This is a genomic window from Elizabethkingia sp. YR214, assembly GCF_003058195.1.
In the GTDB taxonomy this organism is placed as follows: Bacteria; Bacteroidota; Bacteroidia; order Flavobacteriales; family Weeksellaceae; genus Elizabethkingia.
This window is the reverse complement of sequence record NZ_QBUH01000002.1, coordinates 519,045-622,042: the sequence shown is the minus strand read 5'-3', so window position 1 is coordinate 622,042 and position 102,998 is coordinate 519,045. Positions and strand designations below refer to the sequence as shown.

Here is a 102,998-nt window from a genome sequence, read left to right as displayed (position 1 = left end):
TGTGTCTCTGTGAATCTTGTCTTTTTCATCTTTTACAGTTTAAAATTAATAAATTTCTCTATTTTTAAACTGTCTGGTTTTTAGGGACACTTACATTAAGGCTTTATATTATTATACAAGATTGTTTAGAATATCCTCCAATTCTAAAACTCTTTCTTTTACTTTCTCCATAAGATGTATAGCAAGAAGAATTTGTCCATCTCGTCCAACATTCACTTGCAGATCATCAAAACTTTGGAAAAGCTTCGAATAGCTTTCAGTATATAAAAGCCATTCTTGTTGATTTTTCTCTAATTTATCTTTTTGTGTATCGTTAAGTTTTTGAAGCAAAGAATTATAAATATTCTCTAATTCTTTATCCCAAAATTCTTTATGTTTACTGATGTGCTCAAAATATTCAAGATTGGTATTACCTCCGTAGTTTTCAAACGATTCATCAATCCAATGCTTAACCTTTTTATCTTCTGTTTGAAAAATATGACCTCTTTTAACTACTTTATTATTAAGTGATTCTATAAGTTCTGGACCGACTTCTATTATCCAATCTCCAGTTCTTCCGTCATATTCTACACCATGCGAAGCTTGGTTTAGTGTATAAAGAATATCTCTTAGTACGTTGCTTTCCTGAATAGTCAAAATATTTTTATCGGATAATAACTTGATTATTCTAGAAATTGACAAATTTTGTTCCTCCAGATTATATTTTTTAGCAATTCCTCTAAGCCTTTTCTCAATTTCAATTCTTAAACTTACAAGTGCAAGTGCTTGATTTGTATTTGCGATTTCTATAAAATCATAATCTTTGGTAGTTGCTACATTTGTTTGTTGTTCATCAATTAATCCAACTTCTTTTGCTTCTTTTTCAATTTTTTCTAGGTCTTGAAATTCTAGTTTTACGCCACCTGGCAATTCAACAGATTTAAAAAGAGGCTCTACCCAAGGAATAAGGATTAAACAAAATAATATAACTGTAATCAAATCAATATTTAGATTAGGAAATATTAAATGACAAGCTATAAATATTGTAGCTGTAATAGAAATGATTATTTTAATCGTCTTTTTCGATTTCATTTACAATTGCGGAGGATTTTTATAAATAAACTTTATTTTCCTGTCATAACTTTTTGTAAACTCTCTATCTTTTCTTGAAGTTCGTCAAAAGTTAAAATCTCAACATCTCTACTATTACTTCTAAATAACTCAAATGAATATTTTTGATTACTATCTAAATCTTTTGTAGAGCCAATCAATACAACACATTTCGAATTAAAAGTTTCTAGATTTCCATTTTGCATACTTTTGATTTTTGTAGCATAAAATTCCTTTTGGAAATTATCTCTCTGATTTAAAACTTGTACAATTGAACCAGTTAAATCCTTTGAAGCACTGTAAACATCATCTCCTCTGTATGCTGTTTTCTCAAGCATTTTTGTCTTATGAGTTTTTATTTCGAGAAATGAAACATTATCACTTAAACTATTCTTTATTAGAAAATCATTGAATTTTCCATTCGAATTATCTATTGTTTTACCACCAACATAAGCTTCTTTCTTATATAGAATAACTGGTTGAGCAAAGATTGAAGAAAATATCCAACTATTATCCTTTAAAAATTCTTGCCATTGTTTTTCTAAACTCTCACTTTCTGTTTTTAAAGCGATTAGCTCTTTATACTTTTTTAAGGTTTGCTGAATATATTTATTGTCAACAATTTCTTTAGTTTTAGCAAGAGCTTCATTTGATAAAAAATCTGTGTCTATTGATAATTTCTCAAACAAATCTTTTATAGCATTTTTATCGGCATCTGAAAATTCATCAATATTATTTCCCCAAGCAGATAATGAGGTAGCAAGTGCATTGGCAATATATGTCTTTTCAGGTTTTGTAATTTCAGAAGGAAATAATTTATAAAGATTTATTTTTAAAACGGAATCTACTTCCTCTTTGTTCTTTTTATAAATATCACTAAAAGAACTATTTAAATTGGACAATACAATTTCATTGAGGTAAAGTTTTTTATTTGGAATATCTAATTTAATTTTCCCTGATTTTTCTATAATTACTTCATCAATATCATAATTTTCATTGATATAAAAAGCAAATGGATTTAGAGATTTCGTAAACCCCCAACCGTAACTTACTGCCTTTACAACTCCTACTGGAAGATTATTTTTGAAACCTTTATAAATGAATTTTTTAATTGTTTTATATTTACTTCCTCCTTCGAATCCTCTTGGATAATGGACAATTTGGTCTATTTTTTTATAATTCTCTCTTGAGATTTGTTTAATTTTATTAGCATCATCATAATAAAAATAAACTTCTTTAGTAGCCAAATCCTTTTCTAATTTTTCTCCAATAAAATCTGCCATAGTCGTCGATTTTTATCTAAAATATTGATGAATTATAAAAATATTATTTCCCCTCAATTAACTTCTCAAACCTCGCCATCATATCATCCTTTTCCTTTAACATACGCTCATAAAGGGCGATTTTTTCATCATATAATTCGACTACTTTATCAATAGGATTGAATGTTGGATAATAGTTATATAGTGAATTTCCAGAAGCATTGTCATTATTATTGACTGTATTTGAAATGATATTTACCACTTGTTCTTCATCAAAATTCTCAATAGCCTCTGTAGGCACTTTCAGGATTTTAGCCACTTGTTCTAAAATATCCTTTTCTACGGTGTCTTTTTGTTCGAGGAGAGAGATTTTCTTTTGGTTCCAGTCATCGCCCAGTTCAAAAGCTAAGGCTTCCTGCTTAATGCCTAGCATTTCACGGAAACGCTTGATATTTCTTCCCTGGTGTATTTTCTTGTTTGGCATATCGGTATGTATCATAAATCTCAAATATACTGTTTTTAGTTAAAATAATTAATAACTATTAGTGTATAAAGTGTCTAAATTATGCTTTTTCCGGAATAAAATATCTCAATTGAGAATTGATTATGCTATAAGACTTGCGTTACTTCACAAAATAAAGCACAATGTAATGGAAAAACATAGACGGAAACAAATATAAACCATTTGTAATATGCCTAATTACGGTAAACCGTAATATGTAAATCTATGTAATATCTACCCAAAAACACTACTTATGAAGCCAGAAAAAAGAATCACAGAAAACAAGGACAAAAACAACGAAAAAAACAAAGAAGAACTATTGGAAATCCGCCGTCTTACCGTATCTGCCGTATACGCAGATAGTGAAGGTTACCGCAAAAATGAATACGCATCAAGAATTCTGCTTCTTGGCAAATGGGTTCGCAAATGCGGATTCGAAGAAAACGACAAACTTACGGTTTGGATATACAAGGGTAGGATAGTGGTGGAAAAGGAAAAGCCTGGCATGATAGACACCAAGCTATTAGCCCGTGTACAGGACGAAAGCAGCCGGCTTCTCCGAAAGAAAATCAAGGAAATGGTAGATCCCGAAGTATTCGAGCAATTAAGGTTCGTAAGCGGAGAAATTAAGGTGAAATAATTGATTTTCAAAAATGTAAATTGTTGATTTAATGTGAAATATAGCCATTATATAAAGTAGAATTTCTCTATATTATGTTAAGTATAAATTCCAATTGAGACACTCAAAAAACAAATAAAAACCAGTGAATAAATGGACGTGGCGAAGCGTAAAAAATTATAAACTGTTTGAACATAAACTGAAGGTTTATGAGTATAAAAAACAAACCGCGAGTAATGCTTCAAAGCCTTGAAAATTGAATCAAAATAAAATTTCAAATTCCTGAGCATTGGTCAAAAAATAAATAGACAGACCGAGCGTCAGGAATTTGTACAGTGAGAATTTAATGTAGGGATTTAATCCCAATCATATATGATTCTTTGCAAATTTCCAGAGATTCAGGCATAATGAACTGATATATGGCTACCTAGGCTGCGATAATTATTTATCCTATAATTAATATTATGTTAAATAGAATATTTTTTATGATGAAATAACCTTCCTTATTCTACTTCTTTTCAGCTCCAAACAAAACCTTATTTCTGAACAGCAGCATTACAATAACAGCTAGTATCAGCATTGAATATGGAAATGATCCTGCTCCTAATCTGTCCAATAATATCCCGCCCATAACGCCGCCTAAAGCAACTGCGAGATTGAATATTGTGACAAACATTGACTGTGCTATATCCGAATATTCTCCAGCTTTATCTGCAACAGCTTTCTGTAATAATGTTGGTATTCCGCCAAATGAGATTCCCCAGAAAATTATTCCTATGTAAAGTAATGATGGCCAATATGAAGCAACTATCATAAGCACAATACCAATCCCAAACATTACAGTACCTCCTTTTGTAAGAGCTGCGAGATTTTTATCTATGAGGAAACCTGTAATTATAATACCAGACAATGAAGCAAGGCCAAATACCAATAGTAATAAATCTACTTTGTGTGAAAGTCCAAAATTGGATAAAAATGGTGATATATAGGTATATAAGATATTGTGGGCCAGAATCCAGAGGAACATAATTAACAATAATTGTCTTATGCCATCGAGCATGAATACCCGGTACACACTCACCTTCTTTTCTGTTTTTATACCCTTTATATCAGGTAATGATGTGGCTATCCAGATAATTAATAAAAAAGAGATAACAGACATTATAGCAAAAGCACCATTCCATCCAAATATTTTTCCCAGCCATACAGCCAACGGAACTCCCGCTGCTAGAGCTATGGGCTGGCCTAAGCCAACCATCGCAATTGCTCTGCCTTGTATATCCTCCGCTACTATTCGTTTGGAGTACCCTATCAATAGTCCCCATGTTACTCCGGCAGCCATACCAGCTATAAAACGGGCTACAAGCGTTAGTATGTAGTTAGAAGACAATGCAGTAATAGCATTGAATATAAAAAATCCTGTTATCGCTAATAATAAGAGTCGTTTTCTGGACCAGTGTAATGTAAGGGCAATTATAGGAATAGCAGCAAGTACCGATCCTAAAGCATATAAGGTGATCAATTGCCCTGCCAGCGATTCTTTTATTCCCAGGCTTTGGCCAATTTCTAATAATAACCCTGCAGGCATGGTTTCAGTCATAATTGCTATAAATCCGGCCAACGTCAATGGAATCAGCTTCAGTATGGGTAATTTCTTCGACAGATTCTTGTTTTGTGAAATATTATTCTTCTCTTTCATAATTTTTAAAATTTTCCTGATAGCAAAAATAAACCGGTAAATAGTATTTTTATCGGTATAATTTTGTTGCAATATTGTACATTTATAGTATGAAAAGAGAAAGTTTGCACCAGCAGTTTGAGATTATATATTCAAAAACAGATGAATGCCCTATTACCGACACTAAATTTAATTTCTTTCAGTTCGTACATATTCTTTCAGGAGAAGGTACCCATGAAGTTAATGGGAATCGAATTGCATATCAGACAGGTACATTTTTATTACTCACCCCTCACGATTACCATACCTTTTTTATCGAAAAAACAACAGAGTTTCTTCTCATCCGCTTTAATCAGGGATATATCAAAGAATATACATGGAAAAGTATTGACCATATTGAATGTTTATTGCGTAATGCATCTCACGTCTCGGGCTGTATTATTGAAAACAAGAATGATAAATCACTCGTTAGTTCAATCGTAGCATCCATACTTCATAATCTAAGGAATAATGATCTGTATAATAATGATCTGAATCAGCACCTCGTTAATGCCCTTATTGTAATAGCAGCAAGAAATATAGCAAAATTCAAACCCGAAAACTTAAAGCCACATGCAGATAAAAGAATATTGGATATTATAGCCTATATACAGACCAATATATATAATCCGGATTTAATAAAGTCTTCTGTGCTTTGCGAAAAATTCGGAGTATCTGTTAACTATCTAAGTACTTATTTTAAAGAACAGTGTGGAGAGACTTTGTCTCATTTTATTGCGCAATACAGGTTACAGCTTATAGAATACCGTCTTAAATATAGTGATATACGTATTAATGAACTTGTAGAAGAATTCGGTTTTACAGATGAAAGCCACATCAATAAGTTTTTTAAAAAGCATAAAGGAGTAAATATGGGAATGTATAGAAAGCAGTATTTATAAAAAAGCAGACAGGTGCACTAAAACCCGTCTGCCCAAAACTGTCTCACAGCTTTTAACAACAAAATTAAACTAAACTATGAAAAAATATATTGATGATGGTTTGTTGTTTCATATCTATAAATTGTTTGTTTCCAATACTTTTGTATCCTTTTTATCCAAAGCGATCAATGTAGGAATCATAAAAGACAATCCGCCTACAAGGGCTGTTAAAGCACCTAATACTATAAAGGCCTGATTGATTCCTATTGCTTCAACAAGAAAGCCTGTAGAGAAAAGCCCGATCATGGAAGGCAAAAGAATCAGACTGAAGTATAATGAGAATACGCGTCCCAGAACTTCCGGCTTTACTTTTTCCTGAACAATTGTTGTAAACGTTGCGCTTTCTACCGAGTATGCAGCCCCGCATATTCCCATCAGAAAAATGAAAATGAGAAATGCAGTTGAAGGAAGAAATCCGGACCATGCCAATAATATTCCTGTTATAATATTCATTATATTGATAATAAATATCTTATTAACCGTTGGTTTCCAGATGCTGAGAATACCACTGCCAACAAGCATACCGATACTCCAGAGAATTTCTACCAATCCCATTTCGAACTTGCCACCATTAAAATGGTTTATTGTTATCAACGGAAGCAACGGAATGGTTGGGATTACAAATAAGGCCGACATTACAGAAACTCCGAATAGCATATACAAACCTTTGTTGCTTCGGATAGCATTGAATCCGGTCTTCATATCCTGTATAACATTTCTTATGCCTGCTTTGGCTTTTTTATAGTTATTTGTTTCAGGGATTTTTATAAAAGCCAGTGATACTACAGCGATTGCAGCTCCTGCAATATCGAATAACAGCACCTTCCCTATTGAAAAAAAGCTTATTGAAAGCGCTCCTAGCGCAGGCCCTGCAATACCAGACACAGACTGGATGATCTGGTTAACTCCTGCAATACGCAATAATTGGGATTTGGGAGCAATCATAGGAATTGCGGCCTGCATTGAAGGCATATGAAATGCCGAACCTATTGAACGAAGTGAAAGCACAATAAAAATCATTGTAAGGCTTTCGTAGCCCAGATAAAAACAAACAGACATAATAAGTGTACAGACAGCAACAAAGCTATCGGAAAGCATCATGGTTGTTTTCTTGTTCCAACGGTCTACATAAACACCTGCAATTGGTCCCAGAATAGCTTGTGGAAGCATTCCTGCAATTACAGCATATGCCAGAACTTCTGCAGATCTGGTCTCGAGACTGAGCCAGATAATAATTGCGAAATTAACAGCAGAACTGCTGATCAGTGATATAAACTGACCAATCCAGATAAGCATGAATCTTTTTAACCAGGTTTGTTGCATATTGTGTTTTCGTTATTTCGGGATGCTGTTCCCGATTCTGACTACAAAAGAAGAAATATTAAGAGCTGATGCATACATTATTCTTACCCAATCGGAAATAATGACTTCTGAAACGGAAATAATGCCAGATGGAATGAAACGAACTTTGTTTAAATAAAAATGGCAGATCCGAAGATCTGCCTGCACGAAATTGTTAATACAATTTCAAACAACAAATTAAATGAGAAAAATGATATATATAATAGTGTTGTTTTCTAAATAGAGTCAGTAGCACCTCCCAATGCTCTGTACAACTCTACCATACTGTTCAGCCTGTCCAGCTCTATGGTATTTTGTTCTAATTCATTCTGTAATTTTGCACTTTGTGCGGAGATTACCTCCAGATAAGTAGCCATACCATTCTTGTACAGCAACGTTGCATCTTTAGTTGCTTTCTCCAAAGACTCCCCTTTTCTGGATACCAGATTTAGTCTGTCTGTGCTGCCTTTATAATTGGCCATAGCATTGGACACCTCTCCTACAGCTGTCATAACGGCTTGTTTAAACTGAATAGCAGCTTTTTCCTGCTCTATAACAGCTGTTTTGTAAGCTGTCTGCAGTTCCTTCTTCTGAAAGATAGGCTGGGTGAGATTTGCTGCAAGGTTTTTGGTTATCGAGCCTGGTAAATCAAACCATTTATTGAACTTAAAGGAGTTAGCTCCTACTTGTGCAGATAGGCTAATAGACGGATACATAGCCGTTTTAGCCAGTCCTGTTTTTGCATTTAAAGAAATAACAGCATATTCTGCAGCTTTAAGATCCGGGCGACGGCTAAGCAATTCTGCAGGAACACCAGATCCGTAAATTTCTTCAGGTGTTACACTTTTAAGGCTATTTGCTCTGGAAATACTATCCGGATATTCCCCGCAAAGTATACTTAGCGCACTTTCCTGTACACTTATATTCTGCTTCGCCAGAGGAATAATAAGTTCGGCTGTTTTCTTTTGCGCTTCTGCCTGCTCTATAGCCAATGAATTAATCTGCCCTGAGTTGTATTGCAAACGCATCATGCGCAGAATATCTTCACTAAGCTTTACATTTTCATTTGCTATTTTAAGCTGCTGATTGAGGCTTATTAAATTGTAGTATGCCTGAGCTACCTGAGCAATAATACGGGTTTTCAGGGCTACGACATTTTCCTTTTGTCCAAAATAATCTGAAATAGTCTGGTCTTTACGCAGCTTTGTTTTTCCCCATATATCTGCTTCCCAGGATATTCCCAGATTCAATGTATAGTCATCGATATATTTGGTGCCAATAAACTGTTCTGCCATAGAGCCATTCATACTGTTTTTAGATGGATAACTTCTGTTGGCGCCTATTGTTGCCTGAGCTGTTGGCAGTATTGATAATTTTGCCTGCTTCATCGCCAGATCCAGCTGATCTATGGTTTTTAGGGCCACAGCAACATCATTGTTATTATGCAAGGCTTTCTCAATCAATGCAACCAGTTGAGGATCTTTAAAAAATGTCTTCCATGGTAACTGTACATGATCTCCTGTTAAATTAACCTCCGATTTATATTGTACCGGCATGTTTAGCTCCGGGCGTGTGTATTTCTGAGCTACGGAACAGGAGCTTACCAATGCGCCAATTGCAATTGCTCCCAGCCAGTTTGTTATTGTATTCTTGTTCATTACGATTCGCTTTTTACTGTTTGGTCTGTATATTTTTTCCGGATACTTTTTCCTGTAGATACTGGAATAGTATATATAGTACAGGTATTACAAATACTCCGAGTACTACTCCGCTTAGCATTCCCATAGCGGCACTTACACTGATGGATATGTTTCCTGCTGCCATTCCTCCTGATGAAATCATCAGCGGTATCATACCTACAATAAAGGCTAATGAGGTCATAACAATAGGACGCAATCTGGAACGTGCTCCTGCTATTGCAGAATCCATAATAGACATTCCTTCTTTTCTTCTCTGGACAGCAAATTCGACAATCAGGATGGCATTCTTGGCCAGAAGCCCGACGAGCATAATAAGGCCCACCTGTACAAAGATGTTATTGTCCAGACCAACAGCACGAATTCCGAGGAATGCTCCTATTACTCCGGTAGGAATAGACAGGATTACAGATAGTGGCAACAAATAACTTTCGTATTGTGCTGAAAGAATCAGATAAACGAAGAATATACATAAAGCCAATATAAATACAGTCTGATTTCCTGATGCTTTCTCTTCCAAACTTAGCCCTGTCCATTCATAGCTATAATCAGATGGTAGTTTGTCCAGAACAGGTTCTATACGATTCATAAGCTCACCATTACTAATCCCCGGAACCGGAGCCACATTAATGGTCAATGAATTGTAAAGGTTGTATCTGCTCACAGATTCCGGACCATATACCTTTTTCAGTGTAATCAGCGTATTTACTGGTACCATTTCTCCTGCAGCATTTTTGGTGAAAATATTATTGAAAGCTGCTTCATCCATACGGAAAACACCGTCTGCTTTGATGTTCACTCTATAGAATTTTCCAAATCTTGAGAAGTTTTGTGACTGATCTCCGGAGAAATATCCCTGAATTGTATTGAGCAAGCCAGCAACACTAACCCCCATCTGCTTTGCTTTGTCCTCGTCTACTTCCAGTTCCAGCTGTGGATAGTCGGCTCTGAATGTTGTATAGGCAAAAGCTACTCCCGGTGTCTGCATCAATTGTCCGATTAACTCATCGGCTTTTGCTTTCAATACCTGAGGATCGCGTCCTGTACGGTCCTGTAATACAATTTCTGCATCATTTGTTACACCGTATCCTTCTACTGGAGGCATTCTGAATACCATTACAGTTCCTTCTTTTATGCCTGCCATTTGCTGACTTATCATAGCATTGATGGATTCAATATCTTTTACAGCACCTCTCTCCTTTTTAGGTTTAAGCTTGATAAAGCCCATTCCATATGCAGGACCTGCACTACTACTTAGAAGGTTGTATCCCGTGATAGAAGTATTCTCTTTTATAGCCTCATTTTGCTTCAGCATTTTGTTGATTCTGTTAGCAACCTCAGTTGTCTTTGTAAGTCCTGTTCCTGGAGGCATTGTTAATGAATAAATCATTAGGCCATCATCTTCCATCGGAACGAAACTCTTTGGTGTCGTTGTCATAAGGAATCCTGCTAATGCAATAACTCCTATTACAAGTCCGCCGGCAACAAGTTTTCTTTTGAACAAAAATTTAATCCCTTTTACATATTTACCCGTCATATTTTCGAATCCGGCATTGAAGGCTGTGGTAAATTTCTTTACAAAACCTTTTTTCTCATGGGTATGTCCATCCTCTGTATTATGATTTTTAAGGAACAATGCACACAAAGCTGGAGTTAGTGTAAGTGCATTTACAGCAGAAATAATAATGGCAATAGCTAGTGTATAGGCAAACTGTTTATAGAAAATACCTGCAGATCCTGTCATAAAGCCAATAGGTATAAATACCGCTGCCATAACCAGAGTAATGGAAATTACAGCACTTGTAATTTCGCCCATTGCACTATGTGTCGCTTCTTTACCACTCATAGTAGAGCCTTCCATTTTGCTGTGTACAGCTTCCACGACGACAATAGCATCATCGACAACAATACCAATGGCCAGTACCAGTGCGAAGAGTGTTAGTACATTAATGGTAAAACCTAATACCAATAGGAAGAAGAATGTACCAATAATAGCAACCGGAACGGCAATAGCCGGAATAATGGTTGAGCGTAAATCTTGTAAAAACAGAAATACAATAATGAATACCAATACAAAGGCTTCAAGAAGTGTAGATTTTACCTGGCTGATAGCTTCGTCTAATCTTTCTTTTGAGCTAATAACCTTAGAATACTTAATACCCGGAGGGAATGATTTTGACAATTGCTCAAGAGACTTGTTTATACCAATTTCAATATCGTTTGCATTGGATCCCGATGTTTGCATGATAGCAACAGTTACGGCACTTTTTTCATTAGTAGTGTTGTCTCCACTATAGTCAATAGAGCCAAACTCCACACGGGATATATCTTTAAGACGGACAATATTTGTTCCCTGATTTTTTACAATAATGTTTTCATATTGTTCCGGCTGATTCTTTTTTCCTTTATAACGGATTACATATTCTAAAGAGGCATCAGATTCTTGTCCAAGTTTCCCGGGAGCAGCTTCCAGACTCTGATTGGCAATTGCAGTGGTAACATCTGCAGGATCTAGTCCCTGAGCTGCCATTTTTTGCGGATCCAACCAGATACGCATTGAATAATCTTTGATCCCGAAAATTAGTGCCTGCCCAACACCTTTAATTCTTTTTACCTGTGGTAAAAGATTGATGTTAGCATAGTTTTGCAAAAAAGTTTCGTCATATTTACTATTATCATCAGTATACAGGTTGAATACCATGATCATACTGTTCTGCTGCTTGGAAGTTGTAATTCCGTTTCTTAGTACCTCCTGAGGTAATATAGGTGTGGCCTGCTGAACTCTGTTTTGTACGTTAACAGCTGCCTGATCTGGGTCTACCCCTTGTTTGAATATAATAGAAATGGAAAATGAACCATCATTACTGGCAGTAGATTTCATATATTCCATATTTTCTACACCATTTATTTGTTCCTCCAAAGGAGTAACAACCGAACGTATAACGGTTTGTCCATTCCCTCCGGGATAGGATCCTCTTACCATAACAGTAGGCGGAGCAATATCCGGGAATCGGGTAATTGCAAGTCTGCTAAGGCCTATGATCCCTAGTACTACAATAACTACCGATATTACTGTTGCAAAGACAGGACGGTCTATAATTTTTTTTAACATAATTTCGTTTTTAATAAGTAATTATTCTCTGTGGGATTATTTTGCGGGTACTTTCTTTGGTTGTACCTTCATCCCGTCCTGCAGCATATCGATTCTGTTCAGTGCGATTTTGTCTCCTGCTTTTACTCCCGATTTTACATAATAAGTGTCTTTGTTTTTTCCATCAATCTGGATTGGTACCATTGCAACTTTGCTGCTGTCGGCAAGTTTGAATACAAAGAATTTATCCTGAATGTCTTTTACACTTGTAATAGGAAGCTCTACAATATTGTCTACTGTTCTTCCGATCACAATTTTTCCGGCACCACCGGAACGCAGAAGCTTATCGGGATTAGGAAAAACAGCTTTCATTGTAATACTTCCTGTTACCTTATCTATATTACCACTCCCCGCTTCTACTCTGCCTTTTTGGTTGTATATTGATCCGTCTGCAAGGATCAGCTGGATATTTCCGGAATCTCCTGAGAAAATTCCTTCTTTACTGTAAGTGATATAATTAGCCTCGCTTATTGAGAAATAAACCTGTACTGTACTGATGTCTGAAAGTGTAGTCAGCGCTACTGTGTCTGTAGGTGATACCAGCGTACCTGCACGGTTCGGAATACGACCGATATAGCCGCTTACAGGGGCTTTTATAAGTGTGAAATTGGCATTGATTCTTGAAGATCCCAGTGCTGCTTTTGCCTGTTCTACTTGTGCTGTAGCAGCATTATAATTAGCCTGAGCTGTTTTTAGCTGCATATCGGAAACTACCTTGCCATCTACAAGAGGACGTAGTTTTTCAACTTCCAGTTTGGCTGTTGCCTGAGCCGCAAGTGCGGATTTTAATCCGGCATCACTATTTTTCACCTGTTCATTATATACATCCGGCATTATTCTGAATAAAGGCTGTCCTTTTTGTACATACTGCCCTTCTTTTACTAATACAGCCTGTAAATAACCGGTTACCTGAGGTTTTACATCAACATTTACAATACCCTCGATATTACCAGGGTATTCTTTTTGTGTATTTCCTGTTCCCTGACTAAGGGTTACAAAGTCTGTTTCGGGTGCAGGTAATTCTCCGGCTGCAGAATTAGAGCTGCTTTGTCCACACGATGAAAGAAACATCGCTACTGCTGCAGCTAATAATAAAGAGCCCGGTTTTCTCATTTTTGTAATCATATATCTGACATTTAATTTGCATGCAAAGGAAACCATGATTTAAGAGTATAAATCCGATTATCTGACCGAAACGGAAATATTGGCCTCTGAAATGTAATGTGGCCCAACCGAAAAGATTGGGCTTTATTTCTATGTTATGAAACAGGATCTTATGTAATGTAAAAGGCTGTATTTCAGAATGCAATATTCTCTGATTTTTGTTTGTAGTAAAGGTTTTACGCTTCAGTTGTGCAGGAATACGTTTGGGAACTAAGTATTTCCGTTTCGGTAAAATAACGTTTATCATCCTTTACCGGTGATTGTAGATTTGCTTCAGTTTTAATCAAGAAAAAATTAGAAACAATGAAAAAAGTATTATTAGCGGTAGCATTCACATTTGGAATTGGGGCAATTAGTGTAAATGCACAAAGTATTGAACTAATTCCTAAAGCAGGTATTAATGTTGCAACACAATCTATAAAAAGTGTTGGTGGTGAAAAATCAAAAGTAGGTTTTCAGGCAGGTTTAGGAGTTAATATCCCTGTAGGAAAAGATGGTTTCTCAATTCAGCCGGAGCTTAACTATATACAGAAAGGAGTTGCATTTAAGCCGGCAGGCGCCAGCAGAACGACCTATAACATGAATTACTTGGAAATACCTGTATTACTAAAGTATAGTTTTGGTCCGGTATATGTGAACGCAGGGCCTTCTATTGGTTTCCGCCTGGGACAGAGTAATAAAGTAAAAGAAGCTTTGGGAAAAACAAAAAGTGTTGACTTTGGGCTACAAATGGGATTGGGAGCTGCAATACCTGCAGGACCTGGTAAGCTAATCGTAGACGGGCGATACAATCTTGGACTAAGCAATATCTCTGATGTAAAAGGAGAAAGCATTAAAAATCGTGGATTTATATTCTCTCTGGGATATGCTATTCCGATTGGTAAGTAATTGAAACTCCATAGATAGAGATTCCTGGCCGGCTAGTTCTGCCGGGGATTTCGTATATTAATACAAACTTTTTTGATATGAACAGAATAATTGTAGCAACAGATTATTCAGCAGCCGGGCAAAATGCTATGCTCTATGCTGCTGAAGTAGCAGCAACTCATAATATAGAGCTTGTTTTATTCCATTTACACAATATATCTATCCATGCTCTGAATGCAAGACTTTCCGTAGAATCCATGGATAGTATTTTTGAGAAAGCTAAAGATAATTTTGAAGACAGCGCTTATGCACTATCCCAAACCTATGGTATTAAGGTAATCCGACATTTTGCATCAGGTGATATATATACCGAACTCTCCTTGTGTGCCGAAACCTGGCAGGCAGATATGCTGGTAATGGGGATGAGCAATAAAAGCCTGGAACAACAGTTAATGGGAAATACAACAACTAAAGTCATACATCGTCTGAAAATTCCGGTGTTGGCAGTTCCTGAAAATCTACATTATAATCCGGTGAAGAACATACTTTATGCATGTGATTTTGATAAAAATATTTCCGAAACATTTCCGGAAAAACTCCGTGATTTTGCCTCTGTATTTGGGGCTCAGATAGAAATATTTACGGTAGAGTCTGTTTTGAAAAAATTACAGACGGATGCTGCTGTAGAAGAACGGAAACTCAGTATGGACAACGGACTGGCAGGCATTAGCCATTATTATAAAAATGTACTTTCCGATAATGTAATTGCTGCTATAAAGGATGAAATAGATAATATACAGGCAGATTTGCTTGTGATGGTTCCTCATAAATATGGTTTTTGGGAATCGGTTATACACAGAAGTAAAACAAGCATTATGGCATCGGGTAATAATATTCCATTATTATCAATACCTGTTTAACCAGTAGAAAATACAACAAAGCAATATATTATAAAGAAGAAAACAGTTTTTGTTCTTTAGGGACTTGTACTGTTGTATTGGATGAAAGCTTTACATAAAGCCTGAATAATTTCAGTACTTATTTTTGTAAGGGAAATAATATTTGCTATTGTAATTTCGGAAAAGAATACTGAGAAAATAAAAAAAATACAGAATCCCGGATACAGAATAAATATCCGGGATTATATTTTCTGTAGTAACAGGAGTGAAAAGGAATTATTTTATTATTTATTCCCCGTATCTGAAAATCTATTTATTAATTTTAAAGAAAAAAATAAATCATGGAAATAGGTTATGAAATCCTGCTAATATTAGCCTCTGTATTTGTGGGTGGCATTATCGGGATTGAAAGAGAATATCAGCTGAAAGCAGCGGGGCTTCGTACAATGATTCTTGTAACACTTGGATCGTGTATGTTTACCATGTTGTCCAGAAGTCTTGGTGGTCCGGGAAGCCCAGATCGTATTGCAGCTAATATTATTACCGGAATAGGTTTTGTGGGTGCTGGTGTAATTTTTAAAGAAGAAAACAGAGTATCCGGACTTACAACTGCTGTTACGATATGGATATGTGCTGCTCTGGGGATGACGATAGGTGCCGGATATTATGTTGAAGCTGGCTATGGAATGGCCGTAGTTATAGTATTACTAATTAGTCTAAAGTATGTTCAGAATATAATAGATAAGATCAGTTCTCTTCATGTTTATCGGATTACAATTCCTTATAATGATGAAGCAATAGAAAAATATGAAACTATTTTCAGAGAACACCACCTAAGACCGATGTTGGGTAAACAGATTAAGCAGGGAGATTTGTTCACGGTTACATGGCGTGTGCAGGGCGCCGCAAAAAATCATAAAGTTTGTTCAAAAGTTTTGTTGAATGATAAAAATATTACAGAGCTGGTTCTCTAGATATAGAATCTTCTGTGAAAATTAAAACCGTTGCCATAAGACAACGGTTTTATTATTGATGAGATGAAATGAAATATCATTAATATCCCATCCAGTTTTTAAGTAAAGGTGCTTTGTCGCGGCTTATAATAATTTCTACATCGTTATTCTTTTTCATAGCAACTTTAAGCTTATTATTGAAATAATTATAAACATGCTCAACAGCGTTAATACAAATAATGAACTGTCTGTTGGCTCTGAAGAATAATTTGGGATCAAGTTGCTGCTCCAGTTCATCCATTGTATGCGGAATAATTTCGTCGGTATTGTCGGCAAGTCTGGCTTTGGTTATTTTTTGTTCTGAATAGAAATACAGCACATCACTTACCATTACAGTTTTGAAACCATCTCTGTATGATAACAGAAAACGTGTCCGGTAACTTTTGGGACGGAACTCATCCAGCAATTTTTCAATTGAAGGATTAATCGCTTTATTCACCAATATATCAAGCTGATCATATTTTTCAAAAGCTATGCTCAGTTCCTCTTTATCTACGGGTTTCAGTAGATAATCTATGCTGTATTGCTTGAATGCTTTTATTGCATACTCATCATAAGCTGTTGTAAAAATAATAGGTACATCTACCAGCTGGGTTTTATCAAAGATTTCAAAGCTAAGCCCATCGGATAGTTTAATATCCATCATAATAAGATCGGGTTTATCATTGCTTTCCAACCATTCAACACTTTCACTTACGCTTTCCAGTACGCTTAGTATTTTGGCCTGAGGTTTTATATCCTGAATAAGTCGTGTTAACCTTTCCGCATTAGGTCTTTCGTCTTCTATGATTAAAATATTCATATGCTTATTATTTTAATTCAATTAATGGAACAGTAACTTTAAATATTTGGTCATCCTGAAAAATTTCAGGTTTTGCAGCGCCTAGCAAGCGGTATCTTCGGGCGATATTCTCCAGACCAATTCCCGAAGATGGTGTATTGGTTTCCAGTGGGTTGAAGTTGTTTTCAATAACAATACTATGTTCGCTATTACTATAGATTTTTAAATGCAAAGGATCATTTTTGGAAGTTTTGTTATGCTTCATTGCATTCTCCACCAGTAATTGTAACGTTAGTGGTGGAAGACTGTTTAAATACTGGTTTCGATCTATATCAATTTCGAATACCAGGCCCTCGCCTACCCGTTGCTTTAACAGAAAAATATAGGCATTCAGAAACTTTATTTCTTCCTCCAGGTGTATAACATTTTTTTTTGAGTTCACCAGCATATAACGGTATATCTTCGTGAAGTTTTCGGCATATTCATAGCCCAATTGCTGATCTCTCAGAATCAGTTCGGACAGAACACTCAGATTGTTGAATACAAAATGAGGGTCTAATTGTAACTTTAGGGATTGTAACTCTGCTTCCATTGCTATTCTATCGGATTCTGCTGCTCTTACAGCGGTGTTTTTCCATTTTAATAGAATACTGTTTCCGGTATTGATAACCATTACCAGGAATGTTACTATCAATGTAATGAGAAGTTGCTGCATAATCTCCCTGGTCTCCTGGATATATTTGGCATCAGTAAGAACTGAATGCATACCTGCTTCCGGTACGTAGTAAGAGTAAATTGAAAAAATTATGAAGACTATACCAAGTACAGCAACGAAGTTTAGGAGGGTTTCTATTACAAATCTTTTTCTTGAATGTTCTATCCAGGGTAATTTTCGATCCATCCAGTTACTAATCATAATACTGATTTCGCAGACAATTGTACAGAAGATAAGCGTAATCCCGAAATCTGTTAAAATGTCGGTTAGTGGTCTGGAAAAAAAAGTTCGGGCATATTCCGAAAAGGGATCCATAATGTAACTAATCAGATACAATATGACAAATGCAGGCAGGATAATTAATACCCGTTTCCAGTGGTTTTTAAAAAAGACTTCGTTTGTTCTTTTCATACTTCACATGTCTCAATTCTTCAGAGACTTTTAAACATAGTTTTCAGCTAACAAATTTCGTTATTTCCAAATAGTTTTTATGCGATTGGCAGCTCAATCGTCATTATGAGCATCTGAATCTTAAATATTGGCTTATGAAACGAAAATAAGAAGAAAAAGTGGTTAATCTTCTATTATCGATAGTCCAAATTTTAGGATATGCCTTCTGATATGTAGATTGCTGAATTCCCAGGTTTAAGAGTAAAAAATAAAACCTCCTGATTTCAGGAGGTTTTATTTTTATGAATGAATGAATATTAGTTGTTTAGAGCTAAGACTTGATTATTTCCTTCAGCCATTCAGGTATTAATTCTTTTTGTCTTGGAAATACATTTAGATCATCTAAAAATTTGTCTTTACTAGGTTCATATTTGAATTCAGGTTTATTATCATAATCGAAAGAAGAATCAAAATGACCATCATTCATCACTGTAAACATAGCCATATACCAAGCTCCCTTATTAGGTGATGTTTTATACATTTCTTCTCTCAAGGTCTTAATTTTCATTGTAATATCATTCCCATTTTCTTCCGGATCAAAAGATATAAATTTTCCTTCTGCTTCATAGAATGCTTTTATGGCAATCATTTTATTTAATGCACAAATATTGAGAGAAAAGTTATCCCATTGGTCTGTTGGTATATTATCTATTGTGGATGATAAGATTTGATTTAGATTATTTTCGATTGTCATAATATTTATTATTCATTAGCCAGTCGATCAATTTCATTTTGTAATTCCTGATCCCAAATAAACTCCATATCAAAATCTCCGTCTGGTGTTAATGTGAAAATAGCTTTATTCCATTTGTTATTGCCACCTTCTGTTGTGATCTCATGAAGTTCCATTATTGCAAAATTAACTTCTGCATCAAAATTATGTACATCCAATGATTGGACAACATTATTGGAATCTAAATACTCACCTGTTGTGTCAACATAGGTGTCATCTCCCTGAATATTAAGAGTAGCTTTTTTCCAGTCCTCACTTTGGATACTGTTTGCAATATTTTGAGCTATTAATAAATAAATCTCGTCAACTGTCATATTTTTAGTTTTTAAAAACTGGACAACAAGATGCTTTTAATAGTTTGTAAGTTACAAATCTATCCTAAATCAATAATCTTACCTACAGATTGCCCAATTACTTCTATATATGATTTTACATCTACAATCTGTAAGTTATTATTTGAAACTTTTCCACCTAAAGATAATGCTGGGACATAGCCATAACATTGACCATACTCTAATTTTAGCATTTTTCCTTTAATTTCTAAAAATGCTTTGGAATCAAAGTAGTCTTTATGGCCTATAAAATATTCATCAAAAAAAACATCTAGAGTTCCTTGCATTGAATTTAATGCACGACTTTGGCACTTTCTAATATTTATTATTTTTACTCTATTTCCTTCATCTTCAGAAATAGTCCAATTTTTATTTCCTTCCCATAATAATAAATCACCTAATGCAGTAATCCCCCAAATAATTGTTGGCTCTAGAATCTTGTCTACATAATCAAATGCAAAAGCATATTCTTCAGGGTTTACAATTTGCAAATAGCCATCTTCAAAGACACCGAAACCCATATTCCGCCATATCCATATTATTTCCTGTGGAAATTTTCCTTTAAATAATTTATCATATTTTGCTATTGTTTCTTCAGAAACATTACCATGCTGTTGATAGGTACTTATATTTCTGTTAATGAATTGTTGGATTGTCTCCATATTATTTTTATTTTATAAAATTAAAATAGGTCTACGTTCATAATTTTATGGAGCCCATTATCGCAAAATCGATATCTGCAACAAAAACAAAATTGTGTACATCCAATGATTGGACAATATTATTAGAATCTAAATACTCACGTGTTGTATTATTTTGAAAATAAAGCAATTTAATTATTCCAATGTACTAAATCATAAGGGTAATATTCTTGTTTTTCTATTATACTATCATCTAAATTTAATATTTTTATAAAAGCAGCACTTTCAAAGCTCCAGTAGCCGAAGAATGTTTCATGCTTGTTTTTATCACTATCATACCAATAAGTAAGTCTCATACTAGTATACCAGTTTTTATCCAGATAATCTTTTAATATAGTAACATCTCTATTATCGATTAAATTTGTTAGAAATGCGAAATGATCAGGATAAGTAATGTGGCTAGAAATATTTCTTTGAGGAATTTTGTAAGCTATAATCTTATCAAAAAAATAGTCTTCGCGATTGCTATGATCTAAAACTTCAACAATTTTTTCGAACTCAGCATTTTCAATATCTAATAATATACCTAAGGATAGCATCCATAACATTAAAATATAATTATCGAAATGTATATTGTCTTCTGGGGTGTTACCTTTATCTTTCCATCCATTTTTAAAATAATTTATAACTTGTGGGAATGTGCTTTTTAGTTCTTCTATAGGAGCACCTGAAGAATACTTTGCAATTAATACGTGTAGAGATTCAGTAAAGAGTTTTCTCTTCACAGAAGAGATCATCTCTTCTTTTACTTCTCCATTTTGTAAAGAACTTTCAAAGTAGTTAATATCATCTAATTCCAGTTCTAAGTAATTTTCAAAATAGGTTTTAGGTTTAATGTTTGTTCTCATATTTTAATAAATTGTATGTTACTTTAAGGCCAGTTACCAGCTTTACCTCTGATAATATAGCCATCGGTATTTACTTTTCGGTATGTGATGTTTCCTGCTTCATCTACTTTAGCAACAACCCTTTCATAACCATTGGTCATCATTTGACGCATTTCTTGTCGACTTACTGTATTAGCTAACCTATCTTGGATCCAATCATCTGACATTTGTCGTGTTCCATCAGCAAGAGTATTTAGGCCAGCTTGTCCATATTTAGCATCAACGACTACATATTTTGGTGGTGGACCAGGGTCTTTAAATACACCATCAATGCCTTGATGAGTAGGAGCATCGATATCTGTTAACCTTTCATGCAACGGATCATATCCTTTATTCATCATATCTCTATCTGCAGCCATTTCACCAAAGTTCCCTTTCCTTGCAGAGTTACTAAGCTCCAACTCTCCATTTTTAATTTGCCTTATAATATCATCCTGAATATCATCAGTTGTTCTTGTTACAACTCTTGCAATATCCGCTGCATCATCACCTATTGATTGGATTAGTTCTCTTCCTGTTTTCTTTGCAACAGCTTCTCCTCCTTCTTCTGCAATTTCTTTAGCAGCTTTTTCCGCTCCTTCCTCTACGGCTTCTTTTGCCCCTTTTTTAGCGGCAACTTCTGCTCCTTCCTTCAGTGCTGTTTTAGCACCTACCTCTAAAGCTTCTTTACCTGCTACTTTTGCAGCTGAAACCCCAAGAGAAGAACCTCCTGAATAAACAGCAGCAGCGGCATCCGGAATAAATTGACCTACAGCATTTCCTAATTCTCTTGGGTTCTTTTGAACCCATTGTGCTCCATCGGATATAGCTTTTCCCCAATTATCACCATTGCTGGCCCACTTCCAGGAATCATTTGCCATATTGGTCCAGTTTTCACCTTTACTAGCCCAACCTACTGCATCCGATCCCATTTTCCATAAAGCCTCGCCAGTTCCTATAGGATCCTGGCCAACCTGATAAATAGTTTCTCCTAAACCAACAACACCATTTACTGCTCCTTCAACCAAACCTGAGCCTAGATCATTAAACCAATCTACAGCACCTGTTACTGGCTTCATCCAGTCTGGTAGAAACTGGTCTCTTACTTTTCTACTTTGTTTTTCCTGCTCCGCAAGCCAATCAAAACCATCCTTTATATAATCGGTTGGCATTTTACCTTCACCTACACCAAACTGTACAGCTGCAGAGCGATCAAAAAATATATTAATCTTTCCTCCAAAAATACAATCACAAAAGGAATCTTCCAAGAGCATTCTGCTTCCATTTATTTTTACACCGTCTTTTGGTTGCTGCCAGCCGGTAACAATTGTTGGAAGACATGATACTCCTGTTGCCCATTTTAGAGGATTTGTACAAAGTCCCATTGGCTTGATATTGAAGAAAGGAATAAAATCCAGTTCCGAAGCCATGGGAACTCCATATATTGTTGTGTTTTTATTATTGCTTACCCTCAGAGTTGAAGGGCTGGTTCCTTTGTCGCATGCTAAAAAAGCACCTTCGGGTACATATTTTTTTGCCATAATGCGATTGTTTTAGGTGTTAATTTTATCTGAGGTTATTTTCACACTTTTCATTTTCCTGAAACGGTTTTCGAGCTTGTTCAGATTTATTTTGGTTTCCAAAATAATTTTGCCCGGAACCTTTAAAGCTTCAGAAATATTGCACTCAGTTAGGTTACATAGATATTCATCATCAGCAAAAACATACCATTCATTTGTATTTGTACTAATTTCCAATGCATTATTATCGTCAAAAAGAAGATAATAACGGTCGTTTTGGAATACAATATCAATTAGCTGAATTGTCATGAGTAATTGCTTTTAAAATATTCTTTTCCTCTCTGTATAATGTACCGGGAATCTGAGCCAAAGACATACACATGCTTTGTTCGGACCAGGGCCATTCTTCCAAAAGATAACGCTCTATATAATTAAGCTCTAAAAGTGTAGGCACGCGTGGCCTATTTTTTAGAATGCGTATCATTGCTGTTACTTTATCTTGCTCAAATGTTTTTTCATCAATGCTTCCCTTTACATCGATTTGATATTTCCCATCTTCTAATTCTGAAATTTTCTCTTCCGTGATTATGGGTACGTTTTTCGTTGCAATAAAATTGGGCAGCTCACGGTAACCATTTGTAATTTGATTTTTTTTAAATTCTTTAAAATGAATACCAGGAAAAAGAAGCTGGTAAGGCATTGTAAAGCGGAGTGCATGTGCCAGCCGATCACCGTCTTGCAGAAGCTCTTCTACTCCTTTTATAAAAAAATCTCTATATTTTTCGTCCCGGTGTTTTAGAATAACCTTAGGTTTTATTTCTTTCCATTTTTCCTGGATATCTTCCAGGTTTTGGATATTACCTAATTGCCCATCCTCATTTAGAGTACATATTATATCTCCTCTTAGCTCATAAAGATCTCCTACCCATTTATACATTCCATCTTTATTAGATTGTTTATAAAAAGGCATTTCAATTCTAAAAACAGGAATATTGTTATCATAAGAGACTAAGGTTACTTTTAACTGGGCTTCAATATAATTTTCATTATGAAGACCCTGAAACTGATAGCGCTCTTCTCTTATAAAAGCATATGTCCGATATTCTCCTCTGTTTTCGATATTAATTTGCATAATTACCCTTTATTAATTTCTACATCGGCACCTGTAATATTTGTTGGGCCGGAAGATGTAGATTTTATATTAGCAGCATTGCTTTTAATATCGGCATCTATTTTAATTCCCGGATTGGCTCCTGATTTTCCTAGCTCAGTTGTATCGCTTCCTATAACTTTTATGTTCAATCCTTCAATTGTAATATCACCCCCTGTTGTTAGTGTAATGGAGCTGCTTCCCGTTTTTATAGTAATAGTGGTATCACATTCTAATGTTATTTCTCCGGCGCTATTCATAGACAGCATGGAGTTTGCTCCTCCTCCTTCTTTACCGCCTACATTAATTGCACTTGCAGCACCAGCATTAATAACACTATTACTGCCTGCATTTACGGTGTGGTTAGTATTGGTATTAGTTGTTGCATTTCCGGCTCCATCGAATTTCATATTCGCACCACCTTTATCAGTTAGGAATACAGAACCTTCCCCATCATGTAGCTCAAGTTTATTACCACTTTTACTGCTCAAGCTTTTAACATTGTTTCCTTGACCGCCGCCACCGCCGACTTGGCCATGGAACATAGATCCCATTACAAAAGGTCTGTCGGGTAACTGGTGCTGGAAGCCTATCATTACCTGGTCTCCCACTTCAGGGATAGACATAAAGCCTCTGTTTTTGCTTACTTTGTCGCTCCCTCCGGCATCTGGTGTCATTACTCTGATCCAGTTTGTAGTATCACTACCCTCCTGCCAGTCGAACTGAACCTGTACACGTCCTTGATTCAGGGGATCTGTATTAGAAATTACTTTTGCAACCTGCGCTTCAGATTTTGGCATTTTAAATTCAGGTCTTGGAATAAAACCTGTATCAGCAGCAATAGCTTCGAAATAACCATTGTAATAGCCTCTGGCATCTACTTCATGTGAGACCTCAGTGATCATTAGCTTAGTAAAATAAGAAGTATCGGTTTTGCCGGATTTTCTCATTTCTATATTGGCAATACAACCAGGATAAAGAAACGGAACTGTTGTTGTTCCGGATGTTATAAATACATCCACGGCTTTGCTTCCTGCTGTCCCCTTCTGAGAGGCATTGATATCCATAGAGGTGGATGCTTTTATAGGAGCAAGCCTTAATGCCGGTGTTGTAAAGGTTTGTTCGGAAATATTATAAGCGCGTTTAGCAATGTCAGATTTATGATCTATTACCGATTTTCCGGTAGTCAGTTTCTCATTTTTACTGCTGTTGTATCCATAAAATGAAGGGTTTACATGCTGTGCCTTCATTTTTATTTTTATATCGTTTATATTGCTGCCGTATTTTAGGGTAATGGGTTTTTCTTGTGGTGGAAGCTCTCCAAAATGTAGTACTTCTCCGTCATAAAAAAACTGTTCTCCATGGGCTTCGGCCATACGGGACAAGTAGTTATAGTGCGTTTCTTCGTATTGTGCACTATAATCCAGATTTCCATATTTTGCAGCGATGCGAAAATCATAAAGCCCTGGATTAATTCCTTGTTTTATAACATAATCTGCAATACTATTCAGGCTTATAGGTTGTGGACCTCCAAAACTTTGGGTATGTGGAGCTGCATCCAATAAAGCTGTAGGGCTGGATCCTTCCACTACAATATCTCCAAGACTGCCTTTTTCCTGACTGAATCCTACTTCTGTGATAACTCCTACAAATGTTCTTTCTGGCCCATCTTCGACATCTTTGTACCTGAAAACTACTGTAAGGCGTTTTCCTAAAAATTTTTGGACAAATTCCAGTTGATAGCTTTCTGCCTCCTGCACCGCATCATGAGGAAGCATAAGACTGAAAGTATGGTGCTTGGAAGCACTTTGAGTGAGCTTAAAATGTTTGAAATTCTGGATAACTTCACCGTTGATTACAACGAGTAGTTTTATGACCCGGTTAATTCCCTGTATAGCACTTTGAGGAAAAGCTTCTACATTATGAATCTTTGATGTAGGTTGTTTTCCCCATAAGTTATTGGTTTGCTCCCCTAGTAAGGCTGTTTTGGAACCAAGCATTTTGGCATAATTACCTGCTTCAGAGATTCCGCTGGCGGCTTTGCCTAAGGTCTTTCCAACTTTGGAATTTATTTGTGATAATTGTTCGCCTGCTTTTTCAGCTATTTCTTTTCCAATACCTTCTTTTAGAAAATCCGGATTAATTCCTTTTCCCTTTGAGCTATTAGATGATATGATATTCTTTTTGTTATTTTCTTCCTTAAACATGATTGTATCATTTGGTGTTTGTGTTAAGTAGGTATAAATCAGGATAAAAATTATCTCCTTATATATATATAACGTCTAAAGCGTTATTTTTCTTACTCAAATAAAAAAAGGCAAAATAGCGCACTGCTAACAATGCGCTATTAGTTAAAAATTCATATCAGAATTTATATTTTAGTTACCTGGCCAGATACCATCGTAAGCACCACCACCATAAGTGATTTTCTCAGCACTGATCACGAAGCTCACCAACATGTTATTGCTGTCGATAGCATCAAAGTCAACCTCGTGCTGGATTACATATCCGTTTTCCCAGTTAAGTTTGATAAGAGTTCCTTCTTCATGAGATTTGTTGAATGTAACTTCACCAGAAGTTGGTTTGTATTTACCATTCAATAGAGATTCGATGATGTCAGATTTCTCAGTCGCTTCTACAGTGATTTTGATAATCGCGTTAGAAGGATCAGAAGCCACTCTACCTGAAACGTCAGTAGAACGTGCTACGCTGTAGTTAAGTTTTAATACTTTTTGGTCAGTACCGTTGTTGAATTTTAAGATAGCTCTTGAATTGTTTGCAGCCATGATTTCTAAGAATTTAATTGTTAAAAATATTTTAGTGTTTCCTTATTCTTGGTACACCAAATTTATATGACCTTTTTGAAACAACAACCAGAGTTTTTGTTTAATTTTAAAATTGTAGTAGAAATACTACAAGAGTAATTTTTTGATTTATAACACTTTATAGTATTAGTTGAATTCGAAGCTGATCTCTGCTTGATCCGTTATAATCCTTGCTTTTATTTTATGTTGCTCCGCTTTATTTTCCGTAGGATACCAATTCCTTTCAGAACTTACAATGATAAGTAATCCATTATCATTTCCCAAGACTACAAAATCTTCTGTCTTTGGACCTTTAGCGAAATAATCGACTCCTGTTTGTTGAGTTATCTGATTGGCAAGATCCAACGGATTGGTAGTAACGATTCCAATTTCACTAATGTTTAGTATACTTTTAGATGAAAATTCGGTATCTGAATTATTGGCAAGGTCTGCCCTGCCTATAAATTCAGCAAGATTTCCGTTGTTATCATAAAAATAAATTGCCTGAGCTTTCCAGTTATCAAAATTTGTGATAAGATGACTTTCCGGATTTCTGATCAGTTCAATCTTATTATATGCCCATATAATTGCTTCTTCCAGCTGATTGGCCGGAATATTAAATGCAAAATGATATTTAAAATTTTCTTTCCGCTCACTTTGTTCAAAAGTCAGCATAGAGTCTCCGGTACGAAATGAAACTGAAGATTCAGTTTTTGTGATCATCTCCAGTTGAAGGTTTTTGGAATAAAATTTTTCGGTTTCTGCCAAGTTATTGGTCTGCAAAATAAGTTCGGAGATTATCATTATGCCTGGTTTGTTATTGTTATATTTTCTCGATTTTATAAGTACAGCGTTTACCACTGTCTAGTATATATTCTGTCCTCTCTATGCTATATTCAGGACCCAATAATTGTCTGAAGTTATTCAGTTCCGAGCGGCAAAACCCCTGACATTCTGTTGCTGCTGCACAAATTGGGCAATGGTTTTCCGTAAGATAATAAGTATCATCATCTTTCTTCCACTCCGCCATATAGCCTTCTTCGGAACGCTTCTGGCTCAGTATTTTTAGTTTCTGATCCAACGTTTCAGCTCCTGTTAGGGCTTTATTGTATTTCTGATAAACAATTGCCTCTCTGTCACCAATAAGAAGATTCAATGCATTTTCTCCTAACAGACTTTTTACTGATTTTAGCAGTTGTACTGTAATATCGGCATGGCTGTCCGGAAATCTGGCTACTCCTTTTTCGGTGAGAGAATAACTGACAGAAGGTCGGCCTACTCCCCCGCTTTGCACAGTTGCTTCTATAAGTCCGTCTGCAGAAAGGTTCAGAAGATGCTTTCGGGCACCTTCCTTAGTAATGGCTAATTCTTCCGCAATAACAAGAGCAGTTGCTTCTCCTCTCATCTTTAGAAGCATTAATATTTTATCTGTCGGATTCTTTTTCATTTAGCAACATTTAGTTGTTTTATTTTTATTACCTACAAAGGTAGTAGTTTCTATTTATTAGCTTTTATGTTTGATACAGGATATTGATAGATATTGTAAATTGTTTTATTTTATTTAATAAAACAACTTTTTAGTTGTTTTATTGTTTTTCTTCTTTTACTTTGCCTCAGATTAATAACAACAAAAAAACAATGTTATGAGTACATTTCAGTTACCAGAACTTCCATATGCATATGATGCTTTAGAGCCTCATTTCGACAGTGAAACAATGAAAATTCATCATCAGCGTCACCATCAGGCTTATGTAGACAATCTGAATAAAGCTCTTGAAGGTAGTGATGCAGAAGGAAAAAGCCTGAAAGAAATCTTACCGGAAATTAGTAAATACAGCCCTGCTACAAGAAACAATGGCGGAGGACATTATAATCACCTTTTGTTCTGGAGTATTCTATCTCCAGCTCCTAAAACTGAACCTACAGGGAAATTGGCAGAAGCGATCAAATTGACTTTTGGCAGTATGGATGCTCTTAAAGAGGAAATAAAAAGAGTTGGCTTGGGACAATTTGGGTCCGGTTGGTCATGGTTATTTGTGAAGTATAACGGTTCTTTAGGAATTACAGGAACAGCCAACCAGGATAATCCGTTAATGGATACACAATTGGTAAGCAGAGGTTTTCCTATTTTGGGAGTAGATGTATGGGAACATGCTTATTACCTGAAATATCAGAATAAGAGAGCTGACTATCTGGATGCTTTCTGGTCTGTTCTGAATTGGGAAGCTGTAGAAGAAAATTACGAAGCTGCACTTGCAGAAACTAAATAGTAGAAAAGCAGTATTGGCCGGAATAATTGGCAAGATCAGTAAAATTTTAGAATGACAAGGGATATTTTTGTAAACAAGGTTGAAGCATCAGGAATCATAGCATTTGATTTAATTGATTATAAGCCGGATATCGAGATCATTGAATTCGATATTAAAGATTATCTTTACATGGAGATGATCGTGAAAGAAAAAGAATTCAGAAGCTCGATGTCTCAGATTGATTTTACTAACTTCAAAGGGAAGGCTGTAGCTATAGTTTGCTCGGCAGATGCTATTATCCCGCCTTGGGTTTACATGGTGCTTGCTGAAAAATTTCATAACAATGCTGCTTATTTTGATTTTAAGGATATAAATTCGGTTGAAGAGGATCTGTGGAAGGATAACCTACTAAAAGCTGATTTAATTCCTTTTACCGGACATAAGGTTGTAGTACGTGCAAGACCGGATATGCCTCCTGCGCTTTACATGCTGGCAACAAGTTGTCTGAAGCCTTTGGTAAAAGCCCTGATGTATGGTGAAATCGGAATGCCTAAAGTAATCTTTAAACATTAAAAGCTGATATTTTGCGGAATATCAAATTATATTATATATACTAATGAAAGCAATAATATTTAACGGAGCTCTGGAAAGAAAACCTTTGTCTACCTCCGGAGCACTTTCGGATTATATTTCGGAAAAACTGAAAGAATCTGGTGTGGAAACCAAAATATTCAATCTTGTAGACAGTGGAATCCCTTTATATGATACAACACTGAAAAATGTGCCTCATGGTGTAGAGATTATGAATAAACTATTTCTGGAAGCAGATGTTCATTTCTGGTTGGCACCACTCTATCATGGAAGCATTCCCGGAGTTATGAAGAACTGTTTGGATTGGTTGGAAGTAAGTGCGAAAAATGAGGAACCCTATCTTACAGACAGAAAAGTAGGATTGGTTTGCTGGGCAGATGGTGTGCAGGCAATGCAAGGGATTAATGCCATGGATGCTATTGCAAAGTCATTAAGAGCATGGACTCTTCCTTTTAGTGTTCCTATTGCCAGAAGCGGTCTTTATGAAGAAGGAAAGGCTGGTGTTATATCTCAGGAATATAAAAAGAAGCTGGATCTTTTGATTAAAATTGCTATAAAAAAATAATCACAGTGTGGTCCGCCGGCTTTAAAATTATTAGGTAATTTCTATAATATTTCTTCCGGATCGAGAACTAAACTTTTTTCTGGCTAATTATTGTATCTATATAATTATACTATAAGGTAATGTGTGTAATTTTCTTTGATTAAAAATTAATAAAAATGGATTAATTCCTTTATTCATATATTTCTGTTTATATGCAAATAGCAGCTTATTATAAAGCTGCTATTTGTTTTTTTAATTAAAATATTTGTAATTTAAAGTAGTTCCTTTAGTTTAAACTTTACAGTTTTGATCTTATTATCACTGTCCTTGTATTTGATTATTACTTTTTTATTTTTTTGCTTCAGTAATTGCCTATATGTTTCAATATCATTACTTACAATATTATTGATAGATATAATTTTCTGGTCTTCTTTCAACCCTTTTTTATAAGCATCTGTATTTTCCATAATACTGGATATTCTGATTTCATTTCTATCATCACTATACTTTAAAGATATAGGACTAATTGGCATTTCAAATTCGTTATGAAAAAGAGAGTTAGGCTTTAGATAAAGTTTTTTATTTTTATAATCCAATATAAAGTTGAATCTGTTAATAATTTCGCTACCCAATATACCTAGCAGACCATTCTCAGAACTCACACCTTGCTTATCCGAAGAGAACAAAATGCCTAAATTTTTATGTTCAATTCTAGTATTACCCAGTTGGATACTTTCAATAAGACCTTTACTGTAATTTGTTTTATTGCTCAGATTACTACTGCTGTATGTTATTTTTCTACTCATCTTGCTTAGTAGATTATTTTTCTCCTTGTAAGGAGCATTTACCAGAAGAGAAAGTGATGCGCCACTGTCAAATAGGATGTCGCCTGAAAATTTTTCTTTATTTTTTAATTCAAACGTGATGGGAAATCTAGGTATTCCCCCCGAATAAAATTCAAAGTCAATCTTTTCATATCCTGTATTGTCCAGAGGTTCACCGAATTTATATAAATACATTGTATGTGTTTCAAAATCAAATTTCGTAAGATATTTCTTCAGAATTGCAGCGCCAATAATTCCATCGAAATTCCTATCATATAATGTACTGAGTCTTGACAAATCATCAAATACAATGTTAGTTTCTACATGGTTATTCCTGTCCAGAAATATTTTTTGATTTGTCAATACATCATAGACTTTTTTCCCACCAGCTCCGGCTACTTCTGTTTTATGATTTGCCTTAAGGTTATATTTATCGGCCATTTTCTTATCTAACAATGTAGTAGCAGCCCCTGTATCGAAAAAGAAAACCAGGCTGTCTTTCTGGTTTTCCATGGGCAGTTTTATAAATATAGATTTGTTGTCCTTTGATAGTTCGAAAGGAAGCTTTACTTCTTGTGCCGATGTAATAAGGGCGAATAGAAGAGTAAACAAAAGCCCTGTGTTTTTTAATACTGATTTCATAATTCTTTTTTTATCACTGCAAATTTTTGATAAAAACAGGAATATCTTAGTTATCCAATAGTTATCTAGTGTTAAATAATGTTATCAGATTATTTTATTACAACTCATAATATGTAATTTCGGTGTATAGAAATACAAATTTCATGTATAACTTTTTTATTCATTTTGGGAAGCAGCTTTTAATATTGACTGTAGTTGTCGTCTTTACCTTTCAGGGTTATTGGCTATGGAATACTTTTCAGACCAAGAAGCAAGAGTTGCTGGATCAGACAAAGGTAGAAATGCAACAAATCCTACTTAATAAACTGATGGACGAACTTGCAAAAAATCCAGGGATTAAATCTGCTCTTGGGAAACAGGATGGTTCTGTAAAGGAGAGCTATAAAACAAATAAAAATGCAGAGGTTATTGTTTTAGAATCTAGTAATTTGAAAAATTCTGAGCAGATAAAAAAGTTTAATGTTCCGGACCTGAAAATCGATAGTCTGCTCTATTCTTCAATAAAGAAATCTATGCCGGTCCTATTTAGATACGGAGATATTATTGTTTATAATAAAGCTAAACAAGTTATAAGTACATATCCCACAGGGCAGACTGTTTATACAGAAAATACAACAGAAGAGGTTAATAAATTGTATGGCAAAGGAACCTTTAGTATTCATATTAAGAACTTATTTGCCACTACTATCTATTCTATATCATGGGCAATTTTGTTTTCCGTATTCTATATGATTCTTTTTATTGGGACACTTTTTATTATATACCGCAATTTGTTGCTTAATCAGAGACTCCTGAGAAATAAAGAAGTGTTTACCCGCAATATGACACATGAGCTTAAAATTCCTGTGTCTACGATATTGATTGCAGCCGAAGGTCTGGAAAAATATAATATTACAAACGAACCTGAAGGTGCAAAAAAATATGCCCATATTATTCAGCGAGCAGCCAATAAACTTTCTTCTCTGGTAGAAGCAATCCTGCAAAATGCCAGAGCGGATGAAGCTACAGGGAAAATTGATCTGAATTCTGTAAATTTATTGTCCTTATTACATGAAGTTCAGGATAGCCTTTCGGTTATTACAGAAGATAAACAGGCAGAGATAAGGTTGATGGATATTAATGAGAATATTAATATAAAAGGCAATTACGAACAGCTAAAACAGATATTTACCAATCTGTATGATAATTCTCTGAAATATTCTGATAAAAAGCCTGTCATAAGTGTTTTGGCAGTTAAAAAGAATAATCGGATTATCATAACCATACAAGATAACGGTATTGGTATTCCCCGGAAATATGAAAAAGAAATTTTTGAGCCATATTTCAGAATTATGAATAATGATTTGCATGATGTGAAAGGATTTGGTCTGGGATTAAGTTTTGTAAAGAGTTCGTTAAAAAAGCAGAACGGAAATATTCGTTTGTTGCATACTACACCGGAAGGCACAACTATAGAATTAAATATCCCATCGTATGAATAATAAAGTCAGAATATTATATTTAGAAGACGATACTGATCTGGGGGAACTAACCTACGAATTTCTGAAGAGAGAAGGGTTTATTGTAAAATGGGTCAATAATGGAGAGGAAGGACTTTTGGCGATACAAAATCAGGATTTTGATATTGTAATCGCAGATATTATGATGCCAAAGTTAGATGGTTATTCTTTTTTGAAAGTGATAAGAGAGCAAGGTAATACTATTCCGTTGATTCTTCTTTCTGCACGTGTATTAACAGAGGATGTATTAAAAGGCTTCTCTATAGGTGCAGATGATTATATGCGCAAGCCTTTTAGTATTGAAGAGCTTGTGGCCAGAATCAACAGACTGTTTAAAAATATAAAAGCTACAGCAGTACCAATCATAAAGCCCGTGAAAATTGGTGATTACGAATACAACCCCTACACGCTTAAACTAAAGTATAAGGATGAGTATTTTAATCTTTCTCCAAAATCCGGAGAAATTCTCCACAGACTGGCTACAGGTGAAAATGGAATGTTATTTCGGGATAAAACCCTTATAGACCTTTGGGGAGATGATAATTTCTTCAACGGACGTAGTCTGGATGTCTTCATTTCCAAGTTGCGTAAACTGTTGTCGAAAGATCCTCGGATTAATATTTTAAATGTCAGGTCAGTTGGTTACCGACTGATTATTACATAGTTGATATAGTATAATATATATTATAAAAGCCTCACAAACTTATGATTTGTGAGGCCATATTTTTACAGAACAGGTTTTCTGAAATTTTGCATCGTGAGTATGCCTAATAATAAACTAAAAATAAATAAAGGCCCGAGCATCGCCCACCAGTTGGGCTGAAAATCTTCATGATAGTGCTCCGGCTGAAAGGAATCCCAGTTTAGATTATTTACTGGTTCATTGGCAAAAATTTTAGGATAGAAATAAAGCCGCATTTTCTCATGAAACTTACCTGTGGCCTGCATAAACTTTAACTGATTGCTAAGCCCCGAATGGGTAAGATCATTGAACTGAAACTGGGTATGTAATCCCGGAATGAAAAAAGAGAGACTCCGGCTCATTTTTTCACGTTTCCATAATTTATGAACCAACTGATCAGACTGTGCTTTGGATTCATCATCACCCATTTGCTGCATAGCATAATACCATAGCCAATTAAAGCTCTCCTTTGGATATCCGAAAGAAGAAAACTGAGGATAATGTTTATAGAATTTCTCCATAGTAGCTTTTTTATCTGTGTCCCATTTTGCATGATAGCCTTCTCTTTGCTCTATTACTGTATCCAATGCTTCCGGCAGCGGATATCTGTTTATAATAAAATTATTCAGAAGTGCAGGCAATACAATAATTAGTATAATCCAGAATGAAAGCAGGCTTGCCGCATTGATACTGGAATTCTTTTTCATAGATACAATCCAGAAGCTTAGAGTGAACCAAAAACTCAGATAGAACAAAGACACTGAAATAAAACCAAAAAATGCTGTATTAAAATCCAGATCAAGAATTATGAATGCCAGAATCATTAAAACCATAAATACTCCAATAACTGAAATAAACCGTACGAGTAACTTCTGGAAAAGAATCTTCATTGGCTTTGCAGACTGTACAGATACCAATACCCAGGTACTCTCCTCTTTCTCTTCAGATAGCAGATTATAACAGAAAGAAATAATTACTAACGGGAACAGGAATATTATAACAAAACCCAAGTCCAGATTTCCAAAAAGCAGACTTACAGGATTGTTGAGATCGGTATCATATTTCTGACCTTCAAGATTTCTAATCGTTAGGCTTTGTACAGATGGATTAATATCACGTTGTCCTACAGAAAGAGCATTTAAATTATCTGTATTATTTACCAGCCCAAACTTCAGGTAATATAGCAGTAAACCTGCTTCTTTGTCAAAATATTTGACATAGCGCTGTATATGATCCTGCTGATATTTGGCCGTATGTTCAATATTGTTTTCTTGCTTGTCTATAAACTGTTTACCAATATAGATGCTTACCATACCTGATAATAGTAAAAAAGCCAATCCAAGGTAAGCTGACCGGGAGCGGAAGAAGTTTTTAAATAATAATAGGTACATAGCTTAGTATATTTTTATTTTTTTAGATATAACATGAATCAAAAATAAGAGGCCTACTCCCCAGATAATAAGAGATAGTATGGCACTTATTTCATTTTTGAACAGATCCCTTTGTCCGATAAACCGATACCTGAAATCAGGCATTTCTTTCCAATGATCCTTGCTTATAGTGTAAGGCTTATCTATTGCTCCCTGCTTTTTGTTACTGATATTTTCCATTTGCAGTTTATTCATTAGTTGGGCTAGCTTATAGCGATATTCTTCGACCTGCTCCTGATAGCTGACATACGAATTGAAATCTGAACCGGTAAGTGCCATCGAGAGATTTCGAATGGCCAAAAACGGGTTGATAAATGAGAGATAAGTACTTACATTATTTTGATTTTCGTAGATATGTAGCTGCTCATTCCAGTATTTATTATAGATCCCGGCACTTATTTTTTCACCCTCTGCCATAATATAGCCACTGTAATTAAAGGGTAACTCCTCTACTGTGGCTACTTTATAAGTTTTTAGCAAAGAATCTTTTATTCCTTTATAGTGTATATCATCGGGATTATGGCTGTCTCCGGCTTTTATCAGCTCACTTTCCACCCGTGTATCAAAGTCTATTTTGGAAGGCGCCGGATGTGTATAGCTTCCAAATGCTTGCGCTGCTCTTGGCATAATCACAATAAATAAAAGCCAGATACTGATTAACTTTATTAAAGATGATTTTGATGTTTTACTTGTAGCCGAAACCAGCACACAAACCAGACATATAATAAAGAAATAACCAAAATAACTAAGGATAATCCATGATAACCGTGTTACCTCATCTATACTAACTTTGAAGCCAGTTAGAGATAGCCAGAAAATTACTGAAACTATAATTACAGGAAAGTACAGGAGGCTGGCTATAGACAATAATCCCAACATTTTTCCAGTCAAAAGTTCTTTCCATTTTACCCCCTGACTCAGAAGTACTTTCAGGGTGTTGTTTTCCCTTTCTGCAGAGATACAGCTAAACCCAAGGAAAAAGATAAATAATGGAACCAGAATTTGAAGGATCATTGCAATACTGATTTCTCCAAACCGTAACATTCCCGATGAAAACCCGGCTTCCGAAAAGTTTGCTGTATTTTGTTTATGAGCTTCCAGAAATACAGAATTTCCGGTATAACGTTCTAGGCCTGAATCAAAAAAGCTTAACGGATATCTTGGACGGAAAATCAGATAGCCATAATGGGCCATCCTGTGTGGATGTTTATCTGGTTTGCTTTCCCATTGCTGACGTACTTCATGCTGATGTTCAGTTCTTATTTCCTCCTGTACCGAATAGTTTTTCCAGCCCGTATAAGCTGCAAATACAAATAAGCAAATAAGTAAAATGAGCAGAAAGAGGATTCCTTTATTTTGTAATGACTGTTTCCATACTTGTCCGGAAATCAGCCGAATGATATTTTTTCTCATATAAACAAGATTTAGAATTTATAGGTTGCGGTAAGCATTGCATTTCTGGGCGCTCCGGGGAAGAGTCTCAGATAATTCTGTGCTCCCAACCAATAGGTTTTGTTAAATAGATTATTGACATTCAGAGCCATCTCCAGATGTCCTTGTTTTGGAGTGTAATAGATTGCAGCATCTAGTAGTGTATAATCCGGAACTAAAAACGAACGGTTATACATCGGGACTTTATTTCCACTGTACTGAATACCGAATCCAATAGCAAAATCCTTCATGATACTATTCTGACTAAAACTGTATTTCTGCCATATATTGGCACTATGAACTGGCGTATTTTGCTTTCTGGCACCTACTAATGCAGGATTGGTATCTTCCACAATTTTGGCATCATTATAACCATATGTAGCATAAACCTGCCAGTTTGGTAGAATATAACCGATAATATCCATTTCGAATCCTCTGCTCCTCTCCTTTCCTCTTGTGACTAATAAATCAGGATTTGAAGGATCATTGGCATTTAGCAGAATGTTTTTCTGGATAATCTCATATATTGCCAGATCGACATGAATTTTCTTATTGAAAAAATCTGCTTTCATCCCGACTTCCTTAGAATTGCTTATCAATGGCTGGAAAGCACGTCCGGATGGAATTGTTATCGGAGCTAAAGAAGCTGTATTGGATTGCGGCTGAAAGCCTTCGATATAAGAAGCATATACATTTATTTTATCATTCACGGTATAGGTTAGTCCTATTCTTGGGATCAGTTTTGAATCTTTTACAACAATTTCATTGTTCTCTTTGTAATTTGTTACATCCTGAAACCATTCCTGTCGAAGGCTCAGAAATAAATTGAACCGGTTCCATTTGATCTGATCCTGCAGATAAAGACCTCCGGAACTAATTAATGCGGGTGGTAAAGCTGCCTTGGCAAATATATATTCGCTTGTATTTTTTATATTATATACAGGGTTCGCCAGATTGAAGTGTTCTACATTTGGCTTTGGCATTGTGATACCATCTACAGTAATCATTTGATAGGCATCAGCATTCTTTGGATCGTAAGACGATGCTGTTTTTCCATTGGTCAGCAGATATCCCCTTGCTGTATTTTGTGCTCCGCCTTTGTGTTTATGAGTGCTGAGGTAATCATAACCTGCCAGAATCTTATGTTGCAGGGGACCAGTTTTTACATCAAATGTCAGATAAGTATTCAGATTATCAGTATTCCAGAACTGATCGCGCTGTACCATCTGCATTGCAGCAAGTGTTGGAATAGGTTTATTATCCTTATCTACTGCAAAAGCATTGGTTGTTCTGTGTTCCTGTAAATCTTCTTTCCAGGTTTGCTTCATATAAGAAGCATTGATACTAATCTTATCGGTAAGCTTATGTGTGAAATTGGACATAATGATTAGTTCCCTCGATTTGAAATAATCGTCTACTGCACCCAGATTAAAACTTATAGGTGTACTGCGGAGATCTGTAGCTCCATCTTTTGCCCCAAAGATAGGCTGTCCCCTGTCTATTCTTCCATTAGAATCATTGTAGATCATCTCTACATTAATGGCTGTCTTATCATTTGGGATATAAGAAAAGGATGGAGATATCAATATTGCTTTTTGAGACTGTAGGTCTCTGAAGCTTTTTGCTTCCGTATAAGCAGCATTAAAACGATATAATAATGTTTTATCCTGATCCAAAGGTCCGGTAAAATCCATTGTTCCTCTTATGGTACTAAAACTGCCTGCACTTATACTTACCTCTCTCCTTGTTGTTTTTAATGGTTTCTTCGTAATCAGGACAATACTTCCTCCCGGATCTACACTTCCCATAGTAGCACTTGCCGGTCCTTTTATTACTTCTATCTTTTCCAGATTACTGGTAATAGGCTGTATAAAATAATACTGTCGGGTACGCATACCATTGATAATGGTTCCTTCTTCATTCTGTGCAATACCGCGGATACTAAACTGGTTATAGTAACTAATAGGTGTTACACTACTTGCCATCTTTACCGCATCTCCCAACTGATAAGCCTGTTTATCGGCCATTAACTCTTTACTTACAGTTGAAATGGAAAGCGGAATATCCTTATTGTCTGCAGCGATCTTAGTCGCAGTGAAAGAGTAATCACTATAATACTTTTTGGAAGAACGTCCCAAGATTTCAACATTTTGTATTTCGTTTGCCTGTCTGAAAAGTTGTATAAATATTTTAGGTGTTGTACTGTCTATTTTTATTTGATGGTTATAACTATCATATGCCTTTGCATTGGCTTTAATATGATATAAGCCTGGCAGGATTCCGGTCATAATAAAGTTCCCCTCCCGATTGGTAGTTGTTTTATATTCTCCTTCTTTATTTTTGATGATGATGTGTACGTTACCAATCTTCTTTCCATCCTGGCCCGTGACCTCTCCCGAAAAATTTTCTTGTGCGCAGATCTTCACACTGGATATTACCAGTGTGGCTGCTATATATAAATACTTCATGTATGCCGGCTTTAGATTGTTTCCAGATAGATTTTCTGTAATTCACTTGCCGTAACAGACTTAGCATCTATTGTATGAACTAATGATCCCTGCTTCATTATTCCTATTCTGGTACCTACGTTTACCGCATTGAAGATATCGTGGGTTGCCATTACAATGGTTTTACCCTGTGCAACAAATTCTTTACAAATTCGGGTAAACTCTGCTGTTGCTTTTGGATCCAGCCCGGAGGTGGGTTCGTCCATCAGGATAACATCGGCATCTTTAGCTATTGCAATGGCAATCGCTACTTTCTGGCGCATTCCTTTAGAATAGGCAGAGAGTCTTTTATGGTGTGCAGATTCCTGTAAGCTGGTTCTTTTCAGAAATTCTGTAAGCTGCTCTTTCGAATAATTAAAACCAGCCATTTTACTAAAGAAATCCAGATTCTCTATTCCTGTAAGGTTAGGATACAGCTGAACTACTTCGGGGATATAGGCAATGTATTTTTTAGTCCATTCATCGTTGAGGTGTACTTCAGCTCCATTGATCAAAGCTTTTCCGGAAGTTGCTTCCAGAAAACCTAAGAAAATATTAATTGTTGTGGTTTTGCCGGCACCGTTTTGTCCCAGCAGACAGAAAACTTCTCCTTTTTCTACGGATATATTAAGATTGCTTAGTGCAGTTACATTATTGTACTGCTTACTAAGCGCTATTGCTTGTAATACTGACATCGAAAATATTATTATGTCTCCTCTGTGTATATACTGATAACCTAATAAGCTGATACTTGAGGTAAAAGCTTTAAAAGTCAGTATAAACAGCGGATGTGTTATATAAATAAGAATTGTAGTCAGCAGGATATGCTGACGTTATTTATTTGAATATCATAATAATACCGGCGGGCCTCTTACAGCTAAAGAAAAGAATTTTGAGAAAGAAAATTCCGGAATGAAAGATGATATTTTGCCACTAATTTTTCCGGAATAGAAATCCGGAATAAGAACAGCTTTATTACCCTCTTCTCCAATAAGCTTATGATGACAAATAGGGCACTTACCATCACATGAAGATGCTGCTTTTTTTAGATTTGCATCACCATGTTTTGCTGGATGCTGAATTCCATTGGTGTCGAAGTTATGGAAGAGATGGTTGTGTAAGTATTCTGCCGGAGAAACAGCAAAGGCATATATAGCTATAAAAATAGCGGTCAGAAAATTCTTATAATGCCTGCTTACCTTCAACTCTTGGGGTTTGTTATCCGTTAATGGATGATTAGAGATTTCAATTTTACAAATTTAAGAGGGATATACCAAATTAAATTTCATTATTGCAAATATTAGCAAAATTGCATGATATTGCAAATGTAAAATTTGTGCAATGGAAATAACCAGAAAACTCTCGAATGCTAAGAAGGCAACTCAATTTATTTTTTTTACGTGTGGACTGGGTATTTCGAGCTGGGCTCCAATGGTTCCTTATGTAAAAGACCGTTTGGTACTTAATGAAGCCGATCTTGGTTTTCTGCTTCTTTTATTAGGATTAGGTGCTATTGCTATGATGCCTGTATCAGGTATTTTAATGAATAAGATAGGAAGCCGTAAAGTGATTGTTGCAAGTACATTTCTTGTCGCTCTTTCAATGCCGTTTTTAGTTATAATTCCTTCGTTTATAGGAATGGCTGTTGTGCTTTTTCTCTTTGGCTGTGGTATCGGAACTGTAGATGTTGCAATGAATGCTCATGGCGTTCAGGTTCAGAATTTATATGGGCGACCAATCATGTCATCTCTGCATGGATTATTCAGTGTAGGTGGACTTTTGGGACCGTTAATCATAGGATTCCTGATGAAGTCTGGTTTGGAGCCTCTATATGCAGCCATTGCCATTGCTTTATTACTAATTATTCTGGCGGTAAGTCAGTATAAATACTTATTTGATTCTGATTTTGAAAAAGAAACAATCAACCAATTTACTCAGGCTACAGAAGGGAAATCACTAAACAAAAACAAATTCCAATGGCTAAACGGAAGTATATTATTATTGGGCTTTATGTGCTTTTCTACTTTTTTATCGGAAGGAGCAATGCTGGACTGGAGTGCTGTTTTCCTTAGAGATTTAAAGGATATCACACCTGAATTTGCAGGAGCAGGATATGCTGCCTTTTCTATAGCAATGGCTGTAATGCGATTATTAGGTGACAGAATAGTAAGTAAACTGAATAGTAAAACTGTTGTTACGGGTGGCGGACTTGTAGCTGTAACAGGTGTAATTCTTATTATAGCAGGCTCTTTGCCCATAAGTATTTTAGGTTTTATATTACTGGGTACAGGTGCGGCAAATATAGTCCCGATATTCTTTAGTGAAGGTGGTAAAATTCCGGGAGTTTCTCCAACAACAAGTATTTCTGCTATTACAACCATGGGCTATGCAGGACAATTAGCTGGTCCCGCATTATTAGGCTATATTGCACATCTGTTTTCACTACAGATTGCTTTTGGACTTATTGCCTTCTTATTGCTTGCAGTAGCCGTGATATATGGACTTAAAAAAAATATATAATCTGAAATATTATTATGCTTAAAGAAGAACGTTTTGAAATAATATTAAACAAACTGAAGCAAGAGACAACTTCTACTTATGAGGCTTTAGCATCATTAATGTCGGTTTCGGAAGATACTATAAGGCGAGATATAGATTACCTATACAAAAATGGACTTCTATCCAAAGTGAGAGGCGGTGCAATGTTGAGAAGCAAAGATCCGATGTCATTTCAGGAAAGGTCATCTCATTCTGTAACTGAAAAGAATATTATTGCATTAAAAGCTCAGAAATTTATTAAAAACGGGATGACTGTTTTTATGGATGGTGGGACAACGATCTATGCGATTGCAAATAGTTTACCCGCTAATATTGCTTTACGTGTGATTACTAATAATGTAGAATTGCTCCCTATTCTAAGACAATTTAAAAATATAGAATTGATTTTTCTCGGAGGTATTTACGATCAGGATACAGCAACAACAACTGGTTCAGATACGTGCTTTCAGGCTTCACAATATATAGCCGACTTGTATTTGATGGGTACCTGTGCAATAGATTCTGAGTTCGGAATTTCTGCCACTTTTAAAACAGATGCTGAGGTGAAAAAAACAATGCTTGGTTTGGCAAAGCAAACAATAGCTTTGGTTAATCATAATAAACTTCGGAATACAGAACCATTTAAAGTGGCTAACAATGATAAGATAGATGTCCTTATTACCGATTTATCCAGTGATAATAAAGAACTGGATGAATTTAGAGACTTGAACATTCAGCTTGTATAAATAAAAGCACTGCAGGCTAAAGGTGCTTGCAATGCTTTCTTAGATATTTCAATTGTTTAGAGTAGTGTATTATACCAATTCTCTTTTATAAATATGAATTGGATTATCCAGCATCCCTACAAACTGTAAACTATTAATTGGATCTTCCAGGTTTACCATTTGTTTATTGTTTTTTATTTGTAAACGGTTCAAACAGCATCTTTTAAATTGTGGCTCGAATATATCGTATTTTTCAAACTTCTCTTTCAGATGGGGTCTCTCTTCCTGATACGTTATAATCTTATCGGCAACCAGTCTCCAGAAATCTTCATCTTTGAAGTCTGCCTGATCATGGAGAAGAGCAGATAAATACCTCAGGAAACAATCGAATACATCAGTGAAAATATAAGTAAGTTTAAAATCGTCCGGAACTTTTATACCAATACGGCTGGTTTCACCCGGAAGTTTGATATCTCCGTTTAGTACTGCAATCTCTTCTGCTATATCTTTCATAATAATCTTCACCGGAGTATAATTTTCCATAATCAGGATCAGATTCTCACCGTGTGGCATGTATACAAGGTCGTATTCATAGAAGCTGTGTATTAAAGGCATCAGATAGAGATCAAGGTACTTACTTACCCATTCTTCTGCTGTAAGGCCTGATTTTTCAATCAATTCAGCGGCCAGAGAATAACCATTATTATCGAGATGAAGCAGAGCAGCCATTGTCATAAGACGTTGATTTTCGTTGATAAAAGGCATTGGGCTTTCCCGCCATAATGCTGCCAGCATTTTGGTATAAGGTGTATTATTATTCTGAAGTGCCTTTTCATAATATTCACTTCGGTAACCTATTGCTGCTAATTCTTTCAGAATAATAAAGCCTTTTTCTTGAAGATATGCATCGCTTTTTACCAGATCATCTACCCACTGATTAATAGCCGGAGTAGCTTTCATATAATAAGGTGAAAGTCCTCTCATAAAGCCCATGTTAAGCACAGACATAGCTGTTTTTACATAAAATTTATCAGGGTTGCTCGTATTGAAAAAAGTACGGATAGACTGTTGTGCACGGTATAAGTCTTCTGCTTCACCAAGTAATACAATATTTTGCAAGGCTATTTCGGAAGAGAAAGTCGGATTCATTTTATTATACCATTGCCATGGATGGATAGGCATGTAATAAAATTCTTCGGCATCAAGATCCAGATCTTTTAGCTTTTGACTGAATTTCACTAATGTCTCGGGCGAAAGTTCCTGATTCATCAGTTTGTCATAACTAAGGCTTTCCACAGTTGAAAAATTGCAACGATCCTTTTTTACAGCAATCCATAACAAACGAAGTTCATTCTGTGATTCTGGAGCATATTTGTAATAGTCATCTGCATCGAAGCCTATTCTCCCATTGTTGGCAATAAAAGTAGGATGTCCGGTTGTCGAGCCTTCTATAGTCTGGTAGTCTGCATCTGCCAGAATACAAGAATTATTCTCACGATTCATTACCTGTGCTCTGGCATATAATGTACTGATTAGTTCCTCTATGTAAACCGGAAGAATCTCTTTAGAAAATTCCAATTCTTCTTTGAAATCTACGATGAGGTGTATAAGATCTAACGGAACTTCTTTTCCGTTATGCGTCTTTTTTATTGAATGTACATCTATAGACCAATGATCCAATATCCGCTTCTGTGCTTTGAAGGTATAAATTACTTCTCCTTCTGCATGTTGAGCAGGAAGCTGGTAGTAACCCCATCCATCCTTTTCATATATTAGTTGCGGGTTAATAATCATTTCATGGGCAAACTCAGCCAAGGCTTTCTGAATAAGATATAGATTTGCCTTTGCCCAACTTTCCGGGGTAAGGTGTTCTATTGTTTTTTCGGGACTTATTATTTGGTTCATATTATTTGATTTTGTAGGGCGTTTCTAAATTGTTCTCTGGTGCAAAACTCCAGATATGCTTCTTTTTCCAGTAGTTGTATTTTTTTGTAGCGTGTAAACCCGGCTTTTCGGTTTAGTTTGTGAACTTTCTCATTTCTGACATCAGGCTCTACTACAACACGTTGAATTCTATGATCAGAGAATAAAAACTCCATGATGGTCTGAAATACACTCCATGTAAAAGATTTTATTTTTTTGCCTGGTGGTGCTACCAATATGTGCATACCACAATCTGAATCTTCAACGTTGTAAAATTTGCTCAGGACATGTTTTGGATGATAGCATTCCAGTAAAAAGCATGGTTCACCTTCAAAATACCCCATACAGATGTAATAATCCTTTTGTGCTAAAAGATATTCATAGGCTTCATAGACTTGCTCTGTAGTTGTATCAAGCATTTGCCAGTATTCAGCATATTCCTGATTTACCCAGTTATGAATAACAGGAACATGCTCGTCCAGATCCAGAGGAAAAAGTTCAAAGTTGCCTAATCCTTCTATATTTTTGGAAAAACAGGTTTTACTTTGAAATACTGGTCTCATATTGTTGTGCTTTGGTTAGGTTTTCATATACTCCGAATTTCTGGAACGCAATCTGCTGTTCCACGTGATAAACATCCCTGCCGGTAATCTCTCTCAGGATATAGGAATTTCTGTAGCATCCCATGCCTAAATCTGGTGTTACAAAACCATGAGTTTCCAACTCGGCATTCTGAACAAAAATCTCATTAGCATTTTTATCAATACTGTAATTACGCTGTACATTGAATTTCTCGGTGGATTTCCAATCTATTCGATCATTAATCCCATCTAAGAAAGCTGGCAGCCGGTATTTGTAACCTGTACAAAGCACCAATCCGTCGGTTTCAAGATGGAAACTTTCCTCCTGCTCGGAATGATAGAATTCTAAATCAATAATCCCTTGCTTGGTGTATTTGGCACCAACACATTCTGAATTGGTTAAAAGATTGGTTTTGAAATCAGCAGTCAGCCTTTTGGTATAGAGCAAATCAAAAATATCATTGATCAGACTTTCGTTGATCCCTTTGTAAAGGGAATTTTGATTTTTTAATAAAGCTCTTCTCTTTTCAGCAGGAAGACTGTAGAAATAATCAACATATTCAGGAGAGGTTAGCTCCAGAGTAAGTTTGTTATATTCCATCTGGAAGAAATGGGTGGAACGTGTAATCCAGTTGAGTTCATATCCGTAAACATCTATTTCCTGTAACAGATCATAATATATTTCGGCAGCACTTTGACCACTTCCTATAATGGTAATTGCTTTTCGTGACTGGAGTTCTTTCTTTTTATAAAGATATTCAGATGAATGTGCTGCGAGATCTTTTACAGGGTGAAAAAATGAAGGCATATACGGAGTTGTTCCTGTACCCAGAACGATTTTTCTTGTTCTGTAACTCTCTACAGTATCTTCTGTTTTGTTGTATACTTTTACCAGATAATTTCCTTGTTCCTCATCGTACATAATATCTTCTACATTATGGCTGAATCGTAGGTTATCCAATTTTTCTATAGCCCACTGGCAGTACTGATTGTATTCATTCCTTAGCAGGTAGAAATTCTCACGGATATAGAAAGAATAGATTCTTCCTTTTTCCTTTATATAATTGAGGAAAGTAAATTCGCTGGTCGGATCAGCCATTGTTACCAGGTCGGCCATGAATGGTATCTGCAATGTTGTGTCCTGCATCATCATACCTGGATGCCAGTCGAAACGATCGCTGCGGTCGAAAAATAAAGTATTAAGATCTTTTACAGGGTTTGCAAGACAAGCCATACTGAGATTGAATGGGCCTATTCCTATTCCTATTATGTCATATATTTTTTCCTGGGTCATGATTTGGTGGTATTTTATATAAGGTTTTTAGATTGTTCCTCTCCTATTTCCTGGATCAGATTTATTATTTTTTGTATTTCATCAATTGTGGTCATGGGATTAAGAAGTGTAAACTTCAGGTAGAATTGTTTGTTGACCTTAGTTCCGGCTACCATCGCTTTGCCACTGTCGAAGACTGCCTGCTTTATTTTCTGATTTAGTTCTGTCAATCTGTCTTCAGGAAAACCCGGCGGAGCATATCGGAAAACCAGAGCACTGATTTCGGGGCTATTCAGAGTTTCGAAATTTTCATACTCATTTAGCAGATAATAAACTTCTTTTGTAAGGTCAATAATCTCATCTATATAGCTGCCTAGCTTTTCTTCTCCAACGGTTCTCAGGGTAAACCAGAATTTCAGCGCATCGAATCTTCTTGTCGTTTGCAACGATTTTTTTACCAGATTCGGGACACCCGAAGTTTCCTGATCTTTTGGATTGAGATAATCTGCGTAGTACTGAATGAAACTAACATTGTTATGATCACGCATCAAAAACATACTGGCACTTATTGGCTGAAAGAATGTTTTGTGCAAGTCAATAGTACAAGAGTCAGCGTTTTCCAAACCATTTAGTTTGCTACGGTGCTGATTGCTTAGTAATAAGCCACCACCGTATGCTGCATCTACATGGAACCACATTTCGTTTTCCTGAGCAATTCTGCCGATTTCCGGAAGCGGATCTATAGATCCAAAGTCTGTTGTTCCCGCTGTACCTACAATCGCAATAGGTAAGTTGCCTTTTCCTCTTTCTTCATACAGCAGTTCTTCCAGTTTTCGGATGTCCATTTTATAATCCTGATCTACCGGGACACTGATAATCGCATCTTTACCAAGTCCCAGTATGCTGGCTCCTTTATTTAAGCTAAAGTGACTTTTTTCTGAGCAGAATATTCTGAATTTTTTTGCTTCTGCAGGAAGACCATGCTGATCAGGTATGATATTATAATTTTTCTTGATATAGGCATCTCTTGCAATTAATAATGCCATTAGGTTGGACTGTGTTCCTCCGCTGGTAAAGACTCCGTCGAAGCCCCCAGGATACTTCATTTTTTTTCCCATCCATTCAATAAGGCGAAGTTCTATCGTCGTGGCACCAAGACTCTGATCCCAGGTATCCATTGAACTATTGATGGAACTGATAATCATCTCTGCTGCCAGTGTTGGAATTAATATTGGACAGTTAAGATGTGCGACATAAGAATTGTGGTGGAATGCAGTTGCATCATTGATGTAGATATCACATAATTCGGAAAGGCATTCTTTTACAGATATTGTTTCGCCGCTGTTAATATCTACAAGATTCATTTTGCTTTTATTACGCTGAACAGAAGTGTCTCCTAATGGCGTCTGTCGGGTTTGCAAAAAATTGGTGATAACCTCCAGTGTGTCTTGTACTGTTTTCTGGTAGTAGTTTATATTTTCGGGTGTCCCATGGAAGATATCCATGTATTCGGAGCTGCCCCCTTTCAATACCTTTCGATAAGGTACTGTTTCGAATTTTGTTTCCATAATGTCTGATTTGGTATAAAATTTATCAGACCAAATGTATGTTATTTTTATTTAATCTAAATTAATATAACATTATGATTTTTGTCATTCCGTTAATTTAAATATATCAATAAGTATAGAATTAAAGGCCTCTGAAAAGAGGCCTCTAACTAGGAATATGAATGAAAAGTAAGTAAATTATGTGATTCAGTTTTAGCTTCTAAAAGCTAAATTGTTTCGGATAATAGTATTGAGTGTTTCAACAGATGTTGCTGATCTGAAGCCGTCTTCCGGAGTATTAACTACGTAATCTACCAATTTCTCTATAGTGGAAGTAGCAACATGCAGACGGGTATCCGATGAGGCATAATAAATAAATACAGTACCATCATGGTTGGCAATCCAACCATTAGAAAATACTACATTGGAAACGTCACCTATACGTTCTTCAGCTTCCGGAGCCATAAAGTAACCTGCAGGCTTATGAATAACCTGTGTAATGTCGTCCAGGCTGGTCATAAACATATAGAGGACATAGCGCAGGCCTGCAGCCGTATTGCGCACACCATGAGCAAGATGCAGCCATCCTTTCTCTGTTTTTATTGGTGCCGGGCCTAATCCGTTTTTAGCTTCGTAAACGGTATGATATTTTTTCTGATCAATCAATACCTCTTCAGTGACTTCTGCACTCTCCATACTCTTGCTTAGTCCCAATCCTATTCCGCCACCAGTTCCGGCTTCTATAAAGCTATCCTGCGGGCGCGTATAGAATGCATACTGTCCATTTACAAATTCAGGATGCAGAACAACATTGCGTTGTTGAGCCGATTTTGTTTTTAAATCCGGTAAGCGTTCCCAGTCTTTTAAATCTTTAGTCCGTACAATACCACACTGTGCTATAGCAGCAGACTGATCACCCGGAATGGCTTCCGGATCTCTTCGCTCTGTACAGAATAATCCGTAAATCCAGCCATCTTCATGCTGTACAATGCGCATGTCATATATATTTGTATCTGGTATATCTGTTTCAGGGACTGTAATCGGATAATCCCAGAACCTGAAACCGTCCGTACCATTTCTACTTTCTGCCACTGCGAAAAAAGATTTTCTGTCATTTCCTTCCACTCTTGCAATCACAATATATTTGTCGTCCATCTTCAAAGCTCCGGCATTAAATACAGCATTTATACCGAAACGTTCCATCAGATAAGGGTTTGTAGATTCATTAAAATCATACTTCCAGAAAACGGGCGCATGATCTGCTGTCAGTATGGGATTTTCGTATCTGTCGTAGATACCGTTGCCCAAGGTTTGTTGTTTTATGTTTTCTTTTAAGATAAGGTTTTCATAGGCCTCGTTGAGGGCCTTTTTTCTTGTCTCGAAATATAAACTCATAGAATTAAGTGTAGGTTATTATTTTTTAGTTTCGTTTTTGTTCAAGATCCTGTTCTATAATCTTCATTTGTCTTTCGTGCAACGGATAAAAAAGAATGAATACCATCGAGATAATTGCAGCTGTGGCGGGTAATAGACTTAGCATAAGTTTAATCCCTGTTTGTGCAAAGGCTGTTTGCAGAACATTTGCCTGAAATCCGAAGAATGCTAATAAGGCACCGCTCGCCCATCCGCCAATAGCCCATCCTAATTTCTGAGACATTGAAGATGCTGAAAAAATAAGCCCTGTGGCTCTCCTGCCCTGTTTCCATTCGGAATAATCAGCAGTATCTGCATACATTGACCACAATAAAGGAAATATACTACCGGCACATATACTGATGATAAACTGGAGAGCCAATACTCCGCTGATACTATTCTTTCCTAAAAAGTAAAAAAGTATACTGAAAATGGCGGCAAAAAGCATAGAAAAGAAAAATGTTTTCTTCTTGCCTATTTTATTGGCTACAGGAGTTGCTGCAATAACACCTATAATGTTTGCCGCCTGTCCCAGTACAAGGTATACTGTTGTTAGGGAGATTTGCATTCCGACAAAAGAAAGCATATCTGTATCGGATTTATCCAGGTAATATTTGAAATAATAGATGGCAACTCCATCCCTGATCGTATTGAATAATAATGTAGCAACACCAGCTCCCAATAATATCCACCAAGGCTTGTTTGCAAAAAGATCTTTCAGGTCATTTTTCAGTGTGGAATTATTTTCTTTTACAGGGATTATTCGTTCCTTGGTCCCTGCAAAGCACAATAAAAATAAGATTGAAGCTATAATACCAAAAACAACCATAGCATACACCCAGCCCATTGCAAATGTAAGAGTTCCGTCTCCGAAGATCTTTACTAAAGGTTCTATCAGCCACAATGCAACAAGACTACCGATAAATGCAAAAACCATTCTGTAAGAAGCAAGTGCTGTACGTTCTTTAGGATCTGAAGACATAACTCCGAGTAATGATGCGTATGGTACATTGATAAGGGAATAGACCATCATCATTACCGAATAAGTAATATACGCATAAACGAGTCTACCGTTTTCACTAAAATCCGGTCTGAAAAATGTAAAAATGCCCATTACTGCAAATGGTATAACTATCCATACCAGAAATGGGCGAAACTTTCCCCACCTTGTAGATACACGGTCTGAGATAAGGCCGACTACAGGATCGAAAAAGGCATCCCATACTTTGGTAACCAGAAACATGGTGCCGGCGGTAGCTGCTGTGATGCCAAATACATCGGTATAAAAAAAGAGTAAATACATGCTGAAAATTTTCCAGAACATGGACGATGCTGCATCGCCTAATCCATAGGCAATCTTTTCTTTTACTTTTATTTTTTCATTCATGAATTAGGCTGTTATCGGGATGATAAAAATAGTACCAGAAGGAATACGAACATAATACTTTTTTGACATTAAATAATACAAAATAATCAATGTATAAATAATGTTCATTGTGAATGTGCATGAAAATTAAATTATTTATAATTTTAAGTTAACAAACTGTTTTATAATTATTGATACTTTTATGACCTGCAAATTAATTACTACAGAATTTGGCCATGCTTAATAATCTGCTCCGGGAAATAATACCTTTAACATCAGGTGACTGCTTCACTATTTTTACCCGTGTAAAGTCGGACTTCGACTTTCCACTCCATAGTCATGAAGAAATAGAACTGAACTTTATTCATAATGGTAAAGGAGCAAGAAGGATTATTGGAGATCACATTTCGGTAATCGATGATTACGAGCTTGTAATGATCGGCCCCAATCTGCCGCATATGTGGGAAACTTATGAATTTGAGGGCAAAGAAATGACAGAAGTAACGATTCAGTTTCATAAGGATTTTCTTGACGAAAGATTCCTGAACCGGAACCAGATGAGCTGTATGAGAAAAATGATAGAATTATCGTCCAGAGGAATATTATTTTCTAAAGAAACAACTCAGAAAATAATGCCACGTTTGCTAAACCTGGATCAGAAACAGGGATTTGATTCCGTTTTAGAATTGTTATCGGTGTTGCACGATCTTTCTACATCCAAAAATATGCAGACACTGTCTGATAATATTTTCTTCAATCAGGAATCTTATAACAGCAGACGAATTCAGAGGGTAATGGAGTACGTTAACCATCACTTTCATCAGAATATTTCTTTAGGTGAAGTTGCTAAACTTGTGAATATGACGGAGATGTCTTTTAGCCGCTTTTTCAAAAGACGTACAGGAGTTACATTTATGGATTCATTATTAGAATGCAGACTGGGAAATGCGTGTAGAATGCTGATAGATACTACTCAGTCTGTTTCAGAAATTGCTTACCACTGCGGTTTTAATAATATTTCGAACTTTAACAGGCTGTTCAAAAAAAGAAAAGGCTGTACCCCAAAAGAGTTCAGACATGATTACAATTTTTATGGAAACCGTAAATTTATCTGACTCTTTTTATGGTATTTAAGTAAATTAAATCTTTCTATTTCTCCCTATTGATTGGGTATTTCGGATTTTTTGGTATTTTTAGGACTTTAATTAATATTCGCAATATATAATCATTTAATGAAAACATTATCAGAAATTGAACAGCTGCTTGCTGACGGAGATATTGAACAGGCTAAAATTGCAATTCACGAATTATACAAAGAAAACCCTAACGATACAGAGATTCTGCATATGTTTATTCAAACCGAATGGGCATGGGTAATGGAGAATCAGCCTGAAGCAAATTATATTCAGGATAGTATAATACCCTATATTCAAAAATTAATACAGCTGGAGAATGACAATGCTATGAAGTCTCAGCTTTTGTCCTATCTTGATTTCCAGAATCCTGTTATTCCGGAAGAAGATGTATTGCGCTATCTTAATGATCTGAAAAATGATCCTGTATATGAGGCTCAGGCAACAGACCTTTTCATTTACTATAATGATGTGAACGAAAAGCATGATGAGCTTATTCAATGGATCGATTACGGATTGGAGAATTACAAAAAATGGACACAGGATTCCAGAGAGCTTCAGGATGCTGAAATGTCCAAGTATCTGTTTCATAAATTCAGATATCTAAAATATCATAATACTCCTGTTGCTGATATTTTGCAGCTGATCAGCAAAAACATGCATAATATTTTGCTTTTTAATGAATTCCAGTATTTTGAATTAGCGGATTTTATATACGAGAATTCAGATTATCATTTGTTAGGGAAACTATTGTGTAAGGTTACAGAATTAGAAAATACAGACGAAGAAGTGCATAATGAGCTTGCACTCTGGGAAAGGCGTATAGACAAAATCCTTAGAAATGGATTTGAGGATGAAAAGCTTATGTATTTTGTTCTGCTTATCCAGAAGAATTATGGGGAACTTAATGATATTACAGAAGCAGACCATCTGGAAAATTGTCAGTTTTATATTGCTGAGTATCCTAACTCTAAATGGCCATTCCACTTTGCAGGGACTATGAAGTTCAATGAGCAAAGATATGAAGAGGCCCTTACCTACTTTAATGAAGCATTACAATTGGGAGGCAATTCCACGGCATTGTACAGATGGATAATCTCCTATTATCTTGTGAATGGTATACTTCCGGAACAAACTTATGCTGTAAATGATATTCCGAATGAATGGTATAACAATGGCGTATGTATATCGGAATTTTTGGACGAACATAAACTTTCGGGGCGTCACGAAGCTTCAGAGATACTGGAGTTATTCTACCTGAATGCTTACAACGGATTAGAAGATTATTTCTATGAAAACCGCTATGAAAGTCATCCTTATACAACTCCACATCTTTGGGCGATGTGTTGTAATAACCTTGCTATAGCTTATATCGGAACCGAAGATTTGGAGAAAGCAGAAGCTGCAGCAGCGAAAGGACTTGAACTTTCTGAGTTTTATGAACTGCACGATACTTTAGCAACGATATATGAAAAGTTAGATAATTTTGAGGGTGCCAGAAATCAGTATGGAATATTAACTTATGAATACGGACCTGAATGTTTTGATGAATTCAGGTATCTGCATTATGAAGCTAAAAGAATAAAGTATGCTACAATATTAGGCGAACTGGAAAATCCGATGGAAGTTCTGAAAGAACGTCTGAAAAATTATGAAGATTATGTTAGCAGAAATGGCGTAAATGAAGAAAACTCTGTTGAACTTTATAACCTGTCCAATGCCTTGGATTTAGGAGTTTCGCACTTGGTACAAGATTATTCTAACTCCGAAAAAATTGAATTCTGGAATCAATTTACATCGGAATTTCCGCAGAATTCTAACCCTTATTACATGCTGATGCAGGCCTATAATGAAGAAGGAAGATATAAAGAAGCTGTTGAAAGTGGAGAGCGTTTTCTGGAGCTAAAAAATCCTGAATGGTTATATGAAACAGATAAAATAAAAGCCTATTATCAGATTGGTAAAAATGCATCCTTTATCAATGATCATCAAAAAGCTTGTAACTATCTATCAGAAATATTACCAGTTTTGAGGGAGAATGAATTTATGCAGGATTCGGAGAGTACTCTTTTATTTTATCTGGTACAGAGCAGCCAGCATGCGAGAAGTGCCGATGAAACGATTAAATGGGCAGAAGAGCATGAGGCTTCTTATGATAAATTCGGATATGACCGAGATGAAGACTGGGCAATGATAGAAGTACTGAAATCTCAGCAGTTGCTGAACCAGAAGAAAAGAGAAGAAGCTTTAGAAAATGTACAGAAAATACTTTCTCTTTTCCCGAATGATGAACGTGCTTTAGTCCTTCAGAAAGAACTGAATAAAAAAGGTGGATTCTTTTCAAAATGGTTCTGATCCGGCATTCCGTGTATCAGATATAATTGTTATCTTAGGCTAAAAATATTAATATGTCATATTACCCAATTCACACCATCCCCGATTATTACCTTATAGACGATTTATTAACAGACGAACACAAACTCATCCGACAGTCTGTGCGCGAATGGGTAGATAGTTTTGTAATGCCAAAAATTGATGATGCAGCACAGCATCACAAGGATATTCCGGATCTTATGAAGGAGCTCGGAAAAATCGGAGCTTTAGGGCCATATATTCCGGAAGAATACGGAGGTGCAGGATTGGATCAGATTTCTTACGGACTGATTATGCAGGAGCTGGAACGTGGTGATTCTGCGGTTCGTTCGGCAGCATCAGTACAATCATCATTGGTGATGTTTCCTATAAATGAGTTTGGCTCGGAGGAACAAAAAAAGAAATATCTTCCTCAATTGGCTATTGGTGAGATGATTGGTGCTTTTGGACTGACAGAACCCAACCATGGATCCGATCCGGGCAGTATGGAAACTCATTTTAAAGATATGGGAGACCACTACCTGCTAAACGGTGCAAAAATGTGGATTACCAATGCTCCATTATGCAATATTGCTGTAGTGTGGGCTAAGGGTGAAGATGGTAAAGTAAGAGGTCTTATTGTAGAGCGTGGAATGGAAGGCTTTACAACACCTGAAACTATTAATAAATGGTCTTTACGTGCATCTAAAACCGGAGAATTGGTATTCAGAGATGTAAAGGTTCCTAAAGAAAATATATTGCCAAACGTAATTGGGCTTAAAGGTCCGTTATCTTGCCTCAACTCTGCCCGTTATGGTATATCCTGGGGTGTTATTGGCGCAGCAATAGATTGTTATTGTACAGCTGTACAATATTCAAAAGAACGTATCCAGTTTGGTAAACCTATTGCTTCTTATCAGCTTCAGCAAAAGAAACTGGCAGAATTCCTTACGGAAATTACCAAAGCACAGTTGCTATGCTGGCGTCTTGGAACTCTGAAAAATGAACACAGAGCTACACCTGCACAAATATCTTTGGCGAAAAGAAATAATGTGAAAATGGCGATCGATATTGCCAGAGAATCCAGACAGATTCTTGGTGGAATGGGAATTATGGGTGAATTCCCTATGATGCGTCATGCTGCTAACCTGGAGTCAGTGATTACCTATGAGGGAACTCACGATGTACACTTACTCATTACCGGAAATGATATTACCGGAATAAATGCTTTTTAAAAATTGAAAGATTCGGATAAAGATTTTATAACTTTCTGGGAACAGAAAAGACAAAAAGGAAGAACTAAATATGCATTGTATGACGGACTGAGATGGTCTTTGTTTACAGTAGTTTTTGTTATTCTTTTTCAATATTTTGTATTAGAGACTACAGATCCTCAAAACCTTTGGCTGTCAATAGCAATTAATGTAGTTGTTTTGCTGGCAGCAGGCTTTGTTCTGTATTATTACTTAATGTGGATGCTTTATGAACGAAAGTATCTGAAATTAAAATCCTCGACAAATGAGGACTAGTTTTATGAATTTAAAAACATTTCCGCTTGTAGCGGTTTTACTTATAGTTTCATGTAAGAAAAATGAAGGTACTGTATCTTCAGAAGCTAAGCCAGATTCTTCTGCTATTATCGCTTCCGATTCAATAAAGGTTAATCATCCAAAGAATACGGGACAGATGATTACAGCAGACTTCTATGCCTATGAGGAAATTGGAGATTATCTTTACCTTCTGATTAAGGATAACGGAAAAATTGAAAGTTTTGTAACTCAGGCTGTCGATAAAGATCTTAACCGTGGAGACCTGGTAGAAGTTAAATGGAAAAAAGGTCAGATTGAGATTGCCGGGGACAATGACCGGAAAGAAGACAGCAAAATGTTGGTTTCTGTAAAGAAGGTTAAGGATGGTGCATTGTCTCTTTTTAAGCAGCGTTATACAAAACCTGTAAAATATACATTTGGTCAGGACCTTGATTTGTCAAACGAAGAAAGAGATGATATTTACAATAATGTACAGTATTATCTGGCAAATACCAAAAATAAATTATTATTGCTTCATCTGAAAAAAAATGAAGAACTCACCTATTCTATTGAAGAGCGAAATGAACAAGGCAAAGATTATATTGTTTTAGGTTTGGGTGTGGAATTTGAGAATCGTTTCAGCGTAGCACAATGGCTTTATATTGACCAGCGTAATGGAGATTTGTATGAATATGATCTTCCAAATGATAACCTGGTTCCTTTTAATTAGATTTTAATTCTTTATCACATAAAAAAGCTCTGCAATTGCAGAGCTTTTATTTTGTCCGAAAACGGACAATTAGTGTTCATTTTCAGACACTTTCCAATGGTGTTTAAAATTTAATTTATTGATTTTGAATTAGTTATAAACTTATTTCTAATTGGTATTATTTCGGTTATATAGCCGATATACAAAAATTAATATACTTAATGTAACAGGGCTTTGCCTTCTGTTGTGTTATGATTAAAAGTAAAAATTATGAAGAAGAATTATATTTTAATAGGATTAGTAACTTCAGTTTTTTCGTTTGCACAAAGCATACAGGGAAAGCTGAGTTATGAAAACAAAAAACAAATTCCGGATTCTGAAATTATATTATCTAAGGGAACTGAAAAAATAACCGGTATCAGCGATGCTGAAGGAATCTTTAATATAAAATTGAAAGAAAACGGAACCTACCAGATTGAAATCTTCAGAGATGGTGAGAAACTATTATCTGAAAATATAGCAATAGAGGGAAATATAAACAGAAATTTTCTGATTCCGTTACCCAAGACTACTGAAACCAAAGTTGAAGGTGTTACAGTAACAGGAAAGAAAAAGCTAATTGAAAGAAAAGTAGATCGCCTGGTTTTCAATGTTGAGAATTCAGTGGCATCACAAGGATTAGATTTGATAGAAGCGCTGGCCAAAACACCGATGGTTCGTACTACAGATGAAGCAATATCAATTGCTGGTAAAAGTAATGTTGCAGTAATGGTAAATGATAAGTTGCTTAATCTTTCTGGTCAGGAATTAATCAATTACCTGAAGACACTAAGATCGGATGATATTGCCAGAATTGAAGTAATCACTACTCCACCTGCACGTTTCGAGGCAGAAGGTAAAAGTGGACTGATCAATATTATTTTGAAGAAAAATACCAATCTGGGTTGGAATGCGTCTTTGCAATCTTCCGGAAATTACTATTTCGGCAGACCAACCGTTTCTAGCAGAAGTGGTTTAAGTTTCAATTATCAGGGTAAGAAGCTTTCAGTATCTACGAATCTGTCTACTGGAGACAATTACTGGCAGGGAAAAGCTTATACCTATAATTCGGGTAATGGAAATAATAACTACTGGAATACTGATGAGAAAACCTCTTCTAACTATCGCTATAAAAGTGGGAATGTAAAAACGGAATACAAGATAAATGATAAAAATCTGATAGGTGTTAGTTACAACTATTCATTTAGCAATCCATTGGAACAGGCGCAAAATGCTACGAGTATAAGAGATGAAAGGGGTGATCGTACATTTGCATCAGATTCGAATAATAGAAATAAGAGAAATGTACATAATGCTACAGCTTTCTACGATCTAAAACTGGATTCATTGGGTAGTAAGCTGAGCATCTCTGCCAATATGATGATTAATAATTCTAATGCGAATAACTATTATAATACGATAACCAGTACAAAAACTTCTACTTTCGTTAATCCTGTCAGTCAATATAAAATCTATTCGGGCCAGGCAGATTTGGAAAAGAATTTTTCCAAAATAAAAACGGAATCCGGAATCAAGTTTACGAAGATTAAAAACGATTCAGAATTTAATTTTTATGATATTCTGAACGGACAGAATGTATTCAATACAAAAAGAAGTAACAATTTCTTCTATAATGAAGAGAACTATGCCGCTTATATTTCAACGAGTTTTAAAATCAATGATAAATGGGATGCCAAAGCAGGATTGCGTTATGAATATACCCACCTGAAAGGTTATTCACCGAACGAGAATCTTACATCCACCAATAAATACGGAAAGTTCTTCCCTACAGCTTATGTAAGTTATAAGCCCAATGATAATCATTCATTCTCAATTAATTACTCCCGGAGAATCAGCCGTCCCTATTTTGGAAACCTGAATCCATTCAAATATTATACTTCGGATTTTGAATACAGTACAGGAAATCCTTATTTGCAGCCAACGTTTACGGATAATTTAGAGTTTGGTTATGTACTGAAAAATAACCTGAATATAACGGCTTATTACAATTATACCAAAGCGAACTGGGACAGAGTCCAGATGATAGAAGATGGGTTAAAGTACAGTACAACGCTTAATTTTTATAATCAGAATAGTGCCGGAATTAATATCAGCTACAACTATAATAAGCTGAAATGGCTGGAATCTAATATTTTCGTAAACGGATATTATGCTAAATCGAAATCTTATATACCACAGGTAATTTCAGGAATGTCGGGTTATGGTGCCAATTTTAATCTAGATAATAATTTCTTTCTGAAAAAGGATAAAAGCCTTACGTTTGTATTCGGATTGTGGAGCAATATTCCGGAACGTAGTGGTAATACCTACTTCAACGGAAACTTTTCTGCATATACAGGGCTAAAAGCAAGTTTTTTGGAAAAGAATTTACTATTTAATTTAACGGTAAATGATGTTTTCAATACCAATCGCTCAAAAGGTACTGAATATTATCAGGACTTTAATTCGGAGTATTATTACAAAGGCATTACACGAAATGTGAACCTTTCTGTTACTTATAAATTCGGGAATAATAATGTGAAAGGCGCTACCAAGCAAGTTAAATTTGAAGAACAAAACAGAGCTGGCGGAAATAACTAGTATATATTCTAACTAATAATCAGGATTGGATAAAGTATAGGATAATGTTGGGACCAATTCCGCATGAATTCTGTTATCTTTGCAAAAAAGAAGTCAAATGAATTGTCCTTGCTGTTCGGGAAAAACCTATGAAGAATGTTGTGCACCTTTTCACAGAAAAGAAAAACATGCACCTACTGCTGAAGCGCTTATGCGTTCCCGTTATTCGGCATATGCTATTCCCAACGGAGAATATCTGATGGAAACCACTCATCCAGGAAAACGTAAATTCCATGACAAAGCGGATATGCAGGAATGGGGAGAAATGAACCAATGGACAAAGCTGGAAATTGTAAGAACTCCGGCATTAAATCATGTTGAGTTCAAAGCTTATTTTATCAATTCAGAAGGCCAGGAACAAATTCATCATGAGTTTTCCTATTTTCAGAAAATGCATGACCGCTGGTATTATGTATCAGGGGATTTTATGGAGTAATCAGGATCAAACAAAAGTTTAAAAATAAACCATGGTAGGATGTCTTACCATGGTTTTTAATTTATCTAAAATTGATTGCAATTTTTTTCAATATTGGTTTTATTTCGCTTTTGAAAGTGCCATTTTTATTGCAAGAAAGGCTAATACACTTGCCATAAACCATTTCTGAGCCTTTATCCATGTTGGGTTCTTTGCAAAGAATCGTGCGGCTTGAGCAGCAGTTAGTACAATGATAAAGTTGATACTGAAACTTACAAATACCTGTATAATCCCCAGTTCCAGACTCTGAGTAAAAATGGAACCATATTGAGGTTTGATAAACTGTGGAAAGAAGGACAGATAAAAAACAGCTACTTTAGGATTGAGAACATTTGTAAGAAAGCCTACGGTAAATAATTTACCGGGACGATCTATTGAAATATTCTGGTCAACTTCAAAGATATTTTTACTGTTTGGTTTAATTGCCTGATAGGCTAAATACAAAAGATAGATTGTTCCTAAAGTCTTTAGTACAACATAAGCATATGGTACAGCGAATAATACTGCTGTCAGCCCAAAAGATACCATTACGATATGAAACAGGAATCCACAAACAACACCTGCAAGTGATGTAAGACCTGCTTTTCTTCCCTGTGTTATGGTTCTGGAAATCAGATAAATCATATTAGGACCCGGACTGATCACTAAGATAAAAGCTGCTATAATAAAAAAGATAAGATCGTGAATTGGTATCATTTTATCAATATATTTTTAAAAATTGCTTAGCCCCACCCTGCGCTGTCCTCTTCAACAAAGTCCTTCTCCGGATTCAGAATATCCAGTATAATAGACTTTACCGATTTCATTGGTAGTTCGAGATCTGATTTACTAATATAGCTGTCTCCGGATATATTTAGCATTTTGGGACCCTCATCAGGTGCCACAAAGCTCCATATACCACATTGTACTTCCTGATCCGGAAAAGCTCCGGAAGTCAGTGCACAATGTGCATAGATAGATAGCTGAACTTCCTGCTTGTATTTTTTATCAAATAACTGCGTGTCCTCATCCTTTTTAGGGTTAGACTTTACATTCAGGTCACCCGCTTTAGCACTTTTGTAGTCGATAATGCGAAGTGTTCCGTTGAAGCGATCTATTCTGTCGGCGAAACCATTAAAGCTTATTTTATCCTGCTGCTGATCATCCAGATAAAAATTAGCATGAATATTATGCTCCAGAGCCAGAATTTCCAATGAGTTTCCTTGCTCTACATCGTCCAGATCTTTCTGAATGATATTCTGAAGTGTTCTTTTAGCAACCGATTTATGTATGTAATTCATTCCGCGTTTATAATAATCCGGGGAATGTTTTAGTTTTTCTACAATAATATAATCCAGTGACTCCTCTACTTTATTCTGAGCCTGTTTAAGATCTGCCGTTGTCAGCTTTTTATTTAGTAAGCTCTGGTAAAGATAATCCAGTGTATAGTGCACAAGATTACCAAAGTTACGAACAGAGATCTCTTCTTCCAATTCATCTGGAAGTCTTGTGTTCAGAATCTGATTCAGATAGAAATCCAATGGATTATAGAGATATGCATTGAGATGTGAAGGTGAAACTTTCTGTTTCCAAAGTTCCAGCTTTTCCAATACCAATGGTGTTTTTCTAATGCGTATCGGTTCCTGATTCACTGGTTCGGAAGAGCTGTCTACAACATAATTTTGTATCTGGTGTTGACTTTCCATTTCGATCTGGGTAATGAAACGGCTTTTCTCACCAATATTTACCCCACTTGTAAGTCCGTTGAAGAGCATGTATACATTTTTTGCTTCCTGAATCAGTCGGTAAAAATGATATGCATAAATAGAATCGTTTTCAAGAAAGGTGTTCATTCCGAAATTCCGGCGGACATCGAAAGGTAGATAAGTATTCTGAGTTCTTCCCAATGGTAGTTTACCCTCATTTATAGAAAGCATAATAACATTCTCAAAATTCAGCAAACGGGTTTCCAAAAGTCCCATAAGCTGTAATCCCGAAAGAGGTTCCCCTTCAAAATCTATGGTTTCGGTGCTTACGAGTTGGTTTACCAGTACTTCCAGAGTAATGATGTCTACAAGGAAATCATATTGTTGTAACTGATTTTTAAGGCTTATAAAAGCCTTTTCGAAGCTCGATATATTTTCATAATCTATATCATTTATCTTTTCAAACTTACATGAGATGCAAAAGTCGATCAGTGTATCCAGATAGACTTTTGGATCATTTGGTTTGGTCAGTAAATTAATATAAGATATGCCTCCTAACAGTTCATTAAATAATTTTCTGGATATATAAACCAGATTCCTTTCTTCCAGCTGCTCCAGAAAACCTTTTATAATAGGTTCATCCTCTTTCTTGTATGGTAATTCCTCTAACAATGGAACAAGGTCTGCATAATAATAAGACGAGCTGTTTTTATCCAGTTGTTTTTGCAGATAAAAAAGCTTTTTCATGGCCACACTGAATGATAAATTCTTCAGCGGGAATCCCATTGTAATATTCAGACTCTTCACCAGATGCTGGAGACTTTCCAGTGTTGGTGGCAGCAGATTTTCGTCCAGAAGAACAACTGCTGTGTTGCTTAGTTCAGGATTTCGTTTCCGAAGGTCATCCAGAATATGTGGAAGAAGTTTTGTCTGTGCGATATTTCCGGAAACTTCGAATACCTGAATATTTTTGTTTTCTGAAAAATGATTTTCTATCCAGCTGAAAGGTCTGTATTCGTTAAACTCTTTCCAATGTTGATGTTCGCGCAGAAATTTGCCAGCTTCCTGGCGTCTGTCCTTGATGTAGTATTCGTCTGCCTGAAAAAAACATAATGCCTTATCCCATTGCAGGAGATTTCTGACTAGCTTTTCTTCTACAGGTGTAAAGGCATTAAAACCACAGAATACCAATTGTAGTTTTGTGGTTTCAGCAAAGTGGCTTACAGTTTCTTTTACCTTTTCATGAATAATTCCGGGAGTTGCCAGATTTTCCTGAAGCAATTCTTTTTTCAGTAGCGGAAGAAAAGAATTCATTTTCTGCCAGAAGTTCAGGTTGCGTCGGTGCGGCTTATCATCACCAAGCAATTCGCCCCAGTTCTTTATACGTTCGTCAGAAAGCATAAATTCCAGAACCGGAGTATCACTTTTAGAAAATTTCAACATATCATCCCAATCCTTTAAAAGTGTTGGGAACCATTTCAGGAAAGACTGTATATCCTCTTTCGCATCTATTTTACGATAGGTTTTGTAAGCGAAAAGCCATAACGGAATACCCGAGATCTGCTGTAGTCCGGATATTTCTGTAATTAGCTCATCAATAGTCTGAAATTTTGGCAGTATTCCTTCGTATTGTTTCTCTGCCAGAATCTTTTTGATAAAAACTGCCGGACGTTTACCCGGAAGTATAAAGGTATAGGCATGGAGAGGTTTGTCCTGCTGAAGGAGACTGTCAACAATTTTGTTTAGAAAACTATGTTGGGTAGTTTCAGACATCTTTTATAAAATCTTCAAAGTCCTGGTAAAAGTTTTCGAAGGCAGTCATTTTTTCTACAAAAAACTCAAAAGTTTCCTGCCACGAATTTTTATTGAAGATACTTACATTTTCTTTCTGTACCCAAATACGGCTTATTTCTTTTCCGCTTTCCAGAAAGTAATGCTCTTCCATAATAGCATCCGGAAGATAATCTTCTCTTAATAAATTTTCCAGAGATTCAATTTTCTCATAATAGGCATTTCTGAAAAGCTCGTCTTTCATTTCTATATCTAATGAAACTTCTGCTTTCTTGTTGTCTGCGTAAAATTTGAAAGAAAAATCTTTGATTTTTGTATCATATAAAAGCCACTTTCGGGGAAATGATTTCCCGAAAGCTGTCCAAAATTCTGTCTTCAGTTGTGCCGCTTCTTGTTTGGAGAACATATTAAGTGTGAACCTTTTATTTGTTTTGTTTAATGCTAGCTATTTGTCTGGCTATTTTATACTAAACCTCACAGGTTTTTATGCCCATGAGGTTTGTTTTATACTATACTGAGTGAAGTCGAACTGTTTTAGTTATCGTCTCCTTCCTCAAACAGATTTCCTATTGTTCCATCATCATCAAAATCCTCAGAAATATCCGGAATTTCTTCAATTACTTCCTCCTCTTCAGGTTCAGGAATTGTAATATTGATGGTTCTTATTTTGTCTTTTGACAATTGGTTTCCTAATGCTTTAATACCTTTTACAGTAATAAATTCATCTATCAGTACTGTTTCCGGATCTTTATCTTTTCCTTTTTCTTTACTGAAGATCAGCTCTGCTGATGCATTTTTACCGGTACTTACCCATTCTACAAAAGATTTAGGGTGTTCCGACGGGAAGAATAGCTGTGGATTATTTGTGCTTTCCAATAAGAAACGCTTTACAAAATAGCGTTCTTTCTCACCATCATAATAGATACAGCCTATTGACTGTTCCGGTTTCCATTTTTCAAGGATAATATATTCATCATCGAAACGGTTAGAAAGATCAAAGCTTACAAGGCGGGCCTCTCCTTTTGGTGTAACCAATAAGATTTTGTCTTCACCTTTGAAAGTTCCAAGGAAAGTACCTCTTGCATCTGCATTCAGCCTTCTTACAGCTTCATCAAACCATATTTTACGAGGAGCCAGTGTAGAAACACCTTCCTCCTTCATTTCGATCTTTTTAATCGGATATTTGGTTACCAGATTACCTTTAGAGTCTCTACCCTTGATTGCCAATTCGGAGAAATCTATATCCAGTTTGTTTTTACGGATACGGGCACTTGGTTTCAGTAATACATTTACAACTTCTGCTTCTCCATTTGCATTAGCAGAGAAGTAAAGTACTTCCGATCCTTTCTTATCTGATGCCAGATTATATTCGTTGCTTCTGATAACACCGGTAACGAAGAAACGCTTCATGTAATAAGGTCCTTCTTTGCCTTCGCGGTAGATCATATTATAAACTGTACGTTTATCATTTTTCTTCCAGATGCCGACATGCAGTATGTTTTTGCCGACAAAAGTTTTAGATTCTACCTTGGTTACAAGCATAGTACCATCTTTACGGAAGATAATAATGTCGTCGATATCCGAACATTCAAAAAGGAACTGGTCTTTTTTCAGAGAAGTACCGATAAAGCCTTCATCGAAGTTAGCATAGAATTTCTCATTCGCTACAGCTACCTTAGTTGCGTCTATAGTATCGAAAATTCTTAGTTCAGTTCTTCTTTCTTTATTCTTTCCGTATTTTTTCTGAATGTTCAGGAAGTAATCTATTGCATAAGTAATAAGATTCGCCAGATGATGTTTTACCTGCTCTATTTTCCCTTCCAGTGCTGCAATATTTTCCAGCGCTTTGTCCTGATCATAACGGGAGATTCTCATGAAAGGAAGCTCTGTTAGTTTGATAATATCTTCAACAGTAACTTCGCGCATCAGGTGCTTGGTAAATGGATTCAGAGCCAGATCAATAGCACTGTAAACTTCTTCTTTGGAAGCTCTGTTTTTAATCTCCTGATAGATCTCGTTTTCTATGAAGATTTTTTCAAGAGATGCAAAATGCCATTTCTCTTCAAGTTCCCCAAGTTCTATTTCTAACTCCAGTTTTAGTAATGATACTGTATGGTCCGTATTCATTTTCAGAATATCAGAAACATTCAGGAACATTGGTTTGTCCCCTACAATAACACAGGCATTTGGTGAAATAGTTACCTGACAGTCGGTAAATGCATATAATGCATCAATCGTTTTATCTGGTGATACATCCGGATGCAGGTGAATCAAAATTTCTACTTTATCCGAAGTGTTATCTTCAATTTTCTTGATTTTAATCTTCCCTTTCTCATTCGCCTTGATGATACTATCGATAAGGTCTCCGGTCGTTTTGGAGAATGGAAGTTCAGTTACAATAAGCGTATGCTTATCTTTTTGGGTAATTCTTGCTCTTGCTCTTACCTTACCACCACGCTGTCCGTCATTGTATTCAGAAACATCCAGCAGACCTTCTGTAAGAAAATCAGGAAATACCTGGAAAGGTTTCTTTTTCAGGTAGGCAACAGATGCGTTTACTAGTTCGTTAAAATTATGTGGTAAGATTTTAGTAGAAAGACCTACACCAATTCCCTCTACTCCCTGTGCCAGAAGCAAAGGGAACTTTACAGGAAGATCAATAGGTTCGTTATTTCTTCCGTCATAAGACTTAGACCATTCGGTAGTTTTCGGATTGAAGACTACTTCCAGAGCAAAAGGAGTTAGTCTGGCTTCTATATAACGGGCTGCAGCTGCACTATCTCCCGTGAATATATTTCCCCAGTTCCCCTGTGTATCTATCAATAATTCTTTCTGTCCGATTTGTACCATCGCATCGGTAATCGATGCATCACCATGCGGGTGATATTTCATCGTATTACCTACGATATTGGCAACTTTGTTATAACGTCCGTCTTCCAGCTCACGCATAGAATGCATAATTCTTCGTTGTACAGGTTTCAGTCCGTCATATACGGACGGAATTGCACGGTCAAGAATTACATAAGAGGCATAATCCAGAAACCAGTCCTGGTAAAGTCCGGAAACTTTCTTTAATGATTCTTCTGCGTGGTTTAAATTGTTTTCTTCCATTTATATTGGTAGCGCTGTATATTATATTATAAGAATAAGAGTTCGACATATTCAGGGTTTACTGCTATAATGCTACTAAACTAAGTTTTAGCGTTGTCACACTGAGCTTGTCGAAGAGTTTGATTATCCTTCTGTTTCTGTTACGACTTCTTCTTTCAGTTCCTTTTTCTCGATGTCTGTATCTTCTACAACAAGATTTTCCAGAATAAAGTTTTGTCTGTCTGGTGTATTTTTACCCATATAGAATTCCAGTAGCTGGTCTATTGTGGTATCTTTACCCATCACGACAGGTTCCAAACGGATATCTTTTCCGATAAAGTGCTTAAATTCATCCGGAGAAATTTCACCAAGTCCCTTGAATCGTGTGATTTCAGGATTTTTTCCTAGCTCATTCAATGCTTTTACTCTTTCAGCCTCGCTGTAACAATAACGGGTTTCTTTTTTATTTCTAACCCTGAATAAAGGTGTTTGAAGGATATATAAGTGTCCGTTCTTGATAACATCCGGGAAGAATTGTAAGAAGAATGTAATCATTAGTAATCGGATGTGCATACCATCGACATCGGCATCGGTAGCGATAATAACCTGATTGTAGCGAAGATCTTCTAAACTTTCTTCAATATTAAGAGCTGCCTGAAGGAGGTTGAATTCTTCATTCTCATAAACTACCTTTTTGGTCAGCCCGTAGCAGTTTAAGGGTTTACCTTTTAAACTGAATACTGCCTGTGTCTCTACATCACGGCTCTTTGTAATAGATCCGGATGCGGAATCTCCCTCGGTAATAAAGATCATAGTTTCCGATTTACGGTCGGCTTTCTGATCGTTATAGTGCTGACGGCAGTCTCTAAGTTTTTTGTTATGAAGCGATACTTTTTTTGCACGCTCACGAGCCAATTTCTGAATACCGGAAAGCTCTTTTCTTTCTCTTTCGGAAACGATAATTTTCTTTAGTAAAGCTTCTGATGTTTCTGGCTCTTTATGAAGGAAATTATCAAGTTTATTTTTAAGGAAGTCATTTACGAAAGTACGTACTGTAACTTGCCCCGGTCCCATTTCGTTACTTCCCAGTTTGGTTTTGGTTTGAGATTCGAAAACAGGTTCTTCTACTTTTATGGAAATAGCAGCGATAATAGATTTTCTTACATCGGCAGCTTCATAACTTTTATTATAAAATTCTCGAACAGTCTTTACAAATGCTTCACGGAAGGCATTAAGGTGTGTCCCTCCTTGTGTGGTGTTCTGTCCGTTAACGAATGAAAAATACGTTTCGGACTGAGATTTATCCGAGTGGGTAATAGCAACTTCAATATCATTGTCTTTCAGATGAATAATTGGGTAAAGGATTTCACCATCAATCTCATCCTGAAGGAGGTCTTTAAGACCATTTTCTGAAACAAATACTTGTCCGTTGAATACAATTTTCAGCCCTGGATTCAGGTAAGAGTAATTTTTAAGCATCTTTTCGATGTACTCTTTTCTGAAGCGGTAATTGGTGAAGATTGTATCATCTGGTACAAAAGTAATTTCGGTACCATTTCTTTCAGTAGTATCTGTCTCCGGAAAATCCTGTACAATAACCCCCTGACTGAATTCAGCTACTTTGGCTCTTCCTTCACGAACTGATTTTACTTTGAAAAAGTTAGAAAGGGCATTTACAGCCTTGGAACCTACCCCGTTCAGACCTACAGATTTTTTGAAGGCTTTGGAATCATATTTACCACCGGTATTCATTTTGGATACCGCATCCACAACCTTACCCAAAGGAATACCACGACCATAATCCCGGATAATGGCCTTACCTTCATCCAGTTTTATTTCGATCCTTTTACCAGAGTTCATGGCAAATTCATCAATCGAGTTATCGATGATTTCTTTTAAGAGAATATAGATACCATCATCGGCGGAAGAACCATCTCCCAGTTTTCCGATGTACATGCCGGGACGCAATCTTACGTGCTCCTGCCACTCGAGGGATCGTATATTATCTTCGGAATAGTTAACAGTAGTGTTTTCAGACATTCTTGAAATTGTAATATCTACAAAAATAGTGATTTTTTGTGAGTTTTTATGCCTTAGAGTGATGCTTTATAAGTATTTTTGTTTGTCAAAAAAAATATAATGCCGTTGCTTTTAAACTCAAAACTTCCTGAGGTTCAAACGACTATTTTTACAAGAATGTCTATGTTGGCTCAGCAAGAAAATGCTGTAAATCTTTCACAGGGTTTCCCCGATTTTTATCCGGATGAAAAGTTATTAGAGAATATTGGTAAATATGCTGTAAAAGGTTTTAATCAATATGCTCCGATGATGGGTGTAGAACCGTTGCGTAATGCAATTTCTGAAAAAGTAAAGTATTGTTATAGTATAGATTATAGCCCGGAATCTGAAGTGATGGTTACAGCAGGCGCAACAGAGGCTCTCTTCTGCTCTCTTGCTGCGTTGGTGAATGCAGGAGATGAAGTTATTGTCTTTGAACCGGCGTATGATTCTTATATTCCGGTGATCAGACTTTTTGGAGGAATTCCTAAAACGGTAAAACTCCATTATCCCGATTATAAGATTGACTGGTCGGTTGTAAAGCAACTGATAACGGATAAAACAAAAATGATCATCATTAATAATCCGAATAATCCGGCTGGGAATATTCTGGATGCAGAAGATATTTCCCAATTGACAGCTTTGGTTGAAAATACTAACATCGTTATTCTAAGTGATGATGTGTACGAAAATATTGTGTTTGACGGTAAAAAGCACCTAAGCCTTAGTCAATCCCAGTTAAAAGACAGAAGTATTATTGTGGCTTCTTTTGGGAAGTTGTATCATATTACAGGTTGGAAGCTGGGCTATGTGCTTGCTCCGGAATCTATTATGCAGGAGGTGAAAAAAGTGCATCAGTACAATGTATTTAGTGTGAACACGCCTGCTCAGTATGCTATAGCGGAGCTTTTGCAAAATCCGGATAGTTACACCGGATTGTCAGGATTCTTTCAGAGGAAAAGAGATTTATTAGCAAAAGGTTTGTCAGAAATTGGCTTTGATGTTTTAATTCCTGAGGCTACTTATTTTCTGTCTGCTTCTTATAAAAAGTTTTCAGATTTGGAAGATTTAGAATTTGCTCAATGGCTGACCAAGGAACATAAAGTAGCTACAATTCCGTTTTCTTCTTTCTATGAAGATGGGACGAATGAAGGTGTAATACGCTTCTGTTTTGCAAAAAAGAATGAAACAATAGAACAGGCACTGGACAATTTACAGAAGCTGGTGCCACTATTTTAGTATTAGCCTTGACAAGGCTCTATAATACAATAAAAGCTTCCCATGGGAAGCTTTTATTGTATATTTTGAGTGATTATTTACACATTAAATCTGAAGTGCATAATATCGCCATCCTGTACGATATATTCTTTTCCTTCTACTCCAAGTTTACCAGCTTCTTTAATCTTAGCTTCGGTACCATATTGAATATAGTCGTTATACTTGATTACTTCTGCACGGATAAATCCTTTTTCGAAATCAGTATGGATAACACCAGCAGCCTGTGGAGCAGTCCACCCTTTTCCGATAGTCCATGCTCTTACTTCTTTTACTCCGGCAGTAAAGTAAGTCTGAAGATCTAATAAGGTGTATGCTGTACGGATAAGACGATTTACACCTGGTTCTTCTAATCCAAGTTCTTCAAGGAAGATTTGTCTTTCCTCAAATGTTTCCAATTCGTTGATGTCTGCTTCGATCTGAGCAGCTAAAACGATAGTTTCAGCATTTTCAGATTTTGCCATAGCTTCAATCTTTTCAATCCAAGGATTACCGTTTTTTACAGAATTCTCGTCTACATTACAAACGTAAAGAACCGGTTTGTTTGTTAGCAATTGGATTTCAGAAATAATTCCGGTCTGGAAATCATCTGCAGGAAATTCTCTGGCATTTCTTCCGCTTTCGATAAATTCTGAAAGTTTTACTAAAGTTTCGTAAGCCAAAACATCATCTCTCTTACCAGATTTTGTTAATTTTTTAGCTTTATCCACTGCTTTAGATACTGCTTCTAAGTCCTTAAGTTGTAATTCGATGTCGATAATGTCTTTGTCTCTTAATGGATCAACAGTACCTTCTACGTGAGTAATGTTGTCATTTTCAAAACATCTTAGTACGTGAATAATAGCTTCACATTCGCGGATGTTAGCCAGGAACTGGTTTCCTAAACCTTCACCTTTACTAGCACCTTTTACAAGTCCTGCGATATCTACAATCTCTACAACTGCAGGTAAAACTCTCTCTGGTTTTACAAGCTTTTCCAGTTCGAATAAACGCTGATCCGGAACAGAAACAGTCCCTACGTTTGGTTCTATAGTACAGAATGGATAGTTAGCGCTCTGAGCTTTGGCGTTACTTAAACAGTTAAAAAGAGTTGATTTACCTACATTGGGTAAACCTACGATACCACATTTCATTAAAAAATAATTTGTGCAAAGATAACGTTTAAACTGTTTATTTGAAAATCTGGTTTTCAGGAGTGTATTGAATATAAAAAATCCCAACATAAAGTCGGGATTTAAATATTTTTAAAGTTCAGGTTTATAACATAATAACCCCTTCTATCTTAGCTGTTTCTTTATATAGCTTTATTACGTGCTCTGCATCCAGAACAAATGCTACGATGGTACAACTCATGTATTTTCCATTACTACTTTCCCGTGTTGAAAACGTATTTTTGGTTTCATCGAAAACTTTATAAATATCAGTCAGCAGACTTGGATTGTTTTCGATAATGAATTTGAAAGTATAGTCCTCCGGAAAATTATGATGCTCTTCCAGCTGTGTATGCAGCTTTTTGTAAAATTCTTCCGGGTTAGGTGCTTTGTTAATATTGTTTTCCTTGTTCATGATCTTTATGTAAAACCTTATAAAAGGTTAGTGAAATAATGCTGCAATTTAATAAAACTTAGATTATTTCCATGCATTAGGATTGGTAACGTTGTTTACCTCGTAATTTTCAATTACATAGAATAGTCCGTTTACCATCTGCTCGGAAGCTAATCTGGTGATTGGTGATGCGGCATTTACATTATTTTTCTTATCTGTTCCCAAAATTGTCCCCAAGATGCCACTGATGCTGCTTCCGCTTAGTGCAGTATTTACACTTTTTACGATTCCGTATTCGTTAAGTTTTGCATCTACCTGCGGCTGAATAGCATCAATTAATTTTTCTCTTGTTTTGTTTTTCAGGTAAGCTGTAGCAGCTCCTTTTCCGCTGGAAGCAATGTTAATTGCATCTGTAACGGTCATTTCTTTAATGGCCTGAGTTACGATTGGTTTAGAAGTGTTAACAGTAAGTTTTGCCGCTTCAGCAATATATTGTTTCTCTTTTTTTACAAGATTACCTAATCCTACAGACTCCAAAGTATTGTTTACCTTGCGAAGTTCTTCTGGCATTGCAGACTGAATCAGTGCATTAGTCATGAATTCCTGTGGATTTCCTAATATACTGAACCCCTGGCTGCTGGCATTGAAAAGAAGATTTTGTAATGCACCAACCCCCATTGTTCCGCCTAAATTTGAACCACACGACATAAGGCTTCCGGCCGTTAATACACCTGCAGTGAGTACAAAAACTGTTTTTTTCATAAGTGACTTATTTTTGCTGTTTGTGACAAATAGTATTCCAAACTCTAAATCTGTATAAAGTTTTATATAGCTTTTAACGATTATTAAACAAAATTAGTACTTGTTTTTAGCTATATTTGTTAGGTGCCTGGTCTTGGGTTATTTGTGATAATTGGTATCCGGCTCTTTTGTCTTTTAAGAAGGAGATAACAGATTAAAATGTATAGAAATGAAACCAGAAAGTTTAAACAAAGCAGGGAATGTATTTTATTTAATATGCCGGATGAGTATAGGCTTATTCTTTTTTATTACAGGCCTCAATAAATTGTTCCATCCAGTTTTTCAGGGCTACATGCTGAATACAATGACTAAAATTGGTTTTTCAGATCCTCAGCTTATGGCACATTTTGTAGCATTTAATGAAGCCCTGTGGGGATTATTGCTATTACTGGGTTTACTGACAAGGCTTAGTTCTTTCTCGCTCATCATCATTATGATCGTAGCACTTACCACTAAAGATATTCATTCTATTCCTACAGAACTTATTCCGATTGATCCTAAGGTAGGCGTCCGTCCAATGGATAATTTTACGTGGCTTACTTATTTCTTCTTTCTTCCACAAGTTTTATATATTATGCTGTTGGGATTATTTTCCTTTTACGGATATAAGATTTTTGGATTGGATTATTTCCTTAAAAAGAAAAAAGCATACTCTTCCTGGTAGAAGAATATGCTGTTATTTTAATAAATCTAAAGTTTCTGAATGTTTAAACGTGTCCTTTAGAAATGTATACTACTTTTTTGGTATCGAAAAATTCTCCCTCAAAATAATTTTTCAGATTAAAGATTTCTGCTTTAATACCTGCTAATTCTTCTGCTAGTTCTCCGCCTTTAAGGTATAGAACACCATTGTGTTTAGGATTGAAATTCTCTTTTTCGAATTTACCTTTCAGCCATGTAAGGAAAACAGGCATCTGGGTAACTGCGCGGCTAACAACAAAGTGAAACTTTTCATTAATCTGTTCAGCTCTGGCATGGTATGTTTTTACATTTTGTAATCCAAGACCCTCGGCAACAGCATTTACTACAGTAATTTTTTTTCCGATACTGTCCACTAATGTAAAATGAGTGTCCGGAAATAAAATAGCTAACGGAATACCCGGAAATCCCCCACCAGTACCAATATCCAGTACTTTAGTGTTTTCTGCAAAAGGCATTACTTTAGCAATTCCTAATGAATGTAAAATGTGCTTTTCGTATAAAGCATCCATATCTTTTCTGGAAATTACATTTATTTTCTGGTTCCATTCTTCATACAGGTTTTCCAGTTTTTCGAACTGTTCTTTCTGTTTTTCAGTTATATCGGGGAAATACTTTAAAATAAGGTCTGCTGACATACTTTGTTTTTAGAGCACAAAAATAATGATAATTCCACGAAAAATTTCGGATAATCCGTTACCTTTGTTAGCAATAAAAATTAAAAACTATGGAAAAATATTCGGATCGACTGAACAGATTAAGTTATTCTCAGACATTTGTAATGTCTAACAAAGTAAGAGAAATGCGCGCGCAAGGGGTTAATGTAATAGGTTTAACTTTGGGAGAACCAGACTTCGATATTCCGGATAATATAAAACAAGCAGCATTCGATGCTATCAATGAAAACTACAGCCATTACTCTCCTGTTCCGGGATTTTTGGAACTTCGTGAGGCTATTTCCAGAAAACTGAAAAGAGATAACAATCTGGATTATAAAGCAAATCAGATCGTGGTATCTAATGGTGCAAAACAATCTATTGTTAATGTACTTTTTGCTATTATCAATGATGGAGATGAAGTTATCCTGCCTACTCCTTATTGGGTAAGCTACGATGAAATGGTAAAAGTTGTTGGCGGAACAAGTGTTTTTATTGAAACTTCTATAGACACTGAATTCAAAATGACTGCAGAACAATTGGAAGCAGCAATTACTCCCAAAACAAAAGCAATTTTATATAGTTCGCCTTGTAATCCTTCTGGTAGTTACTATACCCGTGAAGAATTAGAAGCGATTGCAAATGTTGTGGCTAAATATCCTCAGATTACCATTATCTCTGATGAGATCTATGAATATCTTAACTATGAAGGAGAGCATACAAGTATTGCAGAATTCCCTCAGGTATATGAACAAACAGCGGTAATTAACGGAATGTCTAAAGCTTTTGCTATGACAGGATGGAGAATTGGTTACTGTGCTGCACCAACATGGTTGGCTTCAGCTTGTGATAAAGTACAGGGACAGATGACCTCTGGTGCTAATACAATGGCTCAAAGAGCTTCTATTATAGCATTAGATGCAGGAAAAGAACATTATCAGTCTATGATTGATTCTTTCCAGAAAAGAAGAGATCTTGTATACGATCTGATGAAAGAAATTCCTGGTTTTAAAGTAAATAAGCCTAAGAGTGCTTTCTATATATTCCCTGAGATTTCTTACTATATTGGAAAAACACTAAACGGGAAAGAAATTAAAGATTCTGACGACTTTGCAATGTTCTTATTAGACGAAGCTAAAGTTGCTTGTGTAGGCGGTGTTTCATTTGGAGCTCCGGAATGTATACGTTTCTCATATGCATCTTCCGAAGCAGACCTTATAGAAGCTGCCAAAAGGATGAAAGAAACCCTATCCAAATATTAATATATGAATTTTTTTAAGAAAATTACTATTGCAACTACTATTGCTGCAACATTCAGCAATATGTACTTTGCTCAAAGCCAGGAACACAACTGGAAAGAGGCTACATCAGCCGGATATACTTATAAATATGTAACGAATGATCCTACTTCAGCAAGGTATTATACGTTGAAGAATGGATTAACCGTTATTTTAAGTCCTACTAAAAAAGAACCCCGTATTCAGGCATATATTGCTACAAAAGCGGGTAGCAAAACCGATCCTGCAGATCATACCGGATTGGCTCACTATCTGGAGCATATGCTTTTTAAAGGAACGGATAAATTTGGTACAAAAGACTGGTCTAAGGAAAAACCGCTTTTGGATAAAATAGATGGATTATACGAAGAGTATAACAAAACAACAGATGTAGAAAAGCGTAAAGCTATTTACAAACAAATAGACCAGGCATCCGGAGAGGCTGCAAAGTTTGCAATCGCTAACGAGTACGACAAAATGATGGGTGCTATGGGCGGACAAGGCACCAATGCATTTACTTCTTTTGAACAGACTGTTTATACTGAGGATATCCCTGCTAATGCTATGGATAAATTTTTAGCATTGCAGTCCGAACGTTTCCGTGCTCCGGTATTGCGTATTTTCCATACCGAACTGGAAGCTGTTTATGAAGAAAAGAATCGTGGGTTGGATGATGACAGACGTAAAGTTTTCGAAACGATGTTTGCTGGACTTTTCCCGGAGAATAATTATGGTAAACAGACTACCATTGGTACTATCGAACACTTGAAGAATCCTTCTTTAAAAGCAATTCGCGAATACTATAACACCTATTATGTACCTAACAATATGGGAGTTATTATGTCAGGAGATTTTAATCCGGACGAGCTTATAGCTAAAATAGATAAGGCTTTCTCTTATATGCAGACAAAGCAAATCCCTGAATATAATCCTGGAAAGGAAAATCCTATTTCTGCACCTGTGGTAAAAGAAGTATGGGGACCTAATCCGGAGAATATTATGATAGGATTCCGTTTCCCTGGCGCTTCTACTAAAGATGCTCGTTTACTTTCGTTAGTTGGTGAAATGTTGACTAATGGACAGGCCGGACTTATTGATCTGGATCTGATTAAAAAACAAAAACTTCTGGGCGCATCAGCATTTGCATATCCTTTAAAAGATTATTCAGTAATGCTTTTACAAGGGAATCCTGTTGAAGGACAAACTTTGGATCAGGTTAGAGAATTATTGCTTCAGGAAATTAACAAACTTAAAAAAGGAGATTTCCCGGATGATCTAATCCCGTCTATTGTAAATAATGTAAAGAAAAATACAATTCAGGGTGATGAGAGCTATACCTCACGTGCAGGTAACCTGATGAATGAATTTACATCTGGTGTGGATCATAAATCAACATTGGATTATATCGGTGAGATTTCTGCTCTTACCAAACAGGATATTGTAAATTTTGCCAATAAATATTTTAATGATAATAATTATGTGGCTGTTTACAAGAGAAAAGGTGCAGACAAAAATGTAGTGAAAGTTGAGAAACCACCGATCACTCCGGTAGAAGTGAATCGCGATGCACAATCCCCTTTCCTGGTAAAGGTTAATAATATGCTTGAATCGCCTATAAAACCAGTATGGCTGGATTATAACAAGGACATTCAGAAATCTAAATTGGGCGAATTAAATATCCTTTCTGTAAAAAATACAGATAATGATTTGTTCCGTCTGCATTATTATTTTGGTGTAGGAAAATGGAATAACAAACTATTGCCTTTAGCGGCAAGCTATTTGGAATTCCTGGGAACTAAAAATAAATCTTCAGAAGATATAAGTAAAGATTTCTATAAGTTAGCGGCCAGCTTTAATGTAAGTGCAGGTAATGAAGAAACCTATATTACATTAGACGGTCTTAATTCAAATTTTGCGCAGACTATAAGTCTTTTTGAAGATCTTCTTAAAAACTGTCAGCCGGATGAAGAAGCTTTACAAGCATTCAAAGCGAGATTGAAAAAAGGAAGACAAAATGCGAAGCAGAATAAAAGTGCTATTATGGCCGGACTAAGAAGCTATGCTCAGTATGGCGCTCAGAATCCATTTAATAATGTACTTACAGATGCTGAATTAGATGCATTGAAAGCAGAGGATCTTGTCGCAATCTTACATGATTTGTTCAACTACAAGCATGAAGTTCTTTATTATGGGCCAAAAGCTGGAGCAGAGCTTGTTGCAACGCTGAAACCTCTTCATAAATCTCCATCTGCATTCAAAAACTTCACTCAGAGCAAAACATTTACTCAAACTACTTCGGATAAGAATAAAGTACTTTTTGCTGACTATGATATGGTTCAGTCAGAGGTAGCATGGTCCAGAAATTCCGATTTCTATAATGCTAAAGAAGTTCCGACAATTAGCTTATTCAACAATTATTTTGGTGGCGGAATGGGATCAATTGTATTCCAGACGATAAGAGAATCTAAAGCTTTGGCTTATTCTACTTCATCATACTATTCTACCCCAGGTAAAAAAGGTGACAGAGATGTTATTATGGCGTATGTAGGAACACAGGCAGATAAATTCAATGAGGCAACTGCTGCTATGAATGAATTGCTTACTACCCTGCCACAATCTGAAAAACTATTTACTACGGCTAAAGATGGATTAAAGAAAACATTAGCATCGGAAAGAATTTCTCAGGACGGAATTATTTTCAATTATATCAAAGCTCAGAAATTAGGGAACAATCTTGATATTCGTAAGAATATATATGAGCAAACCCAGACGATGAGTTTTAATGATATTAAAAACTTCCATTCCAAGGAGCTTAGTGGTAAGAATTATACTTACTGTATAGTGGCTAGTGAAAATAAAGTAAAAGAAGAAGATATGAAGAAGCTCGGTGAGTTTAAAAAGCTTACACTGGCTGAAATATTTGGTTATTAATAAGTAAAGATATAAGAGATTTCTGAAAATTATTTTGATAGATTTTATTTATTGAAAAATATTTTATCAATAGAATTTATATTATATCTTTGTGTCACAAAATTAAATAATCAATAATTATTAATTAATAAAAAACAGAAGAATTATGGCATTAGTAGGAAAGAAATTCCCAAATGTAACAGTAGACGCAATCTCCGATATGGGTGATAACCTAAGAATTAATATTCTTGAAGAGGCTGTAAATAAGCAAACTAAAGTATTATTATTCTGGTATCCAAAAGATTTCACTTTTGTATGTCCTACGGAACTTCACGCATTCCAGGATGCTACTGAAGAATTTGCAAAAAGAAACACTATCGTAATCGGTGCATCTTGTGATACTAACGAAGTTCACTTTGCATGGTTAAACACTCCAAAAGATAACGGTGGTATTGAAGGGGTAACTTATCCAATCTTAGCAGATACACACAGACATCTTTCTTCTATCTTAGGTATTTTAGATCAGGATGTAGACTATGATGATGAAACAGGTGAAGAAGTTTACTCAGGAGGTAATGTTACTTACAGAGCAACTTACTTAATCGACGAAACAGGGAAAATTTTCCACGAAAGCGTAAACGATATGCCATTAGGAAGAAATGTACAAGAATACATGAGACTAATCGATGCTTATACTCACGTACAAAAACACGGAGAAGTTTGTCCTGCAAACTGGGAAGAAGGTAAAGATGCAATGAATGCAGACAGAAAAGGTGTAGCTGAGTACCTTAGCAAGCACTAATCCGTAAAAATAAAATATAATGTGATAATTGGTTAAGTTAGCTTTTGCTGATTATCACATTTTTTATACCCAAATCTTAACAAAAAAATACAACGATGTTTTTAGAATTAACAGAAGATAAACTACAAGAAATTATAAACAGCAATGCTAAAGTGATGGTACAATATGGTGCGTCATGGTGTGGTAATTGCAGAATTATGAAGCCTAAATTTAAAAAACTGGCTTCAGAAAATGAAGATGTTCCATTCTACTATGTAGATGCAGAAAAGCTTCCTGAATCCAGAAAATTAGCGAATGTAGACAACTTACCTACTTTTGCGGCTTTTGAAGGAGGTCAGTTAAAAAATCAGGTTCAGACGAATAAAGCTGAAGTTTTAAACGAATTGTTCAACGAAATTAAAGCTTAAGACATGAAATTACCAATTATCAGACAACTATACCAAAACTGTACAGAAGAGCAATTAGATGCTACTCTGGAAGTATTGGAAAAATTCACTGAATTCAGAGGTGTTTCCGATGAAGACTTAGATGTTGCCGGAGAGCTTATTACCAATATTTGCGGAGCACAGGAAGTGCACGTTCAGGTAAAGGCCGGAGCCTCAGAAAAAGATGCCTTAAATGGCTTTGCCCAGAAAGTAATGGGAAGTATCGACAGATAAACCCGATATCTATATAAAAGCAGCCTGAACGGTTGCTTTTTTTATGTCTAAAAATTAACTTTGTAAGACAAACTAATCACAACATAATTATCAGTGCTATAATTATATTAAGACCAGAAACTTAAAAATAACCATATAGAAAATAAAAACATGAAAAGTATAAGAACTCTGCCCGAAAGAAAAACAATTGCCCTTGTAGCGCATGATCATAAAAAGGATGATTTGCTAAGATGGGTGCAGAAACATGCTGATAAGTTGACCAAACATAATCTAGTGGCTACCGGAACAACAGGGAAACTTATTGAGGAGCATTTGGGTGTAGAGGTTAAAAGAGTAATGAGTGGTCCTCTGGGTGGAGACCAACAGCTTGGCTCCATGATCGCACAGCGTCAGATAGACATTGTAATTTTCTTTTGGGATCCTATGGAAGCACAACCACACGACAGTGATGTAAAAGCCTTTATAAGACTTTGTGTTGTATGGAACACACCAATGGCATGTGATAGCGCTACTGCAGATTTTATACTCTCCTCTCCTTTTATGGAAACTGAATACCAGGCAGAAATACCAGATTATGAAGGTTATTTGAGAAGAAATATTCCAGAAGCATAAGCAGTACTTCAAATAAACATAGTATCATATCAGTTCCTGTCAAAAGTTTTAGGAATTCTGTTGCTGTCCAGTTCTTTATCGAAAGTCCAGGATATAATGTACCAACGGTTGTTTTCAAAGAAAAGTTGTATGCTGTTGATTCCTCTTCTTACGACAGGACCATCTTTTTCTAATTGGGTTTCGTAAGTGCTCCATACGTGAGCTATATTTCCGAAAACCCTTACTTCGCGGTTAATTTCCTTTTCATAGAAAGCAGTTTCTAAAACCATTTCGTCTGTTTCATGCTGAAATTCTCCGATTGACATAACGACTTGCTCCTGCTTTTCACCAGATCGATCTGTGAAAGAATAAACTGCTTTAGGATGGTGTAGAAACTTGTCTCTTTTCCATTGCCTTTCGGCTCCCTTTTCACCGGATACAACTTCGTATGAAGCTTTGATTATTGAGTCAATAGACAGAACATCTGCTATAAAGGAATTGTTTTCTGAACTTGATTGTAAGGACATAATTTGTTTTATTTTTCAACAAAACTATGATGTCTTCGGATGCTAGGAAAAGTTATTATTTACCTGCTGTAATTTTTTATTCAGCTGTAAGGTTTTGTTATTTAGCCTGAGTCTGGGATAATAAATTGATGAGAGAGTTTTTCATTTAGAGGAGTAATTTCTCTATACTATTCAGCAGACAGTCTTTGTAGCTTTTTGCAACAGATATTTTCTGTTCATTTATAATCAAATGATTGTCCTCAAAGTAATCTACATTTCTGAGATTGATAATAAATGAATTATGAACCCTCATAAATTCTTCCGGAAGGTTTTCAATAAGATCTTTTAGTGATTTATAATACACTAGTTTCTTATTACTGGTTGTAATAATTTCCACATAATTGCCAAGTCCCTTAATGATAGAGATTTCGGCAAAATTTAATTTGATTAATTTCTTTCCTGATTTAATAAAGGTATATTGTTTTTCAGACATATATAAAATTATATTCCAATGGTGTTTATAAAGCAGGCACAAACGGAAAGTCTGTGCCTGTATATAGTTTATGATGAATCAGAAGCTAGATAATATTAATCTTCTTTTCTTTTTTCAACCAATATAATATCTCTCCAGGTTCCATCAGGCATCTTGCCTATTTTCTCTCGAGTACCAACAACCTTGAAACCACATTTCTGGTGAGTATTCAGACTTGCTTTGTTTTCAGGGAAAATACCGGATTGCAAAGTCCAGAAACCATTCTCCTCGCTTTCATTAACCAGTCTGCGAAGAAGCAGTGTACCAAGTCCCTGCCCTTTTGCAGCATTAGAAAGATAAATACTTACTTCTGCAACACCGCTGAAGCAAGGTCTTTTGCTTACAGGAGACAAAGCTGCCCATCCTATAACCGAGCTGTTTTCATCAGTTATTACAAGCCTGCAGTTCTCATAGTGATTGATTTTCCAGGCTTCCCAAGTTGGAACATTTTCTTCAAATGTTGCATTATTCCCGTCAATCCCTTCTTTGAAAATATCCAGTACCAACTGACCGTCGGTTTCCTGCATGTTTCTGATTTCAAAATTATCCATAATCCAAATTACAATTCTTTTTTCAAAAATTTAGCTGTAAGGCTGTTTTTGTTTTTAATAATCTGTTCAGGAGTTCCTTCTGCAACAATCTTACCACCATGTTTACCCCCTTCCGGTCCTATATCTATAATATGATCTGCCATCTTTATAACATCCATATTGTGCTCTATAATGATAAAAGAGTTACCCATATCTACCAATTGCTCTATTGCATTTAGCAGGACTTTAACATCCTCAAAATGAAGTCCGGTAGTAGGTTCATCTAATATATAAAGTGTATTTCCGGTTTGTTTTTTAGCCAGTTCAGTGGCAAGTTTTATACGCTGAGCTTCTCCACCGGAAAGTGTTGTAGATTGTTGACCTAAGGTAATGTAACCTAAACCAACATCCTGCAAAGTTTTAACCTTTGCAAAAATTTTAGGTATGGGCTGGAAGAATTCTACAGCCTCATTAATGGTCATATCCAGCACATCGGAAATAGATTTTCCTTTGTAACGAACCTCCAGTGTTTCTCTGTTGAAGCGTTTCCCGTTGCAGGTTTCACAGTGTACATAAACATCCGGAAGGAAATGCATTTCAATAAGCTTTAATCCCGCACCCTGACAGGTCTCGCATCTTCCTCCTTTTACGTTAAAAGAGAATCTTCCCGGTTTGTAACCACGTATTTTGGCTTCAGGAAGTTCTGCAAACAAGTTTCGTATATCTGTAAATACTCCTGTATAAGTTGCAGGGTTGGAACGTGGTGTTCTTCCGATCGGAGACTGATCTACATCTACAATTTTGTCGATATTATCTATTCCCTCAATACTTTTATATGGTAAAGGTTCCTGTACACTTCTGTAGAAATGTCTGTTAAGAATCGGATATAACGTTCCGTTAATCAGAGAAGATTTTCCGCTTCCGGAAATACCGGTTACCACAACCAATTGTCCTAACGGTACTTCAAGATTTACATTTTTAAGATTATTCCCTTTCGCCCCTTTTAAAACGATTGATTTACCATTTCCTTTTCTTCTTTCTACAGGGATTTCTATTTTTCTCTTACCAGTAATATAGTCAGCCGTTATGGTATCTGCCTTTATCAACTCATCTGGTTTTCCCTGCCATAGAATCTCTCCACCGAATTTTCCTGCTTTAGGGCCAATATCCAGTACGTGATCTGCTTCCAGAATCATATCTTTATCGTGTTCCACAACAATAACGGAGTTACCAATATCTCTAAGGTTCTTAAGAGAGTTAATAAGCCTTTCGTTATCACGTTGATGGAGACCAATAGATGGTTCATCCAGAATATAAAGAACATTTACCAACTGAGACCCAATTTGGGTTGCCAGACGGATACGTTGAGACTCTCCTCCGGAAAGTGTGCGGGTTGCACGGCTAAGACTTAAATAATCTAATCCTACATCCAAAAGGAAGCCCAGGCGGCTCTGAATTTCTTTCAGAATTTCATGGGCAATAATTTTATTTTTTTCAGAGAATTTATCTTTAACTGCTTCCAGCCATTCCTGAAGTTCGGAAAGTGAAAGAGCGCTAACTTCTGAAATATTTTTTCCGTCGATTTTAAACTGTAAGCTGGAAGGCTGCAATCTTGCTCCATGGCAGTCCGGACAGACTTCATCGGTAGTAAAATGCCTTTCTATTAATGTAGCTTCATAGTTTTCTTTATCTTCTACAACCTGTTCCAGGAAAGGAATAAGCCCTTCGAAGTTTATTTTAATCTTCTTACTGATTCCGGCATGCTTCAGATCTTTTACAATATCCTGATGACAGCCATTGTATATAAGCTCTAAGGCTTCCTCAGGAATTTTGTTAAAAGGCGTGGATAAATCCAGATCATAAAGGTCTAAAATAGATTTGATCTGAGTAAGCAGCCATTTATTATTCTTAATATCTTCAAGTGGTAATAAAGCGCCCTGATTAATAGAAAGCTTAGGATTTTCTACAAAAAAGTCTGTATTAATCTTCTTTATATTACCCAGTCCTTTACAGGTTGGGCAGCTACCCTTCGGAGAGTTAAAAGAAAAAGTATTGGGCTCTGGTAAAGGTATCGACTCCCCTGTTACCGCATCCATAAGGTTTTTACTGAAGTACCTAAAGTTCTCTTCTCCAAACTTCTGTACCATTACAATCCCCTCTCCCAGATGCAATGCTGTAGAAAGAGACTTCTGGATTCTTGCTTCAGAAGCGGCCTCTCCTATAATTAGACGGTCCACAACAATTTCTATATCGTGAGTTTTGTATCTGTCCAGTTTTAGATCAGGTTCTATATCAATTAATTCACCATCTACTCTGGCCTGTAAATATCCTTTTTTGGAATATTGGGCAAAAAGCTCACGGTAATGTCCTTTTCTGGATCTTACAACTGGAGATAGTAATAGTATTTTTTGACCGTTATAGCTTTCACGGATAGCTTCCAGAATTTGCTCCTCGGAGTAACCAATCATTTTATCTCCGGAATCTGCCGAATAAGCATCGGAAACTCTTGCAAAGAGCAAACGGAGATAATCATACAGCTCGGTAACTGTACCTACTGTAGAACGTGGGTTTTTAGAAGTTGTTTTCTGTTCGATAGCGATAACCGGGGATAAACCTTCTATCTTGTCAACATCAGGTCTTTCCAATCCACCTAAAAACTGTCGGGCATAGGCCGAGAAAGTTTCGATATATCTTCTTTGACCTTCTGCAAATATTGTATCAAAAGCCAGTGATGATTTTCCGCTACCAGAAAGCCCTGTAATAACGACTAATTCGTTACGTGGAATTTTTACGTTAATGTCTTTCAGGTTGTGCTCGCGGGCACCATACACTTCAATGAAATCTGTGTTTTCCATAAGGTTACAAAGATAATGATGATTTGTGAAATTTCAGGAATAGATATGCTTTTAAAAATAAAAATCCCGGACTTACCGGGATTTTTATTTTAACTATAGAAATGTTATTAATTAACAAATGTATTGTAACTGGAAATAATAGAGTCATAGTAGTTGTCTAGTGTTCTCATATCGCTATCGGATATTTTTCCGGAACCTTTAGCATCTCTCATTAGCTTTCTCAGATTATCCATATAATTTCCTACATTCTTATTCAGGTTATCATAGCTTGTACCCTTGTATTTACTTTGTGCATCACTGGTTTCAAATTTTAGTGCCTTATTGGCTTCCCATAATTTATTTACGTCATCATAAGCTTTCTGACTTTCGGCTTCATTATATTTACCATCTGTATACTGCTTATTGAAGGTTTCATAAGAATTGTCGATACTGTTAAGCATTGACTTGGAAGACAGGATATATTTTTTCAGTGGATGATCTTTTAGCGTAATTTCTTCAGCAGCATCAGCGGCAGGTTTTATTTTAACCAAAATTCTTTCAGCAGCATCAACAAAATCTTTTGCACTCGCTTCTATTTCTGTCTGAATTTTTTTTGCTTTAGCTCCTTTATCATCTTTATAGTCTTCAGCAGACATATAAGACTTTAATTCTTCATACTTTCCTTTGATAGAAGCACTGGTATCACTAAAAATTTTAAAATCCTTTTCGATATCACCTTTTACTTTGCCAAATCCTGCCGGTACAGATTCTATCTTATCCATTGGACTTTCGAATGACGGAGATACCATAGACATAATTAATACATCTCCACCGCTGGATTTTTTAACAGCATCATTAGAGTATTTTATAACACTTTCTATATTGCTTGTACGGCTTTTATACTGCTTAAGAAACTTATTATTAAAGTCTATTACAGCATTGGCATCATCCTCTTTTACTTCAACCGTACTATTTTTAGAGCCCGTAGCGTCTTTTTTACAACTTGTCATAAACAAAGGTAATGCAGCTAAAACAGCTATGGTTATGGTCTTTTTCATAATGGAATTTGTTTTGTAAGAGCCAATCTACAAAAAAACTTGGTCAAAATAAAATTTGAAGAGATAAAGAAAAATGAAAATAAAATAAAAAAGTTGTAACCTTTTTGTTATTTCATACGTATATATAATTGTAGCCCATAATTCGTGGGTGAGTATTTATACTATGAGACAACTTAAAATTACCAAGCAGGTTACCAACAGGGAAACTGCATCGTTGGACAAGTACCTTCAGGAAATCGGAAAAGTAGAATTGATTACAGCTGATGAAGAGGTAGATTTAGCACAGAAAATTCGCGCAGGAGACAGAGTAGCTTTAGAAAAACTAATTAAAGCTAACCTTCGTTTCGTAGTTTCTGTATCTAAACAATACCAGAATCAGGGGCTTTCTCTTCCCGATTTGATTAACGAAGGGAATCTTGGTTTAATGAAAGCTGCGAAACGTTATGACGAGACCAGAGGGTTTAAGTTTATTTCTTATGCAGTATGGTGGATTCGTCAGTCTATTCTTCAGGCATTGGCAGAACAATCAAGAATTGTTCGTCTTCCTTTAAACAAGATTGGTTCTATTAATAAAATTAATAAGGCCTACGCTCACTTGGAGCAGGAAAATGAAAGACCGCCTTCACCAGAAGAATTGGCAGAAGTACTAGATATGAGTGAAGAGGATATTAAAGAATCCATGAAGAACTCAGGTCGTCACCTTTCTATGGATGCTCCATTAGTTGAAGGTGAAGATTCTAACCTTTACGACGTTCTTCGCTCAGGTGAATCTCCTTCTCCTGATAAAGATTTGATGCTTGAATCTCTACAGATTGAAATAGAAAGAGCATTGAATACTTTAACACCAAGAGAAGCCGATTTAGTAAGATTGTACTTCGGGTTAAACGGGAAACACCCTATGACTCTTGAAGAGATCGGAGAAACATTTGATCTGACCAGAGAACGTGTACGTCAGATTAAAGAAAAAGCTATTAAGAGATTAAAGCATAACAGCAGAAGTAAAATTCTTAAATCTTATTTAGGAAAGTAATTCTGGCTGAAACAATGACAAGATTGTAAATTTAATATGGGACAAAGTTTTTAATAAGCTTTGTCCTCTTTTTTATCTAAGAATATAAATTAAGTAATAAGTAAAAAGTAAAAATGAAAAACAAACTAATTGCTCCGTCGGTACTTTCGGCAGACTTCGGAAATCTGCAGAGAGATATTGAAATGATTAACAACAGCGAGGCAGACTGGTTTCATGTGGATGTAATGGACGGGCGTTTTGTACCTAACATTTCTTTTGGTTTTCCTGTAATGAAGGCTATTAAAAAACATGCTAAAAAGTTTATCGATGTACATTTAATGATTGTAGAGCCTGAAAAGTATGTAGAAGAGTTTGTAAAAGAAGGTGCAGATTTGGTTACTGTTCATTATGAGGCATGTACTCACCTACACAGAGTCATTCACCAGATTAAAGATCTGGGAGCAAAGGCTGGTGTGGTACTAAATCCTGCTACTCCGGTGTCTGTTTTAGAAGATATTATTGCGGATCTAGACTTAGTACTTTTAATGAGCGTAAATCCTGGCTTCGGAGGACAAAAGTTTATAGAAAATACCTACAAAAAAATCTATCAGACAAAAGCATTGATTGAGAAATACAATTCTAATGCTTTAATTGAAATTGATGGCGGCGTAAACCAACATAATGCAGCTAAGCTTTTTGAAGCCGGAGCTGATGTACTAGTTGCCGGAAATGCTGTATTCTCTGCGGAGAATCCAGCGGCTATGATTGAAGAACTGAAGAAGTAATTTCTGACAGCATAATATGTCTTTATGGCATAAAAAAACCGGAAGAGAACATTTCTTCCGGTTTTTTATATTAATTTAAATACTACCAGTCGTTGCTTACAAAGTTTCCATTAGCATCGAAGCTTAGCTTGATGTTGGTTGTAAGTTTAACAAAGTAACCTTTTACATTTTTGTTAATGTAGATAATGTCCTTGGAAGGATAATTTGTTTTTACATAAGAAGAAATATTTGCAGGTACAGCCGCTGCAGGAACTGCTTTTACTCTACTATCAATTGTTACCCAATCTCCATTTGTATCGAAGTCTAGTCTGCTGCCATCAGCTAATTCGACTGCATAGAAAAACTTGTTATCCCCCAAATCAGCTCTTCTTACCTCTTTAACCTGAACGTCTGCATACGAAGTTCTGATAAGCGCCTGGGCCTTTGCAGGTAAATCAGTTGATTTTACTTCCTGAGTCTCAACTGCAATATCTCCACCATCATTGCAGGAAATAAATGCCGTACTCAGTGTAAAAACGCTTAAAAGGGTCAAAAATACTTTTTTCATAATTCTAATTTTAATGCTTTTTATATAGATATAACATTATTTAATGCTTTTTATTGTGCAGAATATTGAAATAGTACTAAAATAAATCACAAAAAATTAAATAAATAAAAAAAACGACCTCATAATGAGATCGTTATTTTATTTTTTCTGAAAGAAATTAATTAGAAAATTTCTCTTCCAGCAAAGTGGAAAGAAGCTTCAATTAAAGCATTTTCATCAGAATCTGATCCGTGTACTGCATTTTCACCAACTGACCTTGCAAACATTTTTCTGATTGTTCCTTCAGCAGCTTCAGCAGGGTTTGTAGCACCGATAAGTTTTCTGAAGTCTTCTACAGCATTTTCTTTTTCAAGAACAGCAGCAACGATAGGTCCAGAAGACATGAAGTCTACTAATTCTCCGTAAAAAGGTCTTTCTGCGTGTACTTCATAGAATTTTTTAGCATCAGCAATAGTAAGTTGAGTTAACTTCATTGCTTTGATCTTAAACCCTGCTTCTGTAATTTTTCCTAAAATTGCTCCGATGTGACCGTCTGCTACTGCATCTGGCTTAATCATCGTAAAGGTAATTTGTCCTGACATTGTGTATTAAATTTTACAAGGCAAAAATACAAAAATCATTTATTTTTTAGCCAATAAAATTCTGTTAGGGAAAGAATAATAATTTTTTTGAAAATTATTTTTTTATTGGCACAAATTTTGTTAATTTGTACTCGATTCTCATGTTTAATTTGAGTTTTCATGGTTATTAGTTTTTACCCTGGCTTCGGCCAGGGTTTTTCGTTTTTATAAGGCATTAAAAAAGAGCCTTTTAAAGGCTCTCTCTTATTATTTTATGTTTATATTTTTCTTATTTCTTTGTTTTTAGCTTCAGAAAACGGATAAATATTAACCCAATTCCAAAGAAGATTGTCATAGAAAGAGCCGCAAATCTCATATTATTGTACTTTTCTATAAGCGTTGCAAATATAAAAGTACCTAAAATGATCGCTACTTTTTCCAACACATCATAAAAACTGAAGTAAGTTGTATTCTCCATACTATCCTGTGGCAATAGCTTACTAAATGTAGAACGGGACATTGCCTGTAAACCTCCCATTACAAGCCCGACAATTCCGGCAACACCATAGAACTGATATTCTACATTGGGATTTTCTTTGTTCAGGTAATAAGCAGATAAACATGCCACCATCCATAATATAACAGCAATACTGATTACATTCTTGTTTCCTATTTTTCTGGACAACCATGAGAAGAATATAGCTCCTATAATTGCTTCAATTTGGATAACAATAAGGGTAAGGATTAATTTTTCCTGAGAAAGATTAATTTCACTTTTACCAAATAATGTTGCCATTAAGAAGATTGTCTGCATTCCTACACTATAGAAGAAAAAACTTATAAGAAAGTATTTCAGGTTGGGTGTTGTGAACAACTTGTTCCCTGCTCTGAACAATTCTCTAAAGCTTTCTTTCGTAATCTCCTTATAGAAAAGAATATTTTCCTTTACTACATGGGCATAACCTCCGTTATCCTTATGGGTTTTGAAGAAATTTTTAATATTCAGTAATACTATATCTTTTGGTAATTTGTCTGTAAGTTTCCCAAATTTCGGAAGATGCTTAAAAGTATACTGAGAGAAACCAAACCACCATGCTCCGGTTAGAAGGAAACTGATTCGTGTAAGTATCATGGCCTGTTTTGGTGTCTGTGCTACTACCATGATTAGTAATAAACAGATTACAACAAGGATTACAGAACCGATATAACCATAGATATATCCTTTGGCGGAAAGCGCATCTTGTTGGTCAGGTGTTGCAATATCCGGTAAGAATGAATTATAAAATACCAAACTTCCCCAGAAACCAACACTGGCTGTAATACTAAATAATAATCCAAGAAAAACAGTATGCATACTGGTAAACAATGCTAACCCCATACAGGAAGTAGCTCCCAGATAACAGAAGAACTGCAGGAAAGATTTTTTATTCCCTATAGTATCTGCTAATGCTGACAAAATAGGTGATAACAATACCACGATCAGAAATGATATGGTAAGAGAATAGCCATAAACAGCATCCGGATGATATTCGTTGCCAAAAAGTTTGATAGTGTTCCTTACCGGAACTTTTATCCATTTATGGCTTGCTGCAACATATTCATTTTTCTCATATGCTGTTGTAAGAATAGCATAGTAAATAGGAAAAATAGTTGATGTTATAACTAATGAATATACTGAATTTGCCCAATCATAGAAGGCCCAGGCCTTCATTACCTTTTTGTTGTTTTTGGTATTCTCTGTTATCATGGAATAGTTTATAATTTGATAATTTTAGATGTTTTCTATAACAATAGCAGATGCTCCGCCTCCACCGTTGCAAATAGCAGCAGCTCCATACTTAGCATTGTTTTGTTTAAGTACATTGATAAGCGTTACAATAATTCTGGAACCAGAACTTCCTAGTGGATGTCCTAATGCTACTGCTCCACCATTTACATTAACTTTAGCAGCGTCCAGACCTAATATTTTGTTGTTAGCCAGGCCAACAACAGAAAACGCTTCGTTAAACTCGAAGAAATCTATATCATTAACTGTTAAGTTAGCTTTCTTTAATGCTATTGGTAAAGCTTTTGCCGGTGCTGTAGTAAACCATTCAGGAGCCTGTGCAGCATCAGCATAAGAAACTATTTTTGCCAGTGGCTTTAGCCCTAGGCTTTCCATTTTCTCTTTAGACATTAATACTAAAGCTGAAGCTCCGTCATTTAACGTAGAAGCATTAGCTGCTGTAACAGTACCGTTTTCTTTTTGGAATACAGTTGGTAATGTAGGAATTCTGTCGAATTTTACATTTTTATATTCTTCATCTTCAGCGAAGATTATAGGTTCTCCTTTTCTTTGCGGAATACTAACAGGAACAACTTCTTCTTTGAATTTCCCTTCTGACCAAGCTTTTGCGGAACGCTCATAAGACTGAATCGCAAATGCATCCTGTTCTTCACGGGTAATATTGTATTCTTTAGCACACAGTTCAGCACAGTTTCCCATGTGTTGTTTGCTGTATACATCGGTAAGACCATCTTTCAGAAGACCATCTTGTAATTTGATGTCTCCTAGCTTTACGCCATTTCTTCCATCGATATAATGTGGAACCTGGGACATATTTTCCATACCTCCTGCTACGATAGCTTCAACATCTCCAGCCTTGATAGACTGAGCTGCCATCATAACCGCTTTCATACCGGATGCACAAACTTTGTTTACTGCTGTAGTTGGTGTTGTATTCGGAAGACCTGCTCCTAATGCAGCCTGTTTTGCAGGCGCTTGTCCTTCTCCGGCCTGTAATACATTCCCCATGTATACATCCTGAATTTCTGCAGGATTTAAATTTATTTTATCTAAAGCACCTTTTATGGCTACTGCTCCCAACTGAGTGGCAGGAACACCTGAAAGGCTTCCCATAAAACTTCCCATAGGAGTTCTTACTGCAGATACGATGAATACTTCTTTCATTACTATTTTATTTTTAGGGTTTATAAATTTTGATTTTCGATCTTGTTGCTTTTCGCTAAAAGCATTAGAAAGGCTCCTGAGAATTCAAAAAGCCATCCCCATGACAATTTTACAATTCCTGCCATGGTGTTTTGTAGTCCTTTAAAAGGAATAAAGCTGAAAAAGTTCAGTGATTTGGCTTTTATAGCAAATAATGTGATAGTGAAGAGGCATAATAAAATTATAGCCAGAATGCGGGTAAACTTTACTTTATTGAATATTATACTGGCAAGTGCAACAGATGATACAGACCATACCATAATGGCCATGGTGTGATCCAACTTCCAGTAACCCCAGTTGCCTACGAGAGGGATGTGAACTAAGGGAAGAAAACTACCTGCAAATACTAATAAACAACTTACTAAAGGCACATTCTTCATAGCTAAATTTATCCCACTAAAATACAAAAAATACTTATTTGTAAGGTATAGTGTTTCTGCTGTATTAAATGGTCTGGTATAAAGAAAGCATTGCGCTATTGCACAATGCTTTCCGTGGCAGATAAATTAAACTTAAATTTTATTTTTAATAAATCAGAGTTTACCCAAAGACACCAAATATAATCATCAAACTACTGAATGGTTATGCTACAGAAAATCCAATATTTTGACTTTGAGTCTTTGGAAATAGCAATCTCCTTATTTTAATTTTGTTTTATAAATTCTTTTACCTGCTGAAAATCTACGGGGAACAGTGTTGCTACTTTTTCCTTTTTTCCAAAAGTTGAAAGCTTTTCCGGAATCTCAATTCTTTCTAATATGCTTTCTTCCACAGTTTCTATAAATTTTGCAGGATGAGCAGTTTCGAGTAAAATACCATTAAAATCTTCCTGTTGTTCTTTTTGGTATTGTAATAATCCCAGATAGGCAACAGCGCCATGCGGATCTAAAAGATAACCGGATTCTTTATATACTTTCTGAACAGTAGCTTTTGTTTCTTCATCGGTAAAATAATAGCCTGATATAATCTCTCTGAATTTAGAAACGTCTTCCTGAAATAAATCTTTCATTCTCTCAAAATTGCTCGGATTTCCTACATCCATAGCATTGCTGACAGTAGAAAGTGATGGTCTGGTTTCATATATACCAGTCTCTAGATACTGAGGCACAACATTGTTGATATTGGTAGAGGCTATAAAACGATCTACAGGCAATCCCATTTTATAAGCCAGTAATCCGGCGGTAAGGTTCCCGAAGTTTCCGCTTGGTACACTAAAGACAATATTTTTATTCTCTTTTTTTAGTTGTGCATAAGCCCAGAAATAATAAAAGCTCTGTGGGATAAGCCTTGCAATATTAATACTATTGGCAGAAGTTACCTGATGTTGCTGCAACTCTTCATCTGCTAAAAGTTGTTTAGCAAGTGCCTGGCAATCATCGAAAGTTCCTTCAATTTCCAATGCTTTTATATTGCCTCCCCATGTTGTAAGTTGCTTTTCCTGCAAAGGACTTACTTTACCTTTAGGGTACAGAATATATACATTAATTCCTGGTACATTGTAGAATCCTGCTGCAACAGCACTACCCGTATCTCCGGAAGTTGCCGCAACTACCTTCATAGAGTTTCCATCTGCATAATAGGACATTAATCGCGCCATAAATCTTGCTCCAACATCTTTAAATGCCAATGTAGGACCATGAAAAAGCTCTAGACTATAAATGTTGTTATGAATTGGCACCACCGGAATCTCAAAGTTGAGAACCTCATCGATCATTTCCTTTAAAATCCCATTGGGAACAGAATCTTCTAAAAATAACTTTGCTACTTCAAAGCCAATTTCCGGTAAAGATTTATTCTCGATGTTTTCAAAAAAAGATGCAGGTAATTGCGGGATATATGCCGGCATATAGAGCCCGCCATCATCTGCTAAGCCATTGAGTACGGCTTGTTGTATATTGACACTGTGTTTTCCTCTTGTGGAATAATATTTCATTGTTATTTGGTTTGATGGTTATAGTATTACTGCTCCTTCATTATTGATTTTAGTAACCAGAGATTCACAACTGATGTTCTGGGCAGAGAGAAGCTTGTGAAGTTCGATAGCAATTTTTTCGGCTTCATCTTTATTTTTGCATAAAGCAAATACAGAAGGTCCTGAACCTGAAATTCCAAATCCAATTGCATTATGATCAAGTGACGTCTGCTTCATTTCAGCAAAATAAGGAATCAGCATAGAGCGGATAGGCTCTATAATTACATCTTTCATACTGCGACCTATAAGATCAGTGTCATTTGTACAAAAGCCTGCCACAAGACCCGCTACATTACCCCACTGTTCCACAGCTTTTTTCAATGGAACCTGCTGACGGATAATCTTTCTGGCTTCTCCTGTTGGTACATCGACATGCGGATGTACAGATACAACATGCAAATCCATTTCGGCAGGAAGTTTTACAACATCCAGAGGATCGTAGCTGCGAATAAGAACTAAGCCTCCTAATAAAGAAGGAGCAACATTATCTGCATGAGCATTTCCGGAAGCAAGCCGCTCTCCTTCCATAGCCAATGGCAGTAGTTCCTGTCGGGATAAAGGATTTTCAAATAATTCGTTTACAGCTACTAATGCTCCTACGCTACTGGCAGCACTAGAGCCTAAACCGCTATTCAGAGGCATTTTTTTGTATAATTCTATATCAACTCCCTGATTGGAGTTTATCTTTTCTAAAAACAGATTCACGACATGTCCAACCACATTTTTTTCGGCATTAAGCGGTAACTTTCCCTGGTCACCTTCTATTTTTGTAATTACCGTTTTATTACTGTTGTTGAATGATACAACAACTTCGTCTCCCGGATTATCTATAGCAAAGCCTAGTACATCGTAACCACATACTACATTGGCTACTGTTGCTGGGGCATAACATTTTATTTTTTTCATTTGAATAGTCTATTTATCTATATGGTTATAATGTGGTAACTCTTACTAAATCTGCGAAAACGCCCGCCGCTGTAACCGAAGCTCCAGCTCCCGGACCTTTAACAACTAAAGGAGTATTCTGGTATCTGGCAGTTGTAAATGATATGATATTGTCACTACCAGAAAGATTGAAGAACGGATGTGTATTATCTACCAGCATCACTTCAACTTTTATTTCATTGTTTTCCAAAATACCAATTAATCTTAGTTTTTTATTCTCCTTAGCAGCTTGCTCTTTGTATGATGCAAAATGAGGTTCATTGTTTTTAAGCTCTTTATAAAAGTCTTCTACAGAATTTGCTTTTAGACAAGCCTTCGGAAGAAAACTATTGATGTTAACATCGGAAAGTTCCAACGGCAATCCATTTTCTCTGGCCAGGATCAGCATTTTTCTTGAAAAGTCCAGTCCATTCAGATCATCCCTTGGATCGGGTTCTGTATAACCTAGCTCCTGAGCTTCTCTTACAACCTCTTCAAAAGTCCGATCTCCTGTATAATTATTGAAGATATAAGATATAGTTCCGGAAAGTATAGCCTCTATTTTTACAACCTCATCTCCGCTTATCACCAGATCATTGAGCGTTTTTATAATAGGTAATCCTGCTCCCACATTGGTTTCATACAAAAAGCTGACACCATTTTTAGCGGCCAGATGTTTCAGATTTAGATACTGAGCATAGCTTTCGGAATTACTGATCTTGTTACAGGTAACTACCGAGATATTATTCCTAAAAAGGTTTTCGTATTCTTCTACTACAAATTTGCTGGAAGTATTATCTATAAATACGGTATTGGGTAATTCGTATTTCTTGACTTCCTGTATAAAAGTTTTTAAATCAGCCTGCAGTCCTTTTTCTTCAAGCTGGTCTTTCCATCCTGCAATATTAACAGGGCTTCCATTCGCTAAGAGCATTTTTCGGGTATTGGCTATTCCTAATACTTTAATTTCTATCTTATGCTTCTCAATCAGATTGTCTGCTTCCTGACAGATTTGTCCCAGAAATTCCTGACCAATGTTCCCTGTGCCTGCACAAAAGACGTGGTAAGTTTTAACCGGAGAGAGTAAAAATGCATCGTGAATAACGTTCAGCGCTTTTGTAAGATCATCTTTAGAAATAACTGTAGATATATTAAGTTCGGAAGAACCTTGTGCTATTGCTATAATATTGATGCTATTCTTCCCAAGTGTACTGAATAACTTGCCACTAATACCTTTTGTTTTCTTCATACGTTCCCCGACAATAGCCACAATACTAATGTTGGTGTCTATTTCCGGATGTTGCAGTTTCTCATTAGTAATTTCAGAATGGAATTCTTCTTCTATAGCCAATCGAGCTTTAGCAACATCTTCTGATGCAACCACAAATGAAATACTATGTTCGGAACTAGCCTGTGTAATCAGGATAATATTAATATCATGACGGGATAAAGTGCCAAATAATCTGGCGCTGAAACCTTTTAGTCGGATCATGGTACCTACAACATTAATTAGCGCCACATTATTGATAGATGATATTCCTGTAATTAATGCCTTATCCTGAGCTTCCCTTTCTACATGGATCATAGTGCCCGGATGTTCTGGTTCGAAAGTGTTTTTAATCCATATTGGAATTTCTTTAGAGATTACAGGAACTAATGAAGGCGGATAGATTACTTTAGCACCAAAATATGAAAGTTCCATAGCTTCCTGATAGCTTAAATATTCGAGAGAATAAGCATTCCTTACCAGTCTCGGATCGGCGGTCATAAAACCATTGACATCTGTCCATATTTGTACTTCCTGAACATTGAGTGCTGCACCAAGAATAGCTGCGGTATAATCTGAACCCCCTCTTCCCAAGGTAGTTGTTACTTTATCTTTATCGGTAGCTATAAAACCAGTGATAACATATACTTTGTTTTCCAGATTTTGTGCCCATTGCTGAATATTTCGATTGGTTACATCAAAATTAACTTCAGCTTTCAGATAGTTGGAATTGGTATTGATTAAGTCTCTTGCATCTTTAAATTCTGCAGGCATGGAGGTATTGAGATATGCAGCTATAATTGGACAGGATAGCTGTTCGCCCAATGAAACAATTTTAGCTTTTGTTCTGTCGGAAAGTTCTCCTAAATGTGCAACACTGGAAAGTAAATCTTCCAGAATATTAAAATTGCCTTTAACGAGCATAAGTAAAGGATTTTGAACGGATACAGGCAGTGTTTCTTTTATCATGTCATAATGACGTTGCTCTATACTGTCCAGAATACTTTGATAGTCCTGATTGTGTAATGCTTCTTCAGTTGCTTCCAGTAAGGAGTTGGTAATTCCTGAGAATGCTGAGCATACGACAAACAAAGGTTTATCATTTTCCTTTTCTCTTTCAACAATAAGCCTGAGGTTTTTTACGGCTTCTGTACTTCCGACTGAAGTACCTCCAAATTTTAAAACTTTCATATCAATATCTATGGTTATCGGGAATAAAAAAAGGCCTTTCTGAATCTCAGAAAGGCCTTGTGCTATTTATATTTTTTGTCGTCAAATACTAATACAACCCTTCTGCGGCAATTGAATAATTGTCGTTGTGGAAGTGGATGTAATAATAGTATTTACTCTCATTTGTTCTCTAAAAACAGTGTAAAAGTATAGACAAAAAATGATTCCACAAAATATTTATCTGAAAAAAATAAAAATTTAATGTTTTTAATTTTTCAGTATATAGTTCAATATTAGTTATATCCGGGATTCTGAATAAGTTTAAAGCTTCCCTATTATTAATTTAGATGTAGACATGTGTCTAAAAAAAGCCTTCCTGAATCTCAGAAAGGCTTTGTGTTATTTTTAATGTTTGTTATAAATTAATGTCCTGCATCTTTTATTTCCTGTGGATCATGCTTATGCTTGAAGAAAATAGCAAATAACACAGCAATTACAAGAGAATAAGCAGCAAAAGTCAACCAGATATCATGCCAGTCACGTAGCATAACAGGTTGAGATAATATGCCATCGGCTAATACATCTATTTTTTGTTTAGACAAGAAACTTAAAAAATGAGAATTATCTGAGGTTGTATCCAGATGTTGAGCCAGATCAGAAACTTTATTGTAGCTCTGAGTAAAGTATTTATCAATTAGCCATCCTGAGGTTAAGCTTCCAAATACAGCACCAAAACCATTAGTCATCATCATAAACAAACCTTGTGCAGATGAACGCATTTTAGCATCTGTATTGGTTTCTACGAATAAAGATCCTGAAATATTGAAGAAGTCAAATGCCATTCCGTATACAATACATGATAAGATAATCATCCATAGTCCTGTAGAAGGATCTCCTAATCCAAATAAGCCGAAACGTAATACCCATGCAAGCATAGAGATTAGCATTACCTTTTTAATACCATATTTTTTCAGAAAGAAAGGAATTGCAAGAATAAAAAGCGTTTCCGAAACCTGAGAAATAGACATGATAATAGTAGAATACTTCACTACGAAAGATTCTGCAAATTTTGGATAGTGTCTGAATTCATCCAGGAAAACATCTCCGTACGCATTGGTTAGCTGTAATGCACCACCAAGAAACATAGAGAAAAAGAAGAATAAAGCCATTTTGTAATTTGCAAATAGCTTAAAGGCATCTAATCCTAGTGTCTGGAAGATATTAGCATTCTTATCTAGAAGCTTTTTAGGAGGACATTTAGGCAGGGAAAAAGCATAAAGTCCTAAAAGCAGAGCCGATGCACCAGCTATATAGAACTGATATTCATTTGCCTTGCTTCCTGTAAGATTGGTAATCCACATTGCTGCGATAAAACCGATTGTACCCCATACACGGATTGGTGGGAAATCTTTTACAACATCTTTTCCTTCGTTTTTTAAAACGGTATAAGATATAGAGTTATTCAGAGCAATTGTAGGCATATAAAAGCACATAGCTATAAGCATTACCCAAAAGAAAGTTCCGGGATCTGTTACCTGTGGCAGGAAAAATAATACTACTGCATATAGTATTTGCAAAATTCCATAAAGACGTTCTGCATTGATCCATCTGTCAGCAATGATACCGGAGAGTGTCGGCATAAAAATAGAGGCAAATCCCATAGTACTGAAGACAGCGCCAAACTTGGTTCCGTCCCATTGTTTTGTACCGAACCAATAATTGGCAATGGTAATTAACCAAGCACCCCAAACAAAAAATTGGAAAAAATTGAGTAGGGTTAATCGTAATTTTATATTCATAAGTTTATTAATAGGGCAGAATATCGAAATTAATCAATATTCTTTTTTCGTTTCTTTATTTCTTGCTGAAGTTCAAGAGCCGTATCGAAGTCCTCTTCCTGAACTGCTTTGTCTAGCATTTCCTGGATTTCTTCAAGTGTGTATACTTCATAACCTTTTATTTCAGGAGCCTCCTCTTCGTCTTCAGCTTTGTATTCTGTTTTATCGTCATTATCCGACAATTCCAACATAATACCTGCTTCTGTAAGGACTTCGTCTGTGGTATAAATAGGTGCATCAAAACGAACTGCCATAGCAACTGCATCGGATGTACGCGCATCCAGAATCAGTTTTTCGTTCTGATCGTTTTTAAGAATTAAATTGGAGAAGAATACTCCGTCTATGATCTGATAAATGATAATACTCTCCAATGCATAACCTACAGTGGTAATAAATTTTGAAAAGAGATCATGGGTTAAGGGTCTTGGTGGCTGAATGTCTTTTTCTAGACCCAGAGAAATAGATTGTGCTTCATAATTACCTATAACAACAGGCAGTTTTATTCCTGTTTCTTCCTGTTCCAGGATCAGTGCATAAGCTCCCATTTGGGTTTGGCTGTATGAAATGCCTCTTATGATTAGTTTCTTATAATCCATAGCTACAAATATAAAAACATCGTAGCAATAAGCCACGATGTTTTATATGATTTTGAAATTTTTACCTCAAAATTATTATCCTTTGAAAGCTTTTAACTTTTCAGTTAATGCAGGAACAATTTGGAAAGCATCTCCAACTACCCCGTAATCAGCAGCTTTGAAGAAAGGTGCTTCAGGATCATTGTTAATAACTACAATTGTTTTGGAACCATTAACACCTGCTAAGTGCTGGATTGCACCAGAGATACCCACAGCGATGTAAAGATTTGGTGAAATTGCCTTACCTGTTTGTCCAACGTGCTCAGCATGAGGTCTCCAGCCAATATCTGCTACAGGCTTAGAGCTTGCCGTAGCAGCTCCTAAAACATTAGCAAGATCTTCAATCATCCCCCAGTTTTCTGGTCCTTTCATACCACGGCCTGCAGAAACAACAATTTCAGCTTCTTTTAGGTCTAGTTTACCTGACGATTGTTCGTGGTTAATTACCTTAGTATCTTCATTAACTACTGAAAGGTTTTTAACTTCCTCAGAACCTGAAGCAGGATTTTCTTTTATACCAAATGCATTCTGAGAAACAGTAATTACAACATTTGAAGCATCTGCTTTTGCATGCATATAACCTTTACCAGAGAAAGCTTTTCTTTTTACCTGGAAAGGAGAAATAGATTCTGGTGCTGCAATTACATTGGTAATTAATGAGGCTCCTTTAGAAATCGCCAGCATTGGTGCTACTGAAGAAGCATCTGTAGTGTGAGGGAAAACAATAACGTTACCATCCAAAACTTCACTAACAGCTTGTGCATAAGCTTTAGCACTGAAGTTTTTAAGACCTTCATCTTTTACATTGATTACTTTATCTGCTCCGTACTTGTAAAGAACATCAGAAGAATCTGTAGGGTTAATTGCAATAACAGTTACGCTGTCACCAGCCTTATCTGCAACCGCTTTAGCGTAAGAAACTGCTTCGAAAGCTGCTTTCTTGTAAACGCCATTTATATTTTCTGCATATACGAATATTGCCATTTTCTTAAATTTTTAAAATTATAAATTTTGAATTTTAGATGAAAAACAGATAATTAGATAACTTTTGCTTCTTCGTGAAGTAATCTTACCAATTCATCTAAGTTGTCCGGAGAAACTAATTTTACAGCAGCTCTTGGTGGAACACTGTCAAATGAAACAGCTTCAACCTTAACTTCTGTAGAAGTAGGTTCAACAACTTGCAAAGGCTTTGTTCTTGCAGACATAATACCTCTCATATTCGGGATAATAAGGTCTTTCTCTTCTACCATTCCTTTTTGTCCGGCAATAACTGCAGGAAGTTTTACTGAGATCGTTTCTTTACCACCTTCAATTTCTCTTATAGCAGTAGCTTCACCACCATTAACTTCAAGACCTACGCAAGCGTTAACAAATGGCTGGTTAAGGATTTGTGCAACCATTCCTGGTACTGCTCCACCATTATAGTCGATAGACTCTTTACCAGCGATAACCAAATCGTAACCACCTTCCTGAGCAATCTTAGCAATTTCTTTTGCTGTAGAATAACTATCTTTAGCTTCAATATTTACTCTTACTGCATCATTAGCTCCGATAGCTAATGCTTTTCTTATAACAGGTTCTGTCCCTGCATCTCCTACATTGATAACAGTAACTGTAGCGCCCTGAGATTCTTGTAACTTTATAGCTTTTGTTAAAGCAAATTCATCAAGCGGATTAATTACCCACTGAATTCCATTTTTATCGAATGCAGATTTATCTGCTGTGAAGTTTATTTTTGCAGTTGTATCTGGTACACTGCTGATACATACTAATATTTTCATAATTAGAAATTGTGTATTGAATTTTGGCTAAGTTAATAAAAAAATGTTATGCATGCATACTAAATTTATCAAAATATATACATAGCATATTAATTACCATATAGTTCGCAGATTACAATGACTTGCTTTTAATTAATGATTAATATTGCGTTTCGCAGCTTTTAATGTGTAGTTTTTGTAATCCTGAATCAAATCCTGCAATTACTTTGGAAGCGTAGGTCTGATTTCGATTTTAGATGGTAATGTTCTTGGGTTCATTTTCATCATATCAACAATCAGTTCCCCAATATCTTCCGGCTGAATTTTCCATTCATCATTGTCTCCCGGATTATGGTTGTTAAAGTGTGATTTTACTGACCCTGGCATAATGGTAGAAACTTTTACATTATACTTTCTAAGATCCAACATTGCTGCCTGTGTAAAGCCTACAACACCAAATTTGGAGGCGTTATAGCCAGAACCATTAGCAAAGAAATTAGTTCCTGCCAGGCTGGCAATAGAAATGAAATAACCTTCAGATTTTTTCAGTGCTTCTACAGATGCTTTTAAGGTATAAAAAACACCTGTAAGGTTTGTATCTATCATATCCTGCCAGGCTTCAACAGAAAGTTCATCTACGGGAGCAAAATGACCCAATCCGGCATTTGCCACTACAAGATCAACTTGTCCAAAATGATTTTTAACTTCCTGAAGTGCTTTGTCTTCATCTTCAAAGTTGCGTACATTGGATTGTATCGCTAAAACTTTTGAAGAATCACTGGAAAGTTGCATTGCCGCGGCTTTTGCATCTTCCAGATTTCTGCCACTAATGGCCACTCTCATTCCTGCATTTAACAAAACACTGGCGATACCCAAGCCTATGCCTTTGGTACCGCCAGTGATGTATGCTACTTTATTGTTTAGCATAAATTTTATTATTTTTTTAAATCCGTATAGTATTCAAAGAAATATGGAATAGACTCAATGCCTTTGTAGAAGTTAAATAGTCCGTAGTGCTCGTTTGGAGAATGGATTGCATCTGAATCCAGTCCAAAGCCCATTAGTACAGATTTACTTCCCAATACCTTTTCGAATAATGCTGTGATAGGAATACTACCACCGCTTCTGTAAGGTAACACTTCTTTTCCGAAAGCTTTTTCCATTGCTTTTTTTGCTGCCAGGAATTCTTCTGAATCACTTGGTAAAACATATGGCATACCACCGTGATGTGGAGTAACTTTTACTTTTACATTTTCAGGAGCAATTTTATGGAAATACTTGGTAAACTTCTCAGTAATCTCTTCAGGTGTCTGATATGGAACCAAACGCATAGAAATTTTTGCGAAAGCTTTTGATGGAATCACAGTTTTAGCACCCTCACCAATATAACCTCCCCAGATTCCGTTTGCATCCAGAGTTGGTCTTATAGATGTTCTTTCCAAAGTTGTATAACCTTTCTCACCCTCTACTCCATTTAAGCCAATAGATTTTTTGAAACCTTCCGGATCATCTTTCAGTTTATTCATCTCTGCTCTTTCTTCCAAAGAGACCTCTTCTACATTATCGTAGAATCCGTCTATTGTAATTCTTCCGTCTTCGTCGATCAACTGAGCAACCATTCTTGAAAGAACATGGATAGGATTTGGTACAGCACCACCATAAAGTCCGGAATGCAAATCTCTGTTTGGTCCTTCAACTTCAACCTCTACATAGCTAAGGCCTCTTAGACCTGTAGTTACAGTTGGCTGTTCGTTTGAATAGATATGAGTATCAGAAATTAAGATTACATCATTTTTCAGCTTCTCTTTATTCTCAGAAATCCAGTCTCCAAGGCTTTCAGATCCTACTTCTTCTTCTCCTTCGATAATGAATTTTACATTACAAGGCAAAGAGTTAGTCTTCATCATTGCTTCAAAAGCTTTTACATGCATGAAGAACTGACCTTTGTCATCCGCAGAACCTCTTGCAAATACAGCTCCTTCAGGGTGTAAGGGTGTAGTTTTTATAACTGGCTCAAATGGTCCGCTCTCCCATAGCTCTAACGGATCTGGTGGTTGTACATCGTAATGACCATATACTAATACAGTTGGAAGTTTAGGATCAATGATCTTTTCACCATAAACGATCGGGTAACCTTTGGTTTCGCAAACTTCTACCTGATCTGCACCTGCTTCTTTTAAATGTTTGGCTACAGCATCTGCACAGTTAAGGACATCTTTGCTGTATGCAGGGTCAGCGCTGATAGAAGCTATCTTTAATAGATCACAAAGCTCATCCAGAAAGCGTTGTTTATTCTCCTGAATGTAATTTTGGGTTTCTGACATAATAATTTTTAATTTAGGTAAATATAAAAAATGTCCTGCGAAGCGCAAGACATTTTAATATGATAAATGTTATCTGATTATTTTTTAGCTTCTGCTGCTGGCTTAGCTGTAGCAGAGTCTTTCGCTGCTTTCACTTCTGCAGTTTTAGCAACTTTAGTACTGTCAGTCATTGCTGGCTTTTCAGCTTGTGAAGGTGCAAAGTTTGGTTCTGTTTCAGAAGGCTCCATATGATCTGAATAGCGCTCAACATCACTAGTTAACTTTACTGTATTCTTGTTTCCTCCTTGTGGAGCACTACAAGATGCTATGGCAACAACTGCTACTGCAGATAAAATATATTTTTTCATATATCTATTTTTTATTATTCTTTATCGTTATGGAATCAGCATAGCTGATTTTATGCTCTTTTTATTAACCGGTGTCAAAATTAACAATTCTACATTTCTAAGCCAAATAATGAAGCAATTTAAATTGATTTTAAAATAATTTTTCCTTTTTGGCTCTGTGTGAAGATCAGATACTGATTTCCACCATCTTTTATTTTGTATTTCTTCTTAATTTCATCCGGAGTTAACGGATAGTTTTTAGAAATGATATTAAAGCGCTCTCCTTTTTCTATTTTCTTTGCTTCTACAGGTACTACATTTAGTATCCGGCCCGGAAAATCTTCAATAAAACTGGGTGAAGTGTAAAGATGAGTATTAGGATGAAGTTTCTCCAGATTATAATGTTCAGAAATAAAATTGAACGCTCCGGATTTTAGTACAGCATTATTCGGAATATATAAGTATTCAGATGCTTCACCAAAAATAGGTTTTGATTGCTGAATAGTGTTAAAAGTAACTTCCAGTGAAGGTTCATTGCTTTCAAGGTTATGAATTTTCACTACAGTACTCTGGTTAAAATCTTTCTCTATAACAATTAAAAGTTCTTTAACCTCATTCTTTACAGCAATAATATAGATTTCTGAAATGCCTGGTA

92 protein-coding genes (1 of these 92 only partly in view) are annotated in these 102,998 nt (G+C 36.0%); 29 read left to right on the top strand and 63 right to left on the bottom strand.

The annotated features are described in order from the left end of the window. Positions 1-111: 111 nt before the first annotated feature. Genes C8J95_RS06020 through C8J95_RS06010 form a run of 3 tightly spaced genes read right to left on the bottom strand, consistent with a single transcriptional unit; the run spans position 112 to position 2,850 of the window. A complete protein-coding gene (locus C8J95_RS06020; protein WP_107809435.1) occupies positions 112-1,071 on the bottom strand; it encodes a lysozyme inhibitor LprI family protein in 960 nt (319 codons plus the stop codon). A 32-nt stretch (positions 1,072-1,103) separates the two neighbouring features. After that, a complete protein-coding gene (locus tag C8J95_RS06015) occupies positions 1,104-2,372 on the bottom strand; it encodes a Shedu immune nuclease family protein (protein WP_107809434.1) in 1,269 nt (422 codons plus the stop codon). A 43-nt stretch (positions 2,373-2,415) separates the two neighbouring features. Continuing rightward, on the bottom strand, positions 2,416-2,850 hold the full coding sequence (locus tag C8J95_RS06010) for a helix-turn-helix domain-containing protein (RefSeq protein WP_107809433.1): 435 nt from the start codon (positions 2,848-2,850) through the stop codon (positions 2,416-2,418). A gap of 256 nt (positions 2,851-3,106) precedes the next feature. On the opposite strand from C8J95_RS06010, the gene C8J95_RS06005 reads away from it, so the two are divergent. Next, entirely contained in the window at positions 3,107-3,493 is a 387-nt protein-coding gene (locus C8J95_RS06005; RefSeq protein ID WP_107809432.1) for a hypothetical protein, read from the top strand. A gap of 487 nt (positions 3,494-3,980) precedes the next feature. Here the strand turns inward: C8J95_RS06005 and C8J95_RS06000 are convergent, their stop codons facing one another. After that, positions 3,981-5,171 (bottom strand): MFS transporter, encoded by a 1,191-nt coding sequence (locus C8J95_RS06000; RefSeq protein WP_107809442.1) that lies wholly within the window; start codon positions 5,169-5,171, stop codon positions 3,981-3,983. A gap of 89 nt (positions 5,172-5,260) precedes the next feature. Between C8J95_RS06000 and C8J95_RS05995 the strand changes: the two genes are divergently transcribed. Continuing rightward, entirely contained in the window at positions 5,261-6,091 is an 831-nt protein-coding gene (locus tag C8J95_RS05995; protein ID WP_107809431.1) for an AraC family transcriptional regulator, read from the top strand. Positions 6,092-6,205: 114 nt separating this feature from the next. Here C8J95_RS05995 and C8J95_RS05990 read toward each other — a convergent pair whose 3' ends face one another. The 4 genes from C8J95_RS05990 to C8J95_RS05975 form a co-directional block, all read right to left on the bottom strand. Beyond that, entirely contained in the window at positions 6,206-7,453 is a 1,248-nt protein-coding gene (locus tag C8J95_RS05990) for an MFS transporter (protein ID WP_107809430.1), read from the bottom strand. Positions 7,454-7,707: 254 nt separating this feature from the next. Further along, entirely contained in the window at positions 7,708-9,129 is a 1,422-nt protein-coding gene (locus C8J95_RS05985; RefSeq protein WP_107809429.1) for a TolC family protein, read from the bottom strand. A gap of 13 nt (positions 9,130-9,142) precedes the next feature. After that, positions 9,143-12,280: an efflux RND transporter permease subunit gene (locus C8J95_RS05980; protein WP_107809428.1), complete on the bottom strand. Its 3,138-nt coding sequence runs from the start codon at positions 12,278-12,280 to the stop codon at positions 9,143-9,145. A gap of 36 nt (positions 12,281-12,316) precedes the next feature. After that, entirely contained in the window at positions 12,317-13,444 is a 1,128-nt protein-coding gene (locus C8J95_RS05975; protein WP_107809427.1) for an efflux RND transporter periplasmic adaptor subunit, read from the bottom strand. Positions 13,445-13,786: 342 nt separating this feature from the next. Here C8J95_RS05975 and C8J95_RS05970 point away from each other — a divergent pair, with 342 nt between their 5' ends. From C8J95_RS05970 to C8J95_RS05960, 3 genes are all read left to right on the top strand, one after another. Continuing rightward, entirely contained in the window at positions 13,787-14,371 is a 585-nt protein-coding gene (locus C8J95_RS05970; protein WP_107809426.1) for a porin family protein, read from the top strand. 77 nt (positions 14,372-14,448) lie between these two features. Next, positions 14,449-15,270 carry a universal stress protein gene (locus C8J95_RS05965; protein ID WP_107809425.1) on the top strand — a complete coding sequence of 274 codons (822 nt, stop codon included), beginning with the start codon at positions 14,449-14,451 and terminating at the stop codon, positions 15,268-15,270. Between the two features lie 320 nt (positions 15,271-15,590). Then, the gene (locus tag C8J95_RS05960) at positions 15,591-16,223 is read left to right on the top strand and encodes an MgtC/SapB family protein (RefSeq protein WP_107809424.1); all 633 of its coding nucleotides are present in this window, start codon (positions 15,591-15,593) and stop codon (positions 16,221-16,223) included. A gap of 79 nt (positions 16,224-16,302) precedes the next feature. On the opposite strand, the gene C8J95_RS05955 is transcribed toward C8J95_RS05960, so the two are convergent. The 13 genes from C8J95_RS05955 to C8J95_RS05895 form a co-directional block, all read right to left on the bottom strand. Beyond that, positions 16,303-17,064, bottom strand: coding sequence for a LytTR family DNA-binding domain-containing protein (locus C8J95_RS05955; RefSeq protein WP_107809423.1), 762 nt, complete (start codon positions 17,062-17,064; stop codon positions 16,303-16,305). 7 nt (positions 17,065-17,071) lie between these two features. Then, positions 17,072-18,169: a sensor histidine kinase gene (locus tag C8J95_RS05950; RefSeq protein ID WP_107809422.1), complete on the bottom strand. Its 1,098-nt coding sequence runs from the start codon at positions 18,167-18,169 to the stop codon at positions 17,072-17,074. A gap of 310 nt (positions 18,170-18,479) precedes the next feature. After that, positions 18,480-18,902, bottom strand: a complete 423-nt coding sequence (locus C8J95_RS05945; protein WP_107809421.1) for an immunity protein YezG family protein — start codon at positions 18,900-18,902, stop codon at positions 18,480-18,482. A gap of 8 nt (positions 18,903-18,910) precedes the next feature. Then, positions 18,911-19,255 carry a hypothetical protein gene (locus C8J95_RS05940; protein WP_107809420.1) on the bottom strand — a complete coding sequence of 115 codons (345 nt, stop codon included), beginning with the start codon at positions 19,253-19,255 and terminating at the stop codon, positions 18,911-18,913. A gap of 59 nt (positions 19,256-19,314) precedes the next feature. After that, complete coding sequence (locus C8J95_RS05935) at positions 19,315-19,935, bottom strand: T6SS immunity protein Tdi1 domain-containing protein (protein WP_107809419.1); 621 nt, start codon at positions 19,933-19,935, stop codon at positions 19,315-19,317. 170 nt (positions 19,936-20,105) lie between these two features. Next, complete coding sequence (locus C8J95_RS05930) at positions 20,106-20,822, bottom strand: PoNe immunity protein domain-containing protein (protein WP_107809418.1); 717 nt, start codon at positions 20,820-20,822, stop codon at positions 20,106-20,108. 23 nt (positions 20,823-20,845) lie between these two features. Beyond that, positions 20,846-22,381 carry a PAAR-like protein gene (locus C8J95_RS05925; RefSeq protein ID WP_107809417.1) on the bottom strand — a complete coding sequence of 512 codons (1,536 nt, stop codon included), beginning with the start codon at positions 22,379-22,381 and terminating at the stop codon, positions 20,846-20,848. Positions 22,382-22,393: 12 nt separating this feature from the next. Then, entirely contained in the window at positions 22,394-22,669 is a 276-nt protein-coding gene (locus tag C8J95_RS05920; protein WP_107809416.1) for a hypothetical protein, read from the bottom strand. Continuing rightward, a complete protein-coding gene (locus tag C8J95_RS05915; protein ID WP_107809415.1) occupies positions 22,650-23,492 on the bottom strand; it encodes a hypothetical protein in 843 nt (280 codons plus the stop codon). Before C8J95_RS05915 ends, C8J95_RS05920 begins: the two co-directional genes overlap by 20 nt. Positions 23,493-23,494: 2 nt before the next feature. Further along, the gene (locus tag C8J95_RS05910) at positions 23,495-25,717 is read right to left on the bottom strand and encodes a type VI secretion system Vgr family protein (RefSeq protein ID WP_255412728.1); all 2,223 of its coding nucleotides are present in this window, start codon (positions 25,715-25,717) and stop codon (positions 23,495-23,497) included. A 171-nt stretch (positions 25,718-25,888) separates the two neighbouring features. Beyond that, a complete protein-coding gene (gene tssD, locus C8J95_RS05905) occupies positions 25,889-26,296 on the bottom strand; it encodes a type VI secretion system tube protein TssD (RefSeq protein ID WP_059153937.1) in 408 nt (135 codons plus the stop codon). Between the two features lie 165 nt (positions 26,297-26,461). Next, entirely contained in the window at positions 26,462-27,118 is a 657-nt protein-coding gene (locus C8J95_RS05900; protein WP_107809414.1) for a VOC family protein, read from the bottom strand. Positions 27,119-27,137: 19 nt separating this feature from the next. Then, complete coding sequence (locus C8J95_RS05895) at positions 27,138-27,761, bottom strand: metalloregulator ArsR/SmtB family transcription factor (RefSeq protein WP_107809413.1); 624 nt, start codon at positions 27,759-27,761, stop codon at positions 27,138-27,140. Between the two features lie 196 nt (positions 27,762-27,957). Between C8J95_RS05895 and C8J95_RS05890 the strand changes: the two genes are divergently transcribed. The 3 genes from C8J95_RS05890 to C8J95_RS05880 are packed head-to-tail and all read left to right on the top strand — an operon-like array spanning position 27,958 to position 29,719. Continuing rightward, positions 27,958-28,584 (top strand): superoxide dismutase, encoded by a 627-nt coding sequence (locus C8J95_RS05890; protein ID WP_107809412.1) that lies wholly within the window; start codon positions 27,958-27,960, stop codon positions 28,582-28,584. A 51-nt stretch (positions 28,585-28,635) separates the two neighbouring features. Continuing rightward, the gene (locus tag C8J95_RS05885) at positions 28,636-29,136 is read left to right on the top strand and encodes a DUF2480 family protein (protein ID WP_107809411.1); all 501 of its coding nucleotides are present in this window, start codon (positions 28,636-28,638) and stop codon (positions 29,134-29,136) included. 43 nt (positions 29,137-29,179) lie between these two features. Next, complete coding sequence (locus C8J95_RS05880) at positions 29,180-29,719, top strand: NADPH-dependent FMN reductase (RefSeq protein WP_107809410.1); 540 nt, start codon at positions 29,180-29,182, stop codon at positions 29,717-29,719. Between the two features lie 251 nt (positions 29,720-29,970). Here C8J95_RS05880 and C8J95_RS05875 read toward each other — a convergent pair whose 3' ends face one another. Beyond that, a complete protein-coding gene (locus tag C8J95_RS05875) occupies positions 29,971-31,164 on the bottom strand; it encodes an aspartyl protease family protein (RefSeq protein ID WP_107809409.1) in 1,194 nt (397 codons plus the stop codon). Between the two features lie 143 nt (positions 31,165-31,307). On the opposite strand from C8J95_RS05875, the gene C8J95_RS05870 reads away from it, so the two are divergent. After that, a complete protein-coding gene (locus C8J95_RS05870) occupies positions 31,308-32,645 on the top strand; it encodes a sensor histidine kinase KdpD (protein ID WP_107809408.1) in 1,338 nt (445 codons plus the stop codon). Continuing rightward, complete coding sequence (locus tag C8J95_RS05865; protein WP_107809407.1) at positions 32,638-33,327, top strand: response regulator transcription factor; 690 nt, start codon at positions 32,638-32,640, stop codon at positions 33,325-33,327. Before C8J95_RS05870 ends, C8J95_RS05865 begins: the two co-directional genes overlap by 8 nt. Before the next feature lie 62 nt (positions 33,328-33,389). Here C8J95_RS05865 and C8J95_RS05860 read toward each other — a convergent pair whose 3' ends face one another. From C8J95_RS05860 to C8J95_RS05840, 5 genes are all read right to left on the bottom strand, one after another. Continuing rightward, on the bottom strand, positions 33,390-34,736 hold the full coding sequence (locus C8J95_RS05860; protein WP_107809406.1) for a DUF3526 domain-containing protein: 1,347 nt from the start codon (positions 34,734-34,736) through the stop codon (positions 33,390-33,392). A 3-nt stretch (positions 34,737-34,739) separates the two neighbouring features. Beyond that, positions 34,740-36,188 carry a DUF3526 domain-containing protein gene (locus C8J95_RS05855; protein WP_107809405.1) on the bottom strand — a complete coding sequence of 483 codons (1,449 nt, stop codon included), beginning with the start codon at positions 36,186-36,188 and terminating at the stop codon, positions 34,740-34,742. Positions 36,189-36,199: 11 nt separating this feature from the next. Next, entirely contained in the window at positions 36,200-38,674 is a 2,475-nt protein-coding gene (locus C8J95_RS05850) for a TonB-dependent receptor (RefSeq protein ID WP_107809404.1), read from the bottom strand. A gap of 11 nt (positions 38,675-38,685) precedes the next feature. Next, complete coding sequence (locus C8J95_RS05845) at positions 38,686-39,387, bottom strand: ABC transporter ATP-binding protein (protein ID WP_107809403.1); 702 nt, start codon at positions 39,385-39,387, stop codon at positions 38,686-38,688. A 153-nt stretch (positions 39,388-39,540) separates the two neighbouring features. Next, positions 39,541-39,897: a hypothetical protein gene (locus tag C8J95_RS05840; protein ID WP_107809402.1), complete on the bottom strand. Its 357-nt coding sequence runs from the start codon at positions 39,895-39,897 to the stop codon at positions 39,541-39,543. A gap of 136 nt (positions 39,898-40,033) precedes the next feature. Here C8J95_RS05840 and C8J95_RS05835 point away from each other — a divergent pair, with 136 nt between their 5' ends. Together C8J95_RS05835 and C8J95_RS05830 are read left to right on the top strand one after the other, a co-directional pair. Beyond that, positions 40,034-41,212 (top strand): MFS transporter, encoded by a 1,179-nt coding sequence (locus tag C8J95_RS05835; protein ID WP_107809401.1) that lies wholly within the window; start codon positions 40,034-40,036, stop codon positions 41,210-41,212. Positions 41,213-41,226: 14 nt separating this feature from the next. Beyond that, the gene (locus C8J95_RS05830) at positions 41,227-41,976 is read left to right on the top strand and encodes a DeoR/GlpR family DNA-binding transcription regulator (protein WP_107809400.1); all 750 of its coding nucleotides are present in this window, start codon (positions 41,227-41,229) and stop codon (positions 41,974-41,976) included. Positions 41,977-42,045: 69 nt separating this feature from the next. On the opposite strand, the gene C8J95_RS05825 is transcribed toward C8J95_RS05830, so the two are convergent. From C8J95_RS05825 to C8J95_RS05800, 6 genes are all read right to left on the bottom strand, one after another. Continuing rightward, a complete protein-coding gene (locus C8J95_RS05825) occupies positions 42,046-43,860 on the bottom strand; it encodes an IucA/IucC family siderophore biosynthesis protein (RefSeq protein WP_107809399.1) in 1,815 nt (604 codons plus the stop codon). Beyond that, positions 43,857-44,441, bottom strand: a complete 585-nt coding sequence (locus tag C8J95_RS05820; RefSeq protein WP_107809398.1) for a GNAT family N-acetyltransferase — start codon at positions 44,439-44,441, stop codon at positions 43,857-43,859. Before C8J95_RS05820 ends, C8J95_RS05825 begins: the two co-directional genes overlap by 4 nt. After that, positions 44,419-45,753, bottom strand: coding sequence for a lysine N(6)-hydroxylase/L-ornithine N(5)-oxygenase family protein (locus C8J95_RS05815; RefSeq protein WP_107809397.1), 1,335 nt, complete (start codon positions 45,751-45,753; stop codon positions 44,419-44,421). The genes C8J95_RS05820 and C8J95_RS05815 overlap by 23 nt, the downstream gene beginning before the upstream one ends. 14 nt (positions 45,754-45,767) lie before the next feature. Then, on the bottom strand, positions 45,768-47,300 hold the full coding sequence (locus C8J95_RS05810) for an aspartate aminotransferase family protein (RefSeq protein WP_107809396.1): 1,533 nt from the start codon (positions 47,298-47,300) through the stop codon (positions 45,768-45,770). A 192-nt stretch (positions 47,301-47,492) separates the two neighbouring features. Further along, on the bottom strand, positions 47,493-48,674 hold the full coding sequence (locus tag C8J95_RS05805; protein ID WP_107809395.1) for a glycosidase: 1,182 nt from the start codon (positions 48,672-48,674) through the stop codon (positions 47,493-47,495). A gap of 25 nt (positions 48,675-48,699) precedes the next feature. Beyond that, positions 48,700-50,079, bottom strand: a complete 1,380-nt coding sequence (locus C8J95_RS05800; RefSeq protein ID WP_107809394.1) for an MFS transporter — start codon at positions 50,077-50,079, stop codon at positions 48,700-48,702. Positions 50,080-50,294: 215 nt separating this feature from the next. Between C8J95_RS05800 and C8J95_RS05795 the strand changes: the two genes are divergently transcribed. From C8J95_RS05795 to C8J95_RS05765, 7 genes are all read left to right on the top strand, one after another. Next, positions 50,295-51,173, top strand: a complete 879-nt coding sequence (locus C8J95_RS05795; RefSeq protein WP_107809393.1) for an AraC family transcriptional regulator — start codon at positions 50,295-50,297, stop codon at positions 51,171-51,173. Positions 51,174-51,290: 117 nt separating this feature from the next. Beyond that, positions 51,291-53,546, top strand: coding sequence for a hypothetical protein (locus tag C8J95_RS05790; protein ID WP_107809392.1), 2,256 nt, complete (start codon positions 51,291-51,293; stop codon positions 53,544-53,546). Positions 53,547-53,599: 53 nt separating this feature from the next. Then, a complete protein-coding gene (locus C8J95_RS05785; RefSeq protein ID WP_107809391.1) occupies positions 53,600-54,778 on the top strand; it encodes an acyl-CoA dehydrogenase family protein in 1,179 nt (392 codons plus the stop codon). 3 nt (positions 54,779-54,781) lie between these two features. Then, entirely contained in the window at positions 54,782-55,072 is a 291-nt protein-coding gene (locus C8J95_RS05780; RefSeq protein ID WP_059153958.1) for a hypothetical protein, read from the top strand. After that, a complete protein-coding gene (locus C8J95_RS05775; protein ID WP_255412727.1) occupies positions 55,062-55,802 on the top strand; it encodes a hypothetical protein in 741 nt (246 codons plus the stop codon). The genes C8J95_RS05780 and C8J95_RS05775 overlap by 11 nt, the downstream gene beginning before the upstream one ends. Positions 55,803-56,051: 249 nt before the next feature. Then, positions 56,052-58,421, top strand: a complete 2,370-nt coding sequence (locus C8J95_RS05770) for an outer membrane beta-barrel family protein (protein WP_107809389.1) — start codon at positions 56,052-56,054, stop codon at positions 58,419-58,421. 97 nt (positions 58,422-58,518) lie between these two features. Continuing rightward, complete coding sequence (locus C8J95_RS05765; protein WP_078677665.1) at positions 58,519-58,896, top strand: YchJ family protein; 378 nt, start codon at positions 58,519-58,521, stop codon at positions 58,894-58,896. Positions 58,897-58,995: 99 nt separating this feature from the next. Here C8J95_RS05765 and C8J95_RS05760 read toward each other — a convergent pair whose 3' ends face one another. The 5 genes from C8J95_RS05760 to C8J95_RS05740 all read right to left on the bottom strand — a co-directional run bounded on the left by C8J95_RS05760 (position 58,996) and on the right by C8J95_RS05740 (position 67,541). Then, complete coding sequence (locus tag C8J95_RS05760) at positions 58,996-59,631, bottom strand: LysE family translocator (RefSeq protein WP_107809388.1); 636 nt, start codon at positions 59,629-59,631, stop codon at positions 58,996-58,998. A 26-nt stretch (positions 59,632-59,657) separates the two neighbouring features. Then, on the bottom strand, positions 59,658-62,393 hold the full coding sequence (locus tag C8J95_RS05755) for a PD-(D/E)XK nuclease family protein (RefSeq protein ID WP_107809387.1): 2,736 nt from the start codon (positions 62,391-62,393) through the stop codon (positions 59,658-59,660). Beyond that, a complete protein-coding gene (locus C8J95_RS05750) occupies positions 62,386-62,817 on the bottom strand; it encodes a DUF4268 domain-containing protein (RefSeq protein WP_009088440.1) in 432 nt (143 codons plus the stop codon). The genes C8J95_RS05755 and C8J95_RS05750 overlap by 8 nt, the downstream gene beginning before the upstream one ends. A gap of 128 nt (positions 62,818-62,945) precedes the next feature. After that, positions 62,946-65,522 (bottom strand): DNA gyrase/topoisomerase IV subunit A, encoded by a 2,577-nt coding sequence (locus C8J95_RS05745; protein ID WP_107809386.1) that lies wholly within the window; start codon positions 65,520-65,522, stop codon positions 62,946-62,948. A 123-nt stretch (positions 65,523-65,645) separates the two neighbouring features. Continuing rightward, complete coding sequence (locus C8J95_RS05740) at positions 65,646-67,541, bottom strand: DNA topoisomerase IV subunit B (RefSeq protein WP_107809385.1); 1,896 nt, start codon at positions 67,539-67,541, stop codon at positions 65,646-65,648. A 99-nt stretch (positions 67,542-67,640) separates the two neighbouring features. On the opposite strand from C8J95_RS05740, the gene C8J95_RS05735 reads away from it, so the two are divergent. Beyond that, complete coding sequence (locus C8J95_RS05735; protein WP_107809384.1) at positions 67,641-68,798, top strand: methionine aminotransferase; 1,158 nt, start codon at positions 67,641-67,643, stop codon at positions 68,796-68,798. 77 nt (positions 68,799-68,875) lie between these two features. Here C8J95_RS05735 and ychF read toward each other — a convergent pair whose 3' ends face one another. From ychF to C8J95_RS05720, 3 genes are all read right to left on the bottom strand, one after another. Then, positions 68,876-69,967, bottom strand: coding sequence for a redox-regulated ATPase YchF (ychF, locus tag C8J95_RS05730; RefSeq protein WP_034867224.1), 1,092 nt, complete (start codon positions 69,965-69,967; stop codon positions 68,876-68,878). A 124-nt stretch (positions 69,968-70,091) separates the two neighbouring features. Continuing rightward, complete coding sequence (locus C8J95_RS05725) at positions 70,092-70,400, bottom strand: YbeD family protein (RefSeq protein WP_059153969.1); 309 nt, start codon at positions 70,398-70,400, stop codon at positions 70,092-70,094. A gap of 63 nt (positions 70,401-70,463) precedes the next feature. Next, positions 70,464-71,141: a DUF4197 family protein gene (locus C8J95_RS05720; protein ID WP_107809383.1), complete on the bottom strand. Its 678-nt coding sequence runs from the start codon at positions 71,139-71,141 to the stop codon at positions 70,464-70,466. 208 nt (positions 71,142-71,349) lie between these two features. On the opposite strand from C8J95_RS05720, the gene C8J95_RS05715 reads away from it, so the two are divergent. After that, positions 71,350-71,844, top strand: coding sequence for a DoxX family protein (locus C8J95_RS05715; RefSeq protein WP_107809382.1), 495 nt, complete (start codon positions 71,350-71,352; stop codon positions 71,842-71,844). Between the two features lie 43 nt (positions 71,845-71,887). Here the strand turns inward: C8J95_RS05715 and rsmG are convergent, their stop codons facing one another. Next, complete coding sequence (rsmG, locus tag C8J95_RS05710) at positions 71,888-72,517, bottom strand: 16S rRNA (guanine(527)-N(7))-methyltransferase RsmG (protein WP_078401962.1); 630 nt, start codon at positions 72,515-72,517, stop codon at positions 71,888-71,890. A gap of 89 nt (positions 72,518-72,606) precedes the next feature. Here rsmG and C8J95_RS05705 point away from each other — a divergent pair, with 89 nt between their 5' ends. From C8J95_RS05705 to C8J95_RS05680, 6 genes are all read left to right on the top strand, one after another. Further along, positions 72,607-73,797 (top strand): pyridoxal phosphate-dependent aminotransferase, encoded by a 1,191-nt coding sequence (locus C8J95_RS05705; RefSeq protein WP_107809381.1) that lies wholly within the window; start codon positions 72,607-72,609, stop codon positions 73,795-73,797. A gap of 3 nt (positions 73,798-73,800) precedes the next feature. Beyond that, a complete protein-coding gene (locus C8J95_RS05700; RefSeq protein WP_107809380.1) occupies positions 73,801-76,743 on the top strand; it encodes a pitrilysin family protein in 2,943 nt (980 codons plus the stop codon). 145 nt (positions 76,744-76,888) lie between these two features. Then, the gene (locus tag C8J95_RS05695) at positions 76,889-77,524 is read left to right on the top strand and encodes a peroxiredoxin (RefSeq protein WP_059153975.1); all 636 of its coding nucleotides are present in this window, start codon (positions 76,889-76,891) and stop codon (positions 77,522-77,524) included. A gap of 95 nt (positions 77,525-77,619) precedes the next feature. Further along, on the top strand, positions 77,620-77,931 hold the full coding sequence (locus C8J95_RS05690; protein WP_034867070.1) for a co-chaperone YbbN: 312 nt from the start codon (positions 77,620-77,622) through the stop codon (positions 77,929-77,931). 3 nt (positions 77,932-77,934) lie between these two features. Further along, positions 77,935-78,183 (top strand): hypothetical protein, encoded by a 249-nt coding sequence (locus tag C8J95_RS05685; protein WP_107809379.1) that lies wholly within the window; start codon positions 77,935-77,937, stop codon positions 78,181-78,183. Between the two features lie 150 nt (positions 78,184-78,333). Beyond that, positions 78,334-78,795, top strand: a complete 462-nt coding sequence (locus C8J95_RS05680) for a methylglyoxal synthase (RefSeq protein WP_059153977.1) — start codon at positions 78,334-78,336, stop codon at positions 78,793-78,795. 29 nt (positions 78,796-78,824) lie between these two features. Here the strand turns inward: C8J95_RS05680 and C8J95_RS05675 are convergent, their stop codons facing one another. The 5 genes from C8J95_RS05675 to C8J95_RS05655 all read right to left on the bottom strand — a co-directional run bounded on the left by C8J95_RS05675 (position 78,825) and on the right by C8J95_RS05655 (position 84,234). Next, on the bottom strand, positions 78,825-79,301 hold the full coding sequence (locus C8J95_RS05675; protein WP_107809378.1) for a hypothetical protein: 477 nt from the start codon (positions 79,299-79,301) through the stop codon (positions 78,825-78,827). Positions 79,302-79,446: 145 nt separating this feature from the next. Continuing rightward, on the bottom strand, positions 79,447-79,773 hold the full coding sequence (locus C8J95_RS05670; protein WP_107809377.1) for a LytTR family DNA-binding domain-containing protein: 327 nt from the start codon (positions 79,771-79,773) through the stop codon (positions 79,447-79,449). Between the two features lie 95 nt (positions 79,774-79,868). Further along, positions 79,869-80,363, bottom strand: a complete 495-nt coding sequence (locus C8J95_RS05665; RefSeq protein ID WP_107809376.1) for a GNAT family N-acetyltransferase — start codon at positions 80,361-80,363, stop codon at positions 79,869-79,871. An 8-nt stretch (positions 80,364-80,371) separates the two neighbouring features. Then, a complete protein-coding gene (gene uvrA / locus C8J95_RS05660) occupies positions 80,372-83,197 on the bottom strand; it encodes an excinuclease ABC subunit UvrA (protein WP_107809375.1) in 2,826 nt (941 codons plus the stop codon). 107 nt (positions 83,198-83,304) lie between these two features. Then, positions 83,305-84,234: a DUF3829 domain-containing protein gene (locus C8J95_RS05655; protein ID WP_107809374.1), complete on the bottom strand. Its 930-nt coding sequence runs from the start codon at positions 84,232-84,234 to the stop codon at positions 83,305-83,307. Between the two features lie 163 nt (positions 84,235-84,397). Between C8J95_RS05655 and C8J95_RS05650 the strand changes: the two genes are divergently transcribed. Together C8J95_RS05650 and rpe are read left to right on the top strand one after the other, a co-directional pair. Then, positions 84,398-85,264, top strand: coding sequence for an RNA polymerase sigma factor RpoD/SigA (locus tag C8J95_RS05650; RefSeq protein ID WP_009088483.1), 867 nt, complete (start codon positions 84,398-84,400; stop codon positions 85,262-85,264). A 113-nt stretch (positions 85,265-85,377) separates the two neighbouring features. Further along, complete coding sequence (gene rpe, locus C8J95_RS05645) at positions 85,378-86,028, top strand: ribulose-phosphate 3-epimerase (protein ID WP_107809373.1); 651 nt, start codon at positions 85,378-85,380, stop codon at positions 86,026-86,028. A gap of 82 nt (positions 86,029-86,110) precedes the next feature. Here rpe and C8J95_RS05640 read toward each other — a convergent pair whose 3' ends face one another. The 16 genes from C8J95_RS05640 to C8J95_RS05565 form a co-directional block, all read right to left on the bottom strand. Then, entirely contained in the window at positions 86,111-86,575 is a 465-nt protein-coding gene (locus C8J95_RS05640) for a PepSY-like domain-containing protein (RefSeq protein WP_107809372.1), read from the bottom strand. A gap of 161 nt (positions 86,576-86,736) precedes the next feature. Continuing rightward, positions 86,737-87,156: a nucleoside-diphosphate kinase gene (locus C8J95_RS05635; protein ID WP_034867050.1), complete on the bottom strand. Its 420-nt coding sequence runs from the start codon at positions 87,154-87,156 to the stop codon at positions 86,737-86,739. 268 nt (positions 87,157-87,424) lie between these two features. Further along, on the bottom strand, positions 87,425-88,882 hold the full coding sequence (locus C8J95_RS05630) for an MFS transporter (protein ID WP_034867047.1): 1,458 nt from the start codon (positions 88,880-88,882) through the stop codon (positions 87,425-87,427). Positions 88,883-88,906: 24 nt separating this feature from the next. Beyond that, entirely contained in the window at positions 88,907-90,085 is a 1,179-nt protein-coding gene (locus C8J95_RS05625) for an acetyl-CoA C-acyltransferase (protein ID WP_107809371.1), read from the bottom strand. 20 nt (positions 90,086-90,105) lie between these two features. Then, positions 90,106-90,504 carry a hypothetical protein gene (locus C8J95_RS05620; protein WP_107809370.1) on the bottom strand — a complete coding sequence of 133 codons (399 nt, stop codon included), beginning with the start codon at positions 90,502-90,504 and terminating at the stop codon, positions 90,106-90,108. A gap of 263 nt (positions 90,505-90,767) precedes the next feature. After that, positions 90,768-92,057 (bottom strand): threonine synthase, encoded by a 1,290-nt coding sequence (thrC, locus tag C8J95_RS05615; RefSeq protein ID WP_107809369.1) that lies wholly within the window; start codon positions 92,055-92,057, stop codon positions 90,768-90,770. Positions 92,058-92,075: 18 nt separating this feature from the next. Further along, complete coding sequence (locus C8J95_RS05610; protein WP_107809368.1) at positions 92,076-93,002, bottom strand: homoserine kinase; 927 nt, start codon at positions 93,000-93,002, stop codon at positions 92,076-92,078. Between the two features lie 25 nt (positions 93,003-93,027). Further along, on the bottom strand, positions 93,028-95,478 hold the full coding sequence (gene thrA / locus C8J95_RS05605; protein WP_107809367.1) for a bifunctional aspartate kinase/homoserine dehydrogenase I: 2,451 nt from the start codon (positions 95,476-95,478) through the stop codon (positions 93,028-93,030). Between the two features lie 401 nt (positions 95,479-95,879). Next, the gene (locus C8J95_RS05600; RefSeq protein WP_107809366.1) at positions 95,880-97,256 is read right to left on the bottom strand and encodes a nucleoside permease; all 1,377 of its coding nucleotides are present in this window, start codon (positions 97,254-97,256) and stop codon (positions 95,880-95,882) included. A gap of 29 nt (positions 97,257-97,285) precedes the next feature. Further along, positions 97,286-97,891 (bottom strand): bifunctional nuclease family protein, encoded by a 606-nt coding sequence (locus C8J95_RS05595; protein ID WP_059153995.1) that lies wholly within the window; start codon positions 97,889-97,891, stop codon positions 97,286-97,288. Between the two features lie 75 nt (positions 97,892-97,966). After that, complete coding sequence (locus tag C8J95_RS05590) at positions 97,967-98,914, bottom strand: electron transfer flavoprotein subunit alpha/FixB family protein (protein WP_107809365.1); 948 nt, start codon at positions 98,912-98,914, stop codon at positions 97,967-97,969. A gap of 53 nt (positions 98,915-98,967) precedes the next feature. Then, a complete protein-coding gene (locus tag C8J95_RS05585; RefSeq protein WP_107809364.1) occupies positions 98,968-99,714 on the bottom strand; it encodes an electron transfer flavoprotein subunit beta/FixA family protein in 747 nt (248 codons plus the stop codon). A 201-nt stretch (positions 99,715-99,915) separates the two neighbouring features. After that, on the bottom strand, positions 99,916-100,620 hold the full coding sequence (locus C8J95_RS05580; RefSeq protein WP_107809363.1) for an SDR family oxidoreductase: 705 nt from the start codon (positions 100,618-100,620) through the stop codon (positions 99,916-99,918). 8 nt (positions 100,621-100,628) lie between these two features. Continuing rightward, positions 100,629-102,017 carry a dipeptidase gene (locus C8J95_RS05575; RefSeq protein WP_107809362.1) on the bottom strand — a complete coding sequence of 463 codons (1,389 nt, stop codon included), beginning with the start codon at positions 102,015-102,017 and terminating at the stop codon, positions 100,629-100,631. 77 nt (positions 102,018-102,094) lie between these two features. Then, the gene (locus C8J95_RS05570) at positions 102,095-102,364 is read right to left on the bottom strand and encodes a hypothetical protein (RefSeq protein WP_107809361.1); all 270 of its coding nucleotides are present in this window, start codon (positions 102,362-102,364) and stop codon (positions 102,095-102,097) included. A gap of 119 nt (positions 102,365-102,483) precedes the next feature. Further along, positions 102,484-102,998: the 3' portion of a class I SAM-dependent methyltransferase gene (locus tag C8J95_RS05565; protein WP_107809360.1), read on the bottom strand. It continues 640 nt past the right edge of the window; 515 of the gene's 1,155 nt are visible here — the last part of the coding sequence; its start codon lies off the right edge, out of view; its stop codon occupies positions 102,484-102,486.

Bases quoted from the DNA above. Each gene is read 5' to 3' on its own strand.
- C8J95_RS06010 (WP_107809433.1), bottom strand. From the start codon at position 2,850: ATGATACATACCGATATGCCAAACAAGAAAATACACCAGGGAAGAAAT.
- C8J95_RS05940 (WP_107809420.1), bottom strand. From the start codon at position 19,255: ATGACAGTTGACGAGATTTATTTATTAATAGCTCAAAATATTGCAAAC.
- tssD (WP_059153937.1), bottom strand. From the start codon at position 26,296: ATGGCTGCAAACAATTCAAGAGCTATCTTAAAATTCAACAACGGTACT.
- C8J95_RS05835 (WP_107809401.1), top strand. From the start codon at position 40,034: ATGGAAATAACCAGAAAACTCTCGAATGCTAAGAAGGCAACTCAATTT.
- C8J95_RS05935 (WP_107809419.1), bottom strand. From the start codon at position 19,935: ATGGAGACAATCCAACAATTCATTAACAGAAATATAAGTACCTATCAA.
- C8J95_RS05890 (WP_107809412.1), top strand. From the start codon at position 27,958: ATGAGTACATTTCAGTTACCAGAACTTCCATATGCATATGATGCTTTA.
- C8J95_RS06000 (WP_107809442.1), bottom strand. From the start codon at position 5,171: ATGAAAGAGAAGAATAATATTTCACAAAACAAGAATCTGTCGAAGAAA.
- C8J95_RS05580 (WP_107809363.1), bottom strand. From the start codon at position 100,620: ATGCTAAACAATAAAGTAGCATACATCACTGGCGGTACCAAAGGCATA.
- C8J95_RS05650 (WP_009088483.1), top strand. From the start codon at position 84,398: ATGAGACAACTTAAAATTACCAAGCAGGTTACCAACAGGGAAACTGCA.
- C8J95_RS05755 (WP_107809387.1), bottom strand. From the start codon at position 62,393: ATGTCTGAAACTACCCAACATAGTTTTCTAAACAAAATTGTTGACAGT.
- C8J95_RS05575 (WP_107809362.1), bottom strand. From the start codon at position 102,017: ATGTCAGAAACCCAAAATTACATTCAGGAGAATAAACAACGCTTTCTG.
- C8J95_RS05655 (WP_107809374.1), bottom strand. From the start codon at position 84,234: ATGAAAAAGACCATAACCATAGCTGTTTTAGCTGCATTACCTTTGTTT.
- C8J95_RS05725 (WP_059153969.1), bottom strand. From the start codon at position 70,400: ATGAACAAGGAAAACAATATTAACAAAGCACCTAACCCGGAAGAATTT.
- C8J95_RS05750 (WP_009088440.1), bottom strand. From the start codon at position 62,817: ATGTTCTCCAAACAAGAAGCGGCACAACTGAAGACAGAATTTTGGACA.
- rpe (WP_107809373.1), top strand. From the start codon at position 85,378: ATGAAAAACAAACTAATTGCTCCGTCGGTACTTTCGGCAGACTTCGGA.
- C8J95_RS05665 (WP_107809376.1), bottom strand. From the start codon at position 80,363: ATGGATAATTTTGAAATCAGAAACATGCAGGAAACCGACGGTCAGTTG.
- C8J95_RS05955 (WP_107809423.1), bottom strand. From the start codon at position 17,064: ATGAATATTTTAATCATAGAAGACGAAAGACCTAATGCGGAAAGGTTA.
- C8J95_RS05950 (WP_107809422.1), bottom strand. From the start codon at position 18,169: ATGAAAAGAACAAACGAAGTCTTTTTTAAAAACCACTGGAAACGGGTA.
- C8J95_RS05795 (WP_107809393.1), top strand. From the start codon at position 50,295: ATGCTTAATAATCTGCTCCGGGAAATAATACCTTTAACATCAGGTGAC.
- C8J95_RS05745 (WP_107809386.1), bottom strand. From the start codon at position 65,522: ATGGAAGAAAACAATTTAAACCACGCAGAAGAATCATTAAAGAAAGTT.
- C8J95_RS05900 (WP_107809414.1), bottom strand. From the start codon at position 27,118: ATGATAATCTCCGAACTTATTTTGCAGACCAATAACTTGGCAGAAACC.
- C8J95_RS05625 (WP_107809371.1), bottom strand. From the start codon at position 90,085: ATGAAAGAAGTATTCATCGTATCTGCAGTAAGAACTCCTATGGGAAGT.
- C8J95_RS05855 (WP_107809405.1), bottom strand. From the start codon at position 36,188: ATGAGAAAAAATATCATTCGGCTGATTTCCGGACAAGTATGGAAACAG.
- C8J95_RS05640 (WP_107809372.1), bottom strand. From the start codon at position 86,575: ATGAAAAAAGTATTTTTGACCCTTTTAAGCGTTTTTACACTGAGTACG.
- C8J95_RS05610 (WP_107809368.1), bottom strand. From the start codon at position 93,002: ATGAAAAAAATAAAATGTTATGCCCCAGCAACAGTAGCCAATGTAGTA.
- C8J95_RS05700 (WP_107809380.1), top strand. From the start codon at position 73,801: ATGAATTTTTTTAAGAAAATTACTATTGCAACTACTATTGCTGCAACA.
- C8J95_RS05695 (WP_059153975.1), top strand. From the start codon at position 76,889: ATGGCATTAGTAGGAAAGAAATTCCCAAATGTAACAGTAGACGCAATC.
- C8J95_RS05995 (WP_107809431.1), top strand. From the start codon at position 5,261: ATGAAAAGAGAAAGTTTGCACCAGCAGTTTGAGATTATATATTCAAAA.
- C8J95_RS05635 (WP_034867050.1), bottom strand. From the start codon at position 87,156: ATGTCAGGACAAATTACCTTTACGATGATTAAGCCAGATGCAGTAGCA.
- C8J95_RS05920 (WP_107809416.1), bottom strand. From the start codon at position 22,669: ATGACAATTCAGCTAATTGATATTGTATTCCAAAACGACCGTTATTAT.
- C8J95_RS05985 (WP_107809429.1), bottom strand. From the start codon at position 9,129: ATGAACAAGAATACAATAACAAACTGGCTGGGAGCAATTGCAATTGGC.
- C8J95_RS05845 (WP_107809403.1), bottom strand. From the start codon at position 39,387: ATGTCAGTATTACAAGCAATAGCGCTTAGTAAGCAGTACAATAATGTA.
- C8J95_RS05680 (WP_059153977.1), top strand. From the start codon at position 78,334: ATGAAAAGTATAAGAACTCTGCCCGAAAGAAAAACAATTGCCCTTGTA.
- C8J95_RS05740 (WP_107809385.1), bottom strand. From the start codon at position 67,541: ATGTCTGAAAACACTACTGTTAACTATTCCGAAGATAATATACGATCC.
- uvrA (WP_107809375.1), bottom strand. From the start codon at position 83,197: ATGGAAAACACAGATTTCATTGAAGTGTATGGTGCCCGCGAGCACAAC.
- C8J95_RS05715 (WP_107809382.1), top strand. From the start codon at position 71,350: ATGAAACCAGAAAGTTTAAACAAAGCAGGGAATGTATTTTATTTAATA.
- C8J95_RS05800 (WP_107809394.1), bottom strand. From the start codon at position 50,079: ATGAATGAAAAAATAAAAGTAAAAGAAAAGATTGCCTATGGATTAGGC.
- C8J95_RS05825 (WP_107809399.1), bottom strand. From the start codon at position 43,860: ATGAACCAAATAATAAGTCCCGAAAAAACAATAGAACACCTTACCCCG.
- C8J95_RS05765 (WP_078677665.1), top strand. From the start codon at position 58,519: ATGAATTGTCCTTGCTGTTCGGGAAAAACCTATGAAGAATGTTGTGCA.
- C8J95_RS05705 (WP_107809381.1), top strand. From the start codon at position 72,607: ATGGAAAAATATTCGGATCGACTGAACAGATTAAGTTATTCTCAGACA.
- C8J95_RS05970 (WP_107809426.1), top strand. From the start codon at position 13,787: ATGAAAAAAGTATTATTAGCGGTAGCATTCACATTTGGAATTGGGGCA.
- C8J95_RS05620 (WP_107809370.1), bottom strand. From the start codon at position 90,504: ATGAAGAATGTGCCTTTAGTAAGTTGTTTATTAGTATTTGCAGGTAGT.
- C8J95_RS05570 (WP_107809361.1), bottom strand. From the start codon at position 102,364: ATGAAAAAATATATTTTATCTGCAGTAGCAGTTGTTGCCATAGCATCT.
- C8J95_RS05960 (WP_107809424.1), top strand. From the start codon at position 15,591: ATGGAAATAGGTTATGAAATCCTGCTAATATTAGCCTCTGTATTTGTG.
- C8J95_RS05925 (WP_107809417.1), bottom strand. From the start codon at position 22,381: ATGGCAAAAAAATATGTACCCGAAGGTGCTTTTTTAGCATGCGACAAA.
- ychF (WP_034867224.1), bottom strand. From the start codon at position 69,967: ATGAAATGTGGTATCGTAGGTTTACCCAATGTAGGTAAATCAACTCTT.
- C8J95_RS05910 (WP_255412728.1), bottom strand. From the start codon at position 25,717: ATGTTTAAGGAAGAAAATAACAAAAAGAATATCATATCATCTAATAGC.
- C8J95_RS05690 (WP_034867070.1), top strand. From the start codon at position 77,620: ATGTTTTTAGAATTAACAGAAGATAAACTACAAGAAATTATAAACAGC.
- C8J95_RS05820 (WP_107809398.1), bottom strand. From the start codon at position 44,441: ATGAGACCAGTATTTCAAAGTAAAACCTGTTTTTCCAAAAATATAGAA.
- C8J95_RS05790 (WP_107809392.1), top strand. From the start codon at position 51,291: ATGAAAACATTATCAGAAATTGAACAGCTGCTTGCTGACGGAGATATT.
- C8J95_RS05670 (WP_107809377.1), bottom strand. From the start codon at position 79,773: ATGTCTGAAAAACAATATACCTTTATTAAATCAGGAAAGAAATTAATC.
- C8J95_RS05860 (WP_107809406.1), bottom strand. From the start codon at position 34,736: ATGTACCTATTATTATTTAAAAACTTCTTCCGCTCCCGGTCAGCTTAC.
- C8J95_RS05990 (WP_107809430.1), bottom strand. From the start codon at position 7,453: ATGCAACAAACCTGGTTAAAAAGATTCATGCTTATCTGGATTGGTCAG.
- C8J95_RS05875 (WP_107809409.1), bottom strand. From the start codon at position 31,164: ATGAAATCAGTATTAAAAAACACAGGGCTTTTGTTTACTCTTCTATTC.
- C8J95_RS05595 (WP_059153995.1), bottom strand. From the start codon at position 97,891: ATGGATTATAAGAAACTAATCATAAGAGGCATTTCATACAGCCAAACC.
- C8J95_RS05675 (WP_107809378.1), bottom strand. From the start codon at position 79,301: ATGTCCTTACAATCAAGTTCAGAAAACAATTCCTTTATAGCAGATGTT.
- C8J95_RS05850 (WP_107809404.1), bottom strand. From the start codon at position 38,674: ATGAAGTATTTATATATAGCAGCCACACTGGTAATATCCAGTGTGAAG.
- C8J95_RS05810 (WP_107809396.1), bottom strand. From the start codon at position 47,300: ATGGAAACAAAATTCGAAACAGTACCTTATCGAAAGGTATTGAAAGGG.
- C8J95_RS05915 (WP_107809415.1), bottom strand. From the start codon at position 23,492: ATGCAAATTAATATCGAAAACAGAGGAGAATATCGGACATATGCTTTT.
- C8J95_RS05815 (WP_107809397.1), bottom strand. From the start codon at position 45,753: ATGACCCAGGAAAAAATATATGACATAATAGGAATAGGAATAGGCCCA.
- C8J95_RS05945 (WP_107809421.1), bottom strand. From the start codon at position 18,902: ATGACAATCGAAAATAATCTAAATCAAATCTTATCATCCACAATAGAT.
- C8J95_RS05720 (WP_107809383.1), bottom strand. From the start codon at position 71,141: ATGAAAAAAACAGTTTTTGTACTCACTGCAGGTGTATTAACGGCCGGA.
- C8J95_RS05880 (WP_107809410.1), top strand. From the start codon at position 29,180: ATGAAAGCAATAATATTTAACGGAGCTCTGGAAAGAAAACCTTTGTCT.
- thrC (WP_107809369.1), bottom strand. From the start codon at position 92,057: ATGAAATATTATTCCACAAGAGGAAAACACAGTGTCAATATACAACAA.
- C8J95_RS05630 (WP_034867047.1), bottom strand. From the start codon at position 88,882: ATGATAACAGAGAATACCAAAAACAACAAAAAGGTAATGAAGGCCTGG.
- C8J95_RS05685 (WP_107809379.1), top strand. From the start codon at position 77,935: ATGAAATTACCAATTATCAGACAACTATACCAAAACTGTACAGAAGAG.
- C8J95_RS05600 (WP_107809366.1), bottom strand. From the start codon at position 97,256: ATGAATATAAAATTACGATTAACCCTACTCAATTTTTTCCAATTTTTT.
- C8J95_RS05930 (WP_107809418.1), bottom strand. From the start codon at position 20,822: ATGAGAACAAACATTAAACCTAAAACCTATTTTGAAAATTACTTAGAA.
- C8J95_RS06005 (WP_107809432.1), top strand. From the start codon at position 3,107: ATGAAGCCAGAAAAAAGAATCACAGAAAACAAGGACAAAAACAACGAA.
- C8J95_RS05760 (WP_107809388.1), bottom strand. From the start codon at position 59,631: ATGATACCAATTCACGATCTTATCTTTTTTATTATAGCAGCTTTTATC.
- C8J95_RS05785 (WP_107809391.1), top strand. From the start codon at position 53,600: ATGTCATATTACCCAATTCACACCATCCCCGATTATTACCTTATAGAC.
- C8J95_RS05865 (WP_107809407.1), top strand. From the start codon at position 32,638: ATGAATAATAAAGTCAGAATATTATATTTAGAAGACGATACTGATCTG.
- C8J95_RS05585 (WP_107809364.1), bottom strand. From the start codon at position 99,714: ATGAAAATATTAGTATGTATCAGCAGTGTACCAGATACAACTGCAAAA.
- C8J95_RS05770 (WP_107809389.1), top strand. From the start codon at position 56,052: ATGAAGAAGAATTATATTTTAATAGGATTAGTAACTTCAGTTTTTTCG.
- C8J95_RS05885 (WP_107809411.1), top strand. From the start codon at position 28,636: ATGACAAGGGATATTTTTGTAAACAAGGTTGAAGCATCAGGAATCATA.
- C8J95_RS05870 (WP_107809408.1), top strand. From the start codon at position 31,308: ATGTATAACTTTTTTATTCATTTTGGGAAGCAGCTTTTAATATTGACT.
- C8J95_RS05775 (WP_255412727.1), top strand. From the start codon at position 55,062: ATGAGGACTAGTTTTATGAATTTAAAAACATTTCCGCTTGTAGCGGTT.
- C8J95_RS05975 (WP_107809427.1), bottom strand. From the start codon at position 13,444: ATGATTACAAAAATGAGAAAACCGGGCTCTTTATTATTAGCTGCAGCA.
- C8J95_RS05980 (WP_107809428.1), bottom strand. From the start codon at position 12,280: ATGTTAAAAAAAATTATAGACCGTCCTGTCTTTGCAACAGTAATATCG.
- thrA (WP_107809367.1), bottom strand. From the start codon at position 95,478: ATGAAAGTTTTAAAATTTGGAGGTACTTCAGTCGGAAGTACAGAAGCC.
- C8J95_RS05735 (WP_107809384.1), top strand. From the start codon at position 67,641: ATGCCGTTGCTTTTAAACTCAAAACTTCCTGAGGTTCAAACGACTATT.
- C8J95_RS06015 (WP_107809434.1), bottom strand. From the start codon at position 2,372: ATGGCAGATTTTATTGGAGAAAAATTAGAAAAGGATTTGGCTACTAAA.
- C8J95_RS05830 (WP_107809400.1), top strand. From the start codon at position 41,227: ATGCTTAAAGAAGAACGTTTTGAAATAATATTAAACAAACTGAAGCAA.
- C8J95_RS05895 (WP_107809413.1), bottom strand. From the start codon at position 27,761: ATGAAAAAGAATCCGACAGATAAAATATTAATGCTTCTAAAGATGAGA.
- C8J95_RS06020 (WP_107809435.1), bottom strand. From the start codon at position 1,071: ATGAAATCGAAAAAGACGATTAAAATAATCATTTCTATTACAGCTACA.
- C8J95_RS05965 (WP_107809425.1), top strand. From the start codon at position 14,449: ATGAACAGAATAATTGTAGCAACAGATTATTCAGCAGCCGGGCAAAAT.
- rsmG (WP_078401962.1), bottom strand. From the start codon at position 72,517: ATGTCAGCAGACCTTATTTTAAAGTATTTCCCCGATATAACTGAAAAA.
- C8J95_RS05590 (WP_107809365.1), bottom strand. From the start codon at position 98,914: ATGGCAATATTCGTATATGCAGAAAATATAAATGGCGTTTACAAGAAA.
- C8J95_RS05805 (WP_107809395.1), bottom strand. From the start codon at position 48,674: ATGAGTTTATATTTCGAGACAAGAAAAAAGGCCCTCAACGAGGCCTAT.